Source organism: Nocardia amikacinitolerans, from assembly GCF_900215415.1.
GTDB lineage: Bacteria > Actinomycetota > Actinomycetes > Mycobacteriales > Mycobacteriaceae > Nocardia > Nocardia amikacinitolerans.
In genome coordinates this window covers 996,946-1,109,068 of record NZ_OBEG01000002.1, presented here as the reverse complement: position 1 = coordinate 1,109,068, position 112,123 = coordinate 996,946, and the positions used below count along the sequence as shown (strand labels likewise).

Below are 112,123 nucleotides of genomic sequence, written 5' to 3'. Positions count from 1 at the left end.
CCGCGCCCGATGCAAGCCGCCCGCGAAGAAGGGGCGCAGCTTCAAATCCTCGGCCAATCCCGCGACGAGGCGCAGAGCATCCGGATCGTCGCCGCAAAGTGGCACCGACAACGGCACGCCCTCGAACTCGCGCGCCTCGGCCGCCCACACTTCGGCCGCGCACAGGTTGAACCCCTTCACCACCCGTGCACCGGGAACCGTCGCGGCAATCCGTTCGGCCACCGCGTCCTCGCCGAGCACGAAGTTGTCCGTCCCATCGGACGCCGCATCGGGCTCGAACGCGTTGGTGCAGTCGACGAGCACGCGCCCATCGAGCCCAGGTGTTGCGCGCAATACGCCGTCCAACGCCTCGACCGGTACGGCCAGCAACACCACGTCACCGAACCCGGCCGCCTCCTCGATGCTCCCGCCCCGCGCGCCGCACCCAACGGCAGCAGCTACTTCGGCCGCCGCCGCAGCCCGCCGCGCACCGAAGCAGACCTCGTGCCCCGCAGCGGCCCACCCACCGCCCAACGCCCGCGCCATCGCGCCCGCACCGATGATCCCGATCCGCATGTCCAACTCCTCACTGTCGAATGTGCTTCCGACGGTAGGGATTTCGATAGGCACCTCCGGGTGCCCAATGCCGATGCCATGCTGAACCCATGACCGCCGCCCCCGCCGAAACCGCCCGCCTCTCGGCAAACACCGGCTCACCGCCCCGCGGTCCTCTGTCCCCGGCTACGCCCTCGGCCGCCCACCCGGACGCGCCCGCCCCGGTCCGCCCGTTGCCCAGCTCGCAGCAACCCCCGACCCAGGACGCCCAGCCGGACGCGCCTGCCATGACCCGCGCACCCCACGGCTCGTCGCGGCAAGATCTCGCCCAAAATGCCGAGCGGGACCCGGACGTGCCCGCGCCGTCCCGCCCGTCGGATGACTCGCCCCAAAACGCGTCCGCGCTGACTCGCGTATCCGACAGCTCGTCGCGACACGACCCCGCTCTGGCCGCCCAGCGGGACCCGGACGCGCCCGCGTCGACTCGCCAGCCTCACGAATCGGCGCGACAGAATCCCGATCTCGTCACCTACCCGCCCTACGGCGACTACGAGTCCGACTGCCCGGCGCGCATGGGCGTCGACCTGTTCGGTAACTCATGGCTGCCGGTGGTCGTGTACATGCTTCGGGATGGGCCGATGCGTCCCGGCGAGCTGCGGACCGCGATCGGCGGGATCAGTCAGAAGATGCTGACCCAAACGCTGCGGCGCATGGAACAGCTCACCCTCGTGCACCGCCGCCGCTACGCCGAAGCCCCGCCGCGGGTCGAGTACCAGCTCACCGAAGCCGGACGCGATCTGCTCGGCCCGATCTATGCGCTGGGGGAGTGGGTCGACAAACACGGCCGGGCGGTGAACGCGGCGCTCGCGGGCGAGCAGGATTGACGATCTTCGTCGCGGCGACACCCCGCGGCACCGCCGAGTCCGAACAACGCGTAAACACACGGCTAACGGCCCTGGAAGGCGCCATGACCTGCGTGAAACTTCGTGTACCCGGCGTTGGTCAGTCGGTCGGCGACCGTACGATTCAAGTGTGAGTGTTCCGCAGGCCGTGTTGTTGGCAGTCCTCGCGGCTGTCGTCGGCCTGGCAGTCGGTGGCCTGCTCATTCCGTACGTGAACGCCCGCCAGGCCGCCCGAAGGCAGGCCGATTCCGGGCTGACCATGTCGCAGGTGCTCGACCTGATCGTGCTCGCCTCCGAGAGCGGCATCGCGGTGGTCGACCAGTACCGCGACGTGGTGCTGGTGAACCCGCGCGCCGAGGAACTCGGCCTGGTCCGCAACCGCCTGCTCGACGAGCGCGCATGGGCCGCCGTGGAGAAGGTGCTCGGCACCGGCGAGTCCGCGGAATTCGACCTGACCGCGAAGAACCCCATCCCCGGCCGCAGCAGGATCGCGGTGCGCGGCGTCGCGCGGCCGCTCTCGCCGGAGGAAACCGGCTTCACCGTGCTGTTCGCCGACGACGATTCCGAGCAGGCCCGCATGGAGGCCACCCGCCGCGATTTCGTCGCCAACGTCAGCCACGAGCTCAAGACCCCCGTCGGCGCGATGAGCCTGCTCGCCGAGGCGCTGCTGGAATCGGCCGACGACCCCGAGGCGGTGCGCCACTTCGGCGAGCGCGTGCTCGGCGAATCCCGCCGCCTCGGCAAGATGGTGACCGAGTTGATCGCGCTCTCTCGCCTGCAGGGCGCGGAGAAGCTGCCCGAACTAGAGGTCGTCGACGTCGACACGGTCGTCATGCAGGCGGTGGACCGCTCCCGCACCGCGGCCGAGGCGGCGGGCATCACCGTCAGCACCGACCGGCCGAGCGGGCTCGAGGTCCTCGGTGACGAGACACTGCTCGTCACCGCACTGTCCAACCTGGTGGAGAACGCGATCGCCTACTCGCCGCCCGGCTCGCACGTCTCGGTGAGCCGGTCGCTGCGCGGCGACCACGTCGCCATGGCGGTCACCGACCGCGGCATCGGAATCCCGAAAGAAGACCAGGAGCGGGTGTTCGAACGGTTCTTCCGTTCCGACAAGGCGCGTTCGCGCGCCACCGGTGGTACCGGGCTCGGTCTCGCTATCGTCAAGCACGTGGCGGCCAACCACAACGGTGAGATCACCCTGTGGAGCAAACTGGGCACCGGATCGACGTTCACCTTGCGAATACCCGCCCACCTCGAGACCGACGGCGACGAGGAAGTCGACAGTCCCGCGGTGAGCACGAAGGAAACCGGCCCGCGTCCCCAGGGACCGGGCAGACCCAATGGTGTGGAGGCACGCAGATGACGAGTGTTCTGATCGTCGAGGATGAGGAGTCGCTGGCCGATCCGCTCGCGTTCCTGCTGCGCAAGGAGGGCTTCGAGGTCACCGTGGTGGGCGACGGACCTTCCGCGCTCGCCGAATTCGACCGCTCCGGTGCCGACATCGTCCTGCTGGACCTGATGCTGCCCGGCATGAGCGGCACCGATGTGTGCAAGCAGCTGCGCACCCGCAGCGGTGTGCCGGTCATCATGGTGACGGCGCGGGACAGCGAGATCGACAAGGTGGTCGGCCTGGAGCTGGGCGCCGACGACTACGTCACCAAGCCGTACTCGTCGCGCGAGCTCATCGCGCGCATCCGCGCGGTGCTGCGCCGCGGCGCGGGCGACGAGATCGATGGCGGCAGCGAGAACGGCGTGCTGGAGGCCGGTCCGGTCCGGATGGACGTCGACCGCCACACCGTGATGGTGAACGGCAAGCCGGTGACGTTGCCGCTCAAGGAATTCGATCTGCTCGAGTACCTGCTGCGCAACTCCGGCCGGGTGCTGACCCGCGGCCAGCTGATCGACCGGGTATGGGGCGCCGACTACGTCGGCGACACCAAGACCCTCGACGTGCACGTCAAGCGGCTGCGCTCCAAGATCGAGGCCGATCCGGCCAAGCCCGAGCACCTGGTGACCGTGCGCGGTCTCGGGTACAAGCTCGAGGCCTAGCCAACCGGACAGACAACGGGCCCCGGTTCCGCCCCCTCACCCCGAGGGCGGAACCGGGGCCCGTTTCGTCGTAGGTACGTGAGCGGCCCCCGGCGGACTCCTTTAGGGGAGGTAGACCCAGGTCGGGCCGATGGCGGGAACTTCGGTCTTGCGCAACGTGATCCAGCCGAGGTCGTCTTCCTGCATGCAGTCGTAGAGCGGAACGGTGGTGCCGTTGCCGCGGCAGGCGATGGTGCGGCTGACGCCGTAGGGGCTCATGATGACGTTCTTGCCCTCTTTGGCGGCGTTCACCGCGGCCGGATCGGTCGCGGGCACGAAAGTGGCGGTGAAGTCGGCGAACTTGGTCGGATCCGCGTCCGGCTCGGCGTGCGCGCCGCCTGCCACGGAGAGGGTCGCGCCGATGACGAGTGTTGCGAGGGTGAGCGCTTTCTTCATGACCCGACATCAAACCCGAATCGGGTGACGCCCGCATGGCGAGCAGATGACCTGCCGGGTGCGTTCGGCTCACCCGAGCCGACCGGCCGGTGTGCAGGCCGCCGAACGGCAACCTGCACACCGCGCGCGTCAGCTGCTGCCGAACAGTCCGCCGAGCAGCCCGCCGAGCAGGCGTCCCGCGCTGCCGGTCCCGCTGCCGGAGGCACTGCCCGAGCTTCCGGTGCCGCCGCTGCTCGCCTTGGATACCTCGACCACGATCGACTTCGTGCTGCCGCCCTGCTCGACGGTGAGGATGTGCTCGCCCGGCGTGCTCGGCTTCCATTCGATGGTCGCGGTGCCCGGCGGCCACGGCACCTTGGGCCCGCCGATGAATTCGCCGTTGTCGCTGAAGTAGACGAGCAGACCGCCGGACGCGCCGCCGACGTCGGCGGTGATCGTGTACGTGCTGCCGACCTTGTGGTTGCTGCCGTCGACCGAAACCGACTGCACGGCCGCGTACGCCGAGGGCGCGGTCAGCACGGCGACGGCGGTGGCGGCCGCGAACGCCGTGAGTCCTACGCCCGCCCCGCGCCGGATACTGCTGGGTGATGTCATGGTGCTCCTCCTGTGCCGACCATGCGATCGACTGGACCCTACTCTTTGAAGCGATAATGTTTCAGATTTCGGCTCGAGTTGGCCCGTGCGGAAATCTCGGAACCCGGTCGGCGCGGCCATCTTTCGGGCTGCGCCAGATGTGCGCCTATCCGTTGCCGAAGAGACTGCCGAGCAACTTGCCCGCGCTGCCGGTTCCCGCGCTGCCCGTGCCGTCACCCGGATCGCCTGGATCACCGGGGTCACCTGGATCGCCCGGATCGTTCGGGTCCTTGACCTGGACGACGATCGTCTTGGTGCTGCCGCCCTGCGAGGCCGTGATGAGGTGCTGCCCGGGCGTCGTCGGCGTCCAGCTGACCGAGGACTCGCCGACCGGCCACGGCACCTTCGGGCCCGCGATGTCGTTGCCGTTGTCCGACCAGTACACGAGCAGTCCGATGCCCGCGCCGCTGAGCTTGGCGCGCAACGTGTAGGTGGTGTTGATGGTGTGATCGGTGCCCGACACGGTGATCGAGTCGACGGTGGCGTGCGCCTGCGGTGCGGCGAGGACGGCGACGGCGGTGGCCGCCGCGAAACCCGCGAGTCCGGTGCCGATCCGGCGCCCGAGCAGGGCTGACGTGGTGTAACTCATGGTGTGCTCCTGTGCTGCCCACTGGATGTGGGCCTCCGCACAGTAAGTCACCGAATGTGTGAAATGTGGACGTTTCGCAAAACTGGACAAGCGTCCGTTAGGCGTCCCGCTGCTCCGTGCCGTGCGCGGCCTGCTCCGCGTTGCGCTGCGCGTGCACCGTCGCGGGATGCACCGCGATCAACCCCAGCCCTTCGCGGCGCTTGCAGTGCCGGGCCAGTTCCTCGTAGGCCGGTTCGCCGAGCAGTTCCTTCAGCTCGGGCGCGTAGGACTGCCAGACCGGTCGCGCGCCGACGTGCGCGTCCGGCGAACCCGAGCAGTACCAATCCAGATCGAGTCCGCCGGGACCCCACCCGCGCCGGTCGTACTCGGTGATCACCGTGCGCAGGATCTGCACGCCGTCGGGACGGTCCACCCACTCCTGGGTGCGCCGAATCGGCAACTGCCAGCAGACATCCGGCTTCACCGTGTGCGGCTCCATGCCGCGGCGCAGCGCCATCGTGTGCAACGCGCAGCCGACGCCGCCTTCGAAGCCTGGCCGGTTCAGAAAGATGCACGCGCCCTCGAAGCGCCGGGTGCGCAGGGCGGGCTCGTCCTCGAGCTCGTCGAGTTCCAGATAGCCCTTCTTGGTGATCTTGCCCTTGGCGTTTCGGGCCTCGCCCATGAGCTGCCAGTCGGCCGGTGTGAGCATTCTCACAGCGTTGCGCAGGCGCTCCTGGTCGTCCTCGTCGGAGAGGAAAGCGCCGTGTGAACAGCAGCCGTCGTCCGGGCGGTCGGCGATGATGCCTTGGCAGGCGGGTGTTCCGAAGACGCAGGTCCACCGGGACAGCAGCCAGGTGAGGTCGGCGACGATCAGGTGCTCGTCATTTGCTGGATCCACGAACTCGATCCATTCGCGCGGAAAGTCCAGATCGACCTCGGGTGCCGGGTCGATCTTCGCCGCTGGTCGGGGCCGGGTCCGGCTGCTCGCCGCTGCGCCTACCGTCACATCTGCAGACGCTAACAGTTCGATCGCCTGGCCTGAAGTGGTGGTCGACCCAGTACCGTGTTCATGTGCGGCTTGGGGTACTCGACGTCGGAAGCAATACCGTTCACCTGCTCGTGGTGGACGCCCACCGTGGTGCCCACCCGATGCCGATGAGCTCGACGAAGGCCACGCTCCGGCTCTCGGAGAACCTGGACGAAGAGGGGCGGATCACCGTCCGCGGCGCCGAGCGTCTCCTCGAGACCGTGGCCGAATTCGCCAGCATCGCCGAGACTTCCCGTTGCGTCGAGCTGATGCCGTTCGCCACCTCCGCGCTGCGCGAGGCGACCAACTCCGAACAGGTGCTGGCCAGGGTGCGCGCCGAGACGGGGGTCGATCTGCAGGTGCTCACCGGCGTCGACGAGGCCCGGCTGACTTTCCTCGCGGTGCGCCGCTGGTACGGCTGGAGCGCGGGCCGCATCCTCAATCTGGACATCGGCGGCGGATCGCTCGAGATGAGCAACGGCGGCGACGAGGAGCCCGATGTCGCGCTCTCTCTGCAACTCGGCGCGGGCAGGCTCACCAGGGACTGGCTGCGCGAGGATCCGCCGGGCAAGCGCCGGGTCGCGGTGCTGCGCGACTGGCTCGACGCCGAGCTCGTCGCCCCCGCCAAACAGCTGATCGAGGTGGGTAGGCCCGACCTCGCCGTCGGCACCTCGAAGACCTTTCGCTCGCTCGCGCGACTGACCGGAGCGGCGCCCTCGGCGGCGGGTCCTCGGGTGCGCCGTACACTCACCAGCTCGGGTCTGCGCCAACTGATTGCGTTCATCTCGCGGATGACGGCGTCGGACCGTGCAGAATTGGAAGGCGTAAGTTCCGATCGGTCACAGCAATTGGTGGCTGGCGCATTGGTCGCGGAGGCGAGTATGCGGGCACTATCGCTGGATACGCTCGAGATTTGTCCCTGGGCGCTGCGGGAAGGACTGATCCTGCGCAAACTGGATACCGATATGAACGGTGGACCCAGAGCGTCGTTGCTGACGGGACCGGCGGCCGAACCAGGCAAGCCGGCGTCCGACGGTGGGACGGGGCTGTCGGGTCCGGTCGAAACGGTGTCGTCGAAGGCGCAGGCATGAGTGATGAGTCCAAGCAGCTATCGGTTGCCGAGCTGCTGGCCCGCAACGGGCAGCAGGGCGCGTCGTCCTCCGGCGGCGGTCGCCGCAGACGCGGTGGTCGCGGCATCTCTGTCGCCGAGCTGACGGGTGACCTGCCGGTCATCCGGGAGGGCGGCAGCCACTCCGCGCACGCCGCGCCCGACGACGAGGTCGCCGAAGCGCCGTCGTTCGAGCCCGCTTCCTACGCGCCGACCTCGTTCGAACCCCCGTCGTTCGAGTCACCCTCGTACGAACCGGCCGCCTACGAGCCCGCCGCATTCGAACCGGTTGCGTCCGAGCCGGTTTCGTACACCGCTCCGGATCCCGTCGCGGAGTTGCCGAGCCACTCGCCGATGTCGGGCCCGATCACCCGCTACGACCCGCTGGCGCCGTACCGGGAAACGACGTCCTATCCCGAGCCGCCGCCCTACCCGGCGACGTCGTACTCGGATCCGCCGCCCGGACGCTCCAACCTGGTGATGCCGGGACGCGACATGTCCTCCGGCTCCCGGCACAGCGCGCCGGACCCGCTGGAATCCGCGACCCCCTACGCCGATCCGCTGTCGGAGGCCCCGCGCAGCGGTCGCGGCGGCCGCAGGCGCAAGCCGGACCCCGACGAGGACGCCACCATCGTGGTCGGCCCGCCGCTGCGCGATCCGGTCGATTTCGACATTCCCCGCAACGGGCACCCGGACGAGCCGCGCGGCTCGGACCGGCAGGAACGCGGCGGCCGGGCCGCACGCCGAAGGGCGGCGGAGGCCGACGACGAGGGTCCCTCGACCGCCGCGTGGGCGCCGCCGTCGAACGATTTCGCCGCCGATTCCGGCCCCCTGCCGCTCTCGCCGCTGCCCGATCACGCCAAGCTGTCCAGCCGCGCGCCGAGCAAGGAGGCGCGGCAGGAGCCGCGAAGATCTTCCCGTTCCGAGACGCTGCGGGCCCGTGCCGAAGGCGCCCTGCCCGCCTGGTCGGCGCGGACAAGGCACAAGCCGGAGCCGGAGAAGTCCGACTCCGAGCCGGAGTCGGGCGGGATACCGACCGCCGCGTGGTCGCTTGCCAGCCAGGACCAGCAGCTGGTCTCCGGTTCCACGGTGGCGGGCGACCTGCTGCGCGACGGTGTCGAGCGCGCCGAACGCGCGGGCGGCGGTCGCGGACGGTCGCGCGGCGGCCGGGCCCAAGTCGAACTCGACGAGGGCCTCACTGATGTGCACGACCCGTTCCTGCTCGACGACGAGGAGGACGAGGACGACGCACCGGCACCGCAGAAGAAGCCCGCCGCGCGGTCGGCGCAGCGCCGCTCCCGCGCCGCGCGCAAGGCCGAGTACGACGCCAACCGCAAGCAGTGGATGATCCTCGGCGGCCAGAGCGCTGGCGCGGCGGTCGCCGGAATGTTGCTGTTCAAGGGTTTCGAGCGGATGTGGGAGATGCTCCCCTGGGTGGCGCTGGCGCTGGCGATGATCGTGATCCTCGGCCTGGTGGCCCTGGTGCGGATTCTGCGCCGGACCGACGACATCCTCAGCACGGTGATTGCCGTCGTAGTGGGCATCTTCGTCACGCTGGGACCGCTAGCCTTTCTTCTCAGTACGAACTGAGTAGGGAGCGGCTGTGGGGAACATCGGGCAGGCGGACGACACCCGGATCGGTAGCGCGGTCGGGGGACCCGCGCCCGATCAGAGCGCACAACCGGACGGGGGGACGCCGGGCGGGGCGGCGAGTCCGCCGGGGCGCGACATTCTGGTCGGGCTGTCCAGCGCGTCGGTCTACCCGCAGAACACCGAGGCGGCCTTCCGATACGCGGCCGATCTCGGTTACGACGGCGTCGAACTGATGGTCTGGGCCGAGCCAGCCAGCCAGAGCATCGCCACCGTGCAGAACTACACCCGCAAGTACGGCGTGCCGGTCCTCGCTGTCCACGCGCCCTGCCTGTTGATCTCCCAGCGTGTGTGGGGCGCGGACCCGGTGGCGAAGCTGGAGCGCAGCGTGCGCACCGCCGAGGCGCTCGGGGCGGACACGGTGGTCGTCCATCCGCCGTTCCGCTGGCAGCGCCGCTACGCGGAGGGCTTCGCCGAGCAGGTCGCCGAGCTCGAGGAGCACAGCCCGGTCGTCGTCGCGGTGGAGAACATGTTCCCGATGCGCGCCGACACGCTGTTCGGCCGCGGCGCGAACGCGGCGAAGCGGCTGGAGCGGCGCGGCGGTCCCGGCTGGGGTCTGACGGCGTTCAGTCCGTCCTACGACCCCACCGACACCGGCTTCCGGCACTACACCCTCGACCTCTCGCACACCGCGACCGCGGGCGCCGATCCGCTCGCGCTCGCCGCCAGGATGGGGCATGGTCTCGCCCACCTGCACCTGGCCGACGGGCGCGGCGCGGCGCACGACGAGCACCTCGTGCCCGGCGACGGCACGCAGCCCTGCGTCGAACTCTGCGCGCAGCTGGTGCGCAACGGCTTCAGCGGGCACGCCGTCGCCGAGATCAACACCCAGAACGCTCGCACCACCGCCCATCGCGCGGCGATGCTGCACCGCACGCTGGCTTTCGCCCGCCTGCATCTCAACGGCGTCGCGCCCACTCCGGCGTCGGCGGCCGCGCAAGCGAACCTGACGTGACACAAGCACTTTCCGCGTTACCGGGGCGTGCGGTCCACGCCCGCTCCATGTGACATCGATCCGGCCACCGGCTGGGAATGCCGCCGCCGCGACCCAGGGTTGTACGCTGTACGAACGACGCGCGGAGCCGAGCTGGGCGACCCGCGCGGTGCAGCAGGACAGGAGTGACGATGACGCTGGAGTTGACCCACGCGGCCGAGCCGACCGCGGCCGACGCCCCGTTCGGCGAGGTGTGCGCGCTGACCGAGCTGCTGTCCGCCGACGCCGAACTCGGCAGGTACGCGGGCGTCATCGACGAGATCTGGACCATCGGCGAGAAGGTGCACGGCGGCACCATGGTCGCCGCGAGCGCTGCGGCCGCCACCCGCTGGCTGCGCGCCGCCGATCCCGCGCTCGCCGAGATGGCCCCGATCGCCGCCAGCTCGGACTTCCTCGGCGCTCCCGAGCCAGGCGCGGTCGAATACGAGGTGCGCATCCGCAAGATCGGCCGCCAGATCTGCCTGGCCGACGCCACCCTCACGCAGAACGGCCGCGCCATGGTGCGCACCGCGTTCACCTTCGGCCACCTCGACGACATCGAGCCGCTCTACGCGCCCGAGCACGGCGACATGCCCGCCGAACCGGCGCCGGACGCGATGGGTTACGAGGGTTCGCCGATGGGCAAGATCGTGCACGTCGCCAAGGGCGCCGATCTCTACCTGGACCGGTCGTGGGCGCCGTTCCTCGAGGGCGCGAAGGGCGAGCCGCGGCTGCGGCTGTGGATGCGCCCGTTCGACGGCGATCAGCGCGACCCCGACGTGTCGATGTACTTCGCGATGATGGCCGCCGACATGAGCCCGCCGGTGCCGATGAACCTCGGCCACTTCGGCTGGGCCCCCACCGTGCAGATGACCACCTACTTGCGGCGCAGGCCGGCGCCGGGTTGGCTGCGCGTCATCGCCACCTCGCACGAAGTGGGCGGCCGCATGTTCGACGAGGACCAGCTCATCCTGGACAGCACCGGCGCGGTGGTCGCCCAGAGCCGCCAACTCGCACTGATTCCCCAGCGCCGCTGAGGCGCGCACTAACCTTTACCACCATGACGAGAATTGCGGTGATCGGTGGAGGCCGGATCGGGGAGGCGTTGATCGCCGGTTTGCTGGAATCGGGCAGGGCGAGCAAGGATCTGGTCGTCGTCGAGACGCACGCCGACCGGGCCGAGCTGATCGCGAGCCGGTTCGGCGTGCGCGTCACGGGCGAGGCGGCCGACGCGGCCGTCGGCGCCGATCTGCTGGTGATCGCGGTCAAGCCGGGTGACGTCGACACGGTGCTGACCGAACTGGGCAAGGCCGAGCTGAACGCGGGCGACCGCGACCAGGTGCTCGTCTCGCTGGCCGCGGGCGTGCCGACCGCGCGGCTGGAGGCCAAGCTGCCCGCGGGCTTCCCCGTGGTGCGGGTGATGCCGAATACCCCGATGCTGGTCGGCCAGGGCATGAGCGTGCTCGCGCCGGGGCGCTACGCAAAGCCCGAGCAGCTGGAGCTGGTCACCGACGTGCTCGGTTCGGTCGGCAAGGTCGCCACGGTCGCCGAGTCGCAGATGGACGCGGTCACCGCGGTGTCCGGCTCCGGTCCCGCCTACTTCCTGCTCGTCGTCGAGGCCATGATCGACGCCGGCGTCGGGCTCGGCCTGACCAGGGACGTCGCGACGCAGCTCGTGGTGCAGACGATGGTCGGTTCGGCCGCGCTGCTCGACGAGTCCGGCCAGAGCGCGGTGGACCTGCGCGCGGCCGTCACCTCGCCGGCGGGCACCACCGCGGCGGCGTTGCGCGAACTCGAGCGCGGTGGCGTTCGGTCGGCGTTTCTCGAGGCTTTGCACGCGGCCAAACAGCGGTCCGCCGAACAGGGCGCGTCGGCGGAATAGCGCGCACGACGCGTACATCTAGCGTTCGCATTGGGGCAAACCGGGCGTCAGAAGCTGATTTCTCACACACGTCGCAGTAATCCCACTAGCCCCGCTAAGCTTCAAGGAGCACGTGCGTGTCTGTTCCGCCGGTGGGGAAGCCGGCGGCGCGGACGTGCCGGAGGTCAATGGTGCAATGATGTCTTCCAACAAGATGTCTGCAAATAGCTCGGGGACGTCACCAGGTTCGTCAGGACCGTCAGGTGGCCGTAGCGGTGGCCGAGCGCAAGGCAGTTCGGGATCGTCGGGCCAATCGATGCTCGGCGGTGGTACGCAATTCCTCACCGTCGCCGAAGTGGCGAATCTGATGCGGGTGTCCAAGATGACGGTCTATCGGTTGGTGCATTCGGGCGAGCTGCCCGCGGTGCGCGTCGGCCGGTCGTTCCGCGTGCACGCGAAGGCCGTGCACGACTACCTGGAGACGTCCTACTTCGACGCTGGGTGAGGCGGTTTCGCCCCTGACAGGGACCCGCTCGACGCGCGGGAGCCCGCGAACGACGGCGTGCGTGCCCGCGAGGGCCGTTGCTCGTGCCGCCATCGGATACCGGTAGGATGAACCCTCGGTTCGTGTTCGCCTGCCTGCGGCGCCAGTTCGTGGTGTCCGGTGGCCGCTGGCGGCGCGGATGCCGAAATCAGCTAGGCGTACGCGACGGCGTGCGCGCCGAGTAGAGAGAACGCGAGGACACCCTATGGGTTCTGTGATCAAGAAGCGCCGCAAGCGCATGTCGAAGAAGAAGCACCGCAAGCTGCTTCGCCGCACGCGTGTTCAGCGGCGCAAACTCGGCAAGTGAGCGCGCGCGCCCTTGGCGCGAGATGAGGCCCGTCACCAGATCGGTGGCGGGCCTCTGTTTTTGAAACAGTTCAGTTTGAAATATTTTCATGTAACCGGTGACTGAAGTCATCGTTAGATCCTGATTAATACTCTCGGCGACCCAGACGGTAGCGGCTACTCTGGAACCGCCGAATAAACGTAAATGGGGGCCTGGTAGGTGGGATCGGGTGCTGCGGTGGGATCTGACATAAGAGACGGGCACACGCCCAAGGTCGTGATGGTGACCGGCGCCAGCCGCTTCTTCGGCAGCGCCGTGGTAGCCAAGCTCGCTCAGGATCCGGCCGTCGAGCGTATTCTCGCCGTCGACACCATGACCCCCAGCCGAGAGCTGCGGCGCCGCATGGGCCGCGCCGAGTTCGTCCGCGGCGACATTCGAAATCCCCTGATCCGCAAGGTGATCGGCAACCACGAGGTCGACACCGTCGTGCACACCGCGATCCTGGCCAAGCCGCCCGCGGGCGGCGGCCGCGCGGTGATGAAAGACCTCAACGTGCTCGGCGCCATGCAACTGTTCGCCGTCTGCCAGAAGTCGCCTTCGGTGCGGCGCGTGGTAGTCCGCTCGACCTCGGCGATCTACGGGTGCAGCGCCAAGGATCCGGCGAAATTCACCGAGGAAATGAGTGCGCGCAGGCCGCCGCGCGGATGGTTCGCCCGCGACATGATCGAAATCGAGGGTTTCGTGCGCGGGCTCGCTCGCCGCCGCCCCGATATCGCGGCATCGATTCTGCGTTTCGCGCCCATTGTGGGCCCACGGCTGGCCGGGCGCGGCGTACAGTATCTCCGTTCACCGGTAACCCCGACCGTCTTCGGCCGGGACCCTCGAATGCAGCTGTTGCACGAAGAAGATGCGGTGGCCGCGCTCGCACATGCGGCGCAAGCGGCCCCCGGCGGTACCTACAACGTCGCGGGCGATGGTGCGTTGGCGCTGTCGCAGGCGGTGCGTCGGGCGGGGCGCATCGAACTGCCGGTGCCGTTCACGGTGTTCCGCACCGCTGGTCGCGCGTTGATGGGGCCGGTGATGCGGGAATTCACCGGCGAACAACTGGATTACTTCCATTTCGGCTGTGGCCTGGACACCACGCGGATGCGAACCGAACTCGGTTTCGAGCCGCGCTGGACAACCGTTCAGGCGTTCGACGACTTCATCGGGGGCGCAGCGTTGCGGCCCGTCTTCGATCCAGCGTGGATCGATGCCGCAGAAAAGAAACTGCTCGGCCTCATCGGGGCCGGTACGGGAGCACACCAATGAACGACGTGGCGAAAGTCATCCAACTTCATGATCTGAATATCGAAACAAGGCAGCGCACCAGCACCCGCCGCTGGCCGGAAATGCCGAAGGGCGAGACGAAGCCGAGCCGGGTCACGTCGTTGACCGATCGACTCGCCTCGGCCGTGCCGCAGCGGCCGCAGTCGCTGACCGACCTGATCCGCAAAGAGGTCGGCAAGCAGATCGGCCGCACCGCCGACTTCGCGCGCCGCCGCGTGACCGGCGACTACCAGGTCGACGAGTTCGGCTTCGACGAGCATCTGCTCGAGTCGGTCATCCTGCCCGCGCTGCGCCCGCTGTCGGACCTGTGGTTCCGCGTCGAGGTCAGCGGCATGGAGAACATCCCCGAGGTGGGTGGCGCGCTGGTGGTGGCCAACCACGCGGGCACCGTTCCCGTCGACGGCCTGATGCTCCAGCTGGCCATCCACGACCACCACGCCAAGCAGCGCGCGCTGCGCCTGCTCGCCGCCGACCTCATCTTCGAGCTGCCGTTCCTCGGCGTGCTTGCCCGCAAGGCCGGGCACACGCTGGCCTGCCGCGAGGACGCCGAACGCCTGCTGCGTTCCGGCGAACTGACGGGCGTCTTCCCAGAGGGGTTCAAGGGCGTCGGCAAGCAGTACTCCGACCGCTACAAGCTGCAGCGCTTCGGGCGCGGCGGTTTCGTCGCCGCCGCGGTGCGCACCGGCGTGCCGATCATCCCGTGCTCGATCGTCGGCTCCGAGGAGATCTACCCGAAGCTGGCCGACATCAAGCCGCTCGCCCGCCTGCTCGGGCTCCCGTACTTCCCGGTGACGCCGATGTTCCCGCACTTGGGCCCGCTCGGCGCGGTGCCGCTGCCCTCGAAGTGGTACATCGAGTTCGGCAAGCCCATCGCCACCACGGCCTACGAGCCGGAGGCCGCCGACGACCCGATGACCATGTTCGAGGTCACCGACCAGGTCCGCGAGACCATCCAGCAGACGCTCTACAAGCTGCTCACCAAGCGCCGCAACCCGTTCACGGGGTAGCTCTGTCTTTGGCGCGCTGGCGCGCGCGTGTTCGCGGCCTTTATGTCTCGCTGCCCAGCGGTCGAGACTCGCGACTTCGTCGCATGCGCTTCGACCGCTGGGCAGCGAGACGGCCGCGAACGGGTCGCTCGTCGGGCTCGCTCCGTGTGGGGCGAGCGGGTGCTTAAGGTGCGTTGGCCCGCGGATCGAACCCGACCCGATTGGTTTGGCGGGCCGCCGTCAGTGGTCGCGCCGACGGGTGACTGCCGCGGCCACCGCCCCACCTGCCGCGCCCAGCGCCAGCGCCGTCGGCACGCCGATCTTGGCCGCCTTGCGTCCGGTGCGGAAGTCGCGGATCTCCCAGCCTCGGTTCTTGGCGACCTCGCGTAGGTCCGAGTCGGGATTGATCGCGACCGCCGTGCCGACCAGCGAGAGCATCGGCACGTCGTTGTGGCTGTCGGAGTAGGCGGTACAGCGCTTGAGGTTCAGGCCCTCGCGGATGGCAAGCGTGCGCACCGCGTGCGCCTTGCCGAGTCCGTGCAGGATGTCGCCGACCAGGCGCCCGGTGAACTTCCCGTCGACGCTCTCCGCGACGGTGCCGAGCGCGCCGGTCAGGCCGAGCCGCTTGGCGATCACCTGCGCCAGCTCCACCGGCGTCGCGGTGACCAGCCAGACCTGCTGGCCCGCGTCCAAGTGCATCTGCGCCAGCGCCCTCGTCCCCGGCCAGATCTTGTCGGCGATGATCTCGTCGTAGATCTCCTCGCCGAGCGCGGCAAGCTCGGAGGTCGGGCGGCCCGCGATGAACGAGAGCGCCTTCTCCTTGCCGGAGGCCATGTCGGTGCTGCTCTCCTTGCCGGTGACGCGGAACTTCACCTGTTTCCACGCCACGTCGACCAGGTCGGAGGTCTTGAAGTACTTGCGCGCCGCGAGACCGCGCGCGAAATGCACGATCGAGGCACCCTGCACCATCGTGTTGTCCACGTCGAAGAACGCCGCGGCGGTCAGATCGCGCGGCACCTCCGGTCCCGTCGGCTCGGCGGTCGCGAGCTCCGACTCGTGCAGCGAGAGCGCCGCGTCGGCGCTGGCCTCACCGGCCAGATTCGCCCGGACCTCCTCCTCGGTCGGTCCGAACGGGCTGCGGGAGATGCGGGCGAGCTGATCCTGCAGGCCCTGGCCGAGCGGGCCCAGATGCCACCGCACCGGGAACTCGCCGAACCGGCCCGCGATGAACCCGGCCCTCTCCACCTTCGATCGTTCCGGCACCAGTACCTCCGCCCGTTCGCGCGAACCACGTCCACAGTAACTGTCTTCGGCGACAGTCACCCGGAGACCACGCGCACCGCGACTGCGGTGGCGAGGGGTTTTAATATCCGGCATGACCAATCCCACAGATGGCTCCGCCGCGCCGTCCGGGCACGAAGTGATTTTGCTGACCAGGGCGGGCTGCGGGTTGTGTGCTACGGCACTGGAGCAGTTGCGCGCGATTTGCGCGGATTTCGGCGTCGAACCGGGCACCGTCGATGTCGATGTCGCCGCGGAAACCGACCCTGGCCTGCGCGCGGAGTACGGCGACCGGCTTCCCGTCGTCCTGCTGGACGGCCGCGAGCACAGCTACTTCGACGTCGACGAGGCGCGTTTGCGGGCGGATCTGGGTCGCTGATCGGTGTGATCCGTGTCCGATTTGGCCGCTGCGCTGGTCGCGGCGGAAAATGAGGCCAATTTCACCGACTTTGTGCAGGGCTTCACAAGCGGTTACGGTGGTGGCACGCGACCCGCATGCCGAGGCTGCGGAGCCGCCCTGAAATCCGATACTTCGACCATGGCACCGGACCGCCGCCGGGCTCGAGGTCGAACGACGAACCGGACCTGTGCAGGCCGGAACGAGGAGCCGACACGTGACAGAGCAGCATGAGGCGCCGGGCGGCGTCTCCGGCAGGGCTCTGCAGAAGGACATCCCGCAGGCCACGGTGGCGCGACTGGCCACCTATCTCCGGGTCCTCGCCATGTTGGCCGATGACGGTGTGCTCATCGTATCGAGTGAGGAACTCGCTGTCGCGGCGGGTGTCAATTCGGCCAAGTTACGCAAGGACTTATCCTTCCTCGGCCCCAACGGCGTCCGGGGTGTCGGCTATGACGTGGCGAAGTTGCGGACCAGGATCGAGGACGTGCTCGGTCTGTCCGGTGGGCATCGCGTGGTACTCGTCGGTGTCGGAAATCTGGGCCGGGCCCTGGTCGGCTACGGCGGCTTCCGGCGGCGCGGATTCAGCGTGGTCGGCCTCTTCGACGCCGATCCCGACGTGATCGGCCGGTCGGTCGCCGGACTCACCGTGCGCGATGTCGCGGGCTTGGCCGCGGGCGTCGCCGAACTGGAACCAACCATCGCGGTCATCGCGGTGCCCGACGACGCGGCCCAGGACGTGTGCGACCAGCTGGTCGCCGCCGGGTTGCAGTCGATTCTGAGCTTCTCCGCGTGCGGGCTGATCGCGCCGCCCGCGGTGGAAGTCCGCCGGGTGGACCTGGCGGTCGAAATGCAGATGTTGTCGTTCGAACGGACCCGCAACGCCGAGCCGGAACCGCTGCCCGAGGTGGCGCACGCGGGGTCCGGCCGGATCGCGCGCCGCGTGCCGACTCCGCACTCCCCGGCCGGGCACCCGGCCCTCACGCACTCGACGACCTCGCATTCGGCAACGGAGCCAAGCAGCAAGGGATCGGTGGTCACACCATGAGCGAACGTAGTGAGCGAATCATGTGCCAGCGTGTCATACACATGCCGAAGCCGAGCGTCAGCGAGGCGCAGGCATGAGTATTCTGCTCGTCGGGATTTCGCACAGGAGCGCTCCCGTCGCAGTGCTGGAGAAGGTCGCCATCACCGATGCCGACCGTCCCAAGCTGATCGATCGAATGCTCGCCTCCAGCCACATCTCCGAGGCCATGATCGTGTCGACCTGCAACCGCGTCGAGGTGTACGCGGTGGTCGACGCCTTCCACGGCGGTCTTGCCGAGGTCGGCGACCTGCTCACCAAGCATTCCGGGCTGCCGCTGCCGGATCTGACCAAGCACGCGTACGTGCGCTACAGCGAGGCCGCTGCCGAGCACCTGTTCGCGGTGGCCAGCGGGCTGGACTCGATGGTCGTCGGCGAGCAGCAGGTGCTCAGCCAGATCCGCGGCGCCTACGCTTCCGCCGACGCCCAGCAGGCCGTCGGGCGCACCCTGCACGAGCTGGCCCAGCACGCGTTGCGGGTCGGCAAGCGGGTCCACTCCGAGACCGGCATCGACCGCGCGGGCGCGTCGGTGGTGTCGGTCGCGCTTGACCGGGCCAAGCAGGTGCTCGGCGAGCTGGCGGGCCGCACGGCCGTTGTCGTCGGTGCGGGTGCGATGGGCGGGCTGGCCGTCGCGCATCTGTCGCGCGCGGGCATCGGCCGCATCCTGGTGGTGAACCGGACGATCGAGCGGGCGCGCAGACTCGCCGAGACCGCGAGCTCCTACGGCGTCGAGTCCACCGCGCTCGAACTCTCCCGGCTCACCGAGGCGATGGCCGCCGCCGACGTGGTGGTCACCTGTACCGGTGCGGTCGGCGCCGTGGTGACGCTGGCCGACACGCACCGCGCGCTTGCCGATCGTGATCGCGCCGAATTCCCGGCGACCGAGCGCCCGCTGGTGTTCTGCGACCTCGGCCTGCCGCGCGACGTCGAGCACGCGGTGGCCGGTCTGCCGGGTGTCGCGGTGATCGACATCGAGACCCTGCAGCGCGATCCGGCCGCGGGCGCAGCGGCCGACGACACCGCCGCCGCACGGTCGATCGTCGCCGACGAACTCGCCAAGTACCTGGCGGGGCAGCGCATGGCCGAGGTGACCCCGACGGTCGCCGCCCTGCGCCAGCGCGCCGCCGAAGTGGTGGAAGCCGAACTGCTGCGGCTGGATTCGCGGTTGCCGAGCCTGGCCGATCCGGAGCGGGACGAGGTGGCGCGCACCGTGCGCCGGGTCGTCGACAAGCTGCTGCACGCGCCGACCGTGCGGGTGAAGCAACTCGCGTCGACGCCGGGCGGCGACAGCTACGCCGAGGCGCTACGCGAACTGTTCGAACTCAAACCCGGTGCGGCGCAAGCGGTTGCCGCTCCGATGGAAATCAGCACGCTCACCGGTGACCTCGGCCTCGGACTCGCCGACGACTTCACCGCGGGACATCTCGGCGAGGAGGGCAAGTCGGCATGACCGTCGTTCAGGAAGAGGACAACATGACCGCCGACGGCACCCGCGCGCCGTGGCGCATCGGCACCCGCGGCAGCCTGCTCGCGCTGACCCAGGCGGGTACTGTGCGCGACGCGCTGATCGCCGCCGGGCATCCGGCCGAGCTCGTCGTGGTGAAGACGCCAGGCGATCTCTCCTCCGATCCGGTGCAGAAGATCGGCGTCGGCGTGTTCACCTCGGCGCTGCGCGACGAGCTGGCCGCGGGCACGATCGACATCGCGGTGCACTCCTACAAGGACCTGCCGACCGCGCCGGACGCCCGCTTCACCATCGCCGCCATCCCGCCGCGCGAGGACCCGCGCGACGCCCTGGTGGCCCGCGACGGACTGGTGCTCGGCGAACTGCCCGCCGGTTCCCGTATCGGCACCTCCGCTCCGCGCCGCGCGGCTCAGCTTGCCGCGCTCGGGCTCGGCCTGGAGATCGTGCCGCTGCGCGGCAACCTGGACACCCGCCTGCGCAAGGTCACCGACGGTGAACTCGACGCGGTGGTGGTGGCCAGAGCCGGTCTGTCCAGGATCGGCAGGCTCGACGCCGTGACCGAGGCGCTGGAGCCGGTGCAGATGCTGCCCGCTCCCGCGCAGGGCGCGCTCGCTGTCGAGTGTCGCAGCGACGACGCCGAGACCATCGAGGCGCTGACCCGGCTCGACGACGCGGCCACCCGGGCCGCCGTCATCGCCGAACGGTCGCTGCTCGCCGAGCTGGAGGCCGGGTGCACCGCGCCGATCGGCGCGCTCGCCGAGGTCGTCGAGTCGCTCGACGACGACGGCCGCATCGTCGACGAGCTCTCGCTGCGCGCCTGCGCCGCGGCCGCCGACGGATCCGAGGTGCTGCGCGCTTCGGTGGTCGGCGCACCCGCCGAGGCCGACCGGCTCGGCCGCACGCTCGCGCAAGAGCTCTTGGAGCTGGGGGCGCGCGAGCTGCTCGGTACCCCCGGACCAGACGGCACGGATGCGAGATCCGAGCATCCAGGTGACGTCCCGAACACGGAGCGGTCGCGACCGGGCGCGGCCGAAGGTCGTATCAGCAATCCCAGCCCAATGGAGAACAACCAATGAGCCGAGCCACCAAGAAGCACCCCGGTCGGATCTTGTTCGTCGGGTCGGGTCCCGGCGACCCGGCGCTGCTGACAGTGCGTGCGCGCGAGGTGCTCGGGCGGGCGACACTGGCTTTCACCGATCCCGATGTCGACAAGGGTGTGCTCGCGCTGATCGGCACCGCCGTCGAGGAGAACGAGGACGGCACCCGGCCGCTCGACGTGCGACCCGCGCTCGGTGAGCCCGCGGAGGTCGCGAAGACGCTCATCGCCGAGGCGCGCAACGGCCACGACGTGGTCCGCGTCGTCGCGGGTGATCCGCTGACGGCCGATTCGGTGATCACCGAGGTCACCGCGGTGACCCGCTCGCACATGGTTTTCGAGGTGCTGCCCGGCCTGCCGAACGGCTCCGCGGTACCCAGCTACGCCGGCATCGCGCTCGGCTCCGGTCACACCGAGGCGGACGTGCGCGGCGAGGTCGACTGGGCGGCGCTGGCCGCCGCGCCCGGCCCGCTCGTCCTGCACGCCACCTCCGGCCACTTGGCCGAGACCGCGAGCGCGCTGGTCGAGCACGGCATGGCGCCGCAGACCCCGGTCGCGGTGACCGTGCGCGGAACCACCCGCCAGCAGCGCACCATCGAAGCGACACTGGCCACGCTGAACAGTGCCGCCTCCGAGCTGGTCGGCCCGCTGGTGGTGACCATCGGCAAGGCGGTCGCCACCCGGGCGAAGATGTCGTGGTGGGAGTCGCGCGCGCTGTACGGCTGGACCGTGCTCGTGCCGCGCACCAAGGATCAGGCCGCCGAGATGAGCGAGCGGCTGGTGACCCACGGCGCCATCCCGATGGAGGTGCCGACCATCGCGGTCGAGCCGCCGCGCAGCCCGGCGCAGATGGAGCGCGCGGTCAAGGGTCTGGTCGACGGCCGCTACCAGTGGGTGGTGTTCACCTCCACCAACGCGGTGCGCGCGGTGTGGGAGAAGTTCGCCGAATTCGGTTTGGACGCGCGGGCGTTCAGCGGCGTGAAGATCGCCTGCGTCGGCGAGGCCACCGCGGACAAGGTGCGCTCGTTCGGCATCAACCCGGAGCTGGTGCCTTCGGGTGAGCAGTCCTCCGAGGGTCTGCTCGCCGACTTCCCGCCCTACGACGACGTTTTCGATCCGGTGAACCGGGTGCTGCTGCCGCGCGCCGACATCGCCACCGAGACGCTGGCCGAGGGTCTGCGCGACCGCGGCTGGGAGATCGACGACGTGACCGCCTACCGCACGGTGCGCGCTTCGCCGCCGCCCGCGGAGACCCGCGAGATGATCAAGACCGGCGGTTTCGACGCGGTGCTGTTCACCTCGTCCTCCACGGTCCGCAACCTGGTCGGCATCGCGGGCAAGCCGCACGCGCGCACCATCGTTGCCTGCATCGGCCCGAAGACCGCCGAGACGGCCATCGAGTTCGGCCTGCGCGTGGACGTGCAGCCCGAGACCGCGCAGGTCGGCCCGCTGGTCGAGGCGCTCGCCGAGCACGCGGCCCGGCTGCGCGCCGAGGGTCTGCTTCCGCCGCCGCGCAAGAAGAGCCGGCGCAGCCGGTAAGTTCCGTCCGCCGCGAAACGCCCACCGAGTGTGGGCGTTTCGCGTTTCGGACGTAGGCATCGTTGTGCGCCGGGTGGGTCGGCGCGGCGAACGCCCACTTTGCGTGGTCGTTGCGCGTTTGGGGTCGACGCTGTTCGCGCCGTTCTTCGGCCGCATCCGTTTTCGGCACCGCCCACAGCGCTGACCGTGCGGCGAACATCCATCCTGAGAGGGTGTTTTGCATCCCCGGGGTCGAGGCTGTGTGCACCGTTCGCCGACCTGAACGGTTTCGGCCGGTCCGCGGAGCTTCCGCGCGGCGAAACGCCCACGGCGTTGTGGACGTTTCGCTTTCGCGCCCGGCCTCGGGCCGGACGCAGTCAGCGGCTGTAGCGCAGCAGGGTGCGCACCAGGCGGCACGTGGTGTCCGATGGCGGGCGGATGCCGACGAGTTCGGCGGTGGCACGGATCTTCTCGTTGCTCGCCTGGGTCGGCAGGTAGATCCCCGAGTCGAGCAGGGCGATGCTCAGCCGCATCGCCTTGAGCCTGCGGTTGTGCGTGACGTACCACTTGCGCGGACGCCCCGCGGGCAGCGGGCGCTTCTCCAGCGGCCGGTAGGGCGTGATGATCGTGGACTTTCGGGCGGCTGCGGTCGCGGGCACTTGCGTCCTCCCCTCGCGATCGGGAACCCGGCGGATCCCCTCGAACACAGCTTCGATTCTACCCGCCCCCACCGACAAAAACCGCTGGCCGCAACCCTTTTCGCGTACTCAGTCGGTGCACACCGATTGCTTGATCTGCGGGTTGCGTCCGGTCGCCGCGCCGATCGCGTTCGCGGTCGCGTCGGCCCTGGTCGGGCCACGTCCCCATGACCAGCTGTTGTCGGAGGCTCGCGCGACGGCGCCGCACTTGTTGACGAAGTTCAGCATCACCCGGCAGTCGGACTTGTCGCAGGTGTCGACCGCCACGCGTTCGGCCCTCGCCTTGGTGCTGTAGTTACGCGCGCCGCCCGTCGCGCCGGTCGACGGCGAGTACGCGATCGCGCCCCACTTGTCCTGGTCCGCCGCGGCGGGGCCCGCGGAGACGCCGAGCAGTGTTCCGGCGATGGCCGCGGTGAGCGTCACGCGCAACACCGTGGTGGTCAGCTTCTTCATCGGGATCCCCCAAAAGATTTGTCCGGCAGCTCGTTTGCCGCGTCGTCTCCAACCTATCGAGCTCGCTTACCGTCTTCCGAACGATCGCTTAATGCCGCGATGTGCCTGCGGTTCGCCGCCCGGCGAGTTGGGTTGCGGGGAGGCGGATGCTGGTCTTGGCGCGCCGCAGGGGGAGAGGTGGGGAGTCCGACACCGAGCAGGGTCAATGCCGGGGCGCGGCATCAGGGTTCGAGGGTGCCGGGTTCGAGGAGGAGCCGAAGGGCCTGGGGATGGCCGAGATCGGCTGCCTTGCGGAGCCAGTGGGTCGCTTCGTCGCCGTTCGGCGTGCCGGTGGTCGGTCGGCCTCGCAAAGCCACCGCCAGGTGGAACATGGAGTCGGGATCACCGGCCGCCGCGCCTCGGCGCAGCCAGTGCTCGCCTCGTTCGGTGTCGCCGACGTCGAGGTAGAGGGCGCCGAGCACGGCCATCGCGTCGCGGCGGCCGAGGCGCACGGCCTCGGTGAGCAAGCCGACGGCGCGCTCGACGTCGCCCGCGCGGGCCAGGTGCACGCCGAGACTGCGCATGGCCGTTGGGTTTCCGCGTTCGGCCGCGCGCTCGTACCAGCGGACGGCGGCCTCGTCGTCACCGCGCCGGTGCGCGATCACGCCCATATTGGCCATCGCCTCGGGGTCTCCGTTCGCGGCCGAAGTCCGCAACCAGGACTCCGCCGCATCCAGTTCCCCGCGCTCGAGATACAGAGCACCGAGTTGCAGATCCGCGCCCGCGCAACCGGCGGCGACGGCCTGCTCCCACCACCCGATGGCCTCCGCGACGCGCCCGTCCGCCTCGGCGAGCTCGCCGAGCGGGCCGAGCGCGGAAACGCTCCCGAGCTCCGCGGCCCGCCGCAGCCAATGCTCCGCACCGTCCGCGTCCTTGACCTCGCGCAGCGCCTCGGCCAGCCGCTCCATCGCCCACACGTCCCCGCCCTCGGCGTAGCGCCGCAGCGCCGCCACTCGCGGCCCGTACCGGTCGTAACCCGTCATCGCCTGCCTCCGAGATCCGGCTCGCCGAGAGGCCCCCCTCTTCAGGATGACGCAAAACGCATCACGCGGTGGGCCGGATGACCACCGCCCCCATGCGCTCGCGACACCTCCGCCGAGCAGGCGTATCGTGCGATTCATGACCGGAATGGACCGCCCGCGGCGGTTGCGCCGTACTCCCGCTCTGCGCCGTCTCGTGGCCGAAACCACGTTGGAACCACGGCAATTGGTGCTGCCGATGTTCGTGGCCGACGGCCTGGACGAGCCGCGCGAGATCGGCTCGATGCCGGGGGTCCACCAGCATTCGATGGACTCGCTGCGCAAAGCCGCCGTGGAGGCCGTCACGGCGGGCGTCGGCGGGCTCATGCTGTTCGGCGTGCCCAAGCCGGAGGACAAGGACGCCACCGGCAGTCAGGCCAGCGATCCGAAGGGCATCCTGAACCGCGGTCTGCGCGCGCTGTCCGAGGAGGTCGGCGACTCGACGGTGATCATGGCCGACACCTGCCTCGACGAGTTCACCGATCACGGCCACTGCGGCGTGCTCGCGACCAACGGCGCGGTGGACAACGACGCGACCCTGCACCGCTACGTCGACATGGCTATCTCCCAGGCCGAAGCGGGCGCCGATCTGCTCGGCACCAGCGGCATGATGGACGGTCAGGTCGGCGCGATCCGGCGCGGCCTCGACGCGGTCGGCCGCACCGACACCGGCATCCTGGCCTACGCGGCGAAATACGCCTCGGCCTTCTACGGCCCGTTCCGCGAGGCCGTCGGCTCCTCGCTCGAGGGCGACCGCCGCACCTACCAGCAGGACCCCGCCAACCGCAGGGAATCGCTGCGCGAGCTGGAGCTGGACCTCGCCGAGGGCGCCGACATCGTGATGGTCAAGCCGGCCATGTCGTACCTGGACATCCTGCGCGACGTCGCCGACCGGTCGACGGTGCCGGTGGCGGCCTACCAGATCTCCGGCGAGTACGCGATGATCACCGCCGCCGCGCAGCGCGGCTGGATCGACCGCCGCGGCGCGGTGCTGGAATCGCTGGTCGGCATCCGCCGGGCGGGCGCGGACATCGTGCTCACCTACTGGGCGACCGAAGCCGCACACTGGTTGTCGTGACGAACTACCCGAGACCGATGGGCGTCGCGCCGTTCCCGCAGCGGCCGCCGATGCCCGAAGACATCCGTACGGCCCGCCAAGTGTGGTGGGGGATCATCGGATTCGGCGTGGTGCAGCTGGTCGGCACGGTGCTGACCTCGTTACAGCAGCGCGACGAGCTCGACAAGCGGATGTTCGATCAGGGCAAGGCGGGCGACCCGAATTTCGCCATGGCCACCGCCGAACTGCTGGTCTCCCTGATGCTCGTCGGCATGGTGCTCGCCGGGCTCGCGCTGGCCGCGGGCGCGTTCGCGATCGTGCACCAGTTCGGCCGCGGCAAACTCTGGGCGCGCACGATCTTGACCGTCGTCGCGATCTGGCTGGTGCTCGGCGCCTTCGCGGCGCTGTTCGCGCTGGACGCGGTCACCGGCGTTGCCTCGCTCGTCGCGGGCGGCGCGGCGATCGTGCAGGGCGTGTTGGCCGGTGGCGCGCTGTATCTGAGCTACCGTCCCGAGTCGATCACCTACTTCCAGCCGAACCGCCGCTGAACGGATGACCGGGGCGTCACCGAATTTGTCGCCGTAGTACAGACATGTATGGTGAGGGTTGTCACAGTAGACATGGGAACCGGTAGTTATTGGTCATGCGTTGTCTTGCGTTGCGTGAGGGCGTCATCCAGTGGACTCCGGGAGATCGGAGGCATAGATGCGAGTGGTGATCCAACAGCCGCAGAGCATTCGGCGAGATTTGCTCGTCCTCAGCCTGCTGATCCTGTTCGGCGTGGTCACCGTCGCGGTCCTGCTGCTGCCGGGGCTGGTCGGCTGAATTCACCGGTGATGCGAGCCGGAGCCCCCCGCGATCCGATGGGTAGTGCGGCGTGAGCGACGGCGACGCGGTCTTGTTCGCGGAGCCGGGTGCGCGGTGGCGCGCGGTGCTCTACGGCCCCCTGCTCTGTCTCCTCGTCCTCGTGCTGGAGATGGTCACCTCCAGTCCGGTGCACTGGTTCGCGTTGATCTTCTGCGGGGCGCTGATCGCGGCTTTCGTTGCGCTGCAAGTGGTCGCGGGCCGCCGTCATGTCAGCGTCGAGCTGACCGGATCGACCCTGCGCCAAGGCGCCGAGACCCTGCCGCTGACCGGCATCGCGGGCGTGCTGCCGGAGCGCGACGAGCACTCGTGGAACGACGAGGACTGGGAGTCCGCGCGAGCGCTCGGCGAGCTGAGCGGCGTGCCGCGCAGGCGCAAGGGAATCGGCCTGCGGCTGCGCGACGGCGGACTCGTGCAGGCGTGGGCGCGCGATCACCGCGGCTTGCGGACCGCGCTCACCGCGGCGCTGTCCTCAGAGGGCGGCGAAGCCTTGAGATCCAAGAGCGCCGAGGCGCAGGAATCCAAGAGCGCCGAGGTGCTGTCGTCCGAGGATGCCGCGGCGCTGCGATCCGAGCGTGCTGAGATGCCGGGGTCCGAGGGTGCCGCTGCGCTGTCCTCCGAACGTGGCGAAGCGCGGAAACCCGAGGGCACCGAGGAACGGCACGGCGAGAACGGAGCGGACCGGTGAGACATGAGATGACTGTGGCGCTCGGCGAGGTCGGTGCGGCCGTCGCCGCGCTGGTGCTCGCGGTGCTGAGCTGGAACCGGGGGATCGTCACCACAGCGTTCGCGCCGCTCGGCGAGGTGCCCGGCTTCGAGGCGACCCGCTACAACGCGCCGTGGCTGGTGCTCGCGGCATTTCTGGTCGCCGTGGCGGGCCTGCTCGGTATCGACGCGGTGACCCGCGCGCTGCGGTCCGCCGCGAAGAAGTGAGCTAGTCGACCGAACCCGGTCACCACGCCGCGCCGCTGTTTCACCAGGGCCGTGGCGGGAACAACCACCTCATGAAGCCGACAATCCACGCGAAGAAGATCGCCATGGGGTTGTGGCCGGTGGCCTGATCGGTGCGGCCGGTGCGGTACCGGCAGCCGCGGCGCCCGTCGAATACACCCCACCGCCGCCGGTGCCGGTGACGCCCGCGTTCACCGCGACCACCCCGCCGGGGCTGATGAAGCTGCTGCCCCCGCCGCTGGACTGCCTCGCCACCACGGGACTCGCGTTGTTCTGCGTGGGCATCACCTGAGCCGAGTATCTGAAACGAACCCGCTTCGAGAGCCGATACGCCTTGTGGCACACCGGCATTCGCCGGTGAGCTTGTCGAATGGAAGGTGTTGCTCGTGAAGGTTCTCGGTGCAAGGTTCGGTGCGGCCCTCGTCGCGTTCGCGGCGATCGGTTTGGCGGCCGCGCCCGCCATGGCCACCGACGCAGGGTTGCCCTTGGAGCCGACGGCTCCCGTCGCCGGGCTGGTGCCGGAGACCGGGTCGGCGGGCGCGCTGAACGGACTCATGTGCGCGTTGCAGTCGATGTCCGCCGCGGCTCCGTGCATCAACACGTAGTGCGCTGGGTCCCGAAACCGCTGTAGCCGAATGATTTACGCTCGCCCGCGGACTCCGGTCCGCGGGCGAGTACTTTCGTTCAGTTCGTCCAGTTCTGATAGACGTCGAGAATTCGGCCGTTGCGGGTGCCGGGGGCGTTCACGTACATGGTCACCGTGCCATCGGGATGGCGTGCGGTCTCGGCGATCACCTGGCGCAGCGAGGCGTGCACCCCGCCGTTCTGGTCGCGCTGGATTTCGGTGTCCTTGTGCAGTCCCGCCCCGATCCGGTCCAGCGGCACGAACATCGTGACCACCGCGGGCACCGGACCGCCCGCTAGCGCGACCGTCTCCTCGTGGCTGAGCCGGACGCCGACGCGTCCCTGATCGGCGACCGGTACGGCCGCTGCGGCGGTTCCCGCGCCGAATACCGCTGTCGCGGTGGTGAATACGGCCAATGCTGCCGTGCTGACGAGCGTGAACCGCATGAAGAGCCTCCCGAGGGTAGCTGCTGCGACGACCAATCGAGATTACGGACGAGTCGCTCGATATCGCCGCAAACGCCCGCCCGGCGTGTTGTGCGGGATTGCGGCGCGCGTCACTCTCCTACACCCTGTCGTCGACCGGGTTCGCCGGGGCTGCGACACTGGAGGCCGTGAGTTCTTCTCCGCGCGTGACCAGGGCATCGGTGCCGGTTTCCGCTCAGCTCTTCGATCGGGCGAGTGCGGTGATCCCCGGCGGGGTCAACTCGCCGGTGCGGGCGTTCAAGTCGGTCGGCGGCACGCCGCGGTTCATCGCGTCCGCGAACGGATACACGCTCACCGACGCCGACGGCAACGACTACGTCGACCTGGTGTGCTCCTGGGGCCCGATGATTCTCGGGCACGCCCATCCCGCGGTCGTCGAGGCCGTGCAGCGGGCTGCGGTCGGCGGTCTGTCCTTCGGCGCGCCGACCGCCGCGGAGATCGAGCTCGCCGAATTGATCGTCGAGCGCGTCGCGCCGGTCGAGCGGGTGCGGTTGGTGAACTCCGGCACCGAGGCCACCATGAGCGCGGTGCGCCTGGCGCGCGGCTATACGGGCCGCACCAAGATCATCAAGTTCAGCGGCTGCTACCACGGGCACGTCGACGCGCTGCTCGCCGACGCGGGCTCCGGCGTCGCGACGCTCGGGCTGCCCACCTCGCCCGGCGTCACGGGCGCGCAGGCGAGCGACACCATCGTGCTTCCGTACAACGACCTCGCGGCCGTGGCCGCTGCCTTCGCGGCGCACCCCGGCCAGATCGCCTGCGTGATCACCGAGGCCGCCGCGGGCAACATGGGCGCGGTCGCGCCGCAGCCCGGTTTCAACGAAGGATTGCGCGCGCTGACCGCCGAGCACGGCGCGCTGCTGATCATGGACGAGGTGATGACCGGGTTCCGGGTCAGTCGCTCCGGCTGGTTCGGCCGCGACGGCGTCGCCGGTGATCTCTACACCTTCGGCAAGGTGATGAGCGGCGGTCTACCCGCCGCCGCGTTCGGCGGACGCGCCGAGGTGATGAACCAGCTCGCCCCGCTCGGCCCCGTCTACCAGGCGGGCACGCTCTCGGGTAACCCCGTCGCCGTCGCCGCGGGCCTCGCCACGCTGCGCGCCGCCGACGACGCGGTCTACGCCGCGCTGGATCGCAACGCCGAGCGGCTCGGTGGCCTGCTCGCCGAGGCGCTCGGCGCGGCGGGGGTCGAGCACCAGGTCCAGTTCGCGGGCAATATGGTGAGCGTGTTCTTCTCCGACCGTCCGGTCACCGACTACGCCACCGCCAAGGCCAGCCAGACCTGGCGTTTCCCGGCCTTCTTCCACGCGCTGCTCGACGGCGGCGTGTACGCGCCGCCGAGCGCGTTCGAGGCGTGGTTCGTCTCCGCGGCGCTCGACGAGGACGCATTCGACCGAATCGCCGCAGCTCTGCCCGCCGCCGCGAACGCGGCCGCGGCCGCCACCCCCGAAGGATCCCGCGCGTGAGTTCCGACCACGACCAGCCCGGCGTCGCCCGCCGAGAACTACCGAACAACCCAGACGACACCACCGACGTTCCGCCGAACGTCGACTCGCCGTTCAGCGAGGCCGAGGCCGTCGGCGCGCTCACCGAGGCCGACATCGCCGAGGAAGCCGCCGCCCGCGCCTCGGCATCGGCGGCCGCCGCTGCCGAACCCGTCTCGCCGGTCGACGAGGTCGTCGCGGATGCGCCCGCTTCGACCGAAGTCGAGACCGACGAGCTCGACGCCGCCGACGCCGCCGCCGAGGCCGAGAATGCTGCCGCCGACGTGAACAACGCCGCCGAGGCCGAGAATGCTGCCGCCGACGTGAACAACGCCGCCGAGGCCGAGAGTGCTGCCGCCGACGCCGCCGCCGAGAGCTCCGCCGCCGACGCGAACACCGCTGGCGAAGTTCAGAACACCGTCGTCGATGCGGCCGCCGTGCCTGCGATCGAAAACGATTCGGCCGCAGCCGAGAATGCCGCCGTCGGCGCGGATTCCGCATCCGAGCCGCCCGCGACCGAGATCGCCGCCGAGATGACCGCTACCCAAGCGGTCGCCGACGAGCCGCCCGCCGTCGCGGCCAAGGACGCCGAGACGACCGCGCGCGTCACCACCAAGCCCCGCTCCGCGGAACCCGAGCTCGAGGCGAGCCCCGACGTCGAGACCATCGTGCACGTCCTGCGGCACGGCGAGGTGCACAACCCGAAGGGCATCCTCTACGGCCGCCTGCCCGGATTCAGCCTGTCCGTCGCCGGTCGGGCGCAGGCGGGCGCGGTCGCACGGGCGCTGTCCGATCACGACATCGCCGTGGTCATCGCCTCCCCGTTGCAGCGCGCGCAGGAGACCGCCGCGCCGATCGCCGAGCAGCACGGCGTGCTCGTGCGCACCGACGAGAACCTCATCGAGGCGGGCAACACCTTCGAGGGCCTGCGCGTGTCCGTCGGCGACGGCGCGCTGCGCAAGCCGCGGCACTGGTGGAAGCTGCGCGATCCGTTCACCCCGTCCTGGGGCGAGCCGTACCTGCAGATCGCCCACCGGATGCTGGCTGCGGTGAACAAGGCTCGGGTCGAGGCGGCCGGGCGCGAGGCGGTGCTCGTCTCGCACCAGCTGCCGGTCTGGACGCTGCGCCGGTTCCTACAGGGCCAGCGGCTCTGGCACGACCCGCGCACAAGGCAGTGCTCGCTCGCCTCGCTGACCTCGCTGGTCTACCAGGGCGACACGCTGGTCGACATCGTCTACTCCGAGCCCGCGGGCGGTTCGGATCCCACGGTGCACGGCGCATGATTCGCTCCACCGCGTCACTCGCGACATCCCGGCCCGCCTCCGCACGGAAGGCGGCCGGGCGGGTCGTGCCGGTGCTCCTCGCGTGCGTGGCTCTTGTCGCCGCGCTCGCCGGCTGCTCGACCGGATCGGACGCGGTGGCCACCGGCGGCACCTTCGAATTCGTCTCGCCCGGTGGCAAGACCGACATCTACTACAACCCGCCCGCCGACCGCGGCACCATCGGCGAGTTGTCGGGGCCGGATCTGATGACCGAGGGCAAGACCATCTCGGTCGCCGACTTCCCCGGCCAGGTGGTCGTGATCAACCTGTGGGGCCAGTGGTGCGGGCCGTGCCGGGCCGAGGCGCCCGCGCTGGAGCAGGTCTACGAGGCCACCAAGGACAAGGGCGTCGCCTTCCTCGGCATCAACGTCCGCGACCCGCAGCGGGACAAGGCGCAGGACTTCGTCACCGACAACAAGGTCGGCTACCCGTCCATCTACGACCCGTCCATGCGAACCCTGCTCGCGCTCGGCGGCAACTTCCCGACCAGCGTCATCCCGACCACCCTCGTGCTGGACCGGCAGCACCGCGTCGCGGCCGTCTACCTGCGGTCGCTGATCGCGGACGACTTGCGGCCGATTGTCGAAACGCTCGCAGGGGAGGCTCAGCAGTGACGCGGCGGTGCGTGCGGTGATGGTGCTCGCGAGCGTGGGAGATTCGTTCCAGCAGACGGCGGCGACCGGGCCGCTGCTGCTGGCGCTCGGCGCGTGCCTGCTCGCCGGGCTGGTGTCGTTCGCGTCGCCGTGCGTTGTTCCGCTGGTGCCCGGCTACCTGTCTTATCTGGCCGGTTTGGTCGGTGCGGAGGCTCCGCCCGCGACCGCGGAGTCCGCGAAGAGCCGGTCGGCGGTCGCGCTCGCGCAGCGCGGCGCGAAGTTGCGCGTCGCCGGAGCGGCCGGACTGTTCGTCGCAGGGTTCACCGTGGTCTTCGTGCTCGCGACGGCCACCGTGTTCGGCGTGATCCAGACCCTCAACGTGAATCGCGAACTGCTGCAACGGGTCGGCGGCGTGGTCACGATTCTGATGGGTCTGGTGTTCGTCGGTCTTGTGCCCGCGCTGCAGCGCGATACCAGGATGGAACCGCGTCGGCTGACCAGCATCGTCGGCGCGCCGCTGCTCGGCGGCGTCTTCGCGCTCGGCTGGACGCCGTGTCTCGGACCGACCCTGTCCGGCGTGATGGCGGTGGCCGCGGGCACCGAGGGCACCACCGCGGTGCGCGGCGTCGCGCTCATCGTCGCGTACTGCCTCGGGCTCGGTCTGCCGTTCGTGATCCTTGCCTTCGGCTCGGCAGGCGCGCTGCGCGGCGTCGGCTGGCTGCGCCGCAATTCGCGAAACATCCAGATCGTCGGGGGCATCCTGCTCGTGGCCGTCGGCGTCGCGCTGGTCACCGGGGCGTGGGATCAGTTCGTGGCCTGGGTGCGCGACGCGTTCGTCTCCGAGGTGACCCTGCCGATATGACCGTGGCCGACCATCCCGTGACCGAATCCGCATCGCCCCGCCCGCCTCGCCAGTCGCTGCCGGGACGCGCATGGGCGCTGGTGCGCAACACCTGGCGCGGCCTGACCAGCATGCGCACCGCGCTGGTTCTGCTGTTCCTGCTCGCCTTGGCCGCGATCCCCGGCGCGCTGCTGCCGCAGCGGAACCTGAACGAGCAGAAGGTCAGGGAGTACATCGCCGACCGTCCGACGCTCGGGCCGTGGATGGACCGGTTCGAGCTGTTCGACGTGTTCTCCAGCTTCTGGTTCACGGCCGTCTACGTGCTGCTGTTCGTCTCGCTGGTCGGCTGCATCCTGCCGCGCACCTTCGATCACTACAAGGCGCTGCGGACCCCGCCGGTCCGCGCGCCGCGCAACCTGGCTCGGTTGCCGCACCACTACTCGGGGGAATCGATGAGCAGCCCCGAGGCGCTGATCGAGCACGCGCGCGGCCAGTTGCGCGGCTGGCGCACCGAGGTGCGGCCGGGTAACCGCGAGGGCGAGCTCACCCTCTCCGGTGAGAAGGGCTACACCCGCGAATTCGGCAACCTGGTGTTCCACCTGGCGCTTGTCTGCCTGCTGGTGGCCATCGCCGTCGGCAAGCTGTTCGGTTACGAGGGCTCCGTCATCGTGATCGCCAACAACGGTCCGGGTTTCTGCACCACCTCGCCCGCGGTGTTCGACTCCTTCCGCGCGGGCAACGTCAACGACGGCACCGGCATGACGCCGATCTGCGTGCGCGTCAAGGACTTCGAGGCCGACTACCTGCGCACCGGTCAGGCCGAGATGTTCACCTCGAACATCAGCTACCAGGCCGGATCGGATCTGACGACCGACACATGGCGCGAGGCCACCCTCCGGGTCAACCACCCGCTTCGCGTCGAAGGCGACCGTCTCTACCTGCAAGGCCACGGCTACGCGCCGACCTTCACGGTCACCTTCCCGAACGGCCAGACCAGGACCGAGACGATCCAGTGGCGGCCCGACGACGCGCAGACCTTCCTGTCCAGCGGCGTGCTGCGCATCGACCCGCCCGGCGGCATGTACGCCACCGACGAGGAGCGCCGCAAGAACCAGATCGCCATCGAGGGCCTGTTCGCGCCGACCGCCATGTTCCACGGCAGCCTGCTGACCTCGGTGTTCCCGAGCATGGACGACCCGGCCGTCGCGGTGGACATCTACCGTGGCGACACCGGCCTCGACACCGGACGCTCGCAGGACCTGTTCTCGCTGGACCAGGAGATGGTGAAGCAGGGACGGCTGACCAAGGAGGCGCGGGTCAACCTGCGCCCCGGCGAATCGACGACGCTGCCCAACGGCACCAAGGTGACCTTCGACGGCGCCCACGAATTCGTGAACCTGCAGGTCTCGCACGACCCGGCGCAGCAGTGGGTGCTGGTCAGCGCGCTGGCCATGATGGCGGGCTTGCTGGTGTCGCTGCTGGTGAAGCGGCGGCGGATCTGGGTGCGGGTCTACCCGGCCGAGGAAGCTGCCGGTACCGTTGACCAACGACGCACTGTAGTAGAGATGGGCGGGCTCGCCAGAACCGATCAGGCAGGCTGGGGCGGCGAATTCGACCGGCTCCGCGCGCGCCTGCTGGAGGCTGCGGGCGACGACGTGAAGACCGACCGCGCACGCACGGGAGAGTGAACATGCCGATCGACGAGACCCTCGCCGGGTACAGCAACCTCGCCTTCAAATCGGCGTTCGTCATCTACGTGCTCGCGCTCGGCCTGCTGATCGCGCAGTACGCGTCGGTGCAGACGCGCAAGGCCGAGGCGCGCGAACTCGTCACCGTCGGCGGCGGCGCCGGACCGGGCGTACCGGGCAAGTTGGCGCCTCCGCCACGCCGCTCGCGCGCCGAACAGTTCGGCAACATGGCCTTCGCCGTGCTGCTCGTCGGCATCTTCTCGCACCTGGCCTCGATCGTGTTGCGCGGCTTCGCGACCCACCGCTTCCCGCTCGGCAATATGTACGAGTTCATCACCATGGCGTGCGCCGCGGCGCTGATCGTCGGGCTCGGGTTCCTGTACGAGCAGAAGTTCCGCGCCATGTGGGTGTTCCTGCTCGCGCCGGTGCTCGTCCTGATGTTCCTTGCCGGTCAGGTCCTCTACGCCGACGCCGCTCCGGTGGTGCCCGCGCTGAAGTCGTTCTGGCTGCCCATCCACGTCACCGTGGTGAGCGTCGGCAGCGGCATCTTCCTGCTCTCCGGCGTCGCCAGCCTGCTCTTCCTGTACCGGATCCGCCAGCCCGAGGGCCAGGAGTCCGACAACCTCCTCGGCAAGATCGCCCGCCGACTGCCCGACGCCCGCGCCCTCGACCGCCTCGCCTACAAGACCACCATCATCGGCTTCCCGCTCTTCGGCGCAGGCGTCATCCTCGGCGCCGTCTGGGCGGAAGCCGCCTGGGGGCGCTTCTGGGGCTGGGACCCCAAGGAAACCTGCTCCTTCATCGCCTGGGTCCTCTACGCCGCCTACCTGCACGCCCGCGCCACCTCCGGTTGGCGCGACACCAAAGCCGCTTGGATCAACGTCGCCGGCTTCGTGGCGATGCTCTTCAACCTCTTCATCATCAACATCGTGATCAGCGGGCTGCACAGCTACGCAGGGCTGAACTAGGAGCCGAGAATCTGTCTCTGAACTGCGCCTTAGCCTTCGGCGGCCGGATCGTCCGACACTAGGGAGTCCGGCTCGGTACGCAGCGTGTACGCAGTGGATTCCAGGTGCGCTCGAAGTACGCCGCCGACGGTGTTCCGCGTGGACTCGTCTGCGTCCGGCCACAGGTGGGCGTAGTACCGCAACGTGGTGATGGCGCTGCCATGCCGGACCCGCGCCTGCACGGTCTTGATGTCGGCGCCGTGGCGGATCAGCAACGAGGCGTAGTAGTGCCGGAGGTCCTGGAAGCTGAACTCGGCGGGAAGCCCCGGCACCTGATCTTTGACCTGACGCAGGTTCCAGCTGATCACCCACGGCGATGCCGATTTGCCGAGTTCATCGCAGACGACGTTCCGGCCGGCGCGCGCCTTTACAGAGTCGCGGAGCATCTCTACTAGCTCCGGAGGGATGGGCACCGGTGTGTCGCTCGCGTCGGTCTTCAATGGCCGCTCCGGCCATTGACGCTGCGGGTACACCACGCCTTCGTCGAAGTCGATGTCTTCGACCCACAACCCGGCGGCTTCCGAGACGCGCAGACCGACGAACGCGCCGAGCAAGATTGAGACGCGCACGTGTTCCGGCATGGCGCGGTAGAGGGCCCAAACCTGTTCGGTGGTGGCCACGTAGACCTTCTGTCGTCCCGCCGGAGGCGACGTCCGGCGGGAGCATGGATTGCGGGGGAGCAGCCCGTCGTGCACGGCGTCGCCGAGAATCTGTGACAACCGGCTGTGCAGCGAGTAGACGTAGCTGTCGGCGTGGCCCTGCTTCTTGAGCTTCACCATCCACTTCTTGCATTCTCTCGATGTTCGGCCGTCGAGCACGGTTGCAGTGGTCCGTACCTCGACGGGCGGTTCCGACGACGGGGGAGTTCTTGAGCTTCTTGTTCTCGGTGACAGTGTCGTTGTCCTCGGGTTCGACGACGGCCAACAGCGGCTGTACACCGACGACCGGCTTTCCGATCTCCGCTTGCCGGGCGCCGATGCCTACCGAGACCGGATGAGGCAGGGCTATGGATTCGACCGGACGCACCGCAAGATCCTCGCCGATCTCCAACGGGATGAACGCGAGCACCGAAATGTGCCCGGCGGGTACTGGATAGCGTCCGAGGACCCAGCCGCCGCAGATGAGGCGGTTGTGGTAGCGGAGGATCTGGCTCGGGTCCGGTGGGTCGTATTGGCGACGGATGGTGTGTCGGACGTTTTGGATGCTGCGAACGAATCCTGGGAATCCTTCGCTGCTCTCGACGCATGTCGTCTGGAGGCCGCCCTTGCGCGGCTCCATCGGTGGGAATCGGAATCGGACCCGACCGGCGTGGTGCTGCCCCGCTCGAAACAGCACGACGACAAGACGGTTGCTGTCCTCCGGTTCAAGTAGCTGCTCTGTCGCGAACCGGGCGTGCTATTCGCAGTCTCAAGAGCTCAGTCCGGCCTTCGATGTGTGTAAATGTCGCAGGAAGTCGCCCGGCGTGCCCGAACAGTGCCCGAACAAGGTTGCTCCGTTTTTGGTCCCGCTCAAAACCATCTCTGATCTGCGCCTTCGGCGCAGGACTCACCCCCGCCCCGTTCCCGATTCTCTGTGGCTTCGCTGTTCACAGAGAATCGGGAACGGGGCGGGGGTGAGTCAGATAACGGTGTGGTTGGGTTTCGGAAAGATAGCTACCTGGAGGAGTGAGGCCCCAGGGGGCGGGTTGGGAGAGCAATCACCTGTGTTGGCGCGCTCGGGTGACTGTGCGTGGGAGGGACGGTGGCGGTACGACGCGCTGTGAGGCGGTCCGCGGAGTAGCGCGGCTCAGTCAGGTTGCCGCATGAGCGCGGAAGACCACAACGAAAGGGCGCAAGCACGGGAGTATGGGCCGACACCCGATACCTCTGCTGGCGATATGCCCGACGCGGACGAGATGGAGAGCGCAGGCGTAGGCGCAATTGAGGCTGCACTCGGTATGGAAGCCAGGTTGTCTTCACGGCCGGGTCGATTCTGTGATCTCATTGCTGCATGGAAACCGAGGGGCAGGATTTCGAACCGCCATATCTTGCAGGATTCTTTATACTACTTCCCGATGCGATACCAATTCCCGATGGAAGCACTGTAACGTTCACCACAGATGAGCCTGAGCCGCTACTGAATGAAACTGCGATGCAGATTAGGCGGGGCGTGCCGCCGCTGCCCGAAGGTTTCCAAGGATCTAATTTTGTCTCAATGCGGTTTCTGCAAATGGCAGACAATAAGGCTAATCCCATAGAATCCGACAAGCAGATTCTAGAGGATGCGGTTGCGCGCATTTGTCCTCTGCAAGGTGAGCCATTCGTTCTACCTCCGCATTTGAGGGATTCTCGAATTCGCACCGTAGTGGAGATGGTTACGTTTGTTGCGCGACCAGAGGACCGTATCGCTACAGCGGACAAGCCGGATCCTCTTACCCGCTGTCTTGAGAAACTATTCGAATTCCACCGCGCGTACCGGGCTCTGGAAAAGATGCCGTGTGAAGAACTGACGTACAAGCGGCTGTTTCCGACGGTGATCAAGACGCGCCGACTTCACGGCGATGAAGCGCCGACGCTGGACGGAGTGATGCTTCTGGACATCCGGCCGAACCGGATGGGAACCCTTGCTGAAGCGATTGATGATGCCGACTTCGGGCCAGTCATGAGCGCGTTATCGCGGCTTTCTGTGGGTGACCCCGCGATGTCGTACTTAGAACGTATTGCGGACGCGAGGTATGCGTTCGATGAGCTGGGAAAGAATGCCGAAGCGGCGGTTAGTCTGGCAATCGCATGCGAAGTGATATTTGACGGCTTGTTAGGAATGATTCTATGGGAGCTGCAGACGCCCGAGGCGGAGGCTGCGGAAATATTCTCGCGTGATATTGTTCCTCGAATAAAGAACGAGTATGCCTCCAGATTGGGAGGCAATTGGTCGCTCAGTGGTGGGCCCGTGGGTGCCTGGTATGAGAGCGTAGCAGGGCTCAGAAACCGTGTGGTGCATAGCGGGTATCAGCCCGCGAGGGGAGAGGTGCGACACTGTTTCGACGTAGTCAGCGGGCTCGCCTCCTTCATCCTCGATCGGTTGTATGAGAAGTCTTTTAAATATCCTGTGACTGCGTGGAACTTTCTTGGTGAAGATGGTTTTGCGGCGCGCGGCGGCGCATCGCGCCGAACCCGTGAGTGGCTTGACGATCAAACTGAGACACCAGGTGCGGTCGTCCGGAGATACGTGGCGTGGCGGACTGGGGTGGATAGCCTCATCCAGCGTCGACGCAAGGCCACCACCTAGGTGCCGGGGGACGCACCTCCGCGTAGTACGCAGAGAGTACGCAGCAGCGCAGCAGGTGACTAGCGCCGACCAACAGCACCAACTGCTAAACCGCAGGTAGGTGAAGTGAGCCAACGTCGGCGCGACCAGCAAACGCCACGAAAGCAGTTCATCATCAACATCGTGATCTCGGGTCTGCACTCGTACGCCGGGCTGAACTGACAGGGCGTGACCAGCGCATGGGCGTTCACGAGCTCGGCCAACGTGGCGGCCTGCTGTGGGGCCTGTCGGAACTACACTGATCACTATGCGCGCCACTCATGAGGAACTCGTCCGGCTGGCCGAAGCCGTGCCCGATGATCAGGTGCAGGCCGCGACGGCGTTCCTTCGTCAGCTCGTGCGGCCGACGACTCGTCGTCAGTTCAGTTGCACAGGAACGCTCAGCGGAGAGCCTGACCTGGCGGAACGGGCGAAAGAGATCGTTCGGGAAGAACTCGACCGGGGCACGGCTGAGTGATCGTTGTCGACACGGGGCCGATCGTGGCCCTGATGAACAGCCGTGACAATCTGCATGTGGTTTGCCGGGATCTGCTCGAGAACGCTCCCGGCCCGCTGCTCGTGCCCGCACCCGTGTTCACCGAGGTGTGCATCCTGTTGGAGAGCCGTCGCGGCACCGCGACCGAGCTGAAGTTCGTTCGGGATGTGGCCAACGGGCTGTTCACGGTCGTTGAGATGACGTCCGCGGACCTCGAGCGGATTTGTGAACTCCTGGGCAAGTACGCCGATCTGCCACTCGGCACGGTGGACGCCTCCGTTGTGGCTGTGGCCGAACGATTCCCGGTCACCGCCGTCGCCACGCTGGACCGCAAGCACTTCTCCATCGTCCAGTCGAAGGCCGGTCAGCTGCTGCTCGTGCCGTGACTTCGCGGCACGTAGGTCATTCATCCGCCGGCCTGAACTGACCGGCGTCGCATAGCGCCTTCCAGAAGATGGGCGCTATCGCCATGCTCTCGGACCGATCGAAATGCTGGAATCGGCGTGATCTCGGTGGTGGTGAGTCCGGTTCGTCCGGGCTTGCTGGACGGCGTCGAGATGTGTGGGTGGCGGCGAACGCAGGGGGCGTTCGTGGCCTGCTCGTCCGTTGGGTAATCCTCCTGGACCAGGGGAAATTCAGGGCCCCGCGGCGGTCTTCGCATTTCGCGGCAGCGGCAGTGACGGAATGTGCTAGGAAATTGCCGGGCAACGACGTCGAATCCCAAAAACCTTGTCTCCCAATCGGTTCCCGATTGTTCACTATCTCACAAGAGTTGCTTTGCCGATCTTGCAGCGGCTACCAATAGGGCGTTCACATCGCACGACACGACGTTCGATTCGTCCACGTGGGGGGTGGTCGGGGGTCGGGAGGGAGAAATGATTTCAATGTTGCATCGCGCTGCAATGCGGGTCGGTCGGAAGGCGCTCATCGGGGCGCTGCCGCTGGTCGTTGCGACTACGTTCGCGGGGGCCGGAGCCGCGTCGGCCGATAGCCACGCTGATCAGCAGGCACGGTTGGCCTCGGCGATCTCGACGTCGGAGTCGGCCGGTGAGCTCGGGTTCCGCACCACGGTCGCGCCGGACCTGAGCACCGTCTCGGCGACGCTGGACGCCGGAACGTTCCAGCTGGGGGAGACCTCGATCAAGGTCGTGGACAAGGCGGGCGCGGCGGTTTCCGAGCTGCCGCTCGAGCTGGCCATGCCGTCCGGCGCCAAGATCGCCTTGGACGCCGAGGTGTCCGACGGCGGTCGCGCACTGTCGGTGAAGACTCCCGAAGTCTCGGCCGCGACGGGCGTCGAGCTGAAGGACATCGCGACCAACCCGCACGCGCAGTACCCGGATCCGGTCATGAACGGTGCGGCCGCGGGCGCGGGCGCCGGTGCTGTCCTCGCCCTGATCACCTGCATCCCGACCGTGGCGGCCTTCGTTGTCGGTTACATCGCGTGTGCCGCGGTCTGGGGGGTGTCCACCGCCGTCATTGGCGCCATCATCGGCGCCCTCGTCGGCACGGCCATGCCCGATGTCATCCCGCAGGTCCTGCCCTGACACCCAGCGGCTGACCGAAATACAAGAAAGGCCCTGCGGCGGACACGATCCGCCGCAGGGCCCTTCTTCTTGTGTCCGGTCAGGGAGTCGGTGCTTGGTAGCGGGGCCGGCAACTGCCGTGTGCGAGACTGCCGATATGTCGAGGCTTCGGGTTGCGGTGTTGGCGTCGGGTAGGGGATCGAATTTGCGTGCGCTGCACAAGGCTTCGCTGGAGGGGGAGGCGCGGTTCGGGGTGAGTCTGGTGATCGGGAACAACAGTGGCGCGGGGGCAATGGAGTACGCGCGGGAGGTGGGGATTCCCGCGGTGCACCTGTCCGGGCGGACGCATCCGGATCCCGACGAGCTGGACGAGGCGATGCGGGCGGCGCTCGTCGCGCACGGTACGGGTCTGGTCGTGACGGCCGGATACATGAAGAAGCTCGGGCCGCGAACGCGCCGGGAGTTCGACTCGCGCATCATCAACGTCCACCCGGCGCTGCTGCCGCGACACGGCGGGAAAGGCATGTACGGCAACGCTGTTCACGAGGCGGTGCTCGCCGCGGGCGATCAGGTGTCCGGCGCGACGGTGCACTTCGTGACCGAGGAATACGACGCGGGCGCGATCATCGCGCAGAGCGAGGTGCCGGTACTGGCCGACGACACCCCCGAGTCACTGGCCGAGCGAGTCCTGGCCGCCGAACACCTGCTGCTTCCGACGGTCGTCCAGATCATCGCGACCCGCAACGCCGCACCCGCCGAACTCTGAGAGTCCGGTCGTCGGACATCGACCCCGCCTCCACTGTGGCAGGATCGGCCGGGTGAGTGGGGAGAACGCCTCGGGGGCGGAGCAGTCTTGGCCCGATCGGTGGCGATGGGACGAGAAGCGGGCGCGAGACTACGAACGCCGCGGCTGGGCGGGCGTGCGGGTCGAGGAGACCGAGCACGACGGCCTGCAAGAATCCGGGCTATTTCTGGCGATGAGCAAGCCGCACAAGGTGTTCGGCGTGCTGGCGGCGATTGTCGGCATGGTTCTGCTCGCGGTCGCCGGAGGGAACGCGGTCGCCGCGGTCGTCGAGCGCACCTGGTTCGGCCTGGGGGCTTTGGTGGTCGTCGGCCCGCTCGGCGTGGTGGCGTTGATGTTCGCGTACCTGATTCTGCGCGGACGCCGTGGTGTCGTACCCGGACTTCTCGTCACGCCCACCCGCATTCTCTTCCGCGACAACGCGGGCGAGGTCTTCGCGATCCCGTGGCGGGACGTCTCGGGAATCGAGGCGCGCATCCTGAAACAGGGCGCAGGCAGCTACTTCAACCTCATCGCGATCGAAGCGCACCCGACCGCTGAGGTTTGGGAGTCCGTCAGCCCCACTCTCCGGCGACTGGCGGGCAAGCGCGACGATCGCGCCCTTGTCAAGGTGCAGGACAAGGGCCTGCTGATGAACCCGCTGATCGCGTACCACCTGCTGCGGCACTACTTGGCGAATCCCGAGCAGCGTCGCGATATCTGCCGGGCGGCACCGGTCGATCAGCATTGACACCGCACATCCGGCGAACCCTCGCGCGGTCATCTCGCTGAAGGCCCGCGCATCTACGGATGGTGGCGGGCGGGCGGACGGAGCCGCGAACATGCGCCGAAGCGCGACGGTGGAGTTTGCCTAGCGGGTGAACAGGTCAGCCGGACGCGACGCTACCGCCCCCGTGGCACCGGCCCGTTCAGCGCTCGGTGGTCCCGTCCCCGTCGGGATGCTCCTGCCGCGAGATCCGCCACAGGAACTCGGGGTCGTCGTCGGGTCCGAGAATCCGCTTGCGCTGGGGTGAACGTGGAGTCCATCCACCCTCCCGCACGGGGCCGAACGCCTTCCAGCACAACACCGCGACAGCCACAATGGCGATGAGTGCCAACAGGTACGTCACGTTCGCTCACCTCCTGCTATCGAGGGTAGCCGTGCGCGACGTCGGAGCACACTGCGGAGACGAAATAGCTCGACATGACCGGGCGCGGGCATCGAAGCCCGCGCCCCGGCCGGTCGTTCAGCGGGTGGGGGTTGCTTCCGTGGTCAGCGACTTCAGCAACTGGAGCACCTCGGATTCCCGGAATCGGCGATGCCCGCCCGGCGTGCGCAGCGAGCCGAGGCGCCCGGCGTGGGCCCAACGAGTGACGGTCTTCGGGTCGACGTGGAACAGGGCAGCCACTTGGCCGGGTGTCAGCAGAGTGTCCTGGCCGCCGACGGTGATCGCAGTCATAGCAAACCTCTCCGTTCTCGACAGTTCCCTCATCAGATGAGCGCCATCGTTGCACCCCGACCCCTAGGTACGCGAACCACCTACAGTTGGTAAAGGCGAAGTAATGGACAAAAAGGATCGGCGTCCGACCTCGGGAACGGGAGTGGGCCGAGGGCGAGCAACAGCTTCGCATACCCTGGTTCTCGTGAGCGACTCCACTCGTCCGGACGGTGCATCGTCCCAGCCCACCGCGCGTCCCGGCCGCAGGCTGGCTGTGAACCTGGCGCTGTACACCCTGGCCAGGCTCGCGCTCGTCGCGGCGATCACCGCGCTGATCTGGCTGGCCGCGCGCCTGATCTCGGTGGAGATCCCGATCATCGTTGCCGCGCTGTTCGCGCTGATCATCGCGATGCCGCTGTCGCTGACGCTGTTCAAGAAGCTGCGCGCCAAGGTCAACATGGACATCGCGGTGGTCGACGAGAAGCGCCGCAGGGACAAGGCGCAATTGCGCGCGCGCCTACGGGGTGAGGACGGGCCCGAGGCGGGCAAGTGAAGTACTGCGATCGCAGCGCCCCGCGCGACTGGGTCGACAACGCGGTGCGGCTGATCGACGCCGACGCCCAGCGCTCCGCCGACACGCATCTGCTGCGCTATCCGCTGCCGGTCGAGTGGAACATCCAGCTCTACCTCAAGGACGAGTCCACCCACATCACCGGCAGCCTCAAGCACCGCCTGGCCCGTTCGCTGTTCCTCTACGCGATCTGCAACGGCTGGGTTACCGAGGGCACAACGGTGGTGGAGGCGTCCTCCGGTTCGACCGCGGTGAGCGAGGCCTATTTCGCCAAGCTGCTCGGTCTGGAGTTCGTGGCGGTGATGCCGGCGAGCACGTCGCCGCAGAAGGTCGCGCTGATCGAAGCGCAGGGTGGCCGTTGCCATTTCGTGCAGCGTCCGCCGGACATGTACACCGAGGCGGCGCGCCTGGCCGCCGAATGCGGCGGCCACTACATGGACCAGTTCACCCACGCCGAGCGCGCCACCGACTGGCGCGGCAACAACAACATCGCCGAGTCCATCTTCGAGCAGATGACGCTGGAGACGCACCCCGTGCCGGAGTGGATCGTGGCCGGAGCGGGCACCGGCGGCACCAGCGCCACCATCGGTCGCTACATCCGCTACCGCAGGCACGCGACCAAGCTGGCCGTCGTCGATCCGGAGAACTCCGCTTTCTACGGCGGCTACGAGACCGGCGACGCCGGCTATCGGACGGGCATGCCCTCGCGGATCGAAGGAATCGGCCGCCCTCGGGTGGAGCCCTCGTTCGTCGGGCAGGTGGTGGACCGGATGATCGAGGTCCCCGACGTCGCCTCCATCGCCGCCATGCGGCACGCCAGTCGGCTGCTCGGCCGCCGCGTCGGGGGGTCGACCGGCACCAATCTGTGGGGCGTGTTCCACCTGATCTCGGAAATGCTCGCCGCTGGACGCAGCGGCAGCGTGGTCACCCTGCTCTGCGACGGTGGAGATCGTTACGCGGGAACGTATTTCGATGACGAGTGGGTCGCCGCGCAGGGCATGAGCCTTGCCGAGCCGACGGCCGTCCTCGACGAATTCCACGCCACTGGCATCTGGAACGGTTAGGCAGCCCCCGGTCGTCGCGCATCCCGCCGCGTTCCTCCCATAGCGAAAAGCGGTGCCGCACGTCTGTTGTCGTCAATTTTTGTTGACAAAGGTCCGTCGCGTCAATCAAAATTGACGACATGACTGAGGCAACCACCTTGGCGGCCGCCGCGGGCAGTCCCGACCCCAAGGTCGGGCTGCGCGCCGTGCTCGCACTGCGTCGGCTGCTCGAACGGCTGGAGGCGATTCAGGTGACCAACGCCCGCGCGCAGGGCTGGTCCTGGCAGGCGATCGCCGACGCGCTCGAGGTCAGCAAGCAGGCGGTCCACCAGAAGTACAACCGGAAAGGCAGGGGCTGATGTTCGAACGGTTCAGCAGGGCGGCGCGGACGGCCGTGGTGATCGCGCAGGAAGACGCTCGCGAGCTGCGGTCGCCGACCATCGAGGTCGAGCACGTGCTGCTCGGTCTGCTCGCGCAGGGCGAACCCGAGCTGAAGGCGCTGCTCGCCGATGCCGGTCTCACCCATGAAAGTGCGCGCAGCGCGTTGAGCGCCAAGGGGCGCGGCGAGCCGCTCGGTCCCGAGGACGCGGAGGCGCTGCGCTCCATCGGCATCGACCTGGACGCGGTCCGCGAATCACTGGAGGCGGGCTTCGGCGCGGACGCGCTGGACCGGCCGGTGCCGGAGGAGCGGCGCGGCTTCTTCGGACGTTCCCGGTGGAGCGGCAACCACATCCCGTTCACCAAGGACGCGAAGAAAGTGCTCGAGCTCTCGCTGCGAGAAGCCCTCGCGCGCAAGGACAAGAGCATCGAATCGGGACACGTGCTGCTCGGCATCCTGCGCGCGCCGAACCAGACCACCGTCGGGCTGTTCGGCGGTTCCGGCCCGATCCAGGACCTGCGACCGAAGGTGCACGCGTTGCTCGACCGCGCTGCCTGACGCGTCACGAAAAATGTTTCTCCCCAGCGGCGGCCGGTGCGCGCACTTAGCATGTGCGCATGCAGCTAGTGCTTCGCTTGATCATCAACGCGGTCGCCATCTGGTTGGCCGCCGCCTGGGTGAGTGGTATCGACATCCTCAGCCCAGAGGAGAACGGCACCGCGGGAAAGGTTGTCGTCGCGCTCATCATCGCGGCCATCTTCACCGTGGTCAACGCGCTGGTGAAGCCGCTCGTGAAGCTGCTGTCGCTGCCACTGATCATGCTGACCCTCGGCCTGTTCCTGCTCCTGATCAACGCCCTGATGCTTTGGCTCACCGCGGAGATCACCGAACTCGCCGAAACCACCGACTTCGGCCTGGTGGTGGACGGCTTCTGGGCCGCGGTCCTCGGCGGCATCATCATCTCGCTGGTGAACTGGGTGCTCGGAGTCCTCGTCCCCGACAACGACTGACCCGAGAGCTTCGGCCGCTGGCATCGACCGGCTCGGCCAAATGGCTCGGAACACCAGTGTCATTCCGCCCGCCCGGTGCACATGGGCGTGGAACCGACGGCTGGCCGCCGGGTAAACCGCAGTGCGCGTCCGGGTCCCACAAAAGCATTGCACGCGACACAAAGCCGGTGCCTATGTGAGGCGTATGAAAGCTGTGTGGGCCTGACGCAAGAGGGCGTGCAATCGCGGTGCAAGGGCCGTGCAAGTGGGGGCCGAGAGAGTTCGGGGTATGAATTCTTTCGCACCACATGTGGCGCTCGCCGTCGAGGCGGACGCTCTGGTCAAGGTGTTCGGGGAGCAGCGGGCCGTGGACGGGGTGAGTCTCGCGGTGCCGCAAGGCTCTGTCTACGGGGTGCTCGGGCCGAACGGGGCGGGCAAGACCACCACCATCCGGATGCTCTCGACGCTGCTGCGCCCCGACGGCGGGCGGGCCAGGATCTTCGGCCACGACGTGGTCGCCGAACCGACTGCGGTCCGGTCGCTGCTCGGGCTCACCGGCCAGTACGCCTCGGTCGACGAGGATCTGACCGCCACCGAGAACCTGATCGTCTTCTCCCGCCTGCTCGGCATGAGCAGACCCGAATCCCGGCGTAAGGCAAGCGAACTGCTCGAGGAGTTCGACCTCGTCGAGGCGGCGAACAAGCCGCTGAAGAACTTCTCAGGCGGTATGCGCCGCCGCCTCGACCTCGCGGCCAGCCTGATCGCCACCCCGCCGCTGCTGTTCCTCGACGAACCGACCACCGGTCTCGATCCGCGCACCCGCGCGCAGATGTGGGACACCATCCGCCGTCTGGTCCGCGAGGGCGCGACGGTGCTGCTCACCACCCAGTACCTGGACGAGGCCGATCAGCTGGCCGACCGGATCGCCGTGATCGACCACGGCAAGGTGATCGCCGACGGTACCGCCGACGAACTCAAGGCCTCGGTCGGCGGCTCCTCGCTGCACCTGACCCTGATCGATCGGGACCAGCTCGCCGAAGCCCGCCGCATCGTCGGCGATTTCCTCGGCGTCGACGCCCAGATCACCCCGGAGGCAGGCCGACTCACCGCGCCGCTTCCGGACGCGAGCGTCACCACCGACCTGCTGATCCGGCTGCGCGAATGGGACGTCGCGATCGACGAGATCACGGTGAGCAAGCCGAGCCTGGACGAGGTCTTCCTGACCATCACCGGCCACCCGGCCGACGACGACGAACGGAGCGCGGCATGACGACGCTGACCGCACCATCGACCGGCCGCACCGCGAAGCCGACCCGAATCCCCGAGGCGCACAACCGCATCGGCATCCGCCAGACGGTGTCCACCTCGCTGACCATGGCCTACCGCGGCATCCTCAAGATCAAGCACAAGCCCGAGCAGCTGTTCGACGTGACGATCCAGCCGATCCTGTTCACGGCGCTGTTCACCTACATCTTCGGCGGCGCCATCGCGGGCAATGTGCACGACTACCTGCCCATCCTCATCCCGGGCATCCTGGTGCAGACCGTGGTGCTCACCTCCGTGGTCACCGGCACCCAGCTGCGCGAGGACATGGACAAAGGCGTCTTCGATCGCTTCAAATCCCTTCCGATCGCGCGCATCTCGGCGCTCGCCGGTGCGCTGATCGCCGACATGGTGCGCTACGGCATCGCCACCCTGCTCACCGTGGTCGTCGGTCTGTGCCTCGGCTACCGTCCTGGCGGCGGTGTGCTCGGCGTGCTGGCCGCCGCAGTGGTCATCGTGCTGTGTTCCTTTGCGATCAGCTGGATCTGGGCGCTGGTCGGCGTCACCGGCAAGAGCGCGGCCTCGGTGCAGGGCATCTCGATGATGGTGATGTTCCCGCTGACCTTCATGTCCGGCGCCTTCGCCCCGGTGAGCACGATGCCAGGCTGGATGCAGGCCATCGACCACGCGAACCCGGTGTACTACATGGTCAACACGTGCCGAGAGTTGATGAACGGCAACGTGTACGGCAGCAACCTGGCGTGGTCGCTGCTCGGCTCGGCGGCGGTGATCGCGATCTTCGCGCCGCTGACCGTGGTGGCGTATATGCGCAGGGCCTGATCGAGCGCCGCGGCCGGAACCCGAAGAGGTTCCGGCCTTCGGCGTTCCCGCCGTAGACGGACTGGGCTCTAGTCGCCCGGCGCTCCACTGAACTCACGCAGCAGCGCGATGATTCGTGCGGCTCCGGTCCTGCGGCGAAGCGCGGCGGCCGAGCGCAGGGCGGCGCTCATTCGCTCCGCGCCCACCCGCGGCCGGTGCAGCTCGAGGTGTCGTTCCACCATCATCGACGGGTAATCCTGTCGGGCAACGACCTTCGCGGCGAGCGCGAGCAGTTCCATGCCGAGGTCGGAGCCTGGATCGACCGCGAGCAGATACGAGCCGACTCCGCAGGCCACCGCGCCGATCTGCGGCAAGTCGTAGTACTGGGCGAGGCGACCCGCCGCGCCCGCGGCCAATTCGGCGGCCAGTTCCGTCGCGGCATCGACACGTCCGTAGAGGACGTGCGCGCCGACCATGGCGCCTGCCAACATCAGCCCGCCGGGCCCCGGCGTCAGTTCGTCCTCTGGCCAGCCGAGCAGGTTCAGCGACCGCCGGTAGTACCGCATGCCCGCATCGATATCCCCTTCGGCGAGCGCGAGTTCCGCGACGCCTGCCGCCACCGTGGCCAGGCGGTGGTTGCGCCGGATGTTGGGATCGTCGATCGGCTGGACATGAGCCGGATCGTCGGAAGAGTCGAGCGCGAAGGACAATTCCGCGCGCGCCTGATCCACCCCGCCGATGCCGATCAGCGCGACCGCGAGGTAGCTGCGAATCTCCACGATCTCGTCATGGGCCCGCAGGATGCGCAGCGCTTCGACGGCGCGGCGGTAATAGTCCACCGACTCGGCGTAGCGCGCCGTCTGACCGCCGAGCTGGCCGAGGTGCTGGCAGACCATCGCCGTTCCCCACAGATCGGCGGGCTCGACGAGCCGGAGCGCGCCGAGCGAGTCGCGCGCCGAGCCGTGCACGTCGCCCTGGTTCTCCCTGAGATTCGCCCGCGCGATGAGGGCGGCGGCACGCACGTCCGGATCGGGCGAGCGCGCGCCCTCGGCGAGCTTGCGCGCCACGCCCTTTCCGGAGGCGTCCGCGATGAGCAGGTCGCCCAGGAGACGCAGCCCGGGGTTCATATCCACCGCGGTGCGCAGCAGTGTGCGGGCCCGCGAACGCACCGCCGCCATCGGACGCAGGTCGGAGTTCAGGTAGATCATGTGCAGGCCGATCACCACGCTCGCCAGCATTCGCAGATCCGCGACGACGCCGCGCGCGGGGCCTGGTTCGGGCGTGAGGCGCAGCACGCGCGGCGCCCACGACGTCAACTCCAGGTGCGCACCGCGCATCATCCACAGCATCGCGGCGACCGGGAACACGCGATAGACCGTCGCCGAATCGCCCCGATCCAGCGCGTGGCGCAGCACGGCGACGAGGTTGTCCAGTTCGGCGCCGACGGACAGCACCGTGCTCACCTGATCGTCGGTGCGGTAGCGCCGGGCGGCCGCGACCGCGTATTCGGACGCCCAGCACGACATGCGCCGCATCACCAGCTCACCCTCGTCAGCGGCGGTCAGCTGTTCCTCACCGAATTCGCGAACGGTTTCCAGCATCCGGTAGCGCGTGCCGCCCTCGTCCTCGAGCACGGTGAGCAGCGACTGGCCGACAAGGCCGTCCACCGCGGCCGTCACATCGTCGACGTCCGCTCCGCCCGCCACCGACTCCGCGGCGGGCAGCGTGAAACCGGCTGGGAATCGGCACATTCGGCGCAGCGTCGCCTGCTGCGGCGGATCCAGCAGGTTCCAGCTCCACGCGATCACCGCGTGCAGCGTGCGATGACGTTCCGGCGAGGAGCGGTCGCCGCCGCGCAACAGCGCGAACCGGTGCTCGAGCCGGGACTCGATCTCCTCCACGCTCATGGTTCTGACGCGGGCCGCCGCCAATTCGATGGCCAGCGGCAGGCCGTCGAGCATCGCGCACAGCCGCGCGACGGCGTCCGGATCCAAGCGAACCGTCGGACGTACCGCGCGTGCTCGCGCGCTGAACAGGTCGGTGGCGGGTGAGCCCGCGGCGTCGATGGCCAAGGGCGCCAAGGGATAGACGCTTTCCGCGCTGATGGCCAGCGGGGCGCGGCTGGTGGTCAGCACCGTCAGCTGCTCGCAGCTGCCGATCAGGTCGGCGACGACCTCGGCGACGGCATCGATGAGATGTTCGCAGTTGTCCAGGATCAGCAGCATCGGCCGGGCCGAGAGCGCGTCCCGCAACCGCCGCCCGGTGTCTATTCGCCCTTGCCGCAACAGACCCGGCTCGCGCACCACCTCGCCGATGCCGAGCGTCGTGCTGATCGCGGACTCGATGTCGGCGCGCGCGTCCGCGACGGAAGTCGAGCGCACCGAAGCGAGTTCGACGAGCACCACGGATTCGCGCCGCGCCACCCTCGCACCGACTTCATTGGCGACCCGAGTCTTCCCGGTGCCGCCAGGCCCGAGCACGGTGACCACTCGGGCGGCGCGCAGCAGCCCGACCAGTTCGTCGATGTCGCCGTCCCTGCCCAGCAGTGCGTTCGGCGCGGCGCGCAAGCCGATGGCGTCGCGTGGCGCCGGGAGCCCTGCCCCATCGGACTCTTGCAGCTGAGCAGTCGAGTCGACCGACGCGAAGGCTCCCGTCCCGGTCGACGCGCGGTGATCCCGCACATTTGCGACAGCGCCGCCCGGCCAACTCGCGGCGGCACCAGCCGGGCCGTTCGCGGGCGGACCCGCCAATCCACTCGCGACGGCATCGCGCGGTCCTGTCGTGGCGGCATTGCCCGGCCCGCTCGCGGCGCCACTGGCTGGCACGTTCCCAGCCGGACCGGCCAACCCACCTGCGGCGGCATCGCCCGGTCCTGTCGCGGCGGCACCGCCCGCGCTCGCGGCAGCACCGGCTTGCACGTGCGCGGCTGGGCCGGCCGACCCACCTGCGGCGGCATCGCGCGGTTCTGTCGTGGCGGCATTGCCCGGCCCGCTCGCGGCGCCACTGGCTGGCACGTTCCCAGCCGGACCAGCCAACCCACCTGCGGCGGCATCGCCCGGTCCTGTCGCGGCGGCACCGCCTGCGCTCGGGGCGGCACCGGCTGGTCCGTTCGTGGGCGGACCGGCCATCTGACTTGCGGCGGCATCGTGCGGTCGTGTTGGGGCGGCATTGCCAGGCCCGTTCGCGGCGGCACCGGCTGGTTCGTTCGTGGGCGGACTGGCTAACCCACTTGCGCCGGCACCGCCTGCGCTGGCGGCGGCACCGGCTGGTCCGTTCGTGGGCGGACCGGCGAACCCGCTTGCGGCGGCATCGTGCGGTCGTGTTGGGGCGGCACCGCCTGCGCTCGGGGCGGCACCGGCTGGTCCGTTCGTGGGCGGACCGGCGAACCCGCTTGCGGCGGCATCGTGCGGTCGTGTTGGGGCGGCACCGCCTGCGCTCGGGGCGGCACCGGCTGGTCCGTTCGTGGGCGGACCAGCCATCCCACTTGCGGCGGCACCGTGCGGTCCTGTCGCGGCGGCATTGCCCGCGCTCGAGGCGGCACCGGCTGGCCCGTTCACGGGCGGACCGGCCACCCCACTCGCGGCGGCGTCGCCGGGCCCGTTCACGGGCGGACCGGCCACCCCACCCGCGGCCGCACCGCCCGGCTCGCTCACTCCGGCTCCGCCCAGTCCGGTTGCGACAGCGCCGCCCGGCCAACTCGCGACAGCACCGCCCGGCCAACTCGCGGCAGCAGCGCGCAACTCACTCACGGTCGGACCGCCGATGAGCTCACCGCGCAGGATGGCGGTGTTCAGCTCGACCAGCGCGCGGCCCGGGTCGGCGCCGAGGTGGTCGGCAAGGCGGGTGCGGAACGCCGCGAAGGATTCCAGCGCCTCGTTCGGGCGATCGGCTCGGGCGAGCAGGCGCATGAGGTCGAGTTGGGCGGGTTCGTCGAGGGGGTCGGCGGCGCAGCGGTGGCGGGCGAGGTGCAACGCGCCGTGAATGTCGCCGCTGGCCTCGCGTGCCGTCAGTTCGACCGCGTCCAGTTCGGTCGCCAGCGAGCTCGCGGTCCGGATCAGTTCCTCCGCGAGTTCGCCAGGGGGCAGGTCAGCCCCGGGCTCGCCGCGCCACAGCGCTCGCGCCGTGCGCACGGAATCGAGGCAGGCGGCGAAATCCGCGGCCGCGAGTTCACGGCGGGCGCGGGCAAGCAATTCGCCGCCGAGCGTCAGGTCGACCTGTTCCGGTGCGAAGGCGAGGCGGTAGCCCGCGGGGCCGATCTCCAGCGCGCCGTCGGGCAGTGCCGAGCGCAGCCTGGAGACCTGGGTGTGCAGCGCGTTCATCGGCGAACGCGGCGGCCGCTCGGCCCACACGTCCTCGATCAGTGCCGGTGCGCTGCGGCTGCGGCCCGGTCGCAGCGCGAGCGCGGTGAGCAGCAGCCGGGAACGCGTGCCGGGGACTGGTGTGAGCCCATCGTCGCGGCGCAGGGCGACTTCACCGAGCAGGGCGACCACGACCGATGCGCCGGCGGGCGTAGCGGTGGGATTCGGGCCGTCGGGGCCGCGCCGATCTGGAAACATGCCGCGGTCATCGTATGCGAGCGCCACGCCGAGGCCGACATCGTTTTCCCACGCGGTCTGTCGACGCGCCACTCGCGGCGTCAGCCCCTACGCTGTCCGCATGGCTGACTTCGAAGTGGTCCGGCGCATCGTCATCTCGGCCCCGCCCGCGCGCATCCACGCGCTCATCGACAACTTCCGGGAGTGGACCAAGTGGTCACCGTGGGAGGACGTCGACCCGCAGCTGCAGCGCACCTACTCCGGCGCGGAATCCGGCGTCGGCGCGCACTACGCCTGGAGCGGCAACCGCAAGGCGGGCGCGGGCAGCATGGAGCTGGTCTCCGACGACGAACGCGAGATCGGGGTCCGGCTCGAGTTCCTCAAGCCCTTCAAGGCGGCCAACGACGTCGTCTTCGAGCTGAACCCCACCGAGAGCGGCCCCACCGAGGTGGTGTGGCGGATGAGCGGTCAGCAGCACGGCCTGATGGCGCTGCTCGGCAAGGTGATCTCGATGGACCGGCTGGTCGGCAAGGACTTCGAGAAGGGACTCACCCGACTGAAGGCGGCAGCCGAAGCCTAGGCTGCTTTCATGGCTACAGCAGCGCAATGGATCGAGGGCGCACGGCCCCGCACCCTGCCGAACGCTATCGCTCCGGTCATCGCGGGCACCGGGGCCGCGGCCTCGCTCGACGCCGCGGTGTGGTGGAAAGCCGTTCTGGCGCTGCTGGTCTCGCTGGCGCTGATCATCGGGGTCAACTACGCCAACGACTACTCCGACGGCATCAGGGGAACCGACGACGAGCGCGTCGGCCCGCTGCGGTTGGTCGGGTCGAAGCTCGCCTCGCCCGCGGCGGTCAAGAACGCCGCGATCCTGAGCCTGGCCATCGGCGCCGTTCTCGGCTTGGTCCTCGTCGCGACGACGGCCTGGTGGCTGCTGCTGGTCGGCTTGGCCTGCCTTGCGGGCGCCTGGTTCTACACCGGCGGCAGCAAACCGTACGGCTACAGCGGTTTCGGTGAGCTCGCGGTCTTCGTGTTCTTCGGGTTGGTCGCCGTGCTCGGCACCGAGTTCGTGCAGGCCGAGCGGGTCGACTGGGTGGGTGCGGCGCTCGCGGTCGCGGTCGGCTCGTTCTCCAGCGCGGTGCTGGTGGCCAACAACCTGCGTGACATCCCCACCGACACCGAATCCGGAAAGACCACGCTCGCGGTCAAACTCGGCGATCCGCGCACCCGCACCCTGCACCTCGCGCTGCTCGCGGTGCCGTTCGTCGTCACCCTGCTGCTGGTGATTCGCACGCCGTTCGCCCTCGTCGGCCTGCTCGCCGTCCCGCTCGCGGTGCGCGCCAACGCGCCCGTGCGCTCGGGCGGCAACGGCCTGGAACTGATTCCTGCGCTGCGCGATTCCGGCCTCGCCCTGCTGGTCTGGTCGACGCTGACGGCGTTGGCACTCGGCTTCGCCTGAACCGAAGCGGGTCCGCCCGGAGGATCGCGGCTCGACTAGTTGTCATCGAGGTCACTTCGAAGCCCGGCACCGAACCTCGGCAAACCTCAGTACGACTTCCGAGTCGAATTCCTTGGCGCGAGCCATGTTTCGAAATCGTGCCCTATTGCGACCGATCGGTCAAATATGTGACCATGAGCGCCGTCACGCGCACCCGCTGACAGCTCGACCACAGAACAGGGCACCTGATGAAGAAATGTTGTTGTCGCCGGCATGATGGCGTCGAGGGCCTCCGCGGATGACGAGTAGAGCGACGTCGCTCGGAATCGCGGCGATGGCCTGTGGCGCGGTCATGCTGCTCGCCGGGTGCGGCGGTACGTCCGTCGACAGCTCGCAAACCCCCAGCGGTACCACGTCCGTAACGGCGTCCAGCACCACATCGGCGGCCGGTCGGGACGAAGGTGGAGCCACCCCCGCCACACCCGACAAGGGCGATACCGAATCGAATGGGCCCGCGCCAACGCAAGCCGAAGACAAGCCGTCCACGCCCACCAACGCCGAAGGCAGTTCTCCGGCGCCCACCCCGGCGGAGTCCCGGATCTGGGATCCCTGCACGTTACCCGAATCCGATCTCACCGCAGCGGGATTGAACACCGCCACGAAGGAACGCATCACCGACGCGACCTATCCGTCCTGGCAGATGTGTCGTTGGAAATCGGCCGATCAGACCTTCAGCGTGGTGATCGCCGCCTCCGATCGCACGATCGACGATCTGCTGGAGCCAGGGGCGGTTCACGATGTCCGGCGGACGGAATTCCATGGCAGGCAGGTGGTCCAATACCGATACGTGGCGGACACACACAGGCAGACCTGCGATATCGGCACCCCGGCCGAATACGGCAGCATCGTGTTCGCGGTGCGCAACATCCGCGTCCAGACCGATGTCGGCAACCCCTGCCAGGATGCGAACCGCCTCGGCGCGGCGCTGTTCCGATCGCTGCCCTGACCGACTTCGTCGTGCGGAGGGCCCCGACTTCTGCCGGTGAACCTGACAGGCGTAGGCGGATGATCCGTCGCGCCGTTTCGCACGCCTCGCTGAGATCGCTCCGCGAGGCGTGCGAAGAGTCCGTACGGACCTCAGTTCGGAGATTGCGCGAGCAACAGCTGGCGGAGCTTCGCCCGGTTGGGCTTCCCAGGTCCGTGCAACGGCAGTTCGTCCAGCAACGCAAGTTCGCGGGGCGCGGCGATGGCATCGAGCTCGCGGACGACGTGGTCGCGCAACTCCTCGAGCGTCGGAGTCGCCCCGGCCGTTGGCACCACCGCGACCGCCACGCGCTGACCGAGCCGCTCGTCGGGCAGGCCGAGCACAACGCACTCGCTGATCGACGGATGGGTGACCAGCACGGCCTCCACGACCTGCGGGATGACCAGCAATCCGCCCGTCATGATGGCCTCGTCCAGCCGTCCGGTGACGTGCAAAACGCCGTTCTCGAACGTTCCCGCGTCCTCGGTGCGGAACCAACCGGGTTCGGCGAACGCTGGGTGGTCGGGCTGGCCGCGGTAACCGCGGGCGATCATGGCGCCGCCGAGCAGGACGCGACCGTCTTCGATGCGCACCTCGGCGCCGTCCAGCGGGACGCCTTCGTAGACGCAGCCGCCGCAGGTCTCGCTCATACCGTAGGTGCGAACGACGTTGATACCGGCCGCTTTCGCGCGCTCGTAGACCGGAAGCGGGGTGGCGGCGCCGCCGACGAGCACCGCGTCGAGCTCGGCGAGCGCCTCGGCCGCACCGGGAGCGTCGAGAGCCTTGATGAGCTGGGTCGGCACCAGTGCGGTGTAGCGGCGCGTGCCGCGCATGCCCGCTACCGCACCCGCCAGCGCCTCGGGCAGGAAGCCGCCGGAGACGTCGAGCACGGTGGGTTCGGTGCCCGCGAGGATGCTGCGCAAGAGCACCTGGATGCCGGCGATGTGGTGGGTGGGCAGCGCGAGCAGCCAGGCGCCGGGGCCGCCGAGCCGGTCGTGTGTCGCGGTGCCGCTCGCGCGCAGGGCCGAGGCGCTGAGCATGGCGCCCTTGGGCACCCCGGTGGTGCCGGAGGTGGTGACCACCAGCGCCACGTCGTCGTCGATCGTCTCGCCGGGGGAGAGCGCGTCGCTGAGCCGACGGGCCTCCCTGCGGTCGCTGGTCGGGATGGGCAGCCACGCGGGGCCGTTGCCTTCCAACGCTTCTCGCAGATGCGGCAGCACGTCACCCAAACCGGATCCGGTGGGCATCGGCAGCGTCCGCAAAGTGTTGCTCACGACCGCACCTCGCTCGGTTCCATCACGACAGCGATCGTGTCATGCCCGCGCCGCCGCGCGCGGAACGGGTCGGTTTGCTGGGGCGGCGCGCGCGGAGTGCGGCCGCCCCGAAGGAATGGGGCTCGGATAGGCCAGACATCGAGACTGCGATTCACTCGTCGGACGGGACGCGGACGGTGGTCGCCCGGACATCGGCGGCTGGGCGGCCGTCAGAGCGCAATCGTCCTCGCCGGGACAGCCCTTGGCAACTCGGCATTCGGACCCCGGTCCGCTCGTTACGCCACGATCAGTCGTCCGACCAGCGGGAATCCCGGCGAATCGGATGTTCGGGCGGAATCTCCACGAGCACGATCGGCACGCCGTCCGGGTCCCTGATCCACATCTCGATCAGTCCCCACGGCTCCCGCTGGGGTGCCCGATCGATGGGGATTCCCTTCAGCGCGAGCTCGGCGGCGGCGTCGGAGGCATCCCGCACCTGCAACCAGATCCCGCCGCTGAAGGCCGTCGAAGTTCCCGTCCCGCCGTGCCCAGCGACCTCGATCAGCGACTGTCCAGCGAAGAAAACGGTTCCACCTGGATACTCCCTGGCGATCGCGAGACCGAGCCCGTCGCGATAGAACTCGAGCGTTTTCGCGTAGTCGCCAGGCCGCAGAATCACCCGGCTGCTGAGGATCTCCATGTGGCCAGTCCCTTCGTCAGAAGTACCAGGGGTAGGGCGTCCAGTCCGGCTTGCGCTTCTCCAAGAACGCGTCGCGGCCTTCGACGGCTTCGTCGGTCATGTACGCCATGCGGGTGGCTTCGCCCGCGAACAGCTGCTGGCCGACCAGTCCGTCGTCGAGCAGGTTGAACGCGTACTTGAGCATGCGCTGGGCCTGCGGGGACTTGCCGTTGATGTCGGCGGTCCACTCCAGTGCGACGTCCTCGAGCTCGGCGTGGTCGACGACCTTGTTGACCGCGCCCATCTGGTGCATTTCCTCGGCGGTGTAGGGGCGGCCGAGGAAGAAGATCTCGCGGGCGAACTTCTGGCCCACCATTTTGGCCAGGTAGGCGCTGCCGTAGCCGCCGTCGAAGCTGCCAACGTCGGCGTCGGTCTGCTTGAACATGGCGTGCTCGCGGCTGGCCAGGGTCAGGTCGCACACCACGTGCAGGCTGTGCCCGCCGCCCGCGGCCCAGCCGTTGACCAGTGCGATGACGACCTTGGGCATGAAGCGGATGAGGCGCTGGACCTCCAGGATGTGCAGCCTGCCCGCGCGCGCTTGGTCGACGGTGTCGGCGGTCTCGCCGCTGGCGTACTGGTAACCGCTGCGGCCGCGAATGCGCTGGTCACCGCCGGAGCAGAAGGCCCAGCCGCCGTCCTTGGGGCTCGGGCCGTTGCCGGTGATCAGGACCGCGCCGACGTCGGAGGTCATCCGCGCGTGGTCGAGCACCCGGTAGAGCTCGTCGACGGTGTGCGGGCGAAACGCGTTGCGCACCTCGGGGCGATCGAACGCCACCCGCACCGTGCCCTGCTCGATATGGCGGTGGTAGGTGATGTCGGTCAGATTCTCGAATCCGGGGACCGGTCGCCACAGCTTGGGATTGAACGTCACGCTTGTGATTATTGCCCGCGGCGAAAGATCCGGTGCCAGCGACTTCCGTGCTCCACCGAGCCGAGGACTTGACGGTGTAAAACTACGCGTTACCGTGCAGGTATGAGCGAGCGTGTGAAACCTGTTCCAGATAGTGCCGCCGAATCGGGTGCGCAGCGTTCCAACGGGACGGCGATCCGCCCGCGCATCGACCGCAGCGCGGTGGACGAGGACCGGTACGAGAAGCACGGTGGCTTCCCGAAGGTGTCCCGCGCGCGGATCGGTTCGAATTTCGGGCCTTTCGTCGAGGCCATGCGCACGTTGCAGGATCTGGCGGTTTCCGTCGACGCGCCGGACGAGGTGTTCGGCGAAGCGCTGGCCAAGGCGCGGGAACTCATCGATCTGCTCGAGCCGTATCGCGCACCGGAATTGCAGGGCCCGGCCGGACGCGCGGTGGAGCTGCCCGGACGCGGCAGTCTGTTGCTGCTGCCCTGGCAGGTGGTTTCGGCGGGGCCGGACGGCATCACCATGACGGGCGAGTTCCGTCGATTCCATCTCGGCGGCAACGGCGCGGCGCACGGTGGCGTGCTTCCGCTGCTGTTCGACGACCTGCTCGGCATGATCGTGCACTACGCGGGCAGGCCGATCAGCCGCACGGCTTATCTACACGTCAACTACCGCAAGGTAACTCCGCTGGAGCGGACGCTGACGGTGTGCGGACGCGTCGATCGCATCGAGGGCCGCAAGACCTTCATCACCGCCGAATTACGCGATGAGCAGGGCGATTTGCTCGCCGATTGTGAAGGGCTGATGGTGCAGTTGCTGCCGTGGCAGCCGTGAGCGGAAAGTAGCTCGTGTGACCGCGCGCACCAGTGCGTATAGTGGCGTGCGCTCGTTCATCGACATCTATTTCGGAGGAACCTGAAAGTGGTTGCAGCACTGTCTGAATCCCTGCTCGACGACGCGAAGCGCTCGGCCTTCCTTGCCGATGCCAAGGAGGTTCTGGACGCCGAGGTGTCGGATAAGGGCGGCGCGTCCGGCCTGGCGGTCAAGGGCGGCTACGCGGCGGTGAAGAAGATCAGCCCGTCCATCGTCCCGGACGCGCTGGAGTCGTTGGCCCCCAAGCTGGTCGAGCAGCTGGAGCCGTTCTGGCAGGAGTACAAGACCTCGGGTTCGGGTCAGTTCGCCGACCTGCTCGTCGCCAAGTCGGACGAGGTCGCCGAGGCGTTGCTCCAGGTGACCGACGCCCGCGCCGAGTCCTCCTCGCGCCCCGCCCTGCAGAAGGTGTACTCCTCGATGCGCTCCTCGGCCAAGAAGAACGTCATCGAGGCCCTGCCGCGCCTCGGCGACCTGGTGCAGCGCCACGCCAACTGATCGCGTCCAGCGAGCGCACGCCGAGTTCCGCATAGGCGAACTCGGCGTGCGACCTCGCTCACCGCATGGCCTTGCCGCGCATCAGCGCAGCGTCTCGAACGCTGGAACAGTATCCGCACAGCGCACCGAGATCCGACCGCTCGATCGAGCCCTCCCAACCACCCCGAGGGCGAGTCTTACGAGCCCGTTCGCGGCCGTCTCGCTTCCGAGCGGTCGAAGCGCATGCGCCGAAGGCGCGAGTCTCGACCGCTCGGAAGCGAGACAAAAGGGGCCGCGAACCCGCGCGCGCCAGCGCGCCAACAACACTGTGACCAGGGTGACGGAGACGGCGGGGACACTGTCTGAGAGGCTGGTGACGTGAACCCGTCTACCGCTCAGGCCCGAGTAGTCGTCGACGAACTCGTGCGCGGAGGTGTCCGCGATGTGGTGCTGTGCCCTGGCTCGCGGAACGCTCCGCTTGCCTTCGCGCTGCAAGCCGCCGACGCGGCCGGGCGGCTGCGGCTGCACATGCGTATCGACGAGCGGACCGCGGGCTTTCTCGCCATCGGTCTGGCGATCGCGGGCGGCAATCCGGTCCCGGTGGTGATGACCTCCGGCACGGCCGTCGCGAACCTCGGTCCCGCGGTGCTGGAAGCCAACTACGCGCGGGTTCCGCTGATCGTGTTGAGCGCCAATCGGCCCTACGAGATGCTCGGAACCGGCGCGAATCAGACCGTCGAACAACTTGGCCTGTTCGGTAGCCAGGTGCGCGCCACCATCAGCCTTGGGCTGGCGGAGGACGAGCCGAGCGGCAACGGCTGCGGCCCGTACGGTCAGCAGAACAGTGTGTGGCGCTCGGCGGTGTGCCGGGTGCTCGCCGCGGCCCGGGGCACGCGGTCGGGCAACGCGGGTCCCGTCCACTTCGACATTCCGTTGCGCGAGCCGCTGGTGCCGGATCCGACCGCCGACGCCGGTCCGGAGGGTCGCGCGGACGATCGGCCATGGACCGCGACGCAGTACGCGACGCTGGACGTGCCGCTGGACATCGATTTGACCCCGGACACCGTGGTGATCTCCGGACACGGCGCCGGCCTGCGTCCCGAGTTGGCCGAGCTGCCGACCGTCGCGGAGCCGACCGCCCCCATGCACGGCCCCGCGCTGCATCCGCTTGCGCTGCCGCTGCTGAAGCCGAAGCAGGCCATCATCACCGGGCGGCCGACCCTGCACCGGCAGGTGTCCAAGGTGCTCGCCGACCCGTCCGTGACGGTCTTCGCGCTGACCACCGGCCCGCGCTGGCCCGATGTGTCCGGCAACGTGGTCGGCACCGGAACCCGCGCGATCACCACGGGAGCGCCGAGCGCGGAATGGCTCGCGCACTGTCGCGCGGTGAACGCCAACGCTCAGCAGGTGGTGCGTGACGCGCTGGCCAAGCATCCGAAGCCGACCGGCCTGCACGTGGCGGCGGTCGTGATGGACGCGCTGCACGAGGACGATCAACTGCTGCTCGGCGCGTCCAATCCGGTGCGCGACGCGGCGCTGGTCTCGCACCCGCGGCCCGGCATCAAGGTGCTGTCGAACCGCGGCGTCGCCGGTATCGACGGCACGGTGTCGACGGCGGTCGGCGCGGCCTTGGCGCACGGCGGCCGCACCGTCGCGCTGATCGGCGACCTGACCTTCCTGCACGACGCGTCCGGGCTGCTGATCGGGCCGGGCGAGCCGCGGCCGGCCGACCTCACGATCGTGGTAGCCAACGACGACGGCGGCGGCATCTTCGAGCTGCTCGAACAGGGCGATCCGCAGTACGCGGGCGTGTTCGAGCGCGTCTTCGGCACACCGCACGGCATGGATCTCGCCGCGCTGTGCGCCGCCTACCGCATCCCGCACCGGCAGGTCGATACCGAGCAGCTGGCGGCCGAGCTGGCCGAGCACGCGCACGGACTGCGGGTGCTCGAGGTGGCCACGGAGCGGTCCAGCCTGCGCGAGCTGCACGCGGCCGTGCGGGCCAAGATCGCGCCCTGAGCTACCCGCTATTCGGTGTCGTCGCGGTCCTCGTCGTCGAGCGGCACGGGAATGGCCTGCTCGATGAGGTCGGCCTCGTTCGCGGACCACACGTCGCGATCGACCGCGCTCGGCGCCTCGCGTGCGACGGCGGTTTCCGCGACGGCCCGGTCGTCGGTATCGGCGTCGTCCGTTTGGTAAGCGGGCGTGGACTGCTCGACGCGGTCGGCCTCCGGCGCGTCGTCCAATGTGCGCGGCGTGCTGCGATCGATCATCGTGTGCTCCTCTCCGCTGGTGCTCTCCCGCACGGGGTATACCCAGTTCAGGGCGCGGGCAACAGTCCGACGGCATCGAGATTGCCCCGACAGCGAGTTTCCCGCAACCGGCGTCGTCTTCATTCCCCCTCGACGGCCGCGCCCCCGTTCACCGGATGCTCCACGAGCGCGAGGGTCCGTCCGGCCATGAACCGCGCCGTGCGGACCGCGACGCCGGTCCGCGTCACCTCGCTGACCTCGACCACCCCGCGCGCGATGCGCACCTCGACCCGCCGACCCGCGCGCGTCGCCGCGATTTCGTAACTTCGAGAGCCGTCGCCGACGTCGACGACGATCTCCACCCGATCACCCTTCATCTACCAATTCTCCTCTTTTCCAGGGCTTTTCGCCGTTACGAGTTGGTCGCGGACGACGTCGCAGCCCTGTTCCCTCGGCACCGATGAATTCCGCGCGCTCGCCGGGTCTCAACTGACGCAGACCTCTTACATCCGGCTTATGGAGACCCGATGACCCCCACGTTCGATTTCGAGCCCGCCGCCACCGCACTGGAAACCGTGGTCGCGGGCATCGCCGACGACCAGTTCGCCGCGCCGACGCCCTGCGCCGACACGACCGTGGCCGCGCTGCTCGAACACGTCCTGGAGCTGACCGAGGCGTTTCGGCAGTCCGCGACCAAGGAATCCGTCGGCAACAGCACCCCGCCCGCCCTCGAGCACGACTCGAAGCTGCCCGACGACTGGCGCACGCGTATCCCGGCCCAGCTGAAGGCCCTCGTCGCCGCGTGGCGGGAGCCGGACGCATGGGAGGGTGAGACCGAGGCGGGCGGCGTGCGCGAAGCAGCGATCGTGATGGCGGTGATCGCGCTGGACGAGATCGTCGTGCACGGCTGGGACCTGGCCAAGGCCACCGGCCAGCCGTTCAGCTGCACCGATTCGCACGCGGCGATCCTGTTCGACTTCCTGCGCGAAACCCCGATGTCCGGAACCCCCGGCCTCTTCGGCCCCGTGGTCGATGTGCCCGCCGACGCACCCCTCCTCGACCGTGTGATCGGCCTGACCGGTCGCGACCCCGACTGGTCGGCCCAATCCGACTGAAGGTGTCCGCCAGCCACTCGGACAGACCGAATGTCACCTTCAATCGCATGTTTGGCCTGACCGGTCGCGGTCCGAACTGGTCCGCCCGATCCGACTGAAGGTGTCCGTCACCCGGTGGCACAGACCGAATGTCACCTTCGGTCGGGGCTTGCCGATCGGTCCGTGACGAAAGTGCCTGCGGCGACCGCATCCAACGCCGCTTGGGCCGCGGAATCGGCGGCCGCCTCGTCGATCGGATCGCCGCTGGCCAGCAGGCGGTAGTAGAGCGGCGCGGAGACGGCGGAGAGGACCGCGCGCGGATCGGTGCCCTCGGGCGCCTCGCCGCGCGCGATCCCGTCCTCGACGCACGGCGCCCACTCGGTGAGGCGGATGTCGTAGAAGCGGCGCAGCGCGGCCGCGGTGACGGGATCGCCGGTGGCGGCGGCGATCACGGCTTGGAACAGGCGGCCTTGGCGCGGATCGGTCAGTGTCTCGGCGACCAGTCGCGCGTTGGCCGTGAGATCGCCGCGCAGCGATCCGGTGTCGGCGCGCGGCACCGACTGCTCGGCCATATCGGCGAGCAGGTCGGCCACGAGCCCGGCCGGGGTGCCCCAGCGCCGATAGACGGTGGTCTTGCCGACCCCGGACGCGGCGGCGATCTCCGCGAGATCCAGTGTGGCGAAACCGCGTTCGGCGAGGAGATCACCCGCGGTGCGCAGGACGGCCGCGCGGATGCGTGCGGTGCGCCCACCTGGGCGAACCGAGCCGGGAGCGGGCTCTTCGGATGCCATAACGGAACTCCAGTTTCATTTGGGGTCGACAGGGTGTACTGTTCCAAGTGTTAAACGGAACTATAGACCCTTTAGGAGGGCCGTCTCATGAACCTTCGGTCAGAGAACTCACCCATGGAGTACCGGCGGCTCGGCGCGTCGGGTCTGCTCGTCCCGGCCCTGAGCTTCGGAGCGGGCACCTTCGGCGGACGCGGCGAATTGTTCGGCGCGTGGGGCGACACCGATGCCCAGCAGGCGCGTCGGCTCGTCGACATCAGCCTGGAAGCGGGCGTCACGATGTTCGACACCGCGGACGTCTACTCGGACGGCGCCTCGGAGGAAGTGCTCGGCGCGGCCATCAAGGGCAGGCGGGACCGGCTGCTGCTGTCCACCAAGGCGAGCCTCCCGACCGGGCCTGGACCCTACGACGCCGGCTCGGGCCGGGCACGGCTGATCGGCGCGGTCGAGGGCTCGCTGCGCCGCCTCGGCGTCGATCACATCGATCTGTTCCAGCTGCACGCCTTCGACGCGCACACCCCCGTCGAGGAGGTCCTCGCCGCGCTCGACGATCTGGTGCGGGCGGGCAAGATCCGCTACCTCGGCGCCTCCAACTTCGCGGGGTGGCAGCTGATGAAATCCCTTGCCGCCGCAGACCGCAACGGCCTGACCCGCTACGTCGCGCACCAGGTGTACTACTCGCTGGTCGGCCGCGACTACGAGTGGGAACTGATGCCGCTCGCGCAGGATCAGGGCGTCGGCGCCGTTGTGTGGAGCCCGCTCGGCTGGGGCAGGCTCACCGGCAAGATCCGGCGCGGACAGCCGCTGCCCGCTGGGAGCAGGCTGCACCAGACCGCCGAGGCGGGGCCGCCCGTCGACGACGACGTCCTCTACGACGTGGTGGACGTGCTGGACGAGATCGCCGCCGAGACCGGCAAGACCGTCCCGCAGATCGCGCTCAACTGGCTGCTCGGCCGCCCCACCGTCGCGACGGTCATCGTCGGCGCGCGCAACGAGGAACAGTTGCGCCAGAACCTCGGCGCGGTCGGCTGGCGCCTCGATCAGGACCAGATCGCCCGCCTGGACAAGGCGAGCGCCACCACGCCGCCCTACCCCTACTACCCGTACTACCGCCTGCCGGACTTCACCCGACTCAACCCGCCCGCCGTGTAGTTCGGGATGCGCTCGAACGAGAATGCGGCGCAGGCGGATTCGCGACGCGGTGGGTCGACGCGCGGCGGCTCAGTAAACGTCGCGCACGTAACGCTTCTCGGCGACGAGCTGCTTGCGGAACGCCAGCGCGCCGTCCTCGTCCAGCTTGCCGTGGATGCGGGCGATGGCGAGCAGAGTGTCGTCGACGTCCTTGGCCATCCGCGCCGCGTCACCGCAGACGTAGAAGTGGGCGCCGTCGCGCAGCCACGACCACAGCTCCGCGCCGTGCTCGATCATCCGGTGCTGCACGTAGATTCGCTCCCGCTGGTCACGGGAGAACGCCAGGTCGAGGCGGGTGAGGAAACCGGTGCGGAACATGTCCTCCAGCTCCGCGCGGTAGTAGAAGTTCTGTGCCGCATGCTGTTCGCCGAAGAACAGCCAGTTGCGGCCGGTCGCGCCGAGCGCCCTGCGCTCCTGGAGGAAGCCGCGGAACGGTGCGATGCCGGTGCCAGGCCCCACCATGATCATCGGTGCTGTCGGGTCCAGCGGCGGCCGGAAATGCGGTGCGCGCTGGAGGAAGATCGGCACCGTCGCATCGCCAACCCGGTCGGCGAGGTAGGTCGAGCAGACCCCGCCGCGCCGGGCTGTCGCGCCCGCGGGTTCGCCGTAGCGCACGACGCCGACCGTCAGCTGCACCTCGTCCGGGCTGACCAGCGGACTCGACGAGATCGAATACTGGCGCGGCTGGAGCTTTTTCAGCGCGCCGAGCCATTCGACCAGGTCGGCGCGCACCGGGAAATCGCGCAGCACGTCGACGGCCTGGCGGTCCCACAGGTAGCCGTCCAGCTCGTTGCGGTTGTCCCTGCGCAGCAGTTTGGCGAGCTGGTTGCTGGCGTTGCGGTCGCCGATGAAGCTCAACAGATCGTGGCTGACCTTGGTGATGTCGTACCGGGTGCGCAGCGCCTCGGCCAGCGGCATCTCCCGGTCGTCGACCTCGATCACGCGCCGTCCGTCAAGGCCGGTGGCGGCGAGCCACTCCTCGACCAGCGACGGACAGTTCGACGGCCACACGCCAAGCGAATCGCCCACCTCATAGTCCGCGTTCACACCGCGTAGGTCGAAACCGAACTGGCGCACCTCTTTCGGTGACCCCGCAAGCGAGAGCAGTTCGTTGCGCGCGAGCGGCGCGGCCACCGGCGCGTTGCGGGTGAACGGCGCGGGCGCGGTCCGCGGTGAGCGCGCGGGAGCAGGGGCCTCGGGCCTGGTCAGCACCATGGTGCTGCCGCCCGAACTCGCGGAGCGGACCGATAGGCGCGCGCCCGAACCGCCCGCGGGAGCAGGGCCGTCACCATCGTCGGGGCCGTCGTTCCCGCCGCCGTCGTTCCCGTCGTCGTTCCCGCCGCCGAACGCGCCGAGCACGTCGTCGAGCCAGCGACTCGCGGGCTCCTCGTAGTCGGGTTCGCAGTCCACCCGCGGCAGCAGCCGGGTCGCGCCGCGCTCGGCCAGCTTCTCGTCCAGCTTGCGCCCGTGCCCGCAGAAATCGTCGTAGGAGGAGTCGCCGAGCGCGAGGACCGCGTAGCGCAGGCCGGTCAGCCGGGTCGCGCTGTCGGTCAACCTGGCCCAGAAGTCCGCGCCGTTGTCAGGCGGGCCGCCGTCGCCGAAGGTGCTGCTGATGAACAGCGCGTCGCCGGTCAGCGCGGCGATATCGCAGGAGTCCATGTCGAACAGCCGTGGCGCGAAACCGGATTCGGCAAGTCGCTCGGCCGCCGCGGCGGCGAACTCCTCGGCGTTGCCGGTCTGCGAGGCCCACAGCACCGTGACGGGCCGCTCCTCGGCGGCGGGGGCGGGGGACTCGGCGGTCAGCGCGCCGCGCGAGTACATGCCCGCGAGCAGGCCGTCGATCCAGAGCCTGCTGCGGGTGGACAGCGGCGCGGTTTCCGGAAGCACCGGCTGCCCGACGACCGGAAGCGAGTGCAGCGCGGCAAGATACCCGCTGAGGTAGATCTGTTCGGTGTCGCTGAGCGTCGGCGCGACACCGGTGTCCAGGCCGAGCATCACCGCGAGCGGATGCGCACCGTTCGGTGCGGAAACCGGCTCGGGCACAGGCGTTTCGGCCTGTTTCATCGGGGCGACGCGGCGCAGCGAGACAGCGCACTGTTTGAACTCGGGCTGGAGCGACGCCGGATCGACGGCGTCGTTGGTGACGGCGTTGATGGTCAGATACTCACCCTGTTCGTCGTTCCAGTGGAACGGCGCGAAGCAGTCGCCGGGGCGTACCCGGTCGCTGATCTGCACCGGAAGCACGGCTCGTCCACGGCGGGATGCGATTTCGAGCTGATCGCCGGGACGCACGCCGAGCCGTTCGGCGTCGCGCGGATGCACCTCGAGGAACGGCTGCCCGTTCAACTTCGTGAGCTTGCCGATCTTGCCGGTCTTGGTCATGGTGTGCCACTGGTGTTGCAGACGACCGGTGTTCAGCAGGAACGGGTAGTCGTCGTCCGGCATTTCCTCGGGAAGCATGTGCGGGCGCGGCCAGAACACCGCGCGCCTGCTCGCGGTGGCGAACGCGAGCCGCGGGCGGTGACCCGCCTCGTCGACGAAGAGTTCCTGGCTGACGCCGTCGTTCAGGTAGCGGATCGGGTTGCGGCGCTTGTCCGGCTCGGCGCACGGCCACTGCATCGGGCCCTCGCGCAGCGCGTCGTAGCTCATGCCGCGCAGGTCGTAACCCGTCGCGGGATTGGCGAACCGCTGGATCTCGGCGAAAACCTCGGCGCTGGAGGAGTATTCGAAGCCTGGAAAGCCCATGGCCGTGGCGACCTGCGCGATCAGCAGCCAATCCGGCCGCGCGTCGCCGACCGGGTCGACGGAGCGCTGCAACAGGGTGACATTGCGTTCGGAGTTCACCGACACGCCCTCGGCCTCGGCCCAGAGCGTCGCGGGAAGCAGCAGGTCCGCGTAGGCGTTGGTGGCCGATTCGGTGTAGGCGTCCTGCGCGATCACCAGCTCGGCGGCCTCCAGCCCCGCGATCACCGTCTTCCGATTGGACACGGACGCAACGGGATTGGTGCAGATGATCCACGCGGCCTTGATATCGCCCTCGGCCATGCCGCGGAACATCTCGATGGTGCCCGGCCCTGCCTCGGTGCGAATCGTGCCGGGCTCGACGCCCCAAGCCGTCTCCACGAAGGCGCGGTCCGCGGCCGAGAGCAGCGAGCGCTGCCCGGGCAGGCCGGGGCCCATGTACCCCATTTCGCGCCCGCCCATGGCGTTCGGCTGACCGGTCAGCGAGAAGGGACCGCTGCCGGGGCGGCAGATGGCGCCGGTGGCCAGGTGCAGGTTGCAGATCGCGTTGGTGTTCCAGGTGCCGTGGGTGGACTGGTTGAGTCCCATCGTCCACAGCGTCATCCACTCGCGCGCTTCGCCGATCCAGCGCGCGGCGGTGCGGATGTCCTCTTCGGCGAGGCCGGTGATCTCGGCGACCCGCTCGGGCGGATAGTCGGCGAGGAACTCGGGCATGGCGTCCCAGCCCTCGGTGTGCTCGGCGATGAAGTCCTCGTCGATGTCGCCGTTGGCGACGAGCAGGTGCAGCAGGCCGTTGAGCAGCGCGAGGTCGGTGCCGGGGCGCAGCTGGAGGAACAGGTCGGCGCGCGCGGCGGTATCGGTGCGGCGCGGATCGGCGACGATCAGCTTGGCACCCGCCTTCAGCCGATCGGCCATCCGCAGGAACAGGATGGGGTGGCAGTCGGCCATGTTCGCGCCGGTGACGAAGAACAGGTCGGCGTGCTCGAAGTCGTCGTAGGAGCCGGGCGGGCCGTCGGCGCCCAGCGACTGCTTGTAGCCGGTGCCCGCGCTGGCCATGCACAGCCGCGAGTTCGCCTCGATGTGCACGGTCCGCAGGTAGCCCTTGGCCAGCTTGGTGGCCAGGTACTGCGCCTCCAGCGTCATCTGGCCGGAGACGTACAGCGCGATGGCGTCCGGCCCGTGCTCGTCCAGGATGGCGCGCAACCGGTCGGCGGCCTCGCGCACGGCGGCGTCGACGGCGATCGGCATCGGTTCCTGACCGCGCTCGGGTCGCCGGTAGGCGGTGGTCATCCGGCCGGGCGTGCGCATCAGTTCCGCGTGGGTGGCGCCCTTGGTGCAGAGCCTGCCCGCGTTCGCCGGATGCAGCTTGTCGCCGCTGACCTTCGCGATCACCGGCGCGCCGTCCGGGCCCGACGTGGTCTCGACCGTGATGCCGCACCCCACGCCGCAGTACGAGCACGCCGTTCTGGCGGTGCCCGGCGCGGGGCTGCTGGCTGCGTCCGACATGTCACCGATCATGCGGAACGTCGATTGCGCGGGATTTACCCAACGTTATCGCCAGGTGACAATTCTCCTCACCGCTCCCACTCGCGGCTGTGAGGTGTGTTTTTCGTCACCTTTGCGCAGGTCAGCGGCTTGCGGCGTCGTTCAGCCGAGCTTGTATCCCCGGTGCAGCGCGACGACGCCGCCGCTGAGATTGCGCCACTTGACCGTCGACCAACCCGCCTTGGCGATCCGCATGGCCAGCTGCCGCTGGTTCGGCCACGCCCGGATCGACTCCGCCAGGTACACGTAGGCGTCCGGATTGCTGCTGACCGCCCGCGCCACCCGCGGGAGCGTCTTCATCAGGTACTCCATGTACAGCGTGCGGAACACCGGAAAGATCGGTGTCGAGAACTCGGCGACCACCAGCCGTCCGCCCGGCTTGGTGACCCGCAGCATCTCGCGCAGCGCCAGATCGGGATCGGAGACGTTGCGCAGGCCGTAGGAGATGGTCACCGCGTCGAAGGAATCGTCCGCGAACGGCAGCGCCATGGCGTCACCCGCGACCATCGGCACATTGCGGAACCGGCCCGCGGCGAGCATGCCCTTGGAGAAGTCGGTCGCCACGCACCAGGCGCCGGACTTGCCGAACTCCAGGGTCGAGACGCCGGTGCCCGCCGCGAGATCGAGTACCCGCTCGCCCGGTCGTAGCCCGAGCGCCTTGCGGGTCGCCCAGCGCCAGTAGCGGTCCTGACCCGCGGAGATCACGGTGTTGGTGAGGTCGTATCGCTTGGCGACCCCGTCGAACATCGCTGCGACCTCGCCCGGCTGCTTGTCCAGGGAAGCTCGACCTGCATGCGTTTGCGCCACGCCAACGACCTTAAGCGACTGTCCGTTACGGACCCGCGTGTACCCGATCACAGCGCGATGTTCGGTGCGTTGCCGAGGGGTGTGCTGTCAGGGGCTACGCCGTATTCGAAAGGCGGAAGTCCCGGCCGGTGACATCGGCGTAGTGACCCATCAGGTCGTCGCACACGGCGGGCCAGGTTCGGTGCAGAACGGACTTGCGTGCGGCGCCGGCGAATCGGGCACGCAGCGCCGGGTCGCGCAGCGCGGCCACGGCGCTGGGCAGCAGTTCGGTGAACCGGTCGACCGGGAGCAGATAGCCGTTGCGGCAATGCGCGACGAGGTCGCGCGGACCGCCCGCGTCCGGCCCGATGACCGGAACACCGGAGGCCAGCGCCTCCTGCACGCCCTGGCAGAAGGTCTCGTGCTCGCCCGCGTGCACCATCACGTCCAGGCTCGCGTACGCCTGCGCGAGTTCGTCGCCGCCGAGTTCGCCGGTGAACACCGCGTCCGGCATGAGCTGGGCCAGCCGGTTACGTTCCGGGCCGTCGCCGACGATCACCAGCTGAATGGTGGGATCGCCAGCGAGTACCGCCAGCCGCTCGACGTGCTTCTCCGGCGCAAGCCTGCCGACGAACCCGACGACGAGTCGCTCGTGCCCGGCGAGCCAGCGCTCGCGCAGTTCCGCGCGGTGCGCCGACGGGGTGAACCTGGCGATGTCCACGCCGCGACCCCACCGGTGCACCCGCGGGATACCGTGCCTGGCCAGGTCTTCGGCGGCCGCGCGGGAGGGCGCCAGCGTGCGCGTCGCGCCCTCGTGGATGCGCCGCGTCCACGCCCAAGCCGCACGGCTGGCCAGCCCGAGCCCGTAGCTTTGCGCGAAGCCCGCCACGTCGGTCTGGTACACCGCGATCGTCGGCAGATCCAGGCGCAGCGCCGCGCCGAGGCCGCCGGCGCCGAGCAGGAACGGGGAGGCCAGATGCACCAGGTCGGCGTCGAATTCGGCGATCGCGGCGGTGATCCCTGGCTGCGGCAGCCCGACCGGCAGCGAGCTGACCTTGGGCACCATCACCGCGGGGACCCGATGCACCGGGAAACGGCCGTATTCGCTTGCCGCTGCGGGCAGTCCGCGGGGCGTATCGGGCGCGATCACCAGCGCCTGATGTCCGAGTTCGTCCAGGTGATCGAGCACACGGAGGACCGAATTGACGACGCCGTTCATGTTCGGCAAGAAGGACTCCGAAACGATGGCTACGCGCACCACCTCAGCGTGACCCGTGCAGCGCGCGCCGCAGCCACGCGGACGTGAAGCGCGTGGAAAGTTCCGGCGAACTCCTAGCGCTGTCGCAGACAGTGGACGGGACACCGGCATCCGTCAAAACAGCGCCCGAAGTTGCGGGTCCGCCAGTCGCTCTTCGGTCGCGACCGCGCCGAGCACCGCGCGCAGCGTGCTCAGCGCGTCCGAACCGAATTCCCGCACCAGGCGCTGTTCCCGATTCCGGTGGAATCGCCGTGCTGCGGCGAGTGCGGCGTTGCCGCGTTCGGTGAGGTAGAGCAGTTTCGCGCGGCCGTCGGCCGGATCGGGGCGCCGCTCCACGTAGCCGCGCTGCCGCATGTCGTCGACGATCTGCGCGGCCCCCTGCTTGCTGATCTCGAGGCGTTCGGCGAGCTCGCTGACGTTCATCGGCCGCTTGGTCAGGCAGCGGAACACGTACCCGTCGGAGCGGCCCATGTCGTCGAAACCCTGCTCGGCCAAGGCCGTTCGCAATTCGACGACGAACTGTTCGTAGGCCAGCCCGAGCAGGATGCCGAGATCCGGGTCTTGCGGAGTGGATGCCATGCCGCCATGATAGACAAGCCAACTTGATCAAGCTGGCTTGTCTATTTCTTCTCGCAGGAGTGTCTATGCACGTCATCAAGGCCGCCGAAGCGCCGCGCTTCGAGCTGCACGGTGTCGAATTCAGCGCCATGGCGGCCCCGAGCCGCGGTTCGGCGGACGTCTGTACCTGGCGGCTCACCGTCGCGCCGCACCACGTCGGCGACGCGGCGCACGTCCTGGACCGCGACGAGATCTTCATGGTGCTTTCCGGCGTGCTGGAGGTCAGCGGTCAGCGGCTCGGCGCGGGTGATGTCGCGATCGTGCCCGCGGGCGCGCCCATCGCGGTGGGTAATCCGGGCGACGAACCGGCCGTCGCGCATGTCGCCATCGCCGCCGGATTCCAGGCCACCATGGCCGACGGCAGCAAGCTCAGCCCGCCGTGGGCGCAGTGAATCCATCCGGCCGCCGAAATCCAGCGCGCGGTGGCGGACCAAGTCGGCGTGCGGCGGCGACCCAGCTCAGCGTGCCGCGGCCACGGTGACCTTCGGCTCGCGCCTGCCCGCGCGGACGATCAACCACAGCGCGGGCAAAGCCAACGCCCACACCACCACGATCACCGAGAGGGCGGGCTGAATGGCGACCCGGACGTCGCGGCCCGCCACCCGGACCAGATCGGGATCGCTGCGGCTGTACTCGACATTGATGCGCTCGCCGGCGGTCAGGTTGGTCGGGTACAGCACGCCGACCTTCGGATTGTGCGTCTCACCATCGGGTGTGACGTAGATGACCGCCGAACGCAACCGGCCCGCGGAAAGCACCTCGCCGGTGGTCACGCCCTTGTCCGAACTGATCAGGTAGTCGTTGCGCCAAGCGGCGAGCACCAGCAACACCATGAGCACGCTGACGACCGTCGCGGCGGTGAGTACGCCGATCCTCGCCCGCCGCAGGCGGACGGTCCGCCTTTCGGACTGGCTGGTTTCCGACACCGCCACAGGCTACCGACCACCTCGACTAGCGTGTGCGGCCATGTCCCGAAAATTCAGCTTCACCGTGCCCTACGCCGTCCCGGTCGAAGATCTCCACCGGGCACTCACCACCGACGACGCCTGGCGCGCCCGTTTCGCGAACGCCGAGACCGCGACACTCGAGCTGTCGCATCCGGGTGGCGCGGGCACCATCCGCATCCAAATGACCGAAAAGGCCCGCAAGGACAAGATTCCCAGCATCGTCGGCAAGGTACTGAAGAACGAACTGGTGCTCTCGCGCATCGACGACTGGCAGGCATTGGACGGCGAGATCGCCAAGGGCGTCTTCCAGGCGAGCACCACGGGCATCACGAGTGAGATGTCGGGCTCTTTCGAACTGCGCCCCACCGCAGAAGGGTGCGAGATCGACGTCGTCGGCACCGTCACGGTGAAGGTGTCGCTGGTCGGCGGCGCCATCGAGCCGCTGGCCGAGCAACTGTTCCATCGCGTGCTCAACAGCGAGCGCAAATTCTTCGAGGAGTGGCTCACCGCGGAGGCGACCGCCTGATCCGGTCCGTCGAATCGGGCGCCCCGCGTCGGGCGCCCGATTCCGTTCCGGCCCGTCACCGCGCGGCGAAGTCCTTCGGATCGAATTCCTTCTGTTCCACCAGCACCAGCCAGTTGCCGGAGTTGTCCCGGATGATCGCCTCGGTGCCGTACGGCCGTTCGGCGGGCGGCTGGATGAACTCGACGCCCTTGGCCGTGAGCTCCTCGAAGGCCTTCTGACAATTCTCGGTCCGCAGACCCAACGCGCCGTGCGTGCCGTTGGCTAGCGCCCGGCGAACCGCCTCGGCCATGTTCTCGTCCAGCGGCGGCCCGGGGATCATCAGCGTGACCTCCAGTTCCAGGTGGTCCGGGTGCGCGATGGTCACCCAGCGGAAGCCGTTCTCGCCCATGGTGACGTCACCGGTCTCCACGAAACCGAGCTTGTCGATGTACCACCGCTTGGCCTCGTCCTGATCGGTGACGTACACGGTGACCAGGGAAATGTTCGAAATCGTCGTCATGTGCCAAGGCTATGGGCGGCCGTTGCGCTGTGGCTTCTCCGAAATTGCGGTGTCTTCACGGCTGCCCGCGGTCGGACAGTCCGTGCATGAACACGTAGCAGCCGGGAATGCGCGGCGCGCCGTCGGCGAACTTCGCCTGGTACTCCGACGGGGTGACGCCGACCAGCTGACGGAACTTGGAACTGAACGAGCCGAGGCTGGCGTAGCCGACCATCATGCAGACCTCGGTGACCGTCAGGTTGGTGGCGCGCAGCAGATCCTGCGCGCGTTCGATGCGGCGTTCGGCCAGGTAAGCGGCCGGGGTCCTGCCGTACACCGCCGCGAAGGCACGCAGGAAGTGGTACTTGGAAACCCCTGCGGCGGCGGCCAATTCGTCTAGGTTAAGCGGCTCGGCGTATTGCCGATCCGCGAGATCCCGCGCCTTGCGCAGGTGCGGAAGGAGGTAGAGCGCGGGCAATCCGCGTGGTTCGCCCATCGCGTGCCTCAGGTGAAGGGCGGCAGGTCGTCGTAGCGCATGGACGCCCGTCCCGCGAGCCGCCATGCGCGCGCGGTGATGTCCAGGTCCTCGTCGGTGACCAGGTTGCCCATCACGCGAACCGCGGTGCGCTGCAAGTACTTCGAGCGCATCACCGGAGGGCCGCCGGTCGGGACCATGCGGGGATGGGTGGCCAGGCCCGCGATCCGGCGCGCCGCCGAGAACGTGCGACCGTAGCGTGCGCGCAGCAGATCCGGCCACAGGCCGGTGAAATCGGGCGCGTCCAGCAGGTCGGCGAGCATGTGCCCGCCCTCCAGGCCGTAGTCGATGCCCTCGCCGTTGAGCGGGTTCACGCAGCCCGCTGCGTCGCCGATCAGCACCCAGTTGCGGCCGGCCACGTTCGACACCGCGCCACCCATCGGCAGCAGCGCCGAGGCCACCGCGCGCAGCTCGCCCTCGAACTGCCACTCCTCGTAACGCTGCGAGGTGTAGTGGCGCAGCAGCGGTTTCAACGCGATGTGCGAGGGCCGACGCTCGGTGGCCAGCGAGCCGACGCCGATGTTGACCTCGCCGTTGCCCAGCGGGAACACCCAGCCGTAGCCGGGCACCAATTGGCCGTCGGCATCGCGCAATTCGAGGTGCGAGGTGATCCACTGATCGTCGCTGCGGCCGGACTTGATGTAGGCGCGCGCCGCGGTGCCGTACGCGAACCGCCGGTGCCAGACGCGGCCGAGCAGCTTGCCGACCGGTGAGCGCACGCCGTCCGCGACGACCAGGATGTCGCAGGCGATCTCGCGCGACCCGTCGGCCGTTCGCACCGTCACACCCGTGACACGGTCACCCGCGCGGGTGACATCCACCACCTTCGTGCCGTCCACCATCCGCGCGCCGGACTTCACCGCCGTTTCGCGCAGCTTGTCGTCGAGTTCGGTTCGCGCGACGGCACTTCCGTAGCTGGGAAATCCACCGCCCGGCCAGTTGAGCAGGGCTTCTCTGCCGAAGCCTGTCATCCGAAGGCCGTGGTTGACCGTGTGCGCGCGCAGCCACTCGCCGAGACCGAGGTGTTCGAGCTCCTTGGTCGCCCGCGGCGTCAGACCGTCGCCGCAGGTCTTGTCCCTCGGGAAGACCGCGGCGTCGGTGAGCAGTACGTCGCGGCCCGCGCGCGCGGCCCAGGCAGCGGCGGCGGAACCGGCCGGACCTGCGCCGACGACGAGCACTTCGGCGCGATCGGGCAGCGGGTTTCCCCCGCGGTCCTCGGCTGAGACATCCGGTGCACCCATGCGCTCAATACTTGCAGGACAGCCGGATCGGTGTCGACGCAGGACCGCTCGCCAGGTCGGCCGATCGGGCGACGCCTACGTGTGGAAAAGTGTCTGATACACCGCATAGTGACGGTGTTCATGGGCCGCGCGGACTGAACACGCTAGGTTCTCTACCGTGGGGTCGGACGCGGCGCTGGGAGATGAGATGAGCACATCGGCTGTTAGTGATGAGAGCACGGTGGTCGCCGGGGTCGAACTCGGAGACCCCGAGCTCGCGGCGAGCGTCCGCAACGGCCTGGAAGAGGTCGAGAAACTCCTGATCGCCGAACTCTCCGACGGCGAGGACTTCCTGCAGGACGCGGCACTGCACCTGGCACGGGCGGGCGGCAAGCGGTTCCGTCCGCTGTTCACCATCCTCACCGGCCAGCTCGGCCCGCGTCCCACTGATCCGGCACTGATCACCGCGGGCACCGTCGTCGAACTCGTGCACTTGGCCACGCTGTACCACGACGACGTGATGGACGAGGCCCCGATGCGCCGCGGCGCGCCAAGCGTCAACTCGCGCTGGGGCAACAACGTCGCGATCCTGGCGGGCGACTACCTGTTCGCGCATGCCTCGCGCCTCACGTCCACGCTCGGCCCCGACGCGGTCCGCATCATCGCCGAGACCTTCGCCGAACTGGTCACCGGCCAGATGCGCGAAACCGTCGGCGCCCGCGACTCGCAGGACCCGGTCGAGCACTACCTGCGCGTCGTCTGGGAGAAGACCGGGTCGCTGATCGCCGCGGCCGGTCGTTTCGGCGGCACCTTCTCCGGCGCGCACCCCGAGCACATCGAGCGGCTGGCCCGCCTCGGCGACGCGGTCGGCACCGCCTTCCAGATCTCCGACGACATCATCGACATCTCCTCGGCCTCCGAACAGTCCGGCAAGACCCCCGGCACCGACCTGCGCGAGGGCGTGCACACCCTGCCGGTGCTCTACGCACTCCGCGACGAGGGCGCCGAGGGCGACCGGCTGCGCAAGCTGCTCGCCCGTCCGCTGGAAACCGACGAGGAGGTCGCCGAGGCGCTGGAACTCCTCGCACACTCGCGCGGCATGGTGCTCGCCAAGGAGAAGCTGCAGGGTTACGCCGACCTGGCGCACGCCGAGCTGTCCGCGCTGCCCGCGGGCCCGGCCAACGATGCTCTCGAACAGCTGGTTCGCTACACCATCGAACGCGTCGGCTGAATCTTTGGCGCGCTGGCGCGCGCGTGTTCGCGGCCTTTATGTCTCGCTGCCCAGCGGTCGAGACTCGCGACTTCGTCGCATGCGCTTCGACCGCTGGGCAGCGAGACGGCCGCGAACGGGTCGCTCGTCGGGCTCGCTCCGTGCGGGGCTGGGAGCGGCCGGATAGTGCGTTCGTGAATGTGGTTTGGCGGGCTGCAGGGTTGCTCGTCGGTTGGGAAGCGAGACGGCCGCGAACGGTCGCTCTTCGGGCTCGCTCCGGGGGTGGCCGGCAGGGTGTGGATATTGCGTCGGCGGTCGTGCTGCGGCGGGTCGGGAAGCCCCCGGGGTCGAGACTCGCGACTTCGTCGCATGCGCTTCGACCGCTGGGCAGCGAGACGGCCGCGAACGGTCGCTCGTCGGGCTCGCTCCGGGGGTGGTCGGTAGGGCTTGGACGGTGCGTCGGCGATCGTGGTGCGCCTCGGCCCGAAGCCCGCAGCGGGCTTGTCGTCGGTCATCCCGGCGGTACCCGGGGTCGACGATCGTCGGGAGCTAGCAGGAACTTTCCCCCGAAATCTATCGTTGATCTCGCATAACGAACTCGACGGACGGGGGAGTGGGCAAGGAGACCTATGCACGGGCACGGGTATGCGAACGGATTGAAGACATTCGGTCTGATGGTCGGGCTCTCGGCCATCATCGTGTTCGCCGGGGCAATGTTCCGCAGCCCGACGATCCTGGTGATCTCCATCCTGCTGGCCGTCGGCATGAACGCCTGGGCCTACTTCAACAGCGACAAGCTCGCGCTCAAGGCGATGCACGCGCAGCCGGTCAGCGAGCTCGAAGCGCCCGTCATCTACCGGATCGTCAGGGAACTCGCGACGACGGCGCGCCAGCCGATGCCGCGGCTCTACATCAGCCCGACCAACGCGCCCAACGCCTTCGCCACCGGACGTAACCCGCGGCACGCCGCGGTCTGCTGTACTAGCGGCATCCTGCAAATCCTCGACGAACGCGAACTGCGCGCGGTGCTCGGCCACGAACTCTCGCACGTCTACAACCGCGACATCCTCATCTCGTCCATCGCGGGCGCGCTCGCCGCGGTCATCTCCGGCCTCGCCAACCTCGCGTTCTTCGCCTCGGCCTTCGGCGGCCGCGGCAACGGCGGCCCGAACATCATCGGCGTGCTGCTCGTCTCCCTGCTCGGCCCGATCGCCGCCACCCTGATCAAGCTGGCCGTCTCCCGCTCCCGCGAGTACCAGGCCGACCAATCCGGCGCCGAACTCACCGGCGACCCGCTCGCGCTCGCCTCGGCACTGCGCAAGCTGGAACGCGGCGTACAGGCCGCCCCGCTGCCCCCTGAGCCGCAATTGACGGCCCAGTCGCACCTGATGATCGCCAACCCGTTCCGGGCGGGCGAGCGGGCCGCACGCTGGTTCTCCACCCACCCGCCGATGGCCGAACGCATCGCCCGGCTCGAGGAAATGGCGGGCGGCCCGCGCAACTACTGACCGTGGCCTATCGGTAGTTGACGAACTGCAACGCGATACCGAAATCCTCGCCCTTCAGCAGCGCGATCACGGCCTGCAAGTCGTCGCGCTTCTTGCTGCTCACCCGCAGCTCGTCACCCTGGATCTGCGCCTTCACGCCCTTCGGGCCCTCGTCCCGGATCTTCTTCGAGATCTTCTTCGCCTTCTCGGCATCGATTCCCTGCACCAGGCTTCCGGTGATCTTGTACGTCTTGCCGGAAGCCACCGGCTCGCCCGCGTCGAACGCCTTCAACGAGATGTCCCTGCGGATCAACTTCTCCTTGAACACCTCGAGCGCGGCCTTCACCCGCTCCTCGGCCTCGGCCGTCAACACGATCTTGTCCTCACCGGACCACTCGATCTTCGCGCCCGTGCCGCGGAAGTCGTAGCGGGTGTTCAGCTCCTTCTCCGCCTGATGCAGAGCGTTGTCGACCTCCTGCCGGTCGACCTTGCTGACGACATCGAAAGACGAATCGGCCACACTACGCTCCTGTTCCTGACGGTCCGACGGGCTCACTGCACCGGTGCAACCGGCATCGTCAGTTCTACCCGGAAGCCCGACCGTAGTCCCGTCGCAGGGCCGTTGGCCAGCCGGTTTGCATTCGACACCGGGGTTCGTTGTATTCTGCTCTGCGCGCCGAGAAAGCGCACGTAAGGCAGGTTGCCCGAGCGGCCAATGGGAGCAGACTGTAAATCTGTCGGTGAAAGCCTACGTAGGTTCGAATCCTACACCTGCCACTTCGCTCACAAGCGAGCCCTACATGCAGAAAGCGCATGTGGGGCTCGCTTCGTAATGTCTTGTGGGGGTGCAACCCCCACGCCCCGCCCGGCGGGGCTTCGCCCCCCGGACCCCCCTTGCAGTGGTTGCGTTCTGTGGGAATGTGGCGGTTGGCGTCTTGCTTGATTTTCGAGGTGGTTTCGCTCGAGGGCGGCTTGAACATCAGGGTGCATTCCAGCCAGGACGCGGCGTGATCGCCGTCCATCGAGGGAAGCGAAGATCACAAACTTTCGAGCCGCCGAGTTCGGTCGCAAACGGAAGTGCGCACATCCACGCGGAGCTCTACCCCTTCGATCAGCCCTCGACCTACCTTCGATCAGTGACTGATGACCCGTTGATTCGGTGCCCAGTGGCCCACTCCCGACGAGCGCGATGTGTGTGGTGCTGGCGGGCGGAGCGGTCGGCGTCGCGAGCTGTTGCCCAGCGGTGTCGTGCGGGGTGGCGCGCGGAGGGCGATTTTCGGGTATTTCGCGTGCGATGAAAACCGGCTCTGACCTCGGAATTTGGAAGTGTGAGCGTTGGGTGTGTAATCTCGTTCAAGACTTCGCCGCCCCGGGGCCGAGAAGATGGGTCTCGGTGCGGAAGTAGTCATGCCCCCTTAGCTCAGTCGGCAGAGCGTTTCCATGGTAAGGAAAAGGTCAACGGTTCGATTCCGTTAGGGGGCTCGCCGGATTGCCGGTGGTGACCGACTCGGCATCGCACCCATGGTCGTGGGGCTGGGCTCGCACCACTGCAATGCGACGCCGTGGCGGTGTAGCTCAGTCGGTAGAGCAAACGACTCATAATCGTTGTGTCGCCGGTTCAAGTCCGGCCATCGCTACCAAAACCGATTACGCCCATCAGGTACCGGAAAGAAGGAAAGTCGTGGCCGCGAAGTCCACCGATGTCCGGCCAAAGATCACCTTGGCCTGCGAGCAGTGCAAGCACCGCAACTACATCACCAAGAAGAACCGGCGCAACGACCCGGACCGGCTGGAGCTGAAGAAGTTCTGCCCGAACTGCGGCACGCACCGGGCGCACCGCGAATCCCGCTGATCCCACCCACGCGTGAAACTGCCGCGTGAAGGGCAACCGGGACGCTGATCCCGGGATCTCGGAACCGTGAAGCTGTGCAGGGCCGGACATCAGTCCGGCCCTGAGCGCTTTCTACGGGTCGGGTGCGGTGGTGAACGCTCGCCGACCCCGGGGTGCGGGGTCAGATAGGTACATTCCTCCCGTGACAATCAACACCGGTACAGAAGAAGCGGTCCAGGCGAGCGAGGCGGACCTCGACCCCGCCGCCCACGCCGCGGCGATGGTCGGTCACCACTACCGCGTCGACGACTACTACGAGGTCGGCCGCGAGAAGGTCCGCGAATATGCCCGCGCCGTGCAGGACTACCACCCGGTGCACTGGGACGAGGACGTCGCCGCCGAATACGGCTACGACGGCCTCCTCGCGCCCCTCACCTTCATCTCTCTGGTCGGCATTCTGGCCCAGCGCAAGCTCTTCGAGCAGATCGTCACCGGCTACGACCTCAGCCAGATCATGCAGACCGACCAGATCCTGGAATTCCACCGGCCCATCCGGGTCGGCGACCAGCTGACCTGCGACGTCTACCTGCACTCCTTCCGGCAGGCGTTCGGCGGCGACATCATCGTCACCAAGAACATCGTCACCGCGCAGAACGACGAGCTGGTGCTCACCACCTACACCACGCTCGTCGGCCGCAGCGGCGCCGACATCGACCCCAACCTCACCGGCGCCGTCCGCAACGTGCTCATGCACGGCATCGGCGAGGAAGCGCCGGACCACCACCCGCGCACCGCCGCCAAGAGCCAGCAGCCCGCCCCGATCACCGTCATCCCTGAGGTCGCGCCGAGCAAGCACGCGATCAATTTCGAGGACGTCTCCGTCGGCGACGAACTGCCCACCCGCATCGTCCGCCTCACCCGCGGCGATCTGGTCAACTACGCGGGCGTCTCGGGCGACGCGAACCCCATCCACTGGAGCGACGACGTGGTCAAGCTCGTCGGCCTGGACAACGTGGTCGCGCACGGCATGCTCACGATGGGCCTCGGCGGCGGTTTCGTCACCTCCTGGCTCGGCGATCCCGGCGCGGTCAAGGAATACAACGTCCGCTTCACCAGCCCGGTCTACGTCGGCGCCGACGAAGCGGCCGAAATCGAGTACACGGGTAAGGTGAAGTCCGTGGATCCGGAGACGCGGACCGCGGTCGTCGCCATCGTGGCGAAGTCGGCGGGCAAGAAGATCTTCGGCCGCGCGACGGCCACCGTGCAACTGGCCTGACCTGGTCGATCGACCCTGATTGGCTATTGGCCTAGGCGGTAACGTACACTCAGGTTCTCTGGGGTTCACCAGCCGCTGCGCGCTGCTCTGTGGGGCTGGTTCCAGGCGGTCCGGAGGACGATCTCCGAAGGACTGCCCATGGGAGCCGGCAACCGCCGAAGCAGCGCGCGTGTTGTGTGGACCGGAGTGACAACTGAATACAGACAATGGTCGGACATCGAGTTCCACCGTCCGACCAAAGGGGCGTAGCTCAATTGGCAGAGCAGCGGTCTCCAAAACCGCAGGTTGCAGGTTCAAGTCCTGTCGCCCCTGCCCTTAAGCCAGCGACGGAGAGAGGATCGACGTGAGTGACGAGCGGGAACCTCGCCACGGCGCGGCCGACGAAGGCGATGGCACCGCCGCGGTGAGCCGGCCGAGCGGAAAGCGGTCCGCCCGGCGGGCCCGTTCTGGCTCCACGTCGGCCGACACCGGCTCGATCGCCACGATCGACCGGACGTCGCTGAAGAAGGACAAAACTGCCGGAAAGGCCAAGCGCGAAGGATCGGGTAATCCGTTCAAGCGTTTGATCAAGTTCCTGCGAGAGGTCATCGCGGAACTGCGCAAGGTGATCTGGCCCAACCGGAAGCAGATGGTCACCTATACGAGCGTTGTTCTGGTGTTCGTGGTCTTCATGGTCGCGTTCATCAGCGGGTTGGATGTGGCGTTCGTCAAGGGTGTCGACTGGCTGTTCGGCTAGTAGTACGACGCCGACGCCGGTAGCCGATCCCGGGGGCGGACCGGCGGGAGCAATCCGCCGCGCCCGGCCCGGCACGCAGAGGATATACGTGACGACACAGGAAGCGAGTGCCCCAGTGAGCACCCCGGAGAACGACACAAACGACGAGTTCCCGGTCGACGACGCAGTGGTGGAGCCCGCCGAGAACGAGGCGGAAGACGCCGCGGCCGTCGAAGAAGCTGTGGTCGAGGAATCCGCACCCGCTACCCCGATCGACGCCGAGCCCGCGGATCCCGTCGCCGAGATGAAGGCCGCGCTGCGGCGCGCCCCTGGCGACTGGTACGTCATCCACTCCTACGCCGGTTACGAGAACAAGGTGAAGGCCAACCTCGAGACCCGCGTGCAGAACCTGGACCTCGAGGAGTACATCTTCCAGGTCGAGGTGCCGACCGAAGAGGTCACCGAGATCAAGAACGGCCAGCGCAAGCACGTCAACCGCAAGGTGCTGCCCGGCTACATCCTGGTTCGTATGGAGCTCAACGACGAGTCGTGGGGCGCGGTGCGCAACACCCCCGGTGTCACCGGGTTCGTCGGCGCCACCTCCCGGCCCTCGCCGCTGTCCATCGACGACGTGGTGAAGTTCCTGGTCCCGGCCGCCCAGCAGAAGAAGGCACCGGCCGCCGCTGCCGCCGCCGCGAGCGCCGAAAGCGCCGCCGAGGTGGCCCCCAAGCCGGTCATCGAGGTCGACTTCGAGGTCGGCGAGTCGGTCACCGTCATGGACGGCCCGTTCGCGACGCTGCCCGCCAGCATCTCCGAGGTCAACGCCGAGCAGCAGAAGCTCAAGGTGCTCGTCTCGATCTTCGGTCGCGAGACGCCGGTCGAGCTGGCGTTCACCCAGGTCGCGAAGATTTAGTCCCCACCTCCGCCCTCGCCCCGGCCGCCGGGACCGAGGGCGGAGTGCGTCCGACCGGTTGGGCGCGGGGCCGGGCAACCGGCCCACTCGAAGGACGAGGGCACGCCCCCCGGTAAGGTGTATGGGTTCGTGCGCGGATCCGAACAGCGTCAGCCGGATTCGTTCGCGAGCGCCGGGCCGCGTGCCCGGCTGCGGGCAGCGCCCGCGACAGGCTTACGGCAACCGTAAGGACCCGAAACCAAGGAAGAAAGATGCCCCCCAAGAAGAAGAAGCTCGCCGGGATCATCAAGCTGCAGATCCAGGCCGGCCAGGCGAACCCGGCTCCGCCGGTTGGTCCCGCCCTCGGTCAGCACGGCGTCAACATCATGGAGTTCTGCAAGGCGTACAACGCGGCGACCGAGTCGCAGCGTGGCAACGTCATCCCGGTCGAGATCTCCGTTTACGAAGACCGGTCCTTCGACTTCAAGCTGAAGACCCCGCCCGCCGCCAAGCTGCTGCTCAAGGCCGCAGGCGTGCAGAAGGGCTCGGCCGAGCCGCACCGCACCAAGGTCGCCAAGGTGACCATGGACCAGGTTCGCGAGATCGCCAAGACCAAGATGGAAGATCTCAACGCCAACGACCTGGACCAGGCGGCGAAGATCATCGCGGGCACCGCGCGCTCGATGGGTATCACCGTCGAGGCCTGAGCGTAGCGAAGGCTTCAGTCGAGCTCAGCGGCGTAATCCGCTAACTCGGTGGGAGGGTCGGCCAGACCCGGAAACCACTTCTGAACCAAGAACTTTAAGGACAGAGAATCATGGCAAAGCGAAGCAAGGCGTATCTCGCCGCGGCCGAGAAGGTCGATCGCACCAAGCTGTACTCCCCGCTGGCCGCCGCGCGCCTGGCGAAGGAGACCGCGACCACCAAGACCGACGCGACCGTCGAGGTCGCCGTCCGTCTCGGCGTCGACCCCCGCAAGGCCGACCAGATGGTCCGCGGCACCGTCAACCTGCCGCACGGCACCGGTAAGACCGCCCGCGTCATCGTGTTCGCGGCCGGTGAGAAGGCCGCCGAGGCCGAGGCCGCAGGCGCGGACGCCGTCGGCGCCGAGGACCTGATCGAGCGGATCCAGGGCGGCTGGCTGGACTTCGACGCCGCGATCGCCACCCCGGACCAGATGGCCAAGGTCGGCCGTATCGCGCGTGTCCTCGGCCCGCGCGGTCTGATGCCGAACCCGAAGACGGGCACGGTCACCACCGACGTGACCAAGGCCGTCAACGACATCAAGGGCGGCAAGATCAACTTCCGCGTCGACAAGCAGGCCAACCTGCACTTCGTGATCGGCAAGGCCTCCTTCGAAGAGGCCAAGCTGGTGGAGAACTACGGCGCCGCGCTGGACGAGATCCTGCGTGCCAAGCCGTCGACCGCCAAGGGCCGCTACGTCAAGAAGGTGACGGTCTCGACGAACACCGGACCGGGCGTCCCGGTGGACCCGAACCGCACCCGCAACCTCCTCGAAGAGGACGCGTAAGCAGCACCGAGGTCTACTGACCTCACCACCGCCGAGGGCGGGAACGCAATCGCGTTCCCGCCCTCGGCGCATTCTTCGGCCTGTCCGCGAGTAGCGGGCCCCTGTTCGGGTATCGGATTGAGAGCAATGCGGACATCTATCTGGCTGCCGGACTGATATCGCGCTACGCTTATAGCGGATATGAGGAGGCCCTTTCATGGCGAAGACCAGCGTAGACGTAGATATGGCGAAGTTGGATCGTGCCAAGGAAATCCTCGGCACCGAGACACTTCGCGACACCATTGATGCCGCTTTTCGTGAGGTGATTCGGATCGACTCGGTCCGCAAATTGGTTGGCCTCGCCGAAGACGGTGCCTTCGCGGCGTTGCTGGAGCCGGACGCCGAGGATCGCCTGTGGGGGTGACGCGGTACCTCGCCGACAAGAGCGCACTGGCGCGACTGCATCTCGCCCCCGTCCGAGATGTGTTGGTCCCCTTGATGGATCGTGCCCTGGTGCATATCTGCGGAGTCACCGAGTTGGAGATGTTGTACTCGGCGCGCAACGCTGATGACCGAGCCCGTATCCGGGGAGTCCTGCACGAATCACTCGAATGGGTGGAAACTCCCGAGGACCTCTGGACGCAGGCGTCGGACTTACAGTCGCTGCTGACGGACAAAGCTCAACACCGGTCCGCCTCGATCGCCGACCTCGTCGTCGCGGTGACCGCGGAGACCCATCGGCTGACGGTGCTGCACTACGACAACGACTTCGACACCATCGCGTCTCATACGGGGCAGCCGACATCCTGGGTTGTCCCTGCTGGATCGGTGTGACGGCCGGCTGCAGCGTCGAGTGCAACCGGCCGCCGTTGTGCGGACCGAGCCTATTCCCGCTCGCCGTCCGCCGGTTCAGGGGTTTTTCGCCAGCCCAGCAGGACCGACTCCCCGCTCTGCGCACCCCAAGGCAGGAAGATCGCGACGAGTAGCGCGCAGACCACGACCGCGCCCGCGGCGACGAGGGAGGCCGCGTGCGAACCCTGGAGGGCGGCGGTTTTCATTGCGGTGATGAGGTTTTCGCGCTGGGCTTCGAGGAACGCGGGAAGTTCCTGTTTGCGGAGTTCCAGCACGCTGAGCGGGCTGGCCGCGACCAGGCTCTTCTGGTCCTCGTTCATCAGGGTGCTCGGCACGCGGACGAGCAGCGGTTCGACCCGGGTCGTGTAGTAGGAGGCCACGATCGAGCCGAGGACGGCGACGCCGAGGGTGCCGCCGATCTCGCGGGTGGTGTCGTTGACTGCGGAGCCCGCGCCCGCCTCGTTCAATGGCAGTGAGCCCATGATGGATTCGGTGGCCGGACCCTGGACGATGGCCAAGCCGAGTGCCATCGACACCATCGAGGGCAGCACATCGGTGACGTAGCCGCTGTCCACCGTGACCTGGCCACCCAGGTAGAGGCCCAATCCGGTGAGCAGCAGGCCGAAGACGATCACCGGCGTTGTGCCCCAGCGTTGCGCGAGCAACGTCGCGACGGGCGCGCCGATGGCGACCGAGAACGCGAACGGCAATGATGCGATGCCGAATTCGAGCGGCGTGTACTCGCGCACCCCTTGGAAATATTGGGTGATCAGGAACAGAAAGCCGAACATCGAGAAATAGCCGACGGCAATCGACAACGCGGGCATCGAAAAACGCCGATTGCGGAACAAACGCATATCCAGAATCGGCGCCGCAGTGCGTAATTCCCACGTGATGAACCCGGCGAGCAGCGCGACGCCGAGCGCGCCCGCGGTCAATGTGGTGACGGACAGCCAGCCGTAGCGCGGCGCCTCGATGATGGACCAGACGAGCAGCGTGATGCCCGCGATGGACAGCGCGATGCCGGGCAGATCCAGCCTGCCGACGTGCGCGGACCGCGATTCGGGCACCCACAGCAGCGTCGCGACCAGCGCGACCAGCGCGACCGGCACGTTGATCCAGAAGACCGAGTGCCAGCTGAAGTGCTCGAGCAGCCAACCGCCGGAGATCGGGCCGATGGCGATGGCGAAGCCCGCCATGGCCGTCCACGCCGCGATGGCGAGCGCCCGTTCGCGCCGGTCGGTGAAGATGTTGATGATCAGGGCGAGGGTGGCGGGGAAGACGGCCGCGGCGAACACGCCCATGGCCGCGCGGGCGGTGATGACCGCGCCCATCGAATCCGACAGTGCGCCACCGACGGACATGACGGCGACGCCGACCAAGCCGATGGCCATCACCCTGCGGCGTCCGTAGCGGTCGCCGAGGTTGCCGAAGGCGAGCAACAGCCCGGCGAAGGTCAGGGTGTACGCGTCGACGACCCATTGCAGGCCGCTGACACCGGTGGCCAGCTCGACACCGATCGAGGGGAGGGCCACGTTGACGATGGTGTTGTCGAGGACGACCAGCAGTTCGGCGAGGCAGATGACTGCCAGGGCGAGAAAGCGCTGGTTGCGTCGTTCCAGCAACACCGGTGGATCGACTATGGAGGTTGCCATAGTTCAGCAGCCAATCAGATATCTGTCACTCTTGGTAACACTTGTTGCTCGCGATATCCGACACATCGGCCGTGAAAAGTGACGTGCGACACAACAATTCGATCGCCAAGGGTCCCGATTCGCACCGAGCCGGGGGTCGTTTTGGCAGATGAGGGGGACGCCAGGTACTGTGGGCGTCAGTTATCGACGAGTTCGATCGCTACCCAATCCGTTCTACCGAAGACCGTTGGTCGCCGATCCCGCATGGGTTCGGTCGAAGGTCCGGCGACATTGCCGGCGGCCCACGCAGGGAGAACCGAGGCTGGGAGTCGATTCGAGTCCTGTGACTCGTGTTGATCTTTCCTTCGCGCCCCGGAACGCCTTGCGTCCGGGGCGTTCGTTTTGTCGCCGGGCTCTCGGATCGGTAGTTCGTGTACACGAACCGACATCCAGAGAGGAGGCGAAGTATGGCAAAGGCTGAGAAGGTCACCGCGGTCGAGGAGATCGCGGAACAGTTCCGGAACTCGACGGCCACCGTTGTCACGGAATACCGTGGCCTGTCGGTCGGCAAGCTCACCGAACTGCGGCGTGCGCTCGGCGCGGAGGCCACGTACTCCGTCGCCAAGAACACCCTGGTCAAGCGCGCCGCCGCCGAGGCGGGCGTGGAGGGCCTCGACGACTTGTTCGTGGGACCGACCGCCATCACCTTCATCCAGGGTGAGCCGGTCAACGCGGCCAAGGCGCTCAAGACCTTCGCCAAGGACAACAAGGCGCTCATCATCAAGGGCGGCTACATGGACGGCGCCGCGCTGTCCGTCGCCGAGGTCGAGAAGATCGCCGACCTGGAGACCCGCGAGGTCCTGCTTGCCAAGCTGGCCGGCGCCCTCAAGGGCAATCTCGCCAAGGCCGCGGGCCTCTTCAACGCTCCCGCTTCGCAGGTGGCCCGCCTGGCCGCCGCGCTGGAGGAGAAGAAGCGCGCCGAAGGCGGAGCCGCCGAGTAATTCCCCTGTGCGCGGGCGGAACGCCCCCACGGACACCAACTACCGAAAGGAAAACAACAATGGCCAACGTTGACGAACTGCTCGAGACCTTCGGCAACATGACCCTGCTCGAGCTGTCGGACTTCGTCAAGAAGTTCGAGGAGAAGTTCGAGGTCACCGCCGCTGCTCCGGTCGCCGTCGCCGCCGTCGGTGGCGCTGCCGCTCCGGCCGAGGCCGCCGAGGAGCAGGACGAGTTCGACGTCATCCTCGAGGGTGCCGGCGACAAGAAGATCCAGGTCATCAAGGTGGTCCGCGAGATCGTCTCCGGCCTGGGCCTGAAGGAAGCCAAGGACCTGGTCGAGGGTGCCCCGAAGCCGATCCTGGAGAAGGTCGCCAAGGAGGCCGCCGAGGCCGCCAAGGCGAAGCTGGAAGAGGCCGGCGCCAAGGTTTCGGTCAAGTAATTCCACGAATTACTTTCGAACGGGCGGTTCCCCAATTCGGGGAACCGCCCGTTTCGCATTTCTCGCGAACATGCGCGCGTGATTGTCGAAATACGCGAGCCGGATCGGCTTACTCTAGAGTCAGGTTGGGGTGTGCCCCGTCTCCCTCATGGGTTACAGTGACCGAACCCACTGTGACGTGACGCACCGCGATGACCGAGCGCGGTTCGCCGGTGGGCTGCTCGCTGAGAAAAGTGGAGGTTGGCGTGGGCGTCGAGGTCAGGACCGAGGGTGTAACCAAGTCCTTCGGTTCACAGCGAATTTGGCAGGATGTCAGTCTGACCTTGCCCTCCGGCGAGGTGAGCGCCCTACTCGGTCCCTCGGGTACCGGTAAATCGGTGTTCCTGAAGTCGCTGATCGGCCTGCTGCGCCCGGAGCGCGGCTCGATCTACATCGACGGCACCGACATCACCACCTGCTCCAACAAGGAGCTCTACGAGATCCGCAAGCTCTTCGGCGTGCTCTTCCAGGACGGCGCGCTGTTCGGCTCGATGAATCTCTTCGACAACGTCGCCTTCCCGCTTCGTGAGCACACGAAGAAGAGCGAGTCCGAGATCAAGAAGATCGTCATGGAGAAGCTCGAGCTCACCGGTCTGCTCGGCGCCGAGGGCAAGCTGCCCGGCGAGATCTCCGGCGGTATGCGCAAGCGCGCCGGTCTGGCCCGCGCCCTGGTGCTCGACCCGCAGATCATCCTGGTCGACGAGCCCGACTCGGGTCTGGACCCGGTCCGCACCTCCTACCTGTCGCAGCTGCTGATCGACATCAACGCGCAGATCGACGCCACGATCCTGATCGTCACGCACAACATCAACCTGGCCCGCACCGTGCCGGACAACATCGGCATGCTGTTCCGCCGCCAGCTGGTCATGTTCGGCCCGCGCGAGGTGCTGTTGACCTCCGAGGAGCCGGTGGTCAAGCAGTTCCTCAACGGCCGCATGATCGGGCCGATCGGCATGTCCGAGGAGAAGGACGAGGCCCAGATGGCGCGCGAGCAGGCGATGGTCGACGCGGGTCATCACCACGGCGGCGCCGAAGAGGTCGAGGGCATCATCCCGCAGATGAAGGCGCAGCCGGGCATGCCGGTGCGCCAAGCGGTCGCCCGCCGCAGGGCGCGCGTGCGCGAGATCATGCACACCCTGCCGCATGCCGCGCAGGTGGCGATCCGCGAATCGATGAACGAGAACGACGACACACAAGTGATGTCGTACAACGCCCCGGCCGCCCCGAGCTACCAGGGCGACTCTTTCGACACGACCGTGCGCCACAACACAACCAACGGGTAACATACCGCCCGTGAACTCGACTCTGGCGCGCGTGCGGACTCCAGTCGAGTCGGCGTTTGCCCAGGCGGGCAACGTTTTTGCGCTCTTCGTCGACGTCATGCGCAAGATGTTCCGCCGCCCGTTCCAGTGGCGCGAGTTCATCGAGCAGTCGTGGTTCATCGCCAGCGTCTCGATCTTGCCGAGCGCGCTGGTGGCCATTCCGTTCGGCGCGGTCGTCGCGCTGCAGACCGGTTCGCTGATCAAGCAGCTCGGCGCCGAGTCGTTCACCGGAGCCACCAGCGTGCTCGCCACCGTGCAGCAGGCCGCTCCGGTGGTGACGGCGCTGATCATCGCGGGCGCGGCCGGGTCTGCGGTCGCCGCCGATCTCGGCGCGCGCACCATCCGCGAGGAGATCGACGCCATGGAGGTGCTCGGCGTCGATCCGGTGGCGCGGCTGGTCGTGCCGAGGGTGCTCGGCATGACGCTGGTCGCCGTGCTGCTCAACGGGTTGGTGTCGGTCGTCGGCATCGCGGGCGGCTATTTCTTCAACGTGCTGCTGCAGGGCGGCACGCCCGGCGCGTACCTCTCGTCGTTCTCCGCGCTCGCGCAGCTGCCCGACCTGTGGATCGGTGAGATCAAGGCGGCGATCTTCGGTCTGCTCGCCGGGGTGATCGCCGCGTACAAGGGGTTGCATCCCAAAGGGGGGCCGAAAGGAGTCGGTGACGCGGTGAACCAATCCGTGGTGATCACATTCCTGGTCCTCTTCTTCGTCAATCTCATTCTCACGCTGGTCTACCTGCAGGTCGTCCCGGCCAAGGGCTCCTGACAGATGGCCACCTCCTACCGCAACCCGGTGCTCGCCAGATCGGCCCGCCGGGCGGGACAGATCGCGCGCGGACCGCTCAACGTGATCGACCGCGCGGGCGAGCAGATGTCGTTCTACTCGCGCGCCATCGCGTGGATTCCGCGCACCGCGGTGCACTACCGCAAGGAGGTCATGCGGCTGCTCGCCGAGGTGACCTTCGGCTCCGGCGCGCTCGCGGTGATCGGCGGAACCATCGGCGTCATCGTCTTCATGTCCGGCTCGGTCGGCGTCGTCGTCGGCCTGCAGGGCTTCAAGGCGCTCGACGCGTTGGGCAGCTCCGTGCTCACCGGCTTCCTCACCGCCTACATCAACACCCGCGAAATCGCCCCGCTGGTCGCGGCATTGGCGCTTTCGGCGACGGTGGGCTGCGGCTTCACCGCCCAACTCGGCGCGATGCGGATCTCCGAGGAGATCGACGCGCTCGAGGTGATGGCGGTGCCCGGGGTGCCGTTCCTGGTGACCACCAGGGTGATCGCCGGTTTCCTCGCGGTCATCCCGCTCTACATCGTCGGCCTGCTCGGCGCGTACTTCGCCTCGCGCTCGGTCAGCATCTGGTTCAACGGCCAATCCAGCGGTTCCTACGACCACTATTTCAGCCTGTTCCTGCCACCGGAGGACGTGCTCTATTCGTTCCTCAAGGTGCTGATCTTCGCGTTCGTGATCATCCTTGTGCACTGCTACTACGGCTTCACCGCCACCGGCGGACCCGCTGGCGTCGGTGTCGCCGTCGGTCGCGCGGTGCGCGCCGCGATCGTGCTGGTGAACATCCTCGACTTCTTCCTCAGCCTGGCGATCTGGGGAACGACCACGACCGTGCGGGTGGCGGGATGAGTACGCGGGCCTGGCGGTCCACGGAGAAGACTCGGGTGCGGCTGCTGGGGATCGCGTTCTTCGTGATCGTCGGGCTGTTCCTGTGGACGACCGTCGCGATCTACAACAAGCAGTTCGTCAGAACCGTCGACGTCGATCTGGTGACCGACAGCGTGGGCAACGTGCTGAGCAAGAACGCGGACGTGAAGGTGCGCGGTGTTCCGGTCGGCGAGGTGCGGTCGAGCCGGTCCGAGGGCGGCAAGGTCACCCTGGACCTGGCCATCGATCCCGCCAAGGCGCAGCAGATTCCGGTGAACGCCACCGCGCGGCTGCTGCCGAAGACCCTGTTCGGCGAGCGCTACGTCGACCTGGTGATCCCCGAGGACCCCAGCCCGCAGCATCTGACCGACGGCGTCACCCTCTACCAGGACGCCAGCGGCAACGCCATCGAGATCAGCAAGCTGCTCGACGATCTGCTTCCGCTGCTGCAGGCGATCCCACCGCAGGACCTGGCCGCCACCCTCGGCGCGCTCTCCCAGGCGTTGTCCGGTCAGGGCTTGGCCCTCGGCGAGACTGTGGACAAGCTGGACACGATCTTCCGCGACATCAACGGCGTGCTGCCGGAACTGCGCGAGGGTCTGCGCACCTTCGCCGAGACCGCCGCGGTGTACTCCGACGCCGCGCCGCAGATCATCGACGCGCTGGACAACCTGCGCACCACCAACGCCACCATCGTGCAGCGGCGATCGGACATCGACACCCTCTACGCCACGCTCACGCCGACCTCGTCGAGTGCCGCCGACTTCTTCCTCGTCAACCGCGACAACATCATCGACGTCTCCGCCGATTCACGGCCCGCGCTGGAACTGCTCGCCATGTACTCGCCGAGCTACCCCTGCGCGCTGGCCAACTTCGCGAAGATGAAGCCGCGCATCGACGAGCTCTTCGGCATGGGCACCGACCGGCCGGGCTCCCGGGTGACGATCGAGCTCACCAACACCCGCGGCAAATACCTGCCCAACCAGGACGAGCCGCGCTGGCTGGACACCCGCGGCCCCTGGTGCCTCCCCGAGTATCCGGTGAACGTCGACCCCGGCCAGTACACCGGTGGACCGAACAACGACGGCTCCTACGCGGTGCCGAGCCGCTACCCGGGCGACCAGGACAGCGGCAAACTGCCCGTGCCGCAGTTCGGCGTCTACCCGGCCGCGCAGGTGCCGACGCTGGCGGGCTCGCCGGGGGAGCGGCAGTCGCTCGGCGCGATCTACGGTGCGGCGCAAGGGGTCTCGCCGGAGGCGGTGCCGAGCTGGGTGACCAGGATCGCGGCGCCCGCGTTCCGCGGCAGCGAGGTGACGGTCCGATGAGGGAGAAGCTTCGCGGGCTCGGCGGGCCGCTGACCAAACTGATCGTCTTCGTCGCGGTGACGCTGTTCGTTACCACGCTGCTCGGTCTCTCGATCGCCAACTACACAGGTGGCGGCACGCTGTTCAAGGCCAGGTTCACCGACGTCACCGCGCTCAACCCGGGCGACGAGGTGCGTATCGCGGGCGTGCGGGTCGGCAAGGTCACCGACATCGCGATCGTGGACAAGCGGCTGGCCGAGGTGAAATTCGAACTCACCGACCGCGATTGGCTGCCCGCCTCCACCACCGCGACCATCCGGTACCGGAACCTGGTCGGCCAGCGCTACATCGCGCTGGAGCAGGGCGCAGGCGAACAGGGCCGCAAGCTCAACGAGGGCGGCACCATCCCGCTGGAGCAGACCAGGCCCGCGCTCAACCTGACCACGCTGTTCAACGGTTTCCGTCCGCTGTTCCGCACCTTGACCGCCGAGGACGTGAACAAGCTCTCCTACGAGATCATCCAGGTCTTCCAGGGCGAGCAGGGCACCATCCGCGACCTGGTGACCAGCACAGCGAGCCTGACCAACAAGATCGCCGACAAGGACGCGGTCATCGGCGAGCTGGTGGAGAATCTGACCGCCGTGCTCGAAACGGTCAACGCGCGTGACGACCAGTTCGACCAGCTCATCGTCAACACCGAGGCGCTGGTCTCCGGCCTGGCCGCCGAACGCGACACCGTCGGCCGCTCGATCAGCTCGCTGGGCGCTCTGACCACGGCCACCACGGAGCTGCTCGTCCCGACCAGGCCGTCGCTGCAGGGCACGATCGCCGGACTGAACCAGCTCACCGGGACGCTGAACGAACGCTCCGACGAGGTGAACCAGGCGCTGGCCACACTGCCGGTGAAGATGGAAAAGCTCGGTCGGGTGGGCAGTTACGGCTCCTGGTTCCAGTTCTACCTGTGCGGTATCGACATCGTGGTCGGACCGGGCGCGGTGGACGCGCCGCAGCTCAACCTGCCCGCGAGCCTGCCGACGATCAACCAGCCGCTGTACACCAACGCCGCGCCGCGCTGCCACGGGAAGGCCCGCTGATGGACGATCGCATCCTCCTCGGCAAGCGCAGCCCGGTCTTCCTCGGCGTGCTCGGCCTTGCCATGGTCGTGCTTGTGACGATGTCGGCGTTCGCGCTGGACCGGCTGCCGATCATCGGCGCGGGCACCAGGTACACCGCCGAGTTCTCCGAGGCCGCGGGACTGAAGAAGGGCAACGAGGTCCGCATCGCTGGCGTGAAGGTCGGCTCGGTCGCCGATGTTCGTCTGGCGGGCGACCGGGTGGTCGTCGAGTTCCGCACCAAGGACGCCTGGATCGGCAACGAGACCACCGCGTCCATCCAGATCAAGACGCTGCTCGGCCAGAAGTACCTCGCACTCGATCCGCGCGGCTCCCGCCCGGCCGACCCGGAGAAGCCGATCCCGTTGTCGCGCACCGTATCTCCCTACGACGTGATCGACGCGTTCTCGGACGCGGCGGCCAATATCGAGGAGATCGACACCGAACAGCTGGCCACCAGCATGCGGGTGCTCGCCGAGGCGTTCGAGACGACGCCGCCGGAGATCCGCGGTTCCATCGACGGCGTCGCGCGGCTGTCGGAGACGCTGGCCAAGCGCGACGAGGAACTGAAGCGGTTGTTCAAGGCGACGCGCCGGACCACCGAGGTGCTCGCCGACCGCAACGCCGAGTTCGAGCGGCTGCTCGCTTCCGGCGGTCAGCTGCTCGCCGAGCTGAACATCCGCCAGCAGGCCATTCACCAGCTGCTGGTCGGCGCCAAGTCGGTGTCGGCCGAGCTGAGCGCGCTTGTCGCGGACAACTCCGAGCAGATCGGTCCGGCGCTGACCAACCTGGCCGCCGCGATCGAGATGCTCAACGACAACCAGCAGAACATCTCCAAGACGCTGGAGCTGGCGGCGCCCTTCTACGGCCTGTACGCCAACGTGCTCGGCACCGGCCGGTGGTTCGACGCGGTGATCGTCAACCTGCTGCCGCCCGCACTGCCGGAGATCCCCGGTTACCGGGACCCGGTCCGCGACATGGGAGGTAACTGACGTGGCCGCGAGCTGGCGCAGCGATCCGCTCACCGCGTTCCGTGAGTCGGGGCGGGGCACCAAGATCGGCATCGTCCTCGGCGTCGTCCTTGCGCTGATCGCCGGGTGGGTGCTGTGGTGGGGCTACGACCGGCTGACCACCACCAGGATCACCGCCTACTTCGACAGCTCGGTCGGCATCTACGAGGGCTCCGACGTGCGCATCCTCGGCGTTCCGGTGGGTCGGGTCGAGTCGGTGGAGCCGATGGGCGACCAGGTGAAGGTCGTGCTGGGCGTCGACCGCGGTTACGACGTGCCCGCCGACGCGCAGGCCGCGCAGATCACGCCGTCGGTCGTCGCGGACCGCTACATCCAGCTGACGCCGGTCTACCGCGGCGGGCCGAAAATGGGTCGCACCGCGACGATTCCGCGGGAACGCACGGTCACCCCGGTCGAGGTCGACGAGCTCTACCGGAGCATCGCCGAACTCAGCGACGCGCTCGGCCCGGACGGCGCCAACAGAGAGGGCGCGGTGAACGAGCTGGTGCGCACCTCGGCGGCCAACCTGGCGGGCAACGGCGAGGCGCTGGCCAACAGCATCAGCCAGCTCTCCGGAGCGGTGCGCTACCTGTCCGAGGCGCGCGGCGACATCTTCGAGACCGTGAAGCACCTGCAGAACTTCGTGAGCATGCTGGCGCGCAACGATCAGCAGGTGCGCGAATTCAACGCGCAGCTGGCCGATCTCGCCGGCTTCCTGGCCGACGAGCGGCAGAACCTCGGCGAAGCGCTGCACCTGCTCTCGATCGCGCTCGGCGACGTCGCCCGGTTCATCGACGACAACCGCGCGCTGGTCGCGGAGAACGCCGCCGCGCTGACCACGCTCACCAAGACGCTTGCCGACCAGCGTGACGACCTGGCCGCCGCGCTCCCGGTGATTCCGCTCGCGCTCAGCAACCTGATCAACATCCACAACGCCGAGTCCGGCACCCTCGACATGCGCGCCAATTTCACCGATCTGCAGGATCCGTTCGGCACGGTCTGCCGGATGCTCGACCTGTCGAAGCTGATGCCGGGCGATCCGCGCTTCGAGGCGCTCGGCCGTCAGATGCGTCCGCTGCTGGACCACTGCAAGGAGATCACCGACCAGATCACCGCGGGCGTCAAGACGCCGACGCTGATCCTGCCGTTCGGCATCCTCTCCGGGGAGAACCAGCAGCGCGACCCGGTGCCCGGCACGGTGCCTGGCACGCCGTCGAACCAGTTGCCGCCGTCCGAGCAGGGAGGTGAGCGATGAGAACGACCATCGCCCGCGGGCTGAGCGCGGGAGCGCTCGCGGTCTCGGCCGCGCTGATCAGCGCGTGCGCTGCCGACGGCATCTATAGCGTGCCGTTGCCCGGCGGCGCCGACGTCGGCCCGCATCCCATCCACATCGACATCCACTTCGACGACGTGCTCGACCTGGTGCCGCAGTCCGCGGTGAAGGTCGAGGGCGTGCCGGTGGGCCGGGTCGAGGACATCGTGCTCGCGGGGGACGGCTGGACCGCCAGCGTCCGCGCGCTGATCGACTCCTCGGTCGACCTGCCCGCCAATGCCAGGGCCGAGGTCAGGCAGTCGAATCTGCTCGGCGAGAAGTTCATCGAGCTCTCGCCGCCCGTCGCGGACCCGGATCCGGCGCGGCTGACCGACGGCGCGGTGATCCCGATCGAGCACACCCGCCACGCCACCGAGATCGAGCAGGTGCTCGGCGCAATGTCGCTGCTGCTCAACGGCGGCGGCGTCGCGCAGCTGCAACCGATCGTCAGCGAGCTGAACAAGACCTTCGGCGGCCGCGAGGACCGGGTTCGTTCGCTGCTCGAGCAGGCCAACACCCTGATCGGCGGGCTGAACGAACAGGTGGACGACATCACGCGGGCCATCGACGGTCTCGCCACGCTCAGCAGCCGGGTCAGCACCCAGACCGAGGCGATCGGCAAGATTCTGGACGAGCTGCCCGAGGGCATCCGGATTCTGGAAGAGCAACGGCCCGAATTGATTTCGCTGCTCGCCCAGCTGGACCGGTTGGGGCAGGCGGGCTTCGACGTCATCGACACCGCCAAGGACGACCTGATCCGCGATCTGAACTCGCTGCGCCCGACGCTGCAGGAACTCGGCCGCTCGGCGCCGGACCTGGTGACCGCGTTTCCGCTGATTCCGACCTACCCGTTCCCCGATTCCTCGCTGGAGGGCACCTTCGGCGGCCAGGTCAACACCTGGCTCTCGGTGGACCAGCAGATCGGCGTCACGCTGAGCAATCTCGGCGTCGGCAAACCGGATCCGGTGTACATCCCGCCGCCCTACGGCCCGCCGGTCAACGTGGACCCGTCCAACCCGTACTACGGCGGCAACGGTCCGCGCCCCGGCTGGCCGACGGTGTCGCTGATACCGCTGCCGCCGACCATGGCGCCGCTGCCCGCCCCTGGCGTGCCCATGCCGAACCCACTCGGCCCGCTGCTCGAACAGCTGGGCGTGACGCCGCCCGGCGGCGCCGAGGCAGGGGGTGCGCCGCGATGACCCGGCTCGTTCGCAATCAGCTGGTCGTCTTCCTGGTGATCGCCGTGATCGGCGTGATCTTCGTGGGCGCCAAGTACATCCGGCTCGATCACATGCTCGGCTTCGGCCACTACGAGGTGCGCGTCGACGCCGAGCAGACCGGCGGCATCTACAAGGGCGCCGAGGTGACCTATCGCGGCGTCCCGGTCGGCCGGGTCGGCGACTTGGCGCTGACCGACGAGGGCGTCAGCATGACGCTGGTCATCGACTCGGACTCGCCGCGGATCCCGGCCTCGGCCGAGGCCGTGGTGGCCAACCGGTCGGCCATCGGCGAGCAGTACGTCGATCTGCGGCCGGACAGCGACAGCGCTCCGTACCTGAAGGAGGGCTCGGTGATCAGCGGTGCGCGGACGCCGATTCCGGTGGAACAGCTGGTCTCCAGCGTCGACCACTTCACGAGGACGGTGGATCTGGAGGCGTTGAACACCACCGTCACCGAGCTCGGCAAGGCCTTCGACGGCAAGGGCGACGACCTCCAGGTCCTCCTGCAGACGCTCAACGAGTTCACCACCACGTTCCACGAGACGCTGCCCGAGACGATCCAGCTGATCCGCGACGGCAGGGTGGTGTTCGGCACCCAGGCCGAGCAGGCCGACGCCATCCGGCGCTTCAGCGACGGACTCGATCGGCTCACCGCGCAGCTACGCGCCAGCGACCCCGCGATACGCAGGCTGATCGGCACCGGCGCCGACGCGGGCGAACAGGTCGGCGCCCTGCTCGACGAGAGCGGCGGCGCGCTCACCGAGGACCTGGCCAACCTACGCGTGCTGATGCAGGGCATCTCGCCCAAGTTCTACGCGCTGCGTCCGCTGCTGCAGATGCTGCCGCAGCTGTCCCTCGGCGCGTCGGCGACCGCGCCAGGCGACGGGACCAGCCACTTCGGCCTGGTGCTGGAGACCAACAACCCGCCGGCCTGCACTGTCGGCTACGAGGGCACCCAGCGCATTCTCGAGCAGATGAAGGCGGAGAACCCCGACTTCGACGACACCCGCGACGAGTTCCCGTTCAACGCGGAGGCGAAATGCCTTGTGCCGTTCGGCAATCCGACCGCGGTCCGGGGCGGCGAGCGGGCCGAGCTCGCCGATCCGAGCATCGTGCAGCCGTGGGACGACAACCCGAAGGTCGACCCGGAGAAGCTGAACCTGAACCCGATCGCCGTGCAGCTCGCCACCCTCATGGGAGTCACGCCGAAGCGGTGACCAGTAAGGATGACGTTATGGTGCTGAGTCGTGACCACTGACCTGTCCAAGGAATCGGCGTCCGAGTCCGTGGCGGACCGCCCGGCCGCCGCCGAACCCGCGGCCGGTTCGGGCCGCCCGCCGCTCGCGGTGACCGCGCTCGCGCTCGGTGCGCTCGCCGTCGCACTCGTCGCGGCGCTGTGGTTCGGCGGAGGCTGGGTGCGCGCGGCGTTCTTCACCGACGGTCCGCGCGCCGACGCGCGCGATTCCGCGCTGGACGCCGCGCGCCAGGCCGCGCTCAACATGACCTCGATGAACCTCGACGACGTGCCAGGCTCGCTCGCGCTGGCCAGATCCTCGATGACCGGACCGATCCTGGTGTCGGCGGAGAAGAATCGGCAGCAGTCCGAGCAGATGGCCACCCAGGCGGGCGTCGCCATGAAGTCCAAGGTGCTCGGGGCCGCGCTCACCTCGCTGAACAGCGAACGGGACGAGGCAACGGCGCTGGTGGTGCTCCAGGTGACGGAGTCGAAGCCGGACAAGTCGGTCTCCGATTACCGCTACACGTGGAGCCTCGACATGACCAAGGACGGCGAGGTCTGGAAGGCCGAGCAGGTCGCTTCCCTCACCCAACCGGTGCTGCTGGAAGGGCCGGGCCCCGCCGGGCTCGGCCAACCGGGGCCGCAGCTGCCCGCCGCGCCCGCACCGACCGAGGGCGCGCCCGCGCAGGAGGGACCGCGATGAACACCCGCCGCCCGGTCAACCGCGTCACGCCGAAACGGCGCACCGCCCAGCCCGCCGCGCGTCCGACGCGCAGGCCCAAGGTCACCTCGGCGCGTCCGATCGCGTCGCGCGACGTCCCGACCAGGGAAAAGCAGTCCACCGCCGCCGAGCGTCGGCCGCGCCGGTTCACACCCCCTCGCCTTCGGTCCGCGCGTTCGTGGGCGCCCGTCGCCGCCGCACTCGTCGCGGCCGTGCTGCTTGCCGGATTCGCCGTCGTCGCCGCGCAACGTCCCGGCGTCCCCGACGAGAACCAGGCCTTCCTCGACACCAGCGCGACCGAGGAGGTGCGCGCCGCCGCCGACCACGCGCTGCGCACGATCTACGGCTACGACATCGAACACATCGACGACTACGAAGCCGCGGTGCGCCAAGTCGTCACCGGCGAGATGCTGGCCGATCTCGACGAGTTCGCCGCCACCACGATCGACGCCATCCGGCAGGCCAGGACCAGCGCCGATGCGAAGGCCGACCCGATCGGCGTGACGATGCTCACCGAGGATCGCGCCGAACTGCTGGTGAATCTCGTGGTGAGCGCGACCAAGGACGGCGTCGCCCAGCAGAGCGTGGCGGGTCCGGTGGTTCTGCGGATGCAGAAGGTGGACGGTCGCTGGCTGGCCGGCGGCATCGTCGACCAGTGATCTTGGTCCGAGCGACCGTATTCCGGCGGGGGCAGGTCGGGCCGGGCACTTGACGAGTTTCGCCCGACCCGTCACGCTATTCACAACAGCGGCAGCTGTCACAAGTGGTTTCAGCCGCCCCGTGGCCCTCGACGCAGCCAGCGATCCGGGTGCCGGGCATCGCCCGCGCGGGGTCGGCCGACCGGCCGCTTGCCTACGACGCAGCGCGCGTCCGGCCCATGGCCCAGGGGTGGCCAAGGCCACGGCGCGCCAGCGGCGTAGAGGATCACACGGGTGGTACTTTGACACCTCCGTGTCTATGAGTGTAGGTTTGGACTTTGCGCTGGCTGCCTCCTGTCCATACCTCGATTCGCACACGTAAGTTTCGCCTTCCGGTGTTACTTCCGTTGTTGCCTGTTCGGGTTTCGTTCGGGTTGTGACCAGCGGAATTCGTAGCAGAAGCAAGCGACGGTCGCGGACCACCACGCGACGCGCGTGAGGTGCTGGAAGGACGCATCTTGGCAGTCTCCACCCAGACCAAGGCAGTTGCCGGTATCCCTGGAGCCCCCAAGCGGGTCTCCTTCGCGAAGATCCGTGAACCCTTGGAAGTGCCGGGTCTTCTCGATCTACAAACGGAATCGTTCTCCTGGTTGGTCGGTTCGTCGGAATGGCGCGAGCGCGCGGCCGCTCGCGGCGACGTCGGCCTTGTCGGTGGACTCGAGGAGGTGCTCGAGGAGCTGTCGCCGATCGAGGACTTCTCCGGCTCCATGTCCCTGTCCTTCTCGGATCCGCGCTTCGAAGAGGTCAAGGCCTCGATCGACGAGTGCAAAGAAAAGGACATGACCTACGCGGCGCCGTTGTTCGTCACCGCGGAGTTCATCAACAACAACACCGGCGAGATCAAGAGCCAGACGGTCTTCATGGGTGATTTCCCGATGATGACCGACAAGGGCACGTTCATCATCAACGGCACCGAGCGTGTCGTCGTCTCGCAGCTGGTCCGCTCCCCGGGCGTCTACTTCGATCACTCGATCGACAAGGGCACCGAGAAGGACCTGCACAGCGTGCGCGTCATCCCGTCGCGCGGCGCGTGGCTGGAGTTCGACGTCGACAAGCGCGACACCGTCGGCGTGCGCATCGACCGCAAGCGTCGTCAGCCGGTCACCGTGCTGCTCAAGGCGCTCGGCTGGACCACCGAGGAGATCGTCGAGCGCTTCGGCTTCTCCGAGATCATGATGTCCACCCTCGAGAAGGACAACACCGCCGGTCAGGACGAGGCGCTGCTGGACATCTACCGCAAGCTGCGTCCGGGCGAGCCGCCGACCAAGGAGTCCGCGCAGACCCTGCTGGAGAACCTGTTCTTCAAGGAGAAGCGCTACGATCTGGCGCGCGTCGGTCGCTACAAGATCAACAAGAAGCTGGGCATCCACCTCAACGAGCCGGTCATCGGTTCGGTGCTGACGAAGGAAGACATCGTCACCACCATCGAGTACCTCGTTCGCCTGCACGCGGGCGACAAGGTCATGACCGCCCCCGGCGGCGAAGAGGTGCCGGTCGAGGTGGACGACATCGACCACTTCGGCAACCGTCGCCTGCGCACCGTCGGCGAGCTGATCCAGAACCAGATCCGGGTCGGCCTCTCCCGCATGGAGCGCGTCGTCCGCGAGCGGATGACCACCCAGGACGTCGAGGCCATCACGCCGCAGACCCTGATCAACATCCGTCCGGTCGTCGCCGCGATCAAGGAGTTCTTCGGAACCTCCCAGCTGTCGCAGTTCATGGACCAGAACAACCCGCTGTCGGGTCTGACCCACAAGCGTCGTCTCTCGGCGCTCGGCCCGGGTGGTCTGTCCCGTGAGCGCGCCGGCCTGGAAGTTCGAGACGTCCACCCGTCGCACTACGGCCGCATGTGCCCGATCGAGACCCCGGAAGGCCCGAACATCGGCCTGATCGGCTCGCTGTCGGTGTACGCGCGGGTCAACCCGTTCGGCTTCATCGAGACGCCGTACCGCAAGGTCGTCGACGGCAAGGTCACCGACGAGGTCAAGTACCTCACCGCCGACGAGGAGGACCGCGAGGTCCGCGCCCAGGCGAACTCGCCGGTCGACGCCGACGGCAACTTCCTCGAGGAGCGGGTGCTCGCGCGCCGCGGCAACGAGGAGATGGAGTTCGTCGCCCCGACCGAGGTGACCTACATGGACGTCTCGCCGCGCCAGATGGTGTCGGTCGCGACCGCCATGATCCCGTTCCTCGAGCACGACGACGCCAACCGTGCCCTCATGGGCGCGAACATGCAGCGTCAGGCCGTGCCGCTGATCCGTTCCGAGGCCCCGATCGTCGGCACCGGCATGGAGCTGCGCGCCGCCGTCGACGCCGGTGACGTCGTGGTGAACGAGAAGTCCGGTGTGGTCGAGGAAGTCTCCGCCGACTACGTCACGGTCATGGCCGACGACGGCACCCGCAAGAGCTACCGCATGCGGAAGTTCAACCGCTCCAACCAGGGCACCTGCTCCAACCAGCGGCCCATCGTCGACGAGGGCCAGCGGGTGGAGAAGGGCCAGGTCCTGGCCGACGGCCCGTGCACCGAGAACGGTGAGATGGCGCTCGGCAAGAACCTGCTCGTGGCGATCATGCCGTGGGAAGGCCACAACTACGAGGACGCGATCATCCTGTCGCAGCGCCTCGTGGAAGAGGACGTTCTCACCTCGATCCACATCGAGGAGCACGAGATCGACGCCCGCGACACCAAGCTGGGCGCCGAGGAGATCACCAGGGACATCCCGAACGTCTCCGACGAGGTGCTCGCCGACCTGGACGAGCGCGGCATCGTGCGCATCGGCGCCGAGGTCCGTGACGGCGACATCCTGGTCGGCAAGGTCACCCCGAAGGGCGAGACCGAGCTGACCCCCGAGGAGCGGCTGCTCCGCGCGATCTTCGGTGAGAAGGCGCGCGAGGTCCGCGACACCTCGCTGAAGGTGCCGCACGGTGAGTCCGGCAAGGTCATCGGCATCCGGGTGTTCTCCCGCGACGACGAGGACGACCTGCCTCCCGGCGTCAACGAGCTGGTTCGGGTCTACGTGGCGCAGAAGCGCAAGATCCAGGACGGCGACAAGCTCGCAGGCCGCCACGGCAACAAGGGTGTCATCGGCAAGATCCTGCCGACCGAGGACATGCCGTTCCTTCCGGACGGCACCCCGGTCGACATCATCCTCAACACCCACGGTGTGCCGCGTCGTATGAACATCGGCCAGATCCTGGAAACGCATCTGGGCTGGATCGGCAAGGCAGGCTGGCAGGTCGAGGGCAACCCCGACTGGGCAAAGAGCCTGCCGGAGGAGATGCTCGGCGCGCCCGCCGACTCGAACATCGCCACCCCGGTGTTCGACGGCGCCCGCGAGGAGGAGCTGACCGGTCTGCTGTCCTCGACCCTGCCGAACCGCGACGGCGAGCGCATGGTCGACGACAACGGCAAGGCCACCCTGTTCGACGGCCGCTCCGGCGAGCCGTTCCCGTACCCGGTGGCTGTCGGATACATGTACATCCTGAAGCTGCACCACCTGGTCGACGACAAGATCCACGCGCGTTCGACCGGCCCGTACTCGATGATCACCCAGCAGCCGCTCGGTGGTAAGGCGCAGTTCGGTGGTCAGCGCTTCGGTGAGATGGAGTGCTGGGCCATGCAGGCCTACGGTGCGGCTTACACGCTGCAGGAACTGCTCACCATCAAGTCCGACGACGTCGTGGGCCGCGTGAAGGTCTACGAGGCGATCGTGAAGGGCGAGAACATTCCGGAGCCGGGCATTCCGGAGTCGTTCAAGGTGCTCCTCAAGGAACTCCAGTCGCTGTGCCTCAACGTCGAGGTGCTGTCTTCGGACGGCGCCGCGATCGAGCTGCGCGAAGGCGAGGACGAGGACCTGGAGCGCGCTGCTGCGAACCTGGGCATCAACCTGTCCAGGAACGAAGCGGCCACCGTCGACGATTTGGCGAACTAGGCGGTCGGGCGCGGATGTATTCGGTCACCGACGACGTCCGCGCCCATCGCGAACAACCAACTAGTGAACTTTTGCTCGAATTCGACCCGCACAGGGGAAAGGAAGTTACGTGCTAGACGTCAACTTCTTCGATGAACTCCGGATCGGCCTTGCCACCGCCGAAGACATCCGCCAGTGGTCCTACGGCGAGGTGAAGAAGCCGGAGACCATCAACTACCGCACGCTGAAGCCGGAGAAGGACGGCCTCTTCTGCGAGAAGATCTTCGGTCCCACCAGGGACTGGGAGTGCTACTGCGGTAAGTACAAGCGTGTCCGCTTCAAGGGCATCATCTGTGAGCGCTGTGGCGTCGAGGTCACCCGCGCCAAGGTGCGCCGTGAGCGGATGGGCCACATCGAGCTGGCCGCGCCGGTCACCCACATCTGGTACTTCAAGGGCGTGCCGTCGCGCCTCGGTTACCTGCTGGACCTGGCGCCGAAGGATCTGGAAAAGATCATCTACTTCGCCGCGTACGTCATCGTCGGCGTCGACGAGGAGCTGCGTCACAACGAGCTCTCCACGCTCGAAGCCGAGATGGAGGTCGAGAAGAAGGCCGTCGCCGATCAGCGCGACGCCGACCTCGAGGCCCGCGCGCAGAAGCTGGAAGCCGACCTGGCCGAGCTGGAGGCGGAGGGCGCCAAGTCCGATGTGCGCCGCAAGGTCAAGGACGGCGGCGAGCGCGAGATGCGCCAGCTCCGCGACCGTGCCCAGCGCGAGCTGGACCGGCTCGAGGAGATCTGGAACACCTTCACCAAGCTGGCCCCCAAGCAGCTCATCGTGGACGAGGTGCTCTACCGCGAGCTGACCGACCGCTACGGCGAGTACTTCACCGGCGCCATGGGTGCGGAGTCCATCCAGAAGCTGATGGAGAACTTCGACATCGAGGCCGAGGCCGAGAACCTGCGCGAGACCATTCGCACCGGCAAGGGCCAGAAGAAGCTGCGCGCGCTCAAGCGGCTCAAGGTCGTCGCGGCCTTCCAGGCCAACGGCAACTCGCCGATGGGCATGGTGCTCGACGCCGTTCCGGTGATCCCGCCGGAGCTGCGCCCGATGGTTCAGCTCGACGGTGGCCGCTTCGCCACCTCCGACCTGAACGACCTGTACCGTCGCGTGATCAACCGCAACAACCGCCTCAAGCGACTGATCGACCTCGGCGCGCCCGAGATCATCGTCAACAACGAGAAGCGGATGCTGCAGGAGTCCGTCGACGCCCTGTTCGACAACGGCCGCCGCGGCCGTCCGGTCACCGGACCGGGCAACCGTCCGCTCAAGTCGCTGTCCGATCTGCTCAAGGGCAAGCAGGGCCGCTTCCGGCAGAACCTGCTCGGTAAGCGCGTCGACTACTCGGGCCGTTCGGTCATCGTCGTCGGTCCGCAGCTGAAGCTGCACCAGTGCGGTCTGCCGAAGCTGATGGCGCTGGAGCTGTTCAAGCCGTTCGTGATGAAGCGCCTGGTCGACCTGAACCACGCGCAGAACATCAAGTCCGCCAAGCGGATGGTTGAGCGGCAGCGGCCGCAGGTGTGGGACGTCCTCGAAGAGGTCATCGCCGAACACCCCGTGCTGCTGAACCGTGCGCCCACCCTGCACCGCCTCGGCATCCAGGCCTTCGAGCCGCAGCTGGTGGAAGGCAAGGCCATCCAGCTGCACCCGCTGGTCTGTGAGGCGTTCAACGCCGACTTCGACGGTGACCAGATGGCCGTGCACCTTCCGCTGTCGGCGGAGGCGCAGGCCGAGGCCCGCATCCTGATGCTGTCCTCGAACAACATCCTGTCGCCCGCGTCGGGTCGTCCGCTCGCCATGCCGCGTCTCGACATGGTGACCGGCCTGTACTACCTGACCCGTCAGGTCGACGGCGCCAAGGGCGAGTACAAGCCCGCGTCGAACGGCGCGCCGGAGTTCGGCGTGTACTCCTCGCCCGCCGAGGCGCAGATGGCGGTCGACCGCGGCGAGCTGACCGTGCGCTCCCTGATCAAGGTGCGGCTCACCACCCAGCGTCCGCCGAAGGACGTCGAGGCGGAGCTGTTCCCGGAGGGCTGGCAGCGTGGCGACGCGTGGACCACCGAGACCACGCTGGGCCGGGTGCTGTTCAACGAGCTGCTGCCCGCGGACTACCCGTTCATCAACGAGCAGATGCCGAAGAAGCGGCAGGCGACGATCATCAACGATCTCGCCGAGCGCTACCCGATGATCGTGGTCGCGCAGACCGTCGACAAGCTCAAGGACGCGGGCTTCTACTGGGCCACGCGTTCGGGTGTCACCGTCTCCATGTCGGACGTTCTCGTTCCGCCGGAGAAGGCCGAGATCATGGAGCGCTACGAGGCGCAGTCGGATCAGATCGAGAAGAAGTACCAGCGTGGTGCGCTCGATCACCAGGAGCGCAACAACGCCCTGGTCAAGATCTGGCAGGAGGCGACCGAGGAGGTCGGTAAGGCGCTGCGCGCGCACTACCCGGCCGACAACCCGATCATCACGATCGTCGACTCGGGCGCGACGGGTAACTTCACCCAGACCCGTACCCTCGCCGGTATGAAGGGCCTGGTGACGAACCCGAAGGGTGAGTTCATCCCGCGGCCGATCAAGTCCTCCTTCCGTGAGGGCCTGACGGTTCTGGAGTACTTCATCAACACCCACGGCGCTCGTAAGGGTCTGGCCGACACCGCGCTTCGTACCGCCGACTCGGGTTACCTGACCCGTCGTCTGGTGGACGTCTCGCAGGACGTCATCGTGCGCGAGCACGACTGTGGCACCGAGCGCGGCATCGTCGTGCCGATCGCCGAGAAGCAGCTCGACGGCACCATCATCCGCGACGCGCACGTGGAGACCTCCGCGTACGCTCGCACGCTCGCCGCCGACGCGCTGGACGCGTCCGGCAACGTCGTGGTGAACAAGGGCGCCGACCTGGGCGACCCGGCCATCGAGGCGCTGCTCGACGCGGGTATCACCGAGGTGAAGGTCCGCTCCGTGCTGACCTGCACCACCGGCACCGGCGTCTGCGCGACCTGCTACGGCCGCTCGATGGCGACCGGCAAGCTGGTCGACATCGGCGAGGCCGTCGGCATCGTGGCCGCGCAGTCCATCGGTGAGCCCGGTACCCAGCTGACCATGCGTACCTTCCACCAGGGTGGTGTCGCGGGTGACGACATCACCGGTGGTCTGCCGCGTGTTCAGGAGCTCTTCGAGGCTCGCGTGCCGAAGGGCAAGGCGCCGATCGCCGAGGTCTCGGGTCGCGTGCGGCTCGAGGACGACGACCGCTTCTACAAGATCACCATCATCCCGGACGACGGTGGTGAAGAGGTTGTCTACGACAAGCTCTCGAAGCGTCAGCGTCTGCGCGTGTTCAAGCACGACGACGGCACCGAGCGTCTGCTCTCCGACGGTGACCACGTCGAGGTCGGCCAGCAGCTGCTGGAAGGCGCGGCGGATCCGCACGAGGTGCTGCGCGTGATGGGCCCCCGTCAGGTGCAGATCCACCTGGTCCACGAGGTCCAGGAGGTCTACCGCTCGCAGGGTGTGTCGATCCACGACAAGCACATCGAGGTCATCGTGCGCCAGATGCTGCGTCGCGTGACGATCATCGATTCCGGCGCAACGGAGTTCCTGCCCGGTTCGCTCACCGAGCGTTCCGAGTTCGAGTCCTCCAACCGTCGCGTGGTCTCCGAGGGCGGCGAGCCCGCCTCGGGTCGCCCGGTGCTGATGGGTATCACCAAGGCGTCGCTGGCCACCGACTCGTGGCTGTCGGCGGCGTCCTTCCAGGAGACCACCCGAGTCCTGACGGACGCGGCGATCAACTGCCGCTCCGACAAGCTCATCGGCCTCAAGGAGAACGTGATCATCGGCAAGCTGATCCCGGCCGGTACCGGCATCAACCGCTACCGCAACATCCAGGTGCAGCCGACCGAAGAGGCTCGTGCCGCGGCGTACGCGGTGCCGTCCTACGACGACACCTACTACAGCCCGGACAGCTTCGGCACCACCACCGGTGCCGCGGTCCCGCTGGACGACTACGGTTTCAGCGACTACCGGTAATCGGTAGGCGCCGATAAGCCTTCGGCCCCCGCTCCTTCCCGGAGCGGGGGCCGTTCGCGTTTCGGGCGATGCTGCGTCGCGGAGTTCGCTGGCGCGGCTTCGAAATCACGCCGACCTGCGTGGAGGGTATCCTTGGGCGCATGAGCGTGGCGTACGACCACTACCCGGAGCTGCATCGGCTGATCGAGCAGCTGCCGCCCGAGTCTGCTCGTGAGGCGCGCGCCGTCCTGCTGCGTCTGGTCAAGGGTGGTGCGTCTGATCGTTTGGCCGCGCTGCCGTCATTCGATGGACCGGAAGACCTCAGCGAACGAATGGATGCCGAACTGTACGAGGCACCATGACGCTGATCATCGACGCGAACGTCCTGGTCGCGGTGATGAACCGCAAGGACCGGCGCCACGCAGAGATGCGTGCATTCCTGAACAGCCGCACGGACGACTTCCTCGTGACCCCGTACGTGGTAGCCGAGGTGACTTATCTCCTCCAGAAGTACGCAGGCGCTCACGCCGAGATCCAGTTCATGGACGCGGTCAGCAATGGCGTTTTTCGGGAAGAGTTCAACCCTGACGACACTCCGCGGATCATCGACTTGATGAAGCAATTCGCCGACTTTCCCCTTGGCGCTGCCGCCGCGTCTCTGATTGCGGTGGCCGAGCGGCTAGGTGTTCACGACATCGCTACTGCTGACCAGCACTTCCGTGGAGTCAGAACGGCTGGGCTGGATTATCTGAACGTGGTGCCCTGATCCTCACGAATCACGCTTGTGCATAGAGAGTTTCGAGGTCGATCAGGAGCGGCTTCTCCGTGGAGGTGCGCAGGCCTTCATCGAAACCCGCGCCGCTGTAGCACGCGAGGACCGTGTCGGAGACGTCGTATCCCTTGCCGGACAGCAGCTCTCGTGCACGGATAAGGCGGTCCAGATGTCCCGTCGTCATCGTGCGGTCCCATTTCACCTCGCCGAGCGACAGAATGCGGCGGCGGCGTCCGGGCTCTTCGGGCGCGAGGACCGCGACGTCGATCTGGATCTGGCTTCGTCGATCCGGGTCCTTGACCACCGCGCCGGCGACATGTCCCGGCAATTCACCGAAGACCTCGGGACCAACTGACATTGCCCAATCCCGGCATATCGTCTCGAAATGAGGTCCGACGACCTGGGAAAGGAAGGTGGCCTGCGAACTTCGCCATGCCGCAGCCTGATTGCCTCGTTCCAAGGGCGTCCAGTGACGTCGCATGATCGCTTCGTAGAACACGATCAGTGGCTCGGCGATCCGGAAGACCGGTTTGCCCTTCTGAAAGGGGTCCGCCTCGCGAACGATCAGTTGGGAGTCTTCCAATACCGAAAGCGGATGCGCCATATCGGTGGAGCTGCGGCCGATCGCGCCTGCGATGCCGCCGCGCGTCGTATTTCCGGTGGCTATGGCAGCCAGCACCGCGTGATACAAAGCCACATCGCGGATCTCGGTTTCCTCGGCGAGGAGATAGCGAGCCTCACGGAACAGCGGAACCTGCGGGTTCAGAACCGTACGCAAAACCCACGAATCGAAATCCTCGAGCGATTCGGGTGCATCTCCGGCCACGAAGTCGCGACGGTAGGCCGGAGTGCCGCCAACGATCGAATGGACAAGTACGGCTAGTCGAGGGTCCTCGATTCCCCAAAAGGCGGCCGCCTGTCGATAGCCGAGCGGTTTGACGACCAACTCCAAACTCGCTCGTCCGCGCAGGGGTGCACTGCCGGACAGCAGGCCGCCCATCACCGACACCGCCGACCCGCACAACAGGATCCGTGAACCAGCGACCCGGGCGGGGCCGCGCGGGTCCAGGGCCCACTGGAGTAACGAAGGCAACGAGGGCGTGGCTTTGGTCAGATACGGAAACTCATCGATGACGATCAGGTCGTCGCCGACGACAGCGAACAACCGCTCGAGCGCTTCTTCCCAATTGCGGAAGACGTAGCGCCCCCCACCCGCGTATCGCGCGACGGCCCGGCCGAAGCGCTCCAAGGCCTCGATCTCGGTCGCCTCGGTCGCAGTGAAGAAGAAGCCGCCCACGACCTCGGAGAGCGCGTCGAGCAGGAAGGTCTTGCCCTGCCGTCGACGACCGCTGACGATGCCCAATCGCACGTCCGAGCTGGGCGAGGTGGCGAAGCGTAGCAATCCCTCCCACTCGCGGTCGCGATCGAACACCCTCTCGGGTTTCCGCATTGTGGCCATGCTTATAACTATACTTCTTATAACTACGCTTATACGGATCTTGGGGTGGGGTCTGCGGGGCATGTATCGGTGGTGTGTGATTTTCGATGTTGCGACTGAAAGACGGTGGCGCAGTTAAGATGTGGCACGGCTTGGCGCTGGTTCGGTGTCGGGGCGGCCCGGACGGCTGAGTGTGCGTAAGGGGGCGCGTTCGTGGGCGGCAGTGCGTTGGGGTGGGGTTCGTTGCGGCGGGGGACCGTGCGTGGGCGGGCTCGGGCGGCGGGGGCGCTGGTGAGTTTGGTTGTGTCGGTGGCGTTGTGCGTTGGGGCGGCCGCGGTGTGGGAGGTGGAGCGGCGGGAGGAGCAGCCCGGCTCGGGGCCCGCGACGTCGGTGATCGGGCCGCCGCCGCAAGGGATGCCCGCCGCGTTGCCGAGGGAGGTGCCGCGGCGGCCCGCGGTGCTGTTGGTGCGCGACGGTGTGCCCGGTCCGGTGGTCGGGCCGACGTACGGGCCCGGCATGCGGCTCACGCCGATGCGCGGTCTGCGCGGGATGCCGTTCGATTTCGACGTTCCGGAGACCTGGGGCTGCATCGGCGGCAGCAAGCGATTGCGGGCCGATGTGGTGTGGACCTGCGCCGACGAGCGCGGCGGGAGCCGGGCGGGCGGCTGGATCGGCGTGCAGTCCTGCCGCGCACCTTGCCGCGACACGGAGCAGACCGGTTTCCGTACCGAACTCATCGGACCGGAACCACGCTGGCGCGCAACGGATCCCGCGACCGCCTTCACGGAATCCCCGGCCGACATCGACGGTGAGCCTCGGGTACGAGTCGCCATGACGTACGCCTTCGCCGCCGACACCGGCGGCCCCGTCGACACCCTCGCCTTCGCCAGGCTGACGGGCCCACCCGCGACGCTGGATACCCTGCTCAGCCTGGTCAACGAAATCCGGCTGCGTGCAGGTGGGTGAGTGCTCGTCCGGTGAACGGCGGAGATCTGCGTTGGCCGAACGGGATCCACTCGCGCGCCGCTGGGGGCCGGTCGCGCGGCGGTCCGCATGCGTTGGTGGGCGGAATCCGGCTGCTGGATGCCTGCTCGCCGAGACGAACCGCCGCCGCTTCTTCGAAAAGCGCGGCCTCCGATTCGCGTATGCGGCCTCCGATTCGCGTATGCGGCGTGGCGGCCGTCGGCACTTCGACCGCGAAGCCCTGCGCGGGCATCGACGGTCGGGGACGCGCGCCTACGGAACCGCGGTGAACAGCTCGTAACTGTGTCCATCCGGGGCGAGCACGTACACCCCGCGACCGCCTGCCAGCCGGTTGATCCTGCGATCCCAGCCCCGCTCCGGTCCGGACCCGTACCGCACGTCGGGCCATCGCTGAAGTCGCGACAGCACCGCGTCGAACCGCTCGTCGTCGACCAGAAAACCGAAGTGCTGCGGCGTGACCGCGCCGCGGTCGTCGAAATCGAACGTGAGATCGGCGTTGAGGCGCACCGGCAGGAAGGGCCCGGTCGGCGCGCCCACCGTCAAGCCCATGAGTTCGGCGAAGAACGTAGTCGCTGCGGCTTTGTCGGCGGCACGGACGATCGTGTGGTTCAGAACAATGGACACCGCAACCTCCACAGTTGAATGCGATTCGCATACATATTACATGCGTATCGCATGTAACTGGCGTCGTGCGACTACCCTGAACCTCATGAACAGGACCACCACCCCGGACACCGCGATCGATGGCGGACCCGCACTGTTCCAGGTGGTCCGGTTCTGGTCCCGGCGGTGGATCAACCGCAGCTCGGCGCGGCTGCCAGAGGAACTGCGGAACGTGCAGCACATCCAGGTCGTGGAGGCGGTGGCGACGGCGACCGAGCGGGACGGCGAACCCACCGTCACCGCCGTCGCGCACCAGCTCGGCCTCGATCAGTCCGGCGCCAGTCGCATGGTGCGCGACGCGACCGCGGCGGGGTTTCTCGCCCGGTCGGAATCCGAAGTCGACCGCCGCCGCACCGCGCTGCGCCTCACGGCTCGCGGCGAACGCCTGCTCGCCGATGCCCGCGACTGGCAGCGGAACGTCTTCGCCGAGCTCACCGCCGACTGGTCCGCCGACGATCGCCGCCGCTTCGCCGGCTACCTCCAGCGCCTCAGCGCGGAACTGCGCGACTGAGTCCGCGTTGTTAGATCACACCCAATTGCCTTGACGCTCTTCTGAAGCCGCCCGTCGGCCGGTAAGTTGTCGGCGGACAAACCGGACAATGTGAACCGGACGGCGCGACAGGAAGCACAGGATGAGGATCAGCAGAATCACCGCGACGGCGTTGCTGGCACTGGCGGCCACCGGTCTCTCGTCGGGCGTCGTGCACGCCGAGCCCGCGGACCCGCTCGCGCAGACCGCACCGGCCGCGGCGGCGCTGAACCTCAGCGGCGCGTTCCACGAGATCGACTACCGCGTCGCAGTGGCCGAGGACCGCCGTTCCACCGTGACCACGCTGGAGGAAGGCACCTTCGGCCTCGTCAACGACGACCGCATCGTCACCATCGCCGACCGGGCAGGCCAGATCGTCGCCGCCCTACCGATGACCCTGCACATCGAGGGTCACCGCGTCGATCTCACCCCGATCGTGGACGAGGCAGGCACCCGACTGACCCTCGCGCCCGCCGCGATGTCGGAAACGCCGGTGCGCGAGATCAGTTCGCAGGAGCGCTTCTTCGCCGAGGCGGAGAAGGCCATGCCGCAGATCCTCGCGGGCGCCGCCATCGGCGCGGGCATCGGCTTCCTTGTCGGATTCCCGCTTGGTCTGTTCGTTCTCGACTTCATCACGGTCCCGATCACCACCGTCGTCGGCGGCGTGATCG

At 68.2% G+C, this 112,123-nt stretch carries 115 protein-coding genes and 4 tRNA genes (2 of these 119 running past the window's edge); 87 read left to right on the top strand and 32 right to left on the bottom strand.

The window, feature by feature from the left end; genetic code table 11:
- Positions 1-555 carry the 5' portion of an NADPH-dependent F420 reductase gene (locus CRP45_RS13210; RefSeq protein ID WP_097245494.1) on the bottom strand. Its footprint begins 105 nt before the window's first position, so the window shows 555 of its 660 coding nt (coding positions 1-555); its start codon is at positions 553-555; the stop codon falls past the left edge of the window.
- A gap of 89 nt (positions 556-644) precedes the next feature.
- Between CRP45_RS13210 and CRP45_RS34615 the strand changes: the two genes are divergently transcribed.
- The 3 genes from CRP45_RS34615 to CRP45_RS13195 all read left to right on the top strand — a co-directional run bounded on the left by CRP45_RS34615 (position 645) and on the right by CRP45_RS13195 (position 3,488).
- The gene (locus tag CRP45_RS34615; protein WP_245910094.1) at positions 645-1,418 is read left to right on the top strand and encodes a winged helix-turn-helix transcriptional regulator; all 774 of its coding nucleotides are present in this window, start codon (positions 645-647) and stop codon (positions 1,416-1,418) included.
- 148 nt (positions 1,419-1,566) lie between these two features.
- Positions 1,567-2,802 carry a sensor histidine kinase gene (locus tag CRP45_RS13200; protein ID WP_097245239.1) on the top strand — a complete coding sequence of 412 codons (1,236 nt, stop codon included), beginning with the start codon at positions 1,567-1,569 and terminating at the stop codon, positions 2,800-2,802.
- Complete coding sequence (locus tag CRP45_RS13195; RefSeq protein WP_097245238.1) at positions 2,799-3,488, top strand: response regulator transcription factor; 690 nt, start codon at positions 2,799-2,801, stop codon at positions 3,486-3,488. The genes CRP45_RS13200 and CRP45_RS13195 overlap by 4 nt, the downstream gene beginning before the upstream one ends.
- 102 nt (positions 3,489-3,590) lie before the next feature.
- Here CRP45_RS13195 and CRP45_RS13190 read toward each other — a convergent pair whose 3' ends face one another.
- The 4 genes from CRP45_RS13190 to CRP45_RS13175 all read right to left on the bottom strand — a co-directional run bounded on the left by CRP45_RS13190 (position 3,591) and on the right by CRP45_RS13175 (position 6,076).
- The gene (locus CRP45_RS13190) at positions 3,591-3,923 is read right to left on the bottom strand and encodes a hypothetical protein (protein WP_097245237.1); all 333 of its coding nucleotides are present in this window, start codon (positions 3,921-3,923) and stop codon (positions 3,591-3,593) included.
- A gap of 129 nt (positions 3,924-4,052) precedes the next feature.
- Positions 4,053-4,517: a hypothetical protein gene (locus tag CRP45_RS13185; RefSeq protein ID WP_067792079.1), complete on the bottom strand. Its 465-nt coding sequence runs from the start codon at positions 4,515-4,517 to the stop codon at positions 4,053-4,055.
- A 145-nt stretch (positions 4,518-4,662) separates the two neighbouring features.
- A complete protein-coding gene (locus CRP45_RS13180; RefSeq protein ID WP_097245236.1) occupies positions 4,663-5,145 on the bottom strand; it encodes a hypothetical protein in 483 nt (160 codons plus the stop codon).
- A 97-nt stretch (positions 5,146-5,242) separates the two neighbouring features.
- Positions 5,243-6,076: a DUF3109 family protein gene (locus CRP45_RS13175; protein WP_097245492.1), complete on the bottom strand. Its 834-nt coding sequence runs from the start codon at positions 6,074-6,076 to the stop codon at positions 5,243-5,245.
- Positions 6,077-6,195: 119 nt separating this feature from the next.
- Here CRP45_RS13175 and CRP45_RS13170 point away from each other — a divergent pair, with 119 nt between their 5' ends.
- From CRP45_RS13170 to CRP45_RS13130, 9 genes are all read left to right on the top strand, one after another.
- Positions 6,196-7,242, top strand: coding sequence for a Ppx/GppA family phosphatase (locus CRP45_RS13170; RefSeq protein WP_097245235.1), 1,047 nt, complete (start codon positions 6,196-6,198; stop codon positions 7,240-7,242).
- Positions 7,239-8,849, top strand: a complete 1,611-nt coding sequence (locus tag CRP45_RS33820) for a hypothetical protein (RefSeq protein WP_179830857.1) — start codon at positions 7,239-7,241, stop codon at positions 8,847-8,849. The genes CRP45_RS13170 and CRP45_RS33820 overlap by 4 nt, the downstream gene beginning before the upstream one ends.
- Before the next feature lie 139 nt (positions 8,850-8,988).
- Positions 8,989-9,864, top strand: coding sequence for a sugar phosphate isomerase/epimerase family protein (locus tag CRP45_RS13160; protein WP_097245491.1), 876 nt, complete (start codon positions 8,989-8,991; stop codon positions 9,862-9,864).
- Between the two features lie 170 nt (positions 9,865-10,034).
- A complete protein-coding gene (locus CRP45_RS13155) occupies positions 10,035-10,919 on the top strand; it encodes a thioesterase family protein (RefSeq protein ID WP_097245490.1) in 885 nt (294 codons plus the stop codon).
- Positions 10,920-10,942: 23 nt separating this feature from the next.
- A complete protein-coding gene (gene proC / locus CRP45_RS13150; protein ID WP_097245234.1) occupies positions 10,943-11,764 on the top strand; it encodes a pyrroline-5-carboxylate reductase in 822 nt (273 codons plus the stop codon).
- 295 nt (positions 11,765-12,059) lie between these two features.
- A complete protein-coding gene (locus CRP45_RS13145) occupies positions 12,060-12,248 on the top strand; it encodes a helix-turn-helix domain-containing protein (protein WP_040696222.1) in 189 nt (62 codons plus the stop codon).
- Positions 12,249-12,492: 244 nt separating this feature from the next.
- Complete coding sequence (locus CRP45_RS13140; protein ID WP_003402602.1) at positions 12,493-12,594, top strand: 30S ribosomal protein bS22; 102 nt, start codon at positions 12,493-12,495, stop codon at positions 12,592-12,594.
- 258 nt (positions 12,595-12,852) lie between these two features.
- Complete coding sequence (locus CRP45_RS13135; protein ID WP_174554887.1) at positions 12,853-13,884, top strand: NAD-dependent epimerase/dehydratase family protein; 1,032 nt, start codon at positions 12,853-12,855, stop codon at positions 13,882-13,884.
- Positions 13,881-14,909 (top strand): lysophospholipid acyltransferase family protein, encoded by a 1,029-nt coding sequence (locus CRP45_RS13130; protein ID WP_067792100.1) that lies wholly within the window; start codon positions 13,881-13,883, stop codon positions 14,907-14,909. The genes CRP45_RS13135 and CRP45_RS13130 overlap by 4 nt, the downstream gene beginning before the upstream one ends.
- Positions 14,910-15,128: 219 nt before the next feature.
- Here the strand turns inward: CRP45_RS13130 and CRP45_RS13125 are convergent, their stop codons facing one another.
- Positions 15,129-16,076: an HAD family hydrolase gene (locus tag CRP45_RS13125; protein ID WP_245910138.1), complete on the bottom strand. Its 948-nt coding sequence runs from the start codon at positions 16,074-16,076 to the stop codon at positions 15,129-15,131.
- 187 nt (positions 16,077-16,263) lie between these two features.
- Here CRP45_RS13125 and CRP45_RS13120 point away from each other — a divergent pair, with 187 nt between their 5' ends.
- The 5 genes from CRP45_RS13120 (at position 16,264) to CRP45_RS13100 (ending at position 21,750) form a co-directional block, all read left to right on the top strand.
- Positions 16,264-16,548 carry a glutaredoxin family protein gene (locus tag CRP45_RS13120; RefSeq protein ID WP_097245232.1) on the top strand — a complete coding sequence of 95 codons (285 nt, stop codon included), beginning with the start codon at positions 16,264-16,266 and terminating at the stop codon, positions 16,546-16,548.
- A gap of 235 nt (positions 16,549-16,783) precedes the next feature.
- Positions 16,784-17,614, top strand: a complete 831-nt coding sequence (locus CRP45_RS13115; protein WP_097245231.1) for a redox-sensing transcriptional repressor Rex — start codon at positions 16,784-16,786, stop codon at positions 17,612-17,614.
- 73 nt (positions 17,615-17,687) lie between these two features.
- On the top strand, positions 17,688-19,100 hold the full coding sequence (locus tag CRP45_RS13110) for a glutamyl-tRNA reductase (RefSeq protein ID WP_097245230.1): 1,413 nt from the start codon (positions 17,688-17,690) through the stop codon (positions 19,098-19,100).
- Positions 19,097-20,191, top strand: coding sequence for a hydroxymethylbilane synthase (gene hemC / locus CRP45_RS13105; protein ID WP_084483448.1), 1,095 nt, complete (start codon positions 19,097-19,099; stop codon positions 20,189-20,191). Before CRP45_RS13110 ends, hemC begins: the two co-directional genes overlap by 4 nt.
- Positions 20,188-21,750 carry a bifunctional uroporphyrinogen-III C-methyltransferase/uroporphyrinogen-III synthase gene (locus CRP45_RS13100; RefSeq protein ID WP_097245229.1) on the top strand — a complete coding sequence of 521 codons (1,563 nt, stop codon included), beginning with the start codon at positions 20,188-20,190 and terminating at the stop codon, positions 21,748-21,750. Before hemC ends, CRP45_RS13100 begins: the two co-directional genes overlap by 4 nt.
- Positions 21,751-22,106: 356 nt before the next feature.
- On the opposite strand, the gene CRP45_RS13095 is transcribed toward CRP45_RS13100, so the two are convergent.
- The 3 genes from CRP45_RS13095 to CRP45_RS13085 form a co-directional block, all read right to left on the bottom strand.
- Positions 22,107-22,388: a hypothetical protein gene (locus CRP45_RS13095; RefSeq protein ID WP_067792203.1), complete on the bottom strand. Its 282-nt coding sequence runs from the start codon at positions 22,386-22,388 to the stop codon at positions 22,107-22,109.
- A 108-nt stretch (positions 22,389-22,496) separates the two neighbouring features.
- The gene (locus CRP45_RS13090) at positions 22,497-22,880 is read right to left on the bottom strand and encodes a DUF4189 domain-containing protein (RefSeq protein ID WP_067792115.1); all 384 of its coding nucleotides are present in this window, start codon (positions 22,878-22,880) and stop codon (positions 22,497-22,499) included.
- Positions 22,881-23,101: 221 nt separating this feature from the next.
- Entirely contained in the window at positions 23,102-23,902 is an 801-nt protein-coding gene (locus CRP45_RS13085) for a tetratricopeptide repeat protein (protein ID WP_179830856.1), read from the bottom strand.
- Between the two features lie 136 nt (positions 23,903-24,038).
- Here CRP45_RS13085 and hemB point away from each other — a divergent pair, with 136 nt between their 5' ends.
- From hemB to CRP45_RS13055, 6 genes are all read left to right on the top strand, one after another.
- Positions 24,039-25,016 carry a porphobilinogen synthase gene (gene hemB, locus CRP45_RS13080; RefSeq protein ID WP_067792206.1) on the top strand — a complete coding sequence of 326 codons (978 nt, stop codon included), beginning with the start codon at positions 24,039-24,041 and terminating at the stop codon, positions 25,014-25,016.
- Complete coding sequence (locus CRP45_RS13075; RefSeq protein WP_067792122.1) at positions 25,013-25,543, top strand: hypothetical protein; 531 nt, start codon at positions 25,013-25,015, stop codon at positions 25,541-25,543. The genes hemB and CRP45_RS13075 overlap by 4 nt, the downstream gene beginning before the upstream one ends.
- Before the next feature lie 329 nt (positions 25,544-25,872).
- Positions 25,873-26,547, top strand: a complete 675-nt coding sequence (locus CRP45_RS13070) for a hypothetical protein (protein WP_245910093.1) — start codon at positions 25,873-25,875, stop codon at positions 26,545-26,547.
- Entirely contained in the window at positions 26,544-26,792 is a 249-nt protein-coding gene (locus CRP45_RS13065; RefSeq protein ID WP_143861424.1) for a hypothetical protein, read from the top strand. Before CRP45_RS13070 ends, CRP45_RS13065 begins: the two co-directional genes overlap by 4 nt.
- 112 nt (positions 26,793-26,904) lie before the next feature.
- A complete protein-coding gene (locus tag CRP45_RS13060) occupies positions 26,905-27,102 on the top strand; it encodes a hypothetical protein (RefSeq protein ID WP_097245227.1) in 198 nt (65 codons plus the stop codon).
- 94 nt (positions 27,103-27,196) lie between these two features.
- The gene (locus CRP45_RS13055) at positions 27,197-27,415 is read left to right on the top strand and encodes a hypothetical protein (RefSeq protein WP_143861423.1); all 219 of its coding nucleotides are present in this window, start codon (positions 27,197-27,199) and stop codon (positions 27,413-27,415) included.
- 79 nt (positions 27,416-27,494) lie between these two features.
- On the opposite strand, the gene CRP45_RS13050 is transcribed toward CRP45_RS13055, so the two are convergent.
- The gene (locus CRP45_RS13050) at positions 27,495-27,881 is read right to left on the bottom strand and encodes a hypothetical protein (RefSeq protein ID WP_067792133.1); all 387 of its coding nucleotides are present in this window, start codon (positions 27,879-27,881) and stop codon (positions 27,495-27,497) included.
- Between the two features lie 167 nt (positions 27,882-28,048).
- Between CRP45_RS13050 and hemL the strand changes: the two genes are divergently transcribed.
- The 6 genes from hemL to ccsB all read left to right on the top strand — a co-directional run bounded on the left by hemL (position 28,049) and on the right by ccsB (position 34,816).
- Positions 28,049-29,386: a glutamate-1-semialdehyde 2,1-aminomutase gene (gene hemL, locus CRP45_RS13045; protein WP_067792209.1), complete on the top strand. Its 1,338-nt coding sequence runs from the start codon at positions 28,049-28,051 to the stop codon at positions 29,384-29,386.
- Between the two features lie 551 nt (positions 29,387-29,937).
- Positions 29,938-30,687, top strand: a complete 750-nt coding sequence (locus CRP45_RS13040; RefSeq protein ID WP_084483456.1) for a histidine phosphatase family protein — start codon at positions 29,938-29,940, stop codon at positions 30,685-30,687.
- Entirely contained in the window at positions 30,684-31,340 is a 657-nt protein-coding gene (locus tag CRP45_RS13035) for a TlpA disulfide reductase family protein (protein ID WP_097245226.1), read from the top strand. Before CRP45_RS13040 ends, CRP45_RS13035 begins: the two co-directional genes overlap by 4 nt.
- 19 nt (positions 31,341-31,359) lie before the next feature.
- Entirely contained in the window at positions 31,360-32,181 is an 822-nt protein-coding gene (locus CRP45_RS13030; RefSeq protein WP_067792218.1) for a cytochrome c biogenesis CcdA family protein, read from the top strand.
- A complete protein-coding gene (resB, locus tag CRP45_RS13025; protein WP_097245225.1) occupies positions 32,178-33,848 on the top strand; it encodes a cytochrome c biogenesis protein ResB in 1,671 nt (556 codons plus the stop codon). The genes CRP45_RS13030 and resB overlap by 4 nt, the downstream gene beginning before the upstream one ends.
- Positions 33,849-33,850: 2 nt before the next feature.
- Positions 33,851-34,816, top strand: a complete 966-nt coding sequence (gene ccsB / locus CRP45_RS13020; protein ID WP_097245224.1) for a c-type cytochrome biogenesis protein CcsB — start codon at positions 33,851-33,853, stop codon at positions 34,814-34,816.
- Between the two features lie 29 nt (positions 34,817-34,845).
- Here ccsB and CRP45_RS13015 read toward each other — a convergent pair whose 3' ends face one another.
- On the bottom strand, positions 34,846-35,631 hold the full coding sequence (locus CRP45_RS13015; RefSeq protein WP_245910092.1) for a tyrosine-type recombinase/integrase: 786 nt from the start codon (positions 35,629-35,631) through the stop codon (positions 34,846-34,848).
- Positions 35,632-35,641: 10 nt separating this feature from the next.
- Here CRP45_RS13015 and CRP45_RS13010 point away from each other — a divergent pair, with 10 nt between their 5' ends.
- The 7 genes from CRP45_RS13010 to CRP45_RS12985 all read left to right on the top strand — a co-directional run bounded on the left by CRP45_RS13010 (position 35,642) and on the right by CRP45_RS12985 (position 41,691).
- A complete protein-coding gene (locus tag CRP45_RS13010; RefSeq protein ID WP_143861422.1) occupies positions 35,642-36,226 on the top strand; it encodes a hypothetical protein in 585 nt (194 codons plus the stop codon).
- A gap of 618 nt (positions 36,227-36,844) precedes the next feature.
- Positions 36,845-38,122, top strand: a complete 1,278-nt coding sequence (locus CRP45_RS33320) for a hypothetical protein (RefSeq protein WP_143861421.1) — start codon at positions 36,845-36,847, stop codon at positions 38,120-38,122.
- Between the two features lie 286 nt (positions 38,123-38,408).
- Positions 38,409-38,618, top strand: coding sequence for a hypothetical protein (locus tag CRP45_RS13005; RefSeq protein WP_067792141.1), 210 nt, complete (start codon positions 38,409-38,411; stop codon positions 38,616-38,618).
- Entirely contained in the window at positions 38,615-39,022 is a 408-nt protein-coding gene (locus tag CRP45_RS13000; protein ID WP_067792144.1) for a type II toxin-antitoxin system VapC family toxin, read from the top strand. Before CRP45_RS13005 ends, CRP45_RS13000 begins: the two co-directional genes overlap by 4 nt.
- Positions 39,023-39,538: 516 nt before the next feature.
- Positions 39,539-40,180, top strand: a complete 642-nt coding sequence (locus CRP45_RS12995; RefSeq protein ID WP_097245221.1) for a DUF8020 domain-containing protein — start codon at positions 39,539-39,541, stop codon at positions 40,178-40,180.
- Entirely contained in the window at positions 40,155-40,925 is a 771-nt protein-coding gene (gene purN / locus CRP45_RS12990; RefSeq protein ID WP_342747016.1) for a phosphoribosylglycinamide formyltransferase, read from the top strand. The genes CRP45_RS12995 and purN overlap by 26 nt, the downstream gene beginning before the upstream one ends.
- 52 nt (positions 40,926-40,977) lie before the next feature.
- On the top strand, positions 40,978-41,691 hold the full coding sequence (locus tag CRP45_RS12985; RefSeq protein WP_097245219.1) for a hypothetical protein: 714 nt from the start codon (positions 40,978-40,980) through the stop codon (positions 41,689-41,691).
- Positions 41,692-41,869: 178 nt separating this feature from the next.
- On the opposite strand, the gene CRP45_RS12980 is transcribed toward CRP45_RS12985, so the two are convergent.
- Both CRP45_RS12980 and CRP45_RS12975 read right to left on the bottom strand, forming a co-directional pair.
- Positions 41,870-42,070 (bottom strand): hypothetical protein, encoded by a 201-nt coding sequence (locus CRP45_RS12980; protein ID WP_067792162.1) that lies wholly within the window; start codon positions 42,068-42,070, stop codon positions 41,870-41,872.
- Between the two features lie 117 nt (positions 42,071-42,187).
- Positions 42,188-42,400, bottom strand: a complete 213-nt coding sequence (locus CRP45_RS12975) for a BldC family transcriptional regulator (RefSeq protein WP_067792165.1) — start codon at positions 42,398-42,400, stop codon at positions 42,188-42,190.
- Between the two features lie 184 nt (positions 42,401-42,584).
- Between CRP45_RS12975 and CRP45_RS12970 the strand changes: the two genes are divergently transcribed.
- The 7 genes from CRP45_RS12970 to CRP45_RS12940 all read left to right on the top strand — a co-directional run bounded on the left by CRP45_RS12970 (position 42,585) and on the right by CRP45_RS12940 (position 47,464).
- Positions 42,585-42,932: a DUF4229 domain-containing protein gene (locus tag CRP45_RS12970; protein WP_245910091.1), complete on the top strand. Its 348-nt coding sequence runs from the start codon at positions 42,585-42,587 to the stop codon at positions 42,930-42,932.
- Positions 42,929-44,014 carry an L-cysteine desulfhydrase Cds1 gene (cds1, locus tag CRP45_RS12965; protein ID WP_097245217.1) on the top strand — a complete coding sequence of 362 codons (1,086 nt, stop codon included), beginning with the start codon at positions 42,929-42,931 and terminating at the stop codon, positions 44,012-44,014. Before CRP45_RS12970 ends, cds1 begins: the two co-directional genes overlap by 4 nt.
- A gap of 119 nt (positions 44,015-44,133) precedes the next feature.
- Positions 44,134-44,352, top strand: a complete 219-nt coding sequence (locus tag CRP45_RS12960) for a hypothetical protein (RefSeq protein ID WP_067792172.1) — start codon at positions 44,134-44,136, stop codon at positions 44,350-44,352.
- Positions 44,352-44,930, top strand: a complete 579-nt coding sequence (locus CRP45_RS12955) for a Clp protease N-terminal domain-containing protein (protein WP_097245216.1) — start codon at positions 44,352-44,354, stop codon at positions 44,928-44,930. The genes CRP45_RS12960 and CRP45_RS12955 overlap by 1 nt, the downstream gene beginning before the upstream one ends.
- A gap of 59 nt (positions 44,931-44,989) precedes the next feature.
- On the top strand, positions 44,990-45,382 hold the full coding sequence (locus CRP45_RS12950) for a phage holin family protein (RefSeq protein ID WP_067792177.1): 393 nt from the start codon (positions 44,990-44,992) through the stop codon (positions 45,380-45,382).
- A gap of 268 nt (positions 45,383-45,650) precedes the next feature.
- Positions 45,651-46,631, top strand: coding sequence for an ATP-binding cassette domain-containing protein (locus tag CRP45_RS12945; RefSeq protein ID WP_097245215.1), 981 nt, complete (start codon positions 45,651-45,653; stop codon positions 46,629-46,631).
- Complete coding sequence (locus CRP45_RS12940; protein ID WP_097245214.1) at positions 46,628-47,464, top strand: ABC transporter permease; 837 nt, start codon at positions 46,628-46,630, stop codon at positions 47,462-47,464. The genes CRP45_RS12945 and CRP45_RS12940 overlap by 4 nt, the downstream gene beginning before the upstream one ends.
- A gap of 68 nt (positions 47,465-47,532) precedes the next feature.
- Here CRP45_RS12940 and CRP45_RS12935 read toward each other — a convergent pair whose 3' ends face one another.
- Positions 47,533-51,999, bottom strand: coding sequence for an AfsR/SARP family transcriptional regulator (locus tag CRP45_RS12935; protein WP_245910090.1), 4,467 nt, complete (start codon positions 51,997-51,999; stop codon positions 47,533-47,535).
- A 100-nt stretch (positions 52,000-52,099) separates the two neighbouring features.
- Here CRP45_RS12935 and CRP45_RS12925 point away from each other — a divergent pair, with 100 nt between their 5' ends.
- From CRP45_RS12925 to CRP45_RS12915, 3 genes are all read left to right on the top strand, one after another.
- Complete coding sequence (locus CRP45_RS12925) at positions 52,100-52,558, top strand: SRPBCC family protein (protein ID WP_097245213.1); 459 nt, start codon at positions 52,100-52,102, stop codon at positions 52,556-52,558.
- 9 nt (positions 52,559-52,567) lie between these two features.
- Positions 52,568-53,437, top strand: a complete 870-nt coding sequence (locus CRP45_RS12920; protein ID WP_097245212.1) for a 1,4-dihydroxy-2-naphthoate polyprenyltransferase — start codon at positions 52,568-52,570, stop codon at positions 53,435-53,437.
- A 277-nt stretch (positions 53,438-53,714) separates the two neighbouring features.
- On the top strand, positions 53,715-54,422 hold the full coding sequence (locus tag CRP45_RS12915) for a DUF3558 domain-containing protein (RefSeq protein WP_097245211.1): 708 nt from the start codon (positions 53,715-53,717) through the stop codon (positions 54,420-54,422).
- A 131-nt stretch (positions 54,423-54,553) separates the two neighbouring features.
- Here CRP45_RS12915 and menE read toward each other — a convergent pair whose 3' ends face one another.
- The 3 genes from menE to CRP45_RS12900 all read right to left on the bottom strand — a co-directional run bounded on the left by menE (position 54,554) and on the right by CRP45_RS12900 (position 57,303).
- Positions 54,554-55,687 (bottom strand): o-succinylbenzoate--CoA ligase, encoded by a 1,134-nt coding sequence (gene menE, locus CRP45_RS12910; protein ID WP_097245488.1) that lies wholly within the window; start codon positions 55,685-55,687, stop codon positions 54,554-54,556.
- A gap of 313 nt (positions 55,688-56,000) precedes the next feature.
- Complete coding sequence (locus CRP45_RS12905; RefSeq protein WP_097245210.1) at positions 56,001-56,393, bottom strand: VOC family protein; 393 nt, start codon at positions 56,391-56,393, stop codon at positions 56,001-56,003.
- 16 nt (positions 56,394-56,409) lie between these two features.
- The gene (locus tag CRP45_RS12900; protein ID WP_067791379.1) at positions 56,410-57,303 is read right to left on the bottom strand and encodes a 1,4-dihydroxy-2-naphthoyl-CoA synthase; all 894 of its coding nucleotides are present in this window, start codon (positions 57,301-57,303) and stop codon (positions 56,410-56,412) included.
- Positions 57,304-57,405: 102 nt separating this feature from the next.
- Here CRP45_RS12900 and CRP45_RS12895 point away from each other — a divergent pair, with 102 nt between their 5' ends.
- From CRP45_RS12895 to menD, 3 genes are all read left to right on the top strand, one after another.
- Positions 57,406-58,122, top strand: a complete 717-nt coding sequence (locus tag CRP45_RS12895; protein ID WP_097245209.1) for a PaaI family thioesterase — start codon at positions 57,406-57,408, stop codon at positions 58,120-58,122.
- Between the two features lie 87 nt (positions 58,123-58,209).
- On the top strand, positions 58,210-58,656 hold the full coding sequence (locus tag CRP45_RS12890; protein ID WP_097245208.1) for a DUF6918 family protein: 447 nt from the start codon (positions 58,210-58,212) through the stop codon (positions 58,654-58,656).
- A 357-nt stretch (positions 58,657-59,013) separates the two neighbouring features.
- A complete protein-coding gene (gene menD, locus CRP45_RS12885) occupies positions 59,014-60,654 on the top strand; it encodes a 2-succinyl-5-enolpyruvyl-6-hydroxy-3-cyclohexene-1-carboxylic-acid synthase (RefSeq protein WP_097245207.1) in 1,641 nt (546 codons plus the stop codon).
- A gap of 8 nt (positions 60,655-60,662) precedes the next feature.
- On the opposite strand, the gene CRP45_RS12880 is transcribed toward menD, so the two are convergent.
- Together CRP45_RS12880 and CRP45_RS12875 are read right to left on the bottom strand one after the other, a co-directional pair.
- Positions 60,663-60,908, bottom strand: coding sequence for a hypothetical protein (locus CRP45_RS12880; protein WP_067791484.1), 246 nt, complete (start codon positions 60,906-60,908; stop codon positions 60,663-60,665).
- A gap of 119 nt (positions 60,909-61,027) precedes the next feature.
- A complete protein-coding gene (locus tag CRP45_RS12875; RefSeq protein ID WP_067791385.1) occupies positions 61,028-61,264 on the bottom strand; it encodes a hypothetical protein in 237 nt (78 codons plus the stop codon).
- 150 nt (positions 61,265-61,414) lie between these two features.
- Between CRP45_RS12875 and CRP45_RS12870 the strand changes: the two genes are divergently transcribed.
- Positions 61,415-62,002, top strand: a complete 588-nt coding sequence (locus CRP45_RS12870; RefSeq protein WP_097245206.1) for a TIGR03086 family metal-binding protein — start codon at positions 61,415-61,417, stop codon at positions 62,000-62,002.
- A 131-nt stretch (positions 62,003-62,133) separates the two neighbouring features.
- Here CRP45_RS12870 and CRP45_RS12865 read toward each other — a convergent pair whose 3' ends face one another.
- Positions 62,134-62,772, bottom strand: coding sequence for a TetR/AcrR family transcriptional regulator (locus tag CRP45_RS12865; protein WP_097245205.1), 639 nt, complete (start codon positions 62,770-62,772; stop codon positions 62,134-62,136).
- 114 nt (positions 62,773-62,886) lie between these two features.
- Here CRP45_RS12865 and CRP45_RS12860 point away from each other — a divergent pair, with 114 nt between their 5' ends.
- Complete coding sequence (locus CRP45_RS12860) at positions 62,887-63,921, top strand: aldo/keto reductase (RefSeq protein ID WP_097245204.1); 1,035 nt, start codon at positions 62,887-62,889, stop codon at positions 63,919-63,921.
- Positions 63,922-63,990: 69 nt separating this feature from the next.
- Here CRP45_RS12860 and CRP45_RS12855 read toward each other — a convergent pair whose 3' ends face one another.
- The 4 genes from CRP45_RS12855 to CRP45_RS12840 all read right to left on the bottom strand — a co-directional run bounded on the left by CRP45_RS12855 (position 63,991) and on the right by CRP45_RS12840 (position 70,870).
- On the bottom strand, positions 63,991-68,208 hold the full coding sequence (locus tag CRP45_RS12855) for a bifunctional nitrate reductase/sulfite reductase flavoprotein subunit alpha (protein ID WP_245910089.1): 4,218 nt from the start codon (positions 68,206-68,208) through the stop codon (positions 63,991-63,993).
- Positions 68,209-68,349: 141 nt separating this feature from the next.
- Positions 68,350-69,054 carry a demethylmenaquinone methyltransferase gene (locus tag CRP45_RS12850; protein ID WP_097245202.1) on the bottom strand — a complete coding sequence of 235 codons (705 nt, stop codon included), beginning with the start codon at positions 69,052-69,054 and terminating at the stop codon, positions 68,350-68,352.
- A gap of 94 nt (positions 69,055-69,148) precedes the next feature.
- Positions 69,149-70,291, bottom strand: coding sequence for a glycosyltransferase family 4 protein (locus CRP45_RS12845; RefSeq protein ID WP_218841136.1), 1,143 nt, complete (start codon positions 70,289-70,291; stop codon positions 69,149-69,151).
- Between the two features lie 114 nt (positions 70,292-70,405).
- Positions 70,406-70,870 (bottom strand): MarR family winged helix-turn-helix transcriptional regulator, encoded by a 465-nt coding sequence (locus CRP45_RS12840; protein WP_097245200.1) that lies wholly within the window; start codon positions 70,868-70,870, stop codon positions 70,406-70,408.
- A 65-nt stretch (positions 70,871-70,935) separates the two neighbouring features.
- On the opposite strand from CRP45_RS12840, the gene CRP45_RS12835 reads away from it, so the two are divergent.
- Positions 70,936-71,301, top strand: coding sequence for a cupin domain-containing protein (locus CRP45_RS12835; protein ID WP_179830855.1), 366 nt, complete (start codon positions 70,936-70,938; stop codon positions 71,299-71,301).
- Positions 71,302-71,367: 66 nt separating this feature from the next.
- Here CRP45_RS12835 and CRP45_RS12830 read toward each other — a convergent pair whose 3' ends face one another.
- A complete protein-coding gene (locus tag CRP45_RS12830) occupies positions 71,368-71,835 on the bottom strand; it encodes a DUF3592 domain-containing protein (RefSeq protein ID WP_067791486.1) in 468 nt (155 codons plus the stop codon).
- A 40-nt stretch (positions 71,836-71,875) separates the two neighbouring features.
- On the opposite strand from CRP45_RS12830, the gene CRP45_RS12825 reads away from it, so the two are divergent.
- Positions 71,876-72,382: a DUF2505 domain-containing protein gene (locus CRP45_RS12825; protein ID WP_097245198.1), complete on the top strand. Its 507-nt coding sequence runs from the start codon at positions 71,876-71,878 to the stop codon at positions 72,380-72,382.
- 55 nt (positions 72,383-72,437) lie between these two features.
- On the opposite strand, the gene CRP45_RS12820 is transcribed toward CRP45_RS12825, so the two are convergent.
- The 3 genes from CRP45_RS12820 to CRP45_RS12810 are packed head-to-tail and all read right to left on the bottom strand — an operon-like array spanning position 72,438 to position 74,636.
- Entirely contained in the window at positions 72,438-72,881 is a 444-nt protein-coding gene (locus CRP45_RS12820; protein WP_067791404.1) for a VOC family protein, read from the bottom strand.
- A gap of 55 nt (positions 72,882-72,936) precedes the next feature.
- A complete protein-coding gene (locus CRP45_RS12815) occupies positions 72,937-73,356 on the bottom strand; it encodes a helix-turn-helix transcriptional regulator (protein WP_097245197.1) in 420 nt (139 codons plus the stop codon).
- Between the two features lie 8 nt (positions 73,357-73,364).
- Positions 73,365-74,636: a geranylgeranyl reductase family protein gene (locus CRP45_RS12810; protein ID WP_097245196.1), complete on the bottom strand. Its 1,272-nt coding sequence runs from the start codon at positions 74,634-74,636 to the stop codon at positions 73,365-73,367.
- Between the two features lie 187 nt (positions 74,637-74,823).
- Between CRP45_RS12810 and CRP45_RS12805 the strand changes: the two genes are divergently transcribed.
- Together CRP45_RS12805 and htpX are read left to right on the top strand one after the other, a co-directional pair.
- Positions 74,824-75,846 carry a polyprenyl synthetase family protein gene (locus CRP45_RS12805; RefSeq protein ID WP_067791412.1) on the top strand — a complete coding sequence of 341 codons (1,023 nt, stop codon included), beginning with the start codon at positions 74,824-74,826 and terminating at the stop codon, positions 75,844-75,846.
- Positions 75,847-76,454: 608 nt separating this feature from the next.
- A complete protein-coding gene (gene htpX / locus CRP45_RS12800; RefSeq protein ID WP_097245195.1) occupies positions 76,455-77,333 on the top strand; it encodes a zinc metalloprotease HtpX in 879 nt (292 codons plus the stop codon).
- A 7-nt stretch (positions 77,334-77,340) separates the two neighbouring features.
- On the opposite strand, the gene CRP45_RS12795 is transcribed toward htpX, so the two are convergent.
- Entirely contained in the window at positions 77,341-77,832 is a 492-nt protein-coding gene (locus CRP45_RS12795; RefSeq protein ID WP_067791415.1) for a YajQ family cyclic di-GMP-binding protein, read from the bottom strand.
- Between the two features lie 174 nt (positions 77,833-78,006).
- Between CRP45_RS12795 and CRP45_RS12790 the strand changes: the two genes are divergently transcribed.
- From CRP45_RS12790 to CRP45_RS12735, 12 genes are all read left to right on the top strand, one after another.
- Positions 78,007-78,089, top strand: a tRNA-Tyr gene (locus CRP45_RS12790).
- Between the two features lie 632 nt (positions 78,090-78,721).
- Positions 78,722-78,794, top strand: a tRNA-Thr gene (locus CRP45_RS12785).
- 82 nt (positions 78,795-78,876) lie between these two features.
- Positions 78,877-78,952, top strand: a tRNA-Met gene (locus CRP45_RS12780).
- A gap of 41 nt (positions 78,953-78,993) precedes the next feature.
- Positions 78,994-79,164, top strand: coding sequence for a 50S ribosomal protein L33 (gene rpmG / locus CRP45_RS12775; protein WP_011211653.1), 171 nt, complete (start codon positions 78,994-78,996; stop codon positions 79,162-79,164).
- A 187-nt stretch (positions 79,165-79,351) separates the two neighbouring features.
- Entirely contained in the window at positions 79,352-80,419 is a 1,068-nt protein-coding gene (locus tag CRP45_RS12770) for a fused (3R)-hydroxyacyl-ACP dehydratase subunits HadA/HadB (protein ID WP_097245487.1), read from the top strand.
- Between the two features lie 239 nt (positions 80,420-80,658).
- A tRNA-Trp gene (locus CRP45_RS12765) sits at positions 80,659-80,731 on the top strand.
- 31 nt (positions 80,732-80,762) lie between these two features.
- Entirely contained in the window at positions 80,763-81,155 is a 393-nt protein-coding gene (gene secE, locus CRP45_RS12760) for a preprotein translocase subunit SecE (RefSeq protein WP_067791419.1), read from the top strand.
- A 115-nt stretch (positions 81,156-81,270) separates the two neighbouring features.
- On the top strand, positions 81,271-82,047 hold the full coding sequence (gene nusG, locus CRP45_RS12755; protein WP_067791421.1) for a transcription termination/antitermination protein NusG: 777 nt from the start codon (positions 81,271-81,273) through the stop codon (positions 82,045-82,047).
- Positions 82,048-82,298: 251 nt separating this feature from the next.
- On the top strand, positions 82,299-82,733 hold the full coding sequence (gene rplK / locus CRP45_RS12750) for a 50S ribosomal protein L11 (RefSeq protein ID WP_067791423.1): 435 nt from the start codon (positions 82,299-82,301) through the stop codon (positions 82,731-82,733).
- 110 nt (positions 82,734-82,843) lie between these two features.
- Positions 82,844-83,557, top strand: coding sequence for a 50S ribosomal protein L1 (gene rplA / locus CRP45_RS12745; protein ID WP_097245194.1), 714 nt, complete (start codon positions 82,844-82,846; stop codon positions 83,555-83,557).
- A 196-nt stretch (positions 83,558-83,753) separates the two neighbouring features.
- On the top strand, positions 83,754-83,960 hold the full coding sequence (locus CRP45_RS12740) for a DUF2191 domain-containing protein (RefSeq protein WP_143861420.1): 207 nt from the start codon (positions 83,754-83,756) through the stop codon (positions 83,958-83,960).
- Complete coding sequence (locus CRP45_RS12735) at positions 83,951-84,370, top strand: PIN domain nuclease (protein ID WP_067791429.1); 420 nt, start codon at positions 83,951-83,953, stop codon at positions 84,368-84,370. The genes CRP45_RS12740 and CRP45_RS12735 overlap by 10 nt, the downstream gene beginning before the upstream one ends.
- Before the next feature lie 50 nt (positions 84,371-84,420).
- On the opposite strand, the gene CRP45_RS12730 is transcribed toward CRP45_RS12735, so the two are convergent.
- Entirely contained in the window at positions 84,421-86,043 is a 1,623-nt protein-coding gene (locus CRP45_RS12730) for an MFS transporter (RefSeq protein WP_097245193.1), read from the bottom strand.
- A 446-nt stretch (positions 86,044-86,489) separates the two neighbouring features.
- Between CRP45_RS12730 and rplJ the strand changes: the two genes are divergently transcribed.
- The 17 genes from rplJ to CRP45_RS12645 all read left to right on the top strand — a co-directional run bounded on the left by rplJ (position 86,490) and on the right by CRP45_RS12645 (position 107,832).
- Positions 86,490-87,023 carry a 50S ribosomal protein L10 gene (gene rplJ, locus CRP45_RS12725; protein WP_067791433.1) on the top strand — a complete coding sequence of 178 codons (534 nt, stop codon included), beginning with the start codon at positions 86,490-86,492 and terminating at the stop codon, positions 87,021-87,023.
- A 59-nt stretch (positions 87,024-87,082) separates the two neighbouring features.
- Positions 87,083-87,463 (top strand): 50S ribosomal protein L7/L12, encoded by a 381-nt coding sequence (gene rplL / locus CRP45_RS12720; protein WP_067791435.1) that lies wholly within the window; start codon positions 87,083-87,085, stop codon positions 87,461-87,463.
- 191 nt (positions 87,464-87,654) lie between these two features.
- A complete protein-coding gene (locus tag CRP45_RS12715; protein WP_097245192.1) occupies positions 87,655-88,785 on the top strand; it encodes an ABC transporter ATP-binding protein in 1,131 nt (376 codons plus the stop codon).
- Positions 88,786-88,882: 97 nt separating this feature from the next.
- Positions 88,883-89,590: an MlaE family ABC transporter permease gene (locus CRP45_RS12710; protein WP_245910137.1), complete on the top strand. Its 708-nt coding sequence runs from the start codon at positions 88,883-88,885 to the stop codon at positions 89,588-89,590.
- A 105-nt stretch (positions 89,591-89,695) separates the two neighbouring features.
- Positions 89,696-90,460: an MlaE family ABC transporter permease gene (locus CRP45_RS12705; RefSeq protein WP_372508068.1), complete on the top strand. Its 765-nt coding sequence runs from the start codon at positions 89,696-89,698 to the stop codon at positions 90,458-90,460.
- On the top strand, positions 90,457-91,803 hold the full coding sequence (locus CRP45_RS12700) for an MCE family protein (protein WP_097245191.1): 1,347 nt from the start codon (positions 90,457-90,459) through the stop codon (positions 91,801-91,803). The genes CRP45_RS12705 and CRP45_RS12700 overlap by 4 nt, the downstream gene beginning before the upstream one ends.
- Positions 91,800-92,876 carry an MCE family protein gene (locus tag CRP45_RS12695; RefSeq protein ID WP_097245190.1) on the top strand — a complete coding sequence of 359 codons (1,077 nt, stop codon included), beginning with the start codon at positions 91,800-91,802 and terminating at the stop codon, positions 92,874-92,876. Before CRP45_RS12700 ends, CRP45_RS12695 begins: the two co-directional genes overlap by 4 nt.
- Positions 92,876-93,886, top strand: coding sequence for an MCE family protein (locus tag CRP45_RS12690; RefSeq protein WP_097245189.1), 1,011 nt, complete (start codon positions 92,876-92,878; stop codon positions 93,884-93,886). The genes CRP45_RS12695 and CRP45_RS12690 overlap by 1 nt, the downstream gene beginning before the upstream one ends.
- Position 93,887: 1 nt before the next feature.
- A complete protein-coding gene (locus CRP45_RS12685; RefSeq protein ID WP_097245188.1) occupies positions 93,888-95,159 on the top strand; it encodes an MCE family protein in 1,272 nt (423 codons plus the stop codon).
- On the top strand, positions 95,156-96,415 hold the full coding sequence (locus CRP45_RS12680) for an MCE family protein (protein WP_067791451.1): 1,260 nt from the start codon (positions 95,156-95,158) through the stop codon (positions 96,413-96,415). The genes CRP45_RS12685 and CRP45_RS12680 overlap by 4 nt, the downstream gene beginning before the upstream one ends.
- On the top strand, positions 96,412-97,653 hold the full coding sequence (locus CRP45_RS12675) for an MCE family protein (protein ID WP_097245187.1): 1,242 nt from the start codon (positions 96,412-96,414) through the stop codon (positions 97,651-97,653). Before CRP45_RS12680 ends, CRP45_RS12675 begins: the two co-directional genes overlap by 4 nt.
- 30 nt (positions 97,654-97,683) lie before the next feature.
- Positions 97,684-98,376: a hypothetical protein gene (locus tag CRP45_RS12670; RefSeq protein ID WP_245910088.1), complete on the top strand. Its 693-nt coding sequence runs from the start codon at positions 97,684-97,686 to the stop codon at positions 98,374-98,376.
- A complete protein-coding gene (locus tag CRP45_RS12665; protein ID WP_097245186.1) occupies positions 98,373-99,053 on the top strand; it encodes a hypothetical protein in 681 nt (226 codons plus the stop codon). The genes CRP45_RS12670 and CRP45_RS12665 overlap by 4 nt, the downstream gene beginning before the upstream one ends.
- A 479-nt stretch (positions 99,054-99,532) precedes the next feature.
- Positions 99,533-103,024 (top strand): DNA-directed RNA polymerase subunit beta, encoded by a 3,492-nt coding sequence (rpoB, locus tag CRP45_RS12660; protein WP_067791457.1) that lies wholly within the window; start codon positions 99,533-99,535, stop codon positions 103,022-103,024.
- A gap of 109 nt (positions 103,025-103,133) precedes the next feature.
- On the top strand, positions 103,134-107,087 hold the full coding sequence (locus tag CRP45_RS12655; RefSeq protein ID WP_067791459.1) for a DNA-directed RNA polymerase subunit beta': 3,954 nt from the start codon (positions 103,134-103,136) through the stop codon (positions 107,085-107,087).
- Between the two features lie 140 nt (positions 107,088-107,227).
- A complete protein-coding gene (locus CRP45_RS12650; protein ID WP_101750184.1) occupies positions 107,228-107,428 on the top strand; it encodes a hypothetical protein in 201 nt (66 codons plus the stop codon).
- Entirely contained in the window at positions 107,425-107,832 is a 408-nt protein-coding gene (locus tag CRP45_RS12645) for a type II toxin-antitoxin system VapC family toxin (protein ID WP_097245184.1), read from the top strand. The genes CRP45_RS12650 and CRP45_RS12645 overlap by 4 nt, the downstream gene beginning before the upstream one ends.
- A gap of 10 nt (positions 107,833-107,842) precedes the next feature.
- On the opposite strand, the gene CRP45_RS12640 is transcribed toward CRP45_RS12645, so the two are convergent.
- Positions 107,843-109,297 (bottom strand): AAA family ATPase, encoded by a 1,455-nt coding sequence (locus CRP45_RS12640; protein WP_218841135.1) that lies wholly within the window; start codon positions 109,295-109,297, stop codon positions 107,843-107,845.
- A gap of 270 nt (positions 109,298-109,567) precedes the next feature.
- Here CRP45_RS12640 and CRP45_RS12635 point away from each other — a divergent pair, with 270 nt between their 5' ends.
- Entirely contained in the window at positions 109,568-110,242 is a 675-nt protein-coding gene (locus CRP45_RS12635; RefSeq protein ID WP_143861419.1) for a hypothetical protein, read from the top strand.
- Between the two features lie 270 nt (positions 110,243-110,512).
- Here the strand turns inward: CRP45_RS12635 and CRP45_RS12630 are convergent, their stop codons facing one another.
- The gene (locus tag CRP45_RS12630; RefSeq protein ID WP_097245182.1) at positions 110,513-110,884 is read right to left on the bottom strand and encodes a VOC family protein; all 372 of its coding nucleotides are present in this window, start codon (positions 110,882-110,884) and stop codon (positions 110,513-110,515) included.
- Between the two features lie 85 nt (positions 110,885-110,969).
- Here CRP45_RS12630 and CRP45_RS12625 point away from each other — a divergent pair, with 85 nt between their 5' ends.
- Together CRP45_RS12625 and CRP45_RS12620 are read left to right on the top strand one after the other, a co-directional pair.
- On the top strand, positions 110,970-111,434 hold the full coding sequence (locus tag CRP45_RS12625; protein ID WP_067791467.1) for a MarR family winged helix-turn-helix transcriptional regulator: 465 nt from the start codon (positions 110,970-110,972) through the stop codon (positions 111,432-111,434).
- 121 nt (positions 111,435-111,555) lie between these two features.
- Positions 111,556-112,123 carry the 5' portion of a DUF8020 domain-containing protein gene (locus tag CRP45_RS12620; RefSeq protein WP_097245181.1) on the top strand. Its footprint extends 80 nt past the window's final position, so 568 of the gene's 648 nt are visible here — the first part of the coding sequence; its start codon is at positions 111,556-111,558; its stop codon lies off the right edge, out of view.

What these genes read in the sequence shown, in the direction of transcription:
- CRP45_RS12960 (WP_067792172.1), top strand. Translation starts at nt 44,134, where the DNA reads ATGACTGAGGCAACCACCTTGGCGGCCGCCGCGGGCAGTCCCGACCCC.
- CRP45_RS12740 (WP_143861420.1), top strand. Translation starts at nt 83,754, where the DNA reads ATGGCGAAGACCAGCGTAGACGTAGATATGGCGAAGTTGGATCGTGCC.
- CRP45_RS13135 (WP_174554887.1), top strand. Translation starts at nt 12,853, where the DNA reads ATGGTGACCGGCGCCAGCCGCTTCTTCGGCAGCGCCGTGGTAGCCAAG.
- resB (WP_097245225.1), top strand. Translation starts at nt 32,178, where the DNA reads ATGACCGTGGCCGACCATCCCGTGACCGAATCCGCATCGCCCCGCCCG.
- CRP45_RS13140 (WP_003402602.1), top strand. Translation starts at nt 12,493, where the DNA reads ATGGGTTCTGTGATCAAGAAGCGCCGCAAGCGCATGTCGAAGAAGAAG.
- CRP45_RS12940 (WP_097245214.1), top strand. Translation starts at nt 46,628, where the DNA reads ATGACGACGCTGACCGCACCATCGACCGGCCGCACCGCGAAGCCGACC.
- CRP45_RS12860 (WP_097245204.1), top strand. Translation starts at nt 62,887, where the DNA reads ATGGAGTACCGGCGGCTCGGCGCGTCGGGTCTGCTCGTCCCGGCCCTG.
- CRP45_RS13145 (WP_040696222.1), top strand. Translation starts at nt 12,060, where the DNA reads ATGCTCGGCGGTGGTACGCAATTCCTCACCGTCGCCGAAGTGGCGAAT.
- CRP45_RS12705 (WP_372508068.1), top strand. Translation starts at nt 89,696, where the DNA reads ATGTCGTTCTACTCGCGCGCCATCGCGTGGATTCCGCGCACCGCGGTG.
- CRP45_RS13085 (WP_179830856.1), bottom strand. Translation starts at nt 23,902, where the DNA reads ATGACGGGTTACGACCGGTACGGGCCGCGAGTGGCGGCGCTGCGGCGC.
- CRP45_RS13130 (WP_067792100.1), top strand. Translation starts at nt 13,881, where the DNA reads ATGAACGACGTGGCGAAAGTCATCCAACTTCATGATCTGAATATCGAA.
- CRP45_RS12680 (WP_067791451.1), top strand. Translation starts at nt 95,156, where the DNA reads ATGAGAACGACCATCGCCCGCGGGCTGAGCGCGGGAGCGCTCGCGGTC.
- CRP45_RS12640 (WP_218841135.1), bottom strand. Translation starts at nt 109,297, where the DNA reads ATGGCCACAATGCGGAAACCCGAGAGGGTGTTCGATCGCGACCGCGAG.
- CRP45_RS12920 (WP_097245212.1), top strand. Translation starts at nt 52,568, where the DNA reads ATGGCTACAGCAGCGCAATGGATCGAGGGCGCACGGCCCCGCACCCTG.
- CRP45_RS12820 (WP_067791404.1), bottom strand. Translation starts at nt 72,881, where the DNA reads ATGACGACGATTTCGAACATTTCCCTGGTCACCGTGTACGTCACCGAT.
- CRP45_RS13040 (WP_084483456.1), top strand. Translation starts at nt 29,938, where the DNA reads ATGACCGCTACCCAAGCGGTCGCCGACGAGCCGCCCGCCGTCGCGGCC.
- CRP45_RS12715 (WP_097245192.1), top strand. Translation starts at nt 87,655, where the DNA reads ATGACCGAGCGCGGTTCGCCGGTGGGCTGCTCGCTGAGAAAAGTGGAG.
- CRP45_RS12665 (WP_097245186.1), top strand. Translation starts at nt 98,373, where the DNA reads ATGAACACCCGCCGCCCGGTCAACCGCGTCACGCCGAAACGGCGCACC.
- CRP45_RS12875 (WP_067791385.1), bottom strand. Translation starts at nt 61,264, where the DNA reads ATGAAGGGTGATCGGGTGGAGATCGTCGTCGACGTCGGCGACGGCTCT.
- CRP45_RS12915 (WP_097245211.1), top strand. Translation starts at nt 53,715, where the DNA reads ATGACGAGTAGAGCGACGTCGCTCGGAATCGCGGCGATGGCCTGTGGC.
- rplA (WP_097245194.1), top strand. Translation starts at nt 82,844, where the DNA reads ATGGCAAAGCGAAGCAAGGCGTATCTCGCCGCGGCCGAGAAGGTCGAT.
- purN (WP_342747016.1), top strand. Translation starts at nt 40,155, where the DNA reads ATGTCATCCCGCAGGTCCTGCCCTGACACCCAGCGGCTGACCGAAATA.
- CRP45_RS12690 (WP_097245189.1), top strand. Translation starts at nt 92,876, where the DNA reads ATGGACGATCGCATCCTCCTCGGCAAGCGCAGCCCGGTCTTCCTCGGC.
- CRP45_RS12975 (WP_067792165.1), bottom strand. Translation starts at nt 42,400, where the DNA reads ATGACTGCGATCACCGTCGGCGGCCAGGACACTCTGCTGACACCCGGC.
- CRP45_RS12865 (WP_097245205.1), bottom strand. Translation starts at nt 62,772, where the DNA reads ATGGCATCCGAAGAGCCCGCTCCCGGCTCGGTTCGCCCAGGTGGGCGC.
- hemC (WP_084483448.1), top strand. Translation starts at nt 19,097, where the DNA reads ATGACCGTCGTTCAGGAAGAGGACAACATGACCGCCGACGGCACCCGC.
- CRP45_RS12895 (WP_097245209.1), top strand. Translation starts at nt 57,406, where the DNA reads ATGAGCGAGCGTGTGAAACCTGTTCCAGATAGTGCCGCCGAATCGGGT.
- CRP45_RS13190 (WP_097245237.1), bottom strand. Translation starts at nt 3,923, where the DNA reads ATGAAGAAAGCGCTCACCCTCGCAACACTCGTCATCGGCGCGACCCTC.
- CRP45_RS12870 (WP_097245206.1), top strand. Translation starts at nt 61,415, where the DNA reads ATGACCCCCACGTTCGATTTCGAGCCCGCCGCCACCGCACTGGAAACC.
- CRP45_RS33320 (WP_143861421.1), top strand. Translation starts at nt 36,845, where the DNA reads ATGGAAACCGAGGGGCAGGATTTCGAACCGCCATATCTTGCAGGATTC.
- CRP45_RS13090 (WP_067792115.1), bottom strand. Translation starts at nt 22,880, where the DNA reads ATGAAGAAGCTGACCACCACGGTGTTGCGCGTGACGCTCACCGCGGCC.
- CRP45_RS12835 (WP_179830855.1), top strand. Translation starts at nt 70,936, where the DNA reads ATGCACGTCATCAAGGCCGCCGAAGCGCCGCGCTTCGAGCTGCACGGT.
- CRP45_RS12695 (WP_097245190.1), top strand. Translation starts at nt 91,800, where the DNA reads ATGAGGGAGAAGCTTCGCGGGCTCGGCGGGCCGCTGACCAAACTGATC.
- CRP45_RS13120 (WP_097245232.1), top strand. Translation starts at nt 16,264, where the DNA reads ATGACCAATCCCACAGATGGCTCCGCCGCGCCGTCCGGGCACGAAGTG.
- CRP45_RS12645 (WP_097245184.1), top strand. Translation starts at nt 107,425, where the DNA reads ATGACGCTGATCATCGACGCGAACGTCCTGGTCGCGGTGATGAACCGC.
- ccsB (WP_097245224.1), top strand. Translation starts at nt 33,851, where the DNA reads ATGCCGATCGACGAGACCCTCGCCGGGTACAGCAACCTCGCCTTCAAA.
- CRP45_RS12730 (WP_097245193.1), bottom strand. Translation starts at nt 86,043, where the DNA reads ATGGCAACCTCCATAGTCGATCCACCGGTGTTGCTGGAACGACGCAAC.
- CRP45_RS13005 (WP_067792141.1), top strand. Translation starts at nt 38,409, where the DNA reads ATGCGCGCCACTCATGAGGAACTCGTCCGGCTGGCCGAAGCCGTGCCC.
- CRP45_RS13195 (WP_097245238.1), top strand. Translation starts at nt 2,799, where the DNA reads ATGACGAGTGTTCTGATCGTCGAGGATGAGGAGTCGCTGGCCGATCCG.
- CRP45_RS13050 (WP_067792133.1), bottom strand. Translation starts at nt 27,881, where the DNA reads ATGCGGTTCACGCTCGTCAGCACGGCAGCATTGGCCGTATTCACCACC.
- htpX (WP_097245195.1), top strand. Translation starts at nt 76,455, where the DNA reads ATGCACGGGCACGGGTATGCGAACGGATTGAAGACATTCGGTCTGATG.
- CRP45_RS12625 (WP_067791467.1), top strand. Translation starts at nt 110,970, where the DNA reads ATGAACAGGACCACCACCCCGGACACCGCGATCGATGGCGGACCCGCA.
- CRP45_RS12880 (WP_067791484.1), bottom strand. Translation starts at nt 60,908, where the DNA reads ATGATCGATCGCAGCACGCCGCGCACATTGGACGACGCGCCGGAGGCC.
- CRP45_RS12925 (WP_097245213.1), top strand. Translation starts at nt 52,100, where the DNA reads ATGGCTGACTTCGAAGTGGTCCGGCGCATCGTCATCTCGGCCCCGCCC.
- CRP45_RS13180 (WP_097245236.1), bottom strand. Translation starts at nt 5,145, where the DNA reads ATGAGTTACACCACGTCAGCCCTGCTCGGGCGCCGGATCGGCACCGGA.
- menE (WP_097245488.1), bottom strand. Translation starts at nt 55,687, where the DNA reads ATGCCCACCGGATCCGGTTTGGGTGACGTGCTGCCGCATCTGCGAGAA.
- CRP45_RS12675 (WP_097245187.1), top strand. Translation starts at nt 96,412, where the DNA reads ATGACCCGGCTCGTTCGCAATCAGCTGGTCGTCTTCCTGGTGATCGCC.
- CRP45_RS12955 (WP_097245216.1), top strand. Translation starts at nt 44,352, where the DNA reads ATGTTCGAACGGTTCAGCAGGGCGGCGCGGACGGCCGTGGTGATCGCG.
- CRP45_RS12945 (WP_097245215.1), top strand. Translation starts at nt 45,651, where the DNA reads ATGAATTCTTTCGCACCACATGTGGCGCTCGCCGTCGAGGCGGACGCT.
- CRP45_RS13155 (WP_097245490.1), top strand. Translation starts at nt 10,035, where the DNA reads ATGACGCTGGAGTTGACCCACGCGGCCGAGCCGACCGCGGCCGACGCC.
- CRP45_RS12805 (WP_067791412.1), top strand. Translation starts at nt 74,824, where the DNA reads ATGAGCACATCGGCTGTTAGTGATGAGAGCACGGTGGTCGCCGGGGTC.
- proC (WP_097245234.1), top strand. Translation starts at nt 10,943, where the DNA reads ATGACGAGAATTGCGGTGATCGGTGGAGGCCGGATCGGGGAGGCGTTG.
- CRP45_RS12950 (WP_067792177.1), top strand. Translation starts at nt 44,990, where the DNA reads ATGCAGCTAGTGCTTCGCTTGATCATCAACGCGGTCGCCATCTGGTTG.
- CRP45_RS13185 (WP_067792079.1), bottom strand. Translation starts at nt 4,517, where the DNA reads ATGACATCACCCAGCAGTATCCGGCGCGGGGCGGGCGTAGGACTCACG.
- CRP45_RS12810 (WP_097245196.1), bottom strand. Translation starts at nt 74,636, where the DNA reads ATGGGTGCACCGGATGTCTCAGCCGAGGACCGCGGGGGAAACCCGCTG.
- rplL (WP_067791435.1), top strand. Translation starts at nt 87,083, where the DNA reads ATGGCCAACGTTGACGAACTGCTCGAGACCTTCGGCAACATGACCCTG.
- CRP45_RS13100 (WP_097245229.1), top strand. Translation starts at nt 20,188, where the DNA reads ATGAGCCGAGCCACCAAGAAGCACCCCGGTCGGATCTTGTTCGTCGGG.
- CRP45_RS12905 (WP_097245210.1), bottom strand. Translation starts at nt 56,393, where the DNA reads ATGGAGATCCTCAGCAGCCGGGTGATTCTGCGGCCTGGCGACTACGCG.
- CRP45_RS12815 (WP_097245197.1), bottom strand. Translation starts at nt 73,356, where the DNA reads ATGGGCGAACCACGCGGATTGCCCGCGCTCTACCTCCTTCCGCACCTG.
- CRP45_RS12935 (WP_245910090.1), bottom strand. Translation starts at nt 51,999, where the DNA reads ATGTTTCCAGATCGGCGCGGCCCCGACGGCCCGAATCCCACCGCTACG.
- CRP45_RS12700 (WP_097245191.1), top strand. Translation starts at nt 90,457, where the DNA reads ATGAGTACGCGGGCCTGGCGGTCCACGGAGAAGACTCGGGTGCGGCTG.
- rplJ (WP_067791433.1), top strand. Translation starts at nt 86,490, where the DNA reads ATGGCAAAGGCTGAGAAGGTCACCGCGGTCGAGGAGATCGCGGAACAG.
- CRP45_RS12995 (WP_097245221.1), top strand. Translation starts at nt 39,539, where the DNA reads ATGCGGGTCGGTCGGAAGGCGCTCATCGGGGCGCTGCCGCTGGTCGTT.
- CRP45_RS13030 (WP_067792218.1), top strand. Translation starts at nt 31,360, where the DNA reads ATGGTGCTCGCGAGCGTGGGAGATTCGTTCCAGCAGACGGCGGCGACC.
- CRP45_RS12710 (WP_245910137.1), top strand. Translation starts at nt 88,883, where the DNA reads ATGCGCAAGATGTTCCGCCGCCCGTTCCAGTGGCGCGAGTTCATCGAG.
- CRP45_RS13110 (WP_097245230.1), top strand. Translation starts at nt 17,688, where the DNA reads ATGAGTATTCTGCTCGTCGGGATTTCGCACAGGAGCGCTCCCGTCGCA.
- CRP45_RS33820 (WP_179830857.1), top strand. Translation starts at nt 7,239, where the DNA reads ATGAGTGATGAGTCCAAGCAGCTATCGGTTGCCGAGCTGCTGGCCCGC.
- CRP45_RS12855 (WP_245910089.1), bottom strand. Translation starts at nt 68,208, where the DNA reads ATGTCGGACGCAGCCAGCAGCCCCGCGCCGGGCACCGCCAGAACGGCG.
- rplK (WP_067791423.1), top strand. Translation starts at nt 82,299, where the DNA reads ATGCCCCCCAAGAAGAAGAAGCTCGCCGGGATCATCAAGCTGCAGATC.
- CRP45_RS12825 (WP_097245198.1), top strand. Translation starts at nt 71,876, where the DNA reads ATGTCCCGAAAATTCAGCTTCACCGTGCCCTACGCCGTCCCGGTCGAA.
- CRP45_RS12840 (WP_097245200.1), bottom strand. Translation starts at nt 70,870, where the DNA reads ATGGCATCCACTCCGCAAGACCCGGATCTCGGCATCCTGCTCGGGCTG.
- CRP45_RS34615 (WP_245910094.1), top strand. Translation starts at nt 645, where the DNA reads ATGACCGCCGCCCCCGCCGAAACCGCCCGCCTCTCGGCAAACACCGGC.
- hemB (WP_067792206.1), top strand. Translation starts at nt 24,039, where the DNA reads ATGACCGGAATGGACCGCCCGCGGCGGTTGCGCCGTACTCCCGCTCTG.
- CRP45_RS13035 (WP_097245226.1), top strand. Translation starts at nt 30,684, where the DNA reads ATGATTCGCTCCACCGCGTCACTCGCGACATCCCGGCCCGCCTCCGCA.
- CRP45_RS12650 (WP_101750184.1), top strand. Translation starts at nt 107,228, where the DNA reads ATGAGCGTGGCGTACGACCACTACCCGGAGCTGCATCGGCTGATCGAG.